Raw genomic sequence first — 115,343 nt, 5'->3', positions numbered from 1 at the left:
GCCTGGGGAGATGCCTGGACGAACCTGATCCAGCCGTTTTGGGCGCTTCCGGCACTCGCCATTGCCGGACTGAAGGCGAAAGACATTATGGGGTACTGTGTATTTGTTCTGATCCTTTCCGGCATTGTCATCTCCATCGGGCTCTATTTCTTCTAAGCAATAGGAAATGCGGTCATATTCGTGCGCAAACAAACCACTTTGGTACGCGGACTTTGAGTTTTCGTATGCAAGTTCCAGAGGCCACGAGAATTACGTACGGAAACTTCGTACTCAAACCCAACACCCAACTCAATACTCTTACGCCATAAGCAAAGCCCCGCCGTCCCCGGCGGGGCTTTGCCCTGTTATTCACCCGGCGTCCATGCCGGCAGCATCTTGTTGAGCGGTTTGTCCCGGCGGTAGCCAAGCACGTATTCCGCCTGCATGATCGTGTGGATTTCGCGGGTTCCCTCGTAGATGACGGGCGCCTTGGAGTTGCGGAGATACCGGGCGACCGGATAGTCGTCCGAATAGCCATAAGCACCGTGGATCTGGAAGGCGTCGTCCGCGGCTTTATTGGCAAAGTCGCACGCCTGCCACTTGGCCAAAGACGTCTCGCGCGTGTTCCGCACGCCCTGGTTTTTCAGCTCTCCCGCACGGTACACAAGCAACCGGCTCATCTGGTAGCCCGCTTCCATGTTGGCGATCATCTGCTGGACCAGCTGGTGCTTTCCGATCGGCTTGCCGAACGTTTCCCGTTCATGGCAGTATTTCACGCTTGCCTCGAGGCAGGCTTTAATCAGTCCCACAGCACCTGCCGCGACGGTAAATCGGCCATTATCGAGTGAGGCCATGGCGATTTTAAAGCCCTCGCCTTCTTCGCCGAGCCTGTTCTCAACCGGTACGCGGACGTTTTCGAAAAACAGTTCTCCCGTGTTCCCCGCCCGGATGCCGTACTTGTTTTTGATCGCTTTTGATGAAAATCCTTTCATTGTCCGCTCAACGATAAAGGCAGTGATGCCGTGGTGCTTTTTGGCCTTGTCGGTATAAGCAAAAACGAGGAAATGATCCGCCTGGTCGCACAGTGAAATCCATGTCTTCTGCCCGTTCAGCACGTAGTGATCGCCGTCACGCACGGCGGTCGACGACATTGCCGCGACGTCCGATCCGGCGCCGGGCTCGGTCAGCCCGAATGCTCCGATTCTTTCTCCCTTCGCCTGCGGCACAAGGAACTTCTGTTTCTGTTCCTCGGTGCCCCACTGCAGTAGAGACATCGAATTCAGGCCGGTATGGACGGACACGGCGGTGCGGAAGGCCGTGTCGCCACGCTCCAGTTCCTCGCACAGGATGGCAAGTGCGTTGTAGTCCATACCGCTTCCCCCGTATTTTTCCGGGATGCAGACGCCCATGAACCCAAGCTCTGCAAGGCGCTTCCATATCGCCGGGTCGAACTTTCCTTCTGCATCCCATTTGGCGATATTCGGAATAATTTCATCATCCGTGAACTTTCTTGCGGTCTTCCGGAGCAGATCCTGCTCGTCCGTGAACCGGAAATCCATTGTCCCCTCTCCTTTCCCTCTCCTTTCCATCCCCGCTTAAACCGTTGCCGCCGTCTCGGACGACGTCTCGATAATGTTGACGCCGCGCTTTTTCATTTCGCTGATATAGGCATCACCCGGCACGATCGTTTCCGGCGGATGGACGCCCCGATTTGTTATCGTCCCATCGCCGATCATCTGGGCAACAACAGAGATGGTATTCGCTGTCGCTCGTGCCATCGCGGTGACATTCGTCTTGGACTCCTTTTCGGTGATCATATCGTACTCGTAATACGCTTCTTCCCCATCCTTGATTCCTTTCACGATGACCCGGAGAAGAACAGCATCCTTTTTATCCCCGAGCCGGAGCTTTGGCGTCAGGTGCTCCCTCATTACATCGCGGACTTTCACCTGCTGCCCGCTGACCGCCACTTCGGAGTCGCGCGCCAGCAGACCGAGATCGACGAGCAGCTGGAACTTCTCGGCATGCCCCTTATATCGGATCGTCTTGTATTCGAGCGTGTCCAGGTCAGGGAATGACTTCGACAGCGTCGACGTGCCTCCGGATGTATGGAACGCCTCCAGCTCGCCGTAGCCGTCGAACCGGATCACTTCGATCTCACTCAGGGAAGGAACCTCCTTGACTTTACCTTCACGGATGACGAGAGACGGGTCCGTATAATGGTCGAAGACCCCTTCCAGCGAAAAGACGATATTGTAATTTAGCGGCGGTTCCGGCTCGACCGGAATCCCTCCGACAAACAGCCGGATTGATTCCGGCTGGTCGAGCTTGCCCGCTCCGTAGCCTGATAAAATATTGATCATGCCCGGTGCGACACCCAGGTCGGGAATCAGTGTGACGCCCTTTTTCTCTGCTTCAGCGGAAAGGCCGAGGACGGCATCGGTTGCTCCGCCGATGTGGCCCCCAAGGTCGACACAGTGTACGCCGGCCGCAATCGCCGTTCGGGCGACCTTTTCATTGAATGTATAAAAGAGTGCATTGATGACGACATCGCCGAGAGACATGACTTCCTTGAGCTGGACGTCATCGGACGCATCCAGCCTGAGGATGTCCAGCTTGTCCGACATCAGCTTCTCTGCGAAGTCCTCTGCCTGCCGGACATCCAGGTCCGCCAGCCAGACTTTCTCCACCCTATCGCTTTTGACAAGATCGCGTGCGGCTTCTTTTCCCATCAGTCCTGCTCCGAGTACGACAATTTTCATTCTGTTCTCCCCTTTCGCCAGGCTCATTCTGTGTCGATCTGTGCCCGCTGCAGCTTGCCGCTGTAGTCCACGTAAATGCTCTTCCATTCAGTGAAGACATCGAGCGCGGCCACTCCCGAGTCCCGGTGGCCGTTGCCGGTCCCTTTCGTGCCTCCGAACGGCAGGTGGATTTCCGCCCCGGTCGTCCCCGCATTCACATAGACGATTCCCGTGTCCAGATCGCGCTGGGCACGGAATGCCTGGTTGACATCCCGTGTGAAAATCGAGCTCGACAAACCGTAGGTCACACTGTTGTTCACCTCAATGGCTTCATCCAGGCTGCCCACCTCAATAAGCGAGATGACCGGACCGAAGATCTCCTCCTGAGCAATCCGGCTATCCCACTTCACGTCTGTGAAGAGGGTCGGCTCGTAGTAATAGCCGCCTTTCAGGCCGTCGTCTTCAAGAATCCTGCCGCCGGCAAGCAACTTCGCACCCTCTTGTTTGCCGATCTCCACATAACTGTGGATCTTTTCGAGAGCAGGTGCATTAACGACCGGGCCGACCCTTACCGACTCATCGAGCCCGTCGCCGATTGTCAGGCCTTTCATCTGTTCAAGCAGACGCTGTTCCAGCTCTTTTTTCACATCCCGGTGTACGATGACCCGGCTGCAGGCCGTGCAGCGCTGTCCCGCCGTGCCGAAGGCGCTCCACAAAATGCCTTCCACGGCAAGGTCGAGATCGGCATCATCCATGACGATAACCGCGTTTTTCCCTCCCATCTCCAGCGACACTTTCTTCAGATGACGGCCTCCGAGTTCCGCGACACGGCGGCCCGTTTCCGTCGATCCTGTAAACGAGATGACGCGGATGTCGGGGTGCTCGATCATCGCCGTGCCGACTTCTCCGCCGCTCCCGAACACGACGTTCGCCACGCCAGGCGGCAATCCGACTTCGTCAAAAATCTTCGCCATTTCATAGGCCATCATCGGTGTCTCGGTTGCCGGCTTCCAGATGAACGTGTTCCCCGCGACAATTGCCGGGAACGACTTCCACGTCGCGATGGCGACCGGGAAGTTCCACGGCGTGATCAGGCCGACGACACCGATCGGCGCCCGCACACTCATCGCAAACTTGTCCTGCAGTTCCGACGGGACCGTCTCCCCGAACAGGCGCCGGCCCTCACCGGCCATGTAAAACGCCATGTCGATTCCTTCCTGCACCTCACCGCGCCCTTCTTCGATCACTTTGCCCATTTCTTTCGTAAGCACCTGTGCAAGGTGCTCCTTGCGCTCTTTCATGAGCCGGCCGATCTCATATAGGTAATCCGCCCGTTTCGGCGCCGGGACGAGTGCCCATTCCTTTTGTGCCCGTTTTGCAGCCTTTACCGCCTCGTCCACATCGGACTTTCCGGAAAGCTTTACCTCGCATAACGTCTCCCCGTTTGCAGGGTTCACGACCGCCGTATAATCAGCTCCGCCGCCTTCCTGCCAGGATCCGTTGATATAGTTGTTCAGTTTCATGCCCAGCTCCCCTTTCCCCTATCCTTTATTGAAACCGCTTTCATTGTCCTTTTTCGACAACTTCAGCCGGATTCCTTCCTGAATTTTTGAACTCTTCGTGCCGAGAGCCTTTCTCTTGCCTGCCTGTCCGAAGAAAACAAAAAACCCGCAGGCAATTACCTGCGGATTCATCTTATTCATTCGGGATGAGGAGTATGTGCCGGCTTCCCGCTCTTGACGGGATTTCCGCCGGCCGCCTTCATGGCCTCCGACTGTTCTTTCGGCGGGACGACCCGCTTCACGAAAAACGTCAGAATCAGTGCGATGAAAACGATGACGGTACAGACAAAGTAAGCGAAATTGATACCGTGAAGAAGCGCTTCCTGGGCAATCCGTGCCTTGGCTGCCGCCGCTTCTGCAGACGGGAGTCCTGCCGCCTCACCAACCAGAGAAGCGGTTTCGGATTCTGTACGCTTGTTCATCACCGTCATAAGAAAAGCGGAGCCGATCGCCCCCGACACCTGCTGGAGCGTATTGTTCATCGCAGTGCCATGAGGGTTCATCTGCATCGGCAGCTGGTTCAGCCCGTTCGTCATGATCGGCATGTTAACCATCGACATCCCGAACATCCGGACCGTATATACGGCCATGATATAGAAGTAACCGGAGTCAATCTCCAGGCGGCTCAGCATGAACGTCGTCACCGTCGTGATCAGCAAGCCCGAGATCGCCAGTGTGCGTGGTCCGTACTTATCAAACAGCTTTCCGGTGATCGGGGACATGATTCCCATAATAACCGCACCCGGCAGCATGAGGAGTCCCGAGTGGAAAGGCGAGATTTCCCGCACATTCTGCACGTAGATCGGGGTCAGCAGCATGCCCGAGAACATCGCAATCGACAACACGACCATAATAGCCGTCGATAGGGTGAACATCGGATGCTTATAGATCCGGAACTCCAACATCGGTACCGGCATGCTCAACTGCCTGCGGATAAAGGCAGTCAGGGCGATGGCTCCGATAATGATGGTGAGGTAAACCTGCGGGTGGGCCCAGCCTTTATCCCCGGCCATGCTGAAGCCGTAGAGCAGCCCGCCAAATCCGAGGCTCGACAGGATGATCGACAGGACATCCAGACGGACATCCCGTGTCTCCATGATGTTCTTCAGCTTAAAGAAGGCGATCAGGATGACGAGTAGCGCGAATGGAAGCACCATCCAGAATAGCACCCGCCATGAGTAATGCTGGACGATCCAGCCGGACAGCGTCGGCCCGATTGCCGGCGCCGTGATCATGACGAGACCAAGATAGCCCATTGCGGTTCCCCGTTTTTCCACCGGGAAGGCGACGAGCATGACGTTCATCAGGAGCGGCATCATCATTGCGGAACCGGATGCCTGAATCATCCGTGCGATGACCAGCACGATAAACGAAGGCGCAAGCGCTGCCGTCAGCGTACCGATCGTGAACAGCGTCATCGCAGTCAAAAAAAGGTTCCGGTTCGTAAAGCGCTGGATAAAGAACGCGCTAGCCGGAATCAGGATGCCGTTCATGAGCATATAGCCGGTTGTCAGCCACTGCACCTGTGCCGGGTTCACCTTAAATTCGGTCATGATGACCGGAAGCGCCACGTTCAGCAGCGTATTGTTTAAAAACGCAACAAACGCCCCGAAAAAGAGGACCGCAATCATCGCATACGGGGGTTTGGCGTGGAGTTGTTGCTCATTCAATTGTCATTCCTCCGTTCAAAGCGATCCAATATTCCGCAGTCCGAATAAAATCGCGTGAAAACTATTTTATACCGACGGTCCAACCATTTCAACAATTAAATCCTGATGTGTAATAAAAAATTGAGAAACAGCACAAAATCAATTATAATTCACTTTATACTCATGGTATAAAAACGTTTTCAACACGTTGCCATACAGAAAGGTGAACGCTTTGAACGAACGGAAACAGCATGTCCTGAATGCCGCCAAGCGGCTGTTCCTGGAGAACGGATTTGCCAAGACCTCCATCCAGAATATCCTGGATGAGGCCGGCATATCGAAAGGAACGTTCTACAACTACTTTAACTCCAAAAATGAATGCTTGATTTCCATCATTGAAGATTCAACGGAGAGTGCTTCTGTCCTCCGCGAAGAACTCGCCGCGGGCAGGCAGGATGGCCCCGACTTGCTTTCCGACCAGATTCTGGTCCGCCTGCAGATGAACCGCGAGCAGAAAATCATCCGACTATACGAAGCGATTCTGCATTCCGGCGATCCGGATCTGAGGGGCTACATGAAGGCGGTCCACCTTGCTGAACTGGCATGGCTCGAACGGCGACTCACCGAAGTGTATGGGGAGCAATTCAGTCCTTTCGCCGCCGACGCTGCGCTCATGCAGTTCGGCATGCTCGGCCAATACCTTCAGTTCGCCCCGGACATCACCTCCACCGAAGAGCTGTCCAAGCGCATCCGCTTCGTCATCATGCGGACGGAGTCGCTGCTTAGGGATATGGCGGAAACGGATGACCATCTGCTGGAAGCCGGGCAGTTCGTTCTCAGAGCCGACTCTCCCCCTCTCCCTTCGCGGAGTGGTGTCGCGGAGGACCTGTTGAGTCTTGCGGACACCCTGCCGCCTGAAAGCCGGGAATCCGGCAGGGAATTTGCGGCTTTTCTTTCCGGTGAACTGTCAGAGGAAAGGCCACGCACCGCTCTTCTGAAAACAGTCGCCGTTCCATTCCGGAGACTGTTTGACGGCCTTCCGAATGAACCGGAAGCCCGCACGGTCATGTCCACGCTCTGGCGACTTCTTACATCCAGCGAATTTAATTGAAACCATTCGCCGCTTTTCACCGTATTCCTGACTATCAAACAGGAAGCGGGGATGAAAAGATGAACAACCATGAGATCGATTATGTCTTGCACGGGGATGATATGCAGTTCGTGGAAGTTGAGCTGGATCCTTCCGAAACAGTCATCGCAGAAGCGGGAAGCCTAATGATGATGGAGGATAGCATCGCGATGGAAACGGTTTTCGGAGACGGATCGGGCGGAGGCGGCGGCCTGTTCGGCAAGCTGAAAGGTGCCGGCAAGCGATTGATTACCGGCGAGAGCTTGTTCATGACGACTTTCACGAACACAGGCACAGGAAAGAAACATGTTTCGTTCGCATCCCCTTATCCGGGCAAGATCATCCCGGTCGATCTCAGTCAGGAAGGCGGCAAGATCATCTGCCAGAAAGATGCTTTCCTGGCAGCCGCCAAGGGCGTTTCTATCGGTGTGGAATTCCAGCGCAGGCTCGGTACCGGATTTTTCGGCGGCGAAGGTTTCATCATGCAAAAGCTTGAAGGCGATGGCATGGCATTTATCCATGCGGGCGGAACCATCCATGAAAAAACACTTGCACCGGGGGAAATCCTGCGAGTCGATACCGGCTGCTTCGTGGCGATGACACAAAACGTTGACTATCATATCGAAACCGTGAAGGGCGTCAAAACAGCTCTGTTTGGCGGAGAGGGGCTGTTCTTTGCGACACTCCGGGGACCCGGAAAAGTCTGGGTCCAGTCCCTTCCGTTCTCTCGGCTTGCAAGCCGTGTCTTTGCAGCAGCCCCTTATACACCGGGCGAATCAAAAGGCGAAGGCAGCGTCGCCGGCGGACTGTTCGATCTTCTCGGCGGCAAATAAAACTGCTTAAAAAACATGAAAAAACGGCCTCCCTTATACCGGAGGCCGGTCAGACTGCAGACAAACGAGTGGATTACTCCTTTGTCTGCAGTTTTTTCTATTCCCGAAATCTTCCGGATTTCCGCTGCGGGCCCTTGCTTACCAAAGCATAGCTTTGGTCGCAGGAAGAGCTTTGCTTACCAAAACTGCGTTTTGGCCGCAGGAAGACCTTTGCTTACCAAAGCTGTGCTTTGGCCACAGACACCGTTCTTCGCAACGGCGCCCGCTAGTCGCAAGCGTTGCCTCAGCCGGCTCCCGCAGGTGTCTCGGCCCCTCCGCTTCAATCTACGGCGCTTCACGCATCGTACAGTATGAACTTTAAAGTTTCTTCATGTTCCGGAATGATTTTTCATAGTTGTCCATCAGAAGCCTATAGCCGTCACCTCTGTCATTCGGCAATGATGAATCTACGTGCTTATCGAGTTCTACGCGCCCGTCTTTTCCGATTTCAAACCGCACTTCATCGCCCGGTTCGAGCTGAAGGTGCTCCATGACTTTCAAGGGCAGCGTCACCCCATGGCTGTTCCCGATCTTCGTAACTTTCCTCTTGATGTAATTCAATGCCATCGTGTTGCCTACACCCTTTCGTTCCATCATCATACGTACAGGGGACCTTATTATAACAGACTACCCCAGATTTTAATCATCATTCCTGCCGGTTATCACTAGCGGCAGCCGGGTATCATGTGAGAAAGAAAAGCCCGGTTACCGGGCGGAAAGGCGGATCACATGACAGAAACCACCCCTAAGCAACAGCCGGCAGAAAGTCCGCCGGGCAAGGAAAAAAGGAACCGCAAAGCACTTTTTCTTTTATTATCATTTGCAGCGCTGATCATCGTCCTTCTGTTGCCGACACCTGAAGGACTGTCTGTCATGGGCCATCGCGCGCTTGCTATCCTCGCTTTTGCCGTCATCGTCTGGATGACAGAAGCCGTCACTTACCCGGTAAGCGCCGCCATCATCATCGGGCTGATCACCCTGTTGGTCGGGTTCGCCCCGGATCCTGAGGCAGGCGGGGAACTGCTTGGTACAAAGGGGGCCCTGAAACTAGCACTCGCCGGCTTTTCCAACAGCGCGGTTGCCCTCGTCGCCGGTGCCCTGTTCATCGCGGCCGCGATGCAGGCGACGAACCTGCACAAACGGCTTGCACTTTGGATTCTATCCAGGGTTGGCACAAAAACGAATGCCATCGTAATGGGCGGAATTATCGTCTCGATCATCCTCGCCTTCTTCGTGCCGAGTGCGACAGCCCGCGCCGGTGCGGTCGTGCCGATTCTGCTTGGCATGGTGGCGGCATTCGGACTGAATAACAACAGCCGTCTTGCTGCGCTTCTCGTTTTAACTGCTGTCAATGCGGTATCCATCTGGAACATCGGCCTCAAGACAGGTGCCGCGCAGAATATGGTCGCCATCGGATTCATCGAGGAGGAGATGGGAGAGACGATCGCCTGGAGCTCCTGGTTCCTGTACGCCGCTCCGTTCTCAATCATCATGTCGATCGTTCTATACTTCATCATGACCCGCCTCATCAAACCAGAAACCGATAATATCGAAGGCGGCAAAGAAGTGATCCGTGAAAAACTCGAGGAGCTCGGTCCGCTTAAGCCAACCGAAATCCGGCTGATTGTTCTTTCGATTATCCTGCTGATTCTCTGGTCGACGGAAGAAAAGTTCCATCCTCTTGACACGACGAGCGTGACGCTCATTGCGGTCGCTCTCATGCTGATTCCGAAAATCGGAGTCTTCGACTGGAAAAGTGCCGAAAAACTCATCCCATGGGGCACAATCATTGTCTTTGCCGTCGGGATCACGCTCGGCACGCTCCTGCTCAATACAGGAGGTGCTTCGTGGCTCTCAAATACAGTGTTCGGCTCATTGGGGCTGGATACGATGCCGCTCTTGGCAACCATCGCACTTGTCTCACTGTTCAACATCCTCATCCATCTCGGATTTGCAAGTGCGACAAGCCTGGCGTCCGCGCTGATTCCGATTTTTATCGCCCTGACTTCGACACTTGCGCTGGGTGAGAACAGTGTCGGGTTCGTGCTGATCCAGCAGTTCGTCATCTCGTTCGGTTTTCTGCTTCCGGTCAACGCACCACAGAGCATGCTCGCCTATGGGACAGGCGCATTTACAGTCAAGGATTTTATCAAGGCCGGTATCCCGCTCACAATCGTGGGTTACCTTCTGATCCTGCTGTTTAGCGCCACCTACTGGAAATGGATCGGACTGCTTTAATGACACGCATAAAAAACGGACTTGTCAGAAACCGACAGGTCCGTTTTTGCAGAGATTGATTAGTTCAGACGTCCGGAGAAAGCTGTTGCGTATTTCTGGGCAGTGCTTTCCGATACGCCAAAACGCTTGGCCACTTCTTTTGGAGTAAATGCCTCACCCGGAAGAAGGTTCTCTTCCTGCGCGGCCAGGTACAGGCCGGCCACGATGCCGCCTGGTTTCCGGACGATTGGATTCTCCTGACGGAAATAGCGTATGACCGCACTTCTCAGACTGTCTTTGCCGTCATGTCCAAGTCCGTCTGATTCCAGTTCCGTCATCAGCAGGGTCACCGCACTGCGCTGCCCGTCGGTCAGGTTTTCGATGTCCCCGTCTGCAGTGGATCGTACGGGTTCGTCTGTTACCGGCGCTTCTGTAGCGGCAGCGGCTTCCCCTGCTGCCTGTTCAGATTGTTCCGCTTGTTCCTGCGGCTCTGCTGCATCAGACTGTTGTTCAGCCTCTTCCGCAGGGGTGTGCAGAATGGCGAAAATATCCAGCAGATTGGACTCAAGAAAAGCTTCATCCGTCTTTTCGCCGAGAGTATCGGCAAAGGCGCTGATACGGTCCGCGGCAGCGGCGTTCTGCGAAGGAATCGAGTAAAGCGTGGACACCGGCTGGACGGCATCTTCCCTCACACGGGGGTCTGCAAGAACCGTGCCGAACAGGATGGTCCCTTCAGGCGCGTCGATCCGTTCATGATCTGCCATCGCCCATCTGCCTACCCCGAACACATCCTTCAAGATCAGGTAACCGTCCTCTTTTTCGGCCAGTTCTGCGAACATGACGAATGGGTCATTCCACGATTTCAGCACACGCTTTACTTCTTCCCGGGCAGTGGCGGCAGACCGTTCCAGATGCCGCTGCCACAAGTCGCGGCGGATATTGAACGCGTAATGTTCGTATGCCGCGCCCTCAATTGCTCCGGCCTTCATGAGCCCGCCGAGCCTGGACATCCATGTTTTCACGAGCAGTGACAATTCTGCGCGGTCATTACCGGTAGCAGGCGTGCTGCCTATGTAATCTGCCATGATTCGCTTTAGTTCCTGTTCCGTGAGCAGATGGGTGCCACTTTCCGCACGGCCATGGCATTTCTTATATTTCTTTCCGCTGCCGCAAGGGCATGGATCATTGCGTTTAACCACGTTTATCATTCCTTTTCGTCTATCTGCCTATTCCATCTCCCCATTGTACCACCCTTCCCACCTTCTTTGTACCCATTCCGGCATGGCGGTTTTCTCCGAGCGGCTGCAGGGTATACGAAAGGAGAAGTCAGGAAAGGAAGGGATCGGCGGATGGAGCACAATCGCATCGCATACCGCGACCTGCATGAAGCAGCCCATGACGGAAAGCCTTCCTGGTATGACCGGGAAACCGGGCAGGTCATCCAGCATGAGGCCGATCATGACCAGCCGCGCTATATCGAGCTTCCCCGTTTTGATGACACAGCCGAACAACAGATGAGGGTGGCATTCACCCATACCCTGCAGGACAGGCCGGGCCTGCAGGAGAAGATCGGCGAAATCTTCGCCTACAACCGCCCGGCCGAAGAGTTTGAAAAGATCCTGAAAAAAGAAGAGCTGCTGCACGAGTGGAAGAATTACCGTGAAATGTCCAGGCAGAAGGTCCTGAATGAATGGTGCAGCCGAAACGGCATTCGGTTCGACATGGACGGAATATGAACCCGGAAATGAATCAAGGAGGCGACAGCATGACAAACAATCAGAGCAACGGTAACGAGTACGAAAAAGCAGACCAGCAAGTAGGTCCACAATCCCAGCAGAGCCAGCCCGGCATCGAATCTGAGATGAAGCCGGAGCCTATTTATGATGATCCCGAATACAAAGGATCCGGCAAGCTGGAAGGCAAGGTTGCCCTCATCACAGGCGGCGACTCCGGCATCGGCCGCGCGGTCGCAGTAGCATTCGCCAAGGAAGGCTCGGATGTTGCCATCGCTTATCTGGACGATGCAGAGGATGCTGATGCGGAGCAGACAGTCCGTGACATTGAAAAATACGGCAGGCGCGCAATGAAGATCAAGACAGATATCAGCGACGAAGCCAATTGCCGGAGTCTCCTGAAACAGGTTGCGGATGAACTCGGCGGACTGAACATCCTTGTCAATAACGCCGGCGTGCAGTATCCGCAAAAGGACATCGAAGCGATCACTTCCGACCAGCTGAAGAAAACGTTCGAAACGAACTTTTACGGTCTCTTCTATCTGACCCGTGAATCAATGGCCTACCTGAAGGAAGGCGACTGCATCATCAATACCTCTTCGGTCACTGCCTACAACGGCTCGCCGGGACTGCTTGACTATTCCTCCACAAAAGGCGCCATCACGGCATTTACGCGCTCGTTCGCACAGAACATCGCGAATAAGGGCATCCGTGTGAATGCGGTGGCTCCAGGGCCTATCTGGACGCCGCTGATCCCCGCAACATTCGATGCAGGGAAAGTGGAGCAGCATGGTGCGACCACCCCGATGAAACGCCGCGGCCAGCCGGCAGAACTTGCTCCGGCCTATGTGCTATTGGCATCCAAGGACGGAAGCTACATGACAGGCCAGACCATCCACATTGATGGCGGCGACTTCGTTACTAACTGACAGATTCCCATTCAATCCGGAATGCGAATGATCCGCTTTCCAACCAGAACGAAGACACAAAAGGTTGTGCTCCCCGAAGCAGAGGGGCACAACCTTTTTGTTCATGCTTCTTATTGCACCGTTTCCTTTTTCTCGGTCAGCTTTTCAAGCTGTGCATCGTCGACTTCAATGCCGAGTCCCGGCTTGCCGGACAGGATGACCTGTGGCAGCTCGTACTCCAGATCACCGATTTCTTCACTGAAGAGGAGCGGTCCCGTCAATTCGGCCGTTAGGATGTTTGCCCGGCTCATGACAACGTGATACCCGGCCGCCGATCCCACGGATGACTCCACCATCGAGCCGACCTGGCAAGGCATTCCCGCGGCCTCCGCCGCCTTGGCGATATGGATTGCCGGATAAATGCCGCCGCATTTCATGAGCTTGATGTTCAGTACATCAGCCGCCTCAAGGCGGACGATTTCCAGAAACTCCTCCATGCCATGCAGGCTCTCGTCCGCCATGACCGGTACGGCCACTTTCCTCCGGACATCCGCCAGGCCCCGGATATCACCCATACGGATCGGCTGTTCGATCCACTTCAGATTCTCGCCTTCGAGTTCGCGGATGGCCGCAGCTGCCGTGCCTGGCGTTTTCCATCCCTGGTTGACATCCACACGAATCGGAACGTCCGGCCCAACAGCTTCACGGACAGCTTTGATGCGGGCAACATCCTCCATTGCATCCCCCTTGCCGACTTTCAGCTTAAGGGAGGAATACCCGTCCTCTACTGCCCGGACCGCTTTTTCCGCCATGGTTTCAGGAGCCTCGATGCTGAGCACGCGCGGATACTCGATCCGGTCATGAGCACGCCCGCCGATCAGATTGAAAACCGGCTGTCCCGCGGCCTTTCCCATCAGGTCATAACAGGCGATGTCGACCGCAGCTTTTGCAGCCGGATTTCCCGAGACCGCCCCGTTCATCCGCTTGTGGATCCTTTCGATATCAAATGGATTCTCACCGATGATGGAAGGAACGAGAAGATTCTTCAGGATTTCATACGCCGACAGGTAATATTCTCCCGTCACATGCTCGTCCGTCACCGCTTCCCCATACCCGACAAGTCCCGAATCTGTCTCAAGCCTCAAAATGACTGCAGGCATGTCCGGATAAGTCGCATAGGATATGATGAACGGCTCCCTGAGCGGAAACCGGACTGCGTGAACCGTTGCTTTGGTGATTTTCATGGATGTCCCTCCCCTTTTATCTTATTCAGTTTATCGGGAACGTTCATGCAAATCAATCTCATTCAGGCTTTCGCCGTGCCCCCGGCATCCCTGTTGCATAGCCTGTCACGAGGGAGGTGCGGAAGTGCAGAAACCGTCATCAGGAGGCAACAGTAACGGACAACGGCAGGCCTGCCCGAAATGCGGGCGGTATCATCGCAGGCAAACGACCGCGGAAGCGGAAATTCATGCTATTGCCGGGCCAACAGAACCTGCGAAGGAAGCTGCCGAAACTCTTCGCGGCGAACGGGGTCCCCGAGGCTTTACCGGACCAAGAGGAATGACCGGCCCGCCTGGACCGCAAGGCGTACAAGGACCAGAAGGACAACAGGGGCCGAAGGGGGACAGAGGCGATGCCGGTCCTAAGGGGCCACAAGGCACGCCAGGCCCAAAAGGGGATCCAGGGCCAATTGGGCCGCCCGGGCCTGCCGGAGAGCCCGGTCCACAAGGCCTTACGGGAGACCCCGGCCCTGAAGGACCGCAAGGGGTTCAAGGACCGGCGGGAGAACGAGGAGATCGAGGGCCTCAAGGGCCAGCTGGAGGAATTGCCGAATACGCCTACCTTTCCACTCTCCCCGGTCAACAGGTCGGCCAAGGAACAATGGTCAGGTTCAACGGGGAATCCGTTTTCTCACCGGGCTTTTCCATCAAAGGCAGGAAAACCTCAATCAAAGTCAGCCAAAACGGCCTCTATGAAATGATTCTGGCTTTGTCAGCCGGAGATTCCAGTCTTTGGGCCGTCCATGTAAACGGCGAGAAAGTCCCTGCTTCTGAATGCCTGGTCAGAACGGAACAGCAGGAAGCATTCAGGATGGCAATCCTGACGCTAAAAGAAGGTGACCTCGTGACACTCAAGAACTGTGTTCCCGAAGAAGGGGAAAAAGGGCAATCAAAAGCGGAGGTCAAAGCGTCATTGTCCTTGAAACTTCTTTCTCCACTGCGCGAGGAAGACGGGAAATAACACTACCATTTACTTGGAGACCGAAAGTGCTTACTCGGGCATTTCCGGTCTTTTCCGATTGCGTGAATATCGTGATCGTTCCCTTGCCCCTCCCTCCCGTTCTCCAGTTCCTTTATAATAGTGAGAAAAAGCGAGGTGCCGCATGGATACCACACTGATCAAACCTGAGGATACATGGCTGCTCTGGGCGTTTCTCGCCGGCTGGGCTGCCGTGAGCATCTACCTCGAACAAAAGTACATATGGGCGTCGAAAGTGACGGGAGCGATTATCGCCCTCTCCGGCGCACTAGTTCTTTCCAATCTGAACATCATTCCGACTGATGCCCCTGCCTACGACGCCGTCTGGTCCTACGTCATCCCGCTGGCAATTCCGCTCCTTCTTTATCAGGCGAACCTGAAGCGGGTCTGGAATGAAAGCGGACGGTTGCTGATCCTGTTTCTCATCAGCTCTGTCGGGACCGTCGCCGGCGCTTACATTGCATTTTTCGCGTTAAGCGAGTTCATCCCCGAGCTGGCTCTGATTTCGGCGGTCATGACCGGTTCCTACATCGGCGGAAGCGTGAACTTGGCTGCACTTTCCGCCAAGTTTGATGTCAGCGAGGGTATGCTGTCGTCAACCATTGTCGCGGACAACCTCATGATGGCGATTTACTTTTTCGTCCTGATCGCCATCCCTGCATTGGGCTTTTTCCGCCGGAATTTCCGGACGCCCCATATTGACCAGGTCGAACAGTCGGCTGGCGACGAAGACGGCACACTGGCCGCCTCCTACTGGCAGCGCAAAGAGATTTCCCTGAAAGACATCGCCCTCTCCGCGGGAAGCGCATTTGTCATCGTCGCGGTCTCGTTCAAAATTGCGGAGACTTTCGGCACCGTCATACCTGATGAAGGGGCCGGCTGGCAGCTTCTTGGCGGCCTTCTCGGTGACAAATACCTGATGCTTACAACCATCACCGTCGCCTCGGTCACCCTCATGCCGAAGTTTTTCGACAGCCTGAACGGCGCACAGGAAATCGGGACGTATCTGATTTACATTTTCTTTGTCGTCATCGGTGTTCCGGCTTCTCTCCCGCTTCTGATCCAGAACGCGCCGCTCTTGCTCGTCTTCGTGTTCCTGATGGTGCTCACCAACATGGTGGTCACATTCGGCGTGGGCAGACTGTTCAAGTTCAGCCTGGAGGAAATGATTGTCGCCAGCAACGCCAACATTGGCGGTCCAACCACGGCTGCCGCCATGGCGATTGCAAAAGGATGGAAAGAACTGATTGTCCCCGTCATGCTCGTCGGCACGATGGGCTACATCATCGGAAACTACATCGGCACCATCGTAGGCAATACGCTAGGCGGATTGTGATGATTGCCAAAATGTTCCGGATTGCCTAAGATGAATAAGTACCTACTAACAAGATGGGGGCATGAACATGGGCAATTCTCTGAATGTCCTCTCGCTTGACGAGATCTGGGCAAAAATCGGTCAGGAACTGGATGCCAAACCGGAACCTTATCAGGACGAGCACATCCGGTATGAATTCATCATCGACGAAAAAGGTGAAGTCAGCCGCTGGCAGCTGTTGCTTGACAACGGACGGGCGGAGATCTTCCCTGGTATTACCGGTGAACCGGCCTGTACCCTCGAACTGAGCGGAAAGCACTTCCGTAAGCTGCTGACAGGTGACCTGAACAGCATGGCCGCGTTCATGACCGGCAAGCTGAAGGTATTTGGCAATGTCGGCTTCGCGCTAAAGCTTGAAAACCTGCTTAAAGAATACCAGTTCTCCAAATAAACGGGTTCCGCCCGCCGGATCAGGAAAGGACGGTGCAAGTCATGCGTGTTGCAATCTTCGACTTTGACGGGACACTTTACCAGAACGAGACATTTGACTTCATGATGACTCACCTTAAGCAGCATCCCGAATACGGAAAGCTTTATGGCAAGTTTTTCAGGCGGATCCTGCCTGTATATACGGGCTACAAGATGAAGCTCGTCCCCTCCCCTGTGATGAAGGAAAAGTCGATGCAGGCTTACCTCGCTCCTTTTTCGGGATTTGAGGAAGAACAGCTGACCCGCTTCTTTGGCGAGATGGCGGCAGCGATGCGGAGCGGATTCAATCCGGAAGTCGTACGGCGGGTACATGACCACGCTGAATCGGGTGACCGGGTCATGCTCGTATCCGGTGCCTTCACTCCGCTCCTGCTTGAGGCTGTGAGGGATCTGCCGTTTGATGACGTCATCGGCACCGACATCCCGTATTCCGGAAATACATATGATGGGCGGACAAACATCTACCATATCCGCAGCAAACGGAAAAACGAGCGCATCCTCGCTGCACTCGGAGACACCCCGGTTGCCTGGGAAGAAAGCTCCGCGTTCGGCGATACGCTATCCGACATGACGGTGCTTGAACTTGTCGGAAAACCTGTCGCTGTCCGGCCGGAGGAGGGCCTCCGGAATATCGCGGCAGAACGGGACTGGGAGATTATCGGATAAACCAAGAAGGCACTTCTCGCATCATTGCGGGAAGTGCCTTCTTCTGATGAGCCCTTATTTTTCTTCTGTCAGCAAGCCGAACAGCTCCGACCAGCCATGGATCCTCGGGATGTTCAAATGCCGGTTATAGGACTGGTTTTTCACAAAGACGTTCAGGGGACGGTCCTTCAGCGTTTCCAGCACAGCAGGCTTGTCATCAAAGTAATAATCAAGTTCCAGTTCATTGATGATATGGACCTTGTCCTCATCATTCATGCCGTAATAGAATCTGTCTTCCCGCACCGGAAAACCGGTTTGGATCATCCATTCCATCGTGCGCTTTCCGTGTTCCTTTGGCCTGGCCGTTATATAGTAAATCTCATGACCCTCTTCTTCCAGTCTTTGAAGCGTTTCTGCGGCATCCGGATAGGGCGGGCAGTTTGTGTAATAGATATCCTCAAGCGACCCCCTCCACATCTTTCCGCCTTCTTCGGCCGTCATGCCGAACAGTTCATGGATTTCCACTTTGTCCAGGTCATAAAAGAGGGAAATGTCGACATTCCGGTTTAATTTCCGATTGTACAGGTGAAAGGCATGTTCCCTCAGGTTGATCAGTGTATCGTCAATATCGAAGCCGAATTTCAAATCAGATTCCCTCATTTTGTTCGGTATTGTAGTTCGGATAGCCCGTGAACTTGTAATCTTTCCCGATCTTCGTGATCACGAGATTGTCCAGCTCAATGGCATCGCGCATCAGCCCGATGCCGGTGCCTTCCAGGAATGTAGGGGCCTTTGCGCCTCCAATCAGTTTCGGGGCCAGGTAGATCTCCACTTTATCCACGAGCTTATTCTCAAGGAAAGCCGCATGGATCGAGCCTCCCCCTTCGACCAGAACGGAGGAGACCAGCTGTTCCCCGAGAATGCGGAGGACATCATCCAAGTCCACACGCTCGGTTCCCGAAGTCGGATAAACGGAAACCCCTCTATCCTCCAGCACTTCCCTCGCGTCCCGGTCATGATTTTGAGCAGTGAAGATCCAAGTCTCCGCCTGCCCGTCCGTAACAACTTTGGATTCGAGCGGAACCCGGAGTGTGGAATCCAGGATGACGCGGATCGGGTTCCGGCCGTTTGGGATCCTTGTCGTCAGTTCGGGGTCATCCTCGATCACCGTATTGACGCCGACCAGGATCGCCTGGTGTTCATTCCGAAGCTGATGGACATCTTTGCGTGCCTCTGCAGACGTGATCCATTTGCTGTCTGCTGTATGCGTTGCAATTTTACCGTCCAGCGTGCTGCCCGCTTTCATCGTGATGAACGGCTTTTGGGTCACGATGAATTTGTTGAACACTTCATTCATCCTGCGGGATTCCTCTTCCATGACTCCGACCGTCACTTCAATCCCGGCTTCCTCCAGGATCCTGACCCCGTTGCCGGCAACTAGCGGATTAGGATCAAGGGTGGCGATGACGGCTTTGCGGATCCCGGCTTCTACTATGGCGACCGCACAAGGACCTGTCCGGCCATGATGGGAACATGGCTCAAGCGTGACGTAGATGGTCCCGCCCTTTGCCTTGTCACCGGCCATCCGAAGAGCATGGATTTCCGCATGCGGTTCGCCTGCCTTCAGATGCGTCCCGATGCCCACAATCCGGTTGTCATTGACGATGACTGTACCGACGAGCGGGTTCGGATTGGTCTGCCCTTTCATCGCACGGGCATTTTCAAGTGCCAGATTCATATAAAACTCATGGCTGGTCATCTGGGTTCGTGATGCCTCCCTCCAAATGCCCGGATCGCTGGACCTTGGTCTGCAGATACTTTTCATTGAACTCCGAGCGGTCGCCCCATAACGGCTGGCGTCCGGAAATCGGAAGGCCTGCCTTCTGAAGGGCATCCAGTTTTCTTGGGTTATTCGTCATGAGGGTAACCGGCTTATCCCGCAGGGTTTTCAGGACGCGGATTGCATCGTCATAGTTCCTGGAGTCATCGACAAATCCGAGGCTTTCATTTGCTTCCACGGTATCGTAGCCATGCTCCTGCAGAACATAAGCCATCGCCTTGGAGAACAGCCCGATCCCGCGGCCTTCATGATTCGCCAGATAAAACAGGGCTCCCGTTCCATGGTCCACAATATTCTTCATGGACTGCTTGAGCTGATAGCCGCAGTCGCACCGCTTGCTGCCGAAGATGTCCCCGGTATGGCAGATGGAATGCAGTCGGATCAGGGCATCATCCGCGTTTTCAAAATCACCGTAGACCAGGACGCTCGACTGCTGGTATTCCGCGAGATTTGCAGAGGACAGCTGATCGATGATTTCCTGGTAATCCTCTGTCGCCTGGCATTGGTTCAGCCAGCAATACCATTGGAACACGACAGTCTCACCGTACAGGTTCACGGGCAGCCGGATCGGGCCCACGAGGTAGATGGCACCTTCACCGGTATTGATCATTTGGATTTTATCTTTCAGGACATCCAGCACTTTGGTTTCCAGCTTTGCTTGAACCATAAAAAATCATTCCTTCACATCGATAAATTTATCTTAGATTGATCATTCTAATGGGATGTATACTTGGATAAAGTATTCTTACATGAATATTTGTTTTCTATAAAATAACACTGTATGATGGATAACGTCAATTTATCCATGTTACGATTATATGCAAAATCAAGATTTCAGGGAGGGCTGGATATGGAGATCGGTTCCAAAATACGTGCAATCCGCAAACGGAAAGGGCTGACGATCGTACAGATGAGCGAGCAGACAGGTCTGTCCAAAGGGTTCATCAGCAACATCGAGAACGACCATACATCGCCCTCCCTGAATACGTTGCAGTCCATCGCGGCCTTCCTGGATGTTCCGCTCCCCTACCTGCTCTTGGAGAAAAAGGAGCATATGAAAGTCGTGAGGAAAGCCGAGCGGGTGTACACATCGTTTAATGATATCAAGATCGAGCACCTCACTTCCCAAAGCGGTCTCAGGATGATGCACATCGAACTGCCGCCAGGTGCCTCGACCGGAGAAGCGATCGCCCACGAAGGCGAAGAGGCTCATATCGTCCTGAAAGGAATCGTCCTGGCCGAACAGGGAGAGGACTCAATCATTGCCGAAGAAGGCGATTCATTCAGTTGGAACGCAAGCGTGCCTCACTTTGTGAAAAACATCGGAGACACCGAGGCCATTCTGCTCATTGCGGTCCATTCCGAGAAGGGCATCCAATAGCGAATTCCGAACAAAAGCACCGCGCGGATATATCCGCACGGTGCTTTTGGCATTTCCGATAATCATGATATTAGTATATAGAATCGATTAAACAAATTAACATCCATAATGTGCAGTTGCTTTACGTTCCGGCGCAGGCTTTCCGCGGGGAAGGCATCAAGTCCCTTGCAGGGTCTTTCCGCCCTTCCTTTTCCGCAGGAGTCCGCGCCTCCACTGCAAGCAACCACGCTAATCATTTTCAATTCAATTGTTCATTTTATATAGAAGTTAAATTCAGGATAGCAATACTTGCAGTAAAGAATAACGAGCTGTTCCGGAAGAACAACGAGCATGACATAAAAGCTTGCCAGCCCAAGAATAATTGCCGTCATTTCATTGAGCCCCTCAAGGCCGGTTGCTCGGATGTAGGACTGTATGATGATGACAATGCCGAGACCCGCAGCTATAGCTATCGGCAAATAGGACCTGTACTCAAGATTCTCCCTTGCCTGATCCACTCTTGTTCCTGCACGGTAAGCCCCTTTTTTCAGCTTGCTCCGGAACCTAATAGCTGAGAGAAGAAAAACAGCGGCTCCAATCCCTAACGTGATCCAAGTGGTCGTCATCAGGCGCTGTGGTGAAATCCCTGTCCCATTCAGGCCCAGAATAAACAAAGCTATAAGATATCCGTTCACTGCAAAGATATTCTGTGAAACCAAAATGGATATTAGATATTGTCCCCTTTCAAACTTGCGATAAACCGGCGGGATGGAATAGATCAATGACAGGGCCACGAGAAGGGCTGTGATCCAGAAATGCCATTGCAAGATATCATCTTTTTTCGGGTGTACGGTTTGAGCGGATGTGACCCAATACTGCAGCGCATACAAACCCGTCTGGGCAACTGCTGCCAGCGGCAAAATGCTTCCCAATTTGGACGGACTCTGCCTGCCCGAGATAAACGGCTTTCTCAATACTTCAAAATCATTACTGTTCACGGGCCACCCGCCTTTCAACCGACCATGTTTTCCTGAATATCAAAAAGATAACATAAGCGTCCCGTCTAAGCGATAAGGACTGGAATGTTCATTTGGTGTAGTAGTTAAAGCTTTTGAACCGGAACTTGCAATACAGGATGACCAATTGCTCCGGCAGGACAAACAGCATCACATAGAATAAGCCAAAACCGATAAGAACAAAGACGAGGCTGTCAAAATCCTTCCATCCGTTTTGCCTGATCACATATTGCAGGATGAAAAATATCCCGAGTCCGGCAACAGTTGCAGCAGGGAGATAACTTTTGTACTCAATCGTCTCACGCATCGATTCCTGACGGGACCCCTCACGATAATCTCCCCGCCGGATTTTCCTGATGAACCTTGCAAAAACCAGCAGAAACACTAATAGGCCGAACGTCAGGCTTATCCAGGTGAAGGTAATCATCGATTCAGCTGAAGAATCCGTCTCCTCTGCTATTAATAAAAGTGCACAGATATAAAATGTGATTCCAAACAGGTTCTGAGAAACCAAGATACTGACCAAATACTGCACTTTCTCGCTTCTCCTATACACAACAGGCAGTGAGTAAATCAATGACAGGGCTATCAAAATAGCGGTGAACCAAAAATGTCCCGTCAGAATCTGACGCTTCCATGGATGATCGGTTGCATAAGCAAAGACATAATACTCCAAAGCATACAGTCCTCCCTGGAGAACTGCAGCTAGCACCATATTACCCGCAAGGTTCTGGGGGCTTTGCCTTCCTGATTCCAGGGGTTTGCGGAGGGCTGCGTAGTTTCTCTGATCTTCAATTTGCTCAGTGTTATTCATATCTCTAACCCTCTCATAAACACTTCTTTCTCTTGGAGCAAAGCTGTCTCCTCCTTTATGAACCCAGCCCCTTGATGACGGTCGAATAAAGAAAAACTGCAGCCGCCGGTATTCTCGGGCTCACCTGCAGTTTTTTCCTCTCCTGACTTTACTCTGTCCGATCATATGTAAAGAACTCCATCTCCCGGTCTGATTGCTTTCTGTCATCCGGTCGAACAGCGCTTCCTGCTCAGGAGAAAGGTCAATCAGAAACGGCATGGCGCGGTCCGGCATGATCACTCCCACCTGATCTTCGGAAAGATGGACCCGGAACCGGTTCCATATCCATTCCCCACTCCGCAGCCCCAGTGAGTAAACAAAAGAGACATCTATAACAGGGACGCCGAGCCGGTTGATCGCGACGAATAGCATCGATGAGTTCGCCGTCACCCCGAGCACCTGAATGCTGAAATCCTGTTCGATTCCCCCGTCAGGATTCTCGGCAGCCCACTTTTCAAGACCGAATAAAGCTCCTCTGAGCGTGCCTGCTGATTCTTCTTCCGGTTCCTGAACAAATGTGAAGAAAGCCGGCCCATTCTTGTAGACCCCTTTGTCGAGCACGAATGACTCAAGCAGACCAAGAGGTTCCTGCCAGTCCGTCTTCCGCTGTTCTGTCCGATACGTCAGCACGTGATCAAAGACGAGCGGGCGCCGTTCAATCGCCATGTCTCTTTCATTTCGTGTAATAGTTAAAACTCTTGAACCGGAATTTGCAGTACAGGATCACCAGCTGTTCCGGCAAAATGAACAGCATCACATAGAACAGGAAAATGCCAAAGAAAATAATCAGAAGCTTGTCAGCACCAATATAGTTTGAATGGGTGATCAGATAACGGAGGATAAAGAACAGCCCAGACCCTCCGGCTATAGCTGCCGGCAAATGGGATTTATATTCAAAGCTGCTTCGACTTTCATCTTGGGCCGATCCTACCCGGTACTTGCCCCTTTTTATCCTTACGATCAGACGAACAAATGTCAGTACAAGTACAATTGCACCCACGGCTAGTGTCCACCGGGTTACTTCCAGAATGGACTCTGCTGACATTCCGTTTCCTTCTTCTGATATCAAAAGGAGTGCCCAGATATAAATGGATAGACCAAAAAGGTTTTGTGAAACAAGGATTGAGACAAAATACTGGAGCTTCTCAGCCTTTTTATAGATCTTTGGAATCGTCAAAATCAATGATAAGCCAATCAAGATCCCTGTGAACCATGTGTGGGCAGCCAATATCTCTTCCTGCCATGGATGTGCAGTTCCGGAAACTGCAAAGAAATACTCCATGGCAACCATAAAGGCCGACAGAAACGACCCCAAGATCATATTACCTGCTAAGTTGGCAGGACTTTGGCGCCCTGATTCTAACGGTCTTCTGAAGACAATAAACTTCTCTGCCGACTGCGTATTTAGCTTAAGCATAGAATCTCCTTAGTTAACGCTACTGATCATAATTTCCGGTCTTCCTTCAGCTTATTTCTTCTACCTGTTTAAGTCTGCCGGATTCAGAAAAATTAAAGCTCTTAAACCGATATTTACAATACAGGATAAATAATTGTTCCGGCAGGATAAACATCATAGCAAAATAAATGCCAATACCTATTACAATTAACATCATATCCTCCATACTTGCCCAACCGGACATTCTAATTGTATATTGCAAGACAAAAAATAGTCCCAGCCCGGCAACAGTGGCCATGGGTGCAAAAGACTTGTATTCCAAGGCTTCTCTCTGTATGTCAGCCTTTGTCCCCTCCCTATAATCACCTCTTTTAAGTTTTTTCCAGAAACGGATTGCTGTTAATACAAAAATCAGCAATCCTGCTGAAAGTACCACCCATGTGGCTGTTAAGATTGAAGCAACAGTGGCATCCGAACGCTCGTTTCCCATAGTGAACAGTGCGCATATCGGGAGGATGACACCCGCCGTGTTTTGGCTGATCAAAATCAAGACTAAATACTGAATTCGCTCTGCTTTTTTATAGATAAACGGTGAGGAGAACACCAATGCTGATAGAGAAAGTACAGCAGTGATCCAAAAGTGTACTTCCAAGATTTGCTCTTTCATAGGATGGATCGTCCCGTCCGCCGCAACATAATATTCTAACGCGAACAGGCCTGCCTGGAAAAACGTAAAAATGAACAAAATTCCCCCTAAAGCTTTGGGACTCTGCCGCCCCGATTCAAGCGGCTTTCTTAACACAAACACATCTTTTTCTTGGAGCAAAGCTGCTTCCCTCCTTAATGAAACCAGCCTTAACTTATCCTTTGCAGAATTCCTCTAAGAATCATCACACAGCAAATTGCAATCAAGGCGCCTATGTAACCTGCTTCTTCGGTACGGTATCTCCTAGCTATGAAACGGATATCCGAACATTTAACTCTTTTCAGTTTCACCATCATGTGTGACTTCATCTAAATACGTTTGCCCTTTAAAGTTAAAGCTGCTGAAACGCAGTTTGCAATACAAAATGATGAGTTGCTCCGGAAGCACAAAACACATCGTGTAAAACACAGCAAAACCAATGAAAATGATGATGAGCTGGTTTGGATCCCCTAATCCCAGGTTCCTTAGAACATATTGGAGGATAAAGAAGAGGCCAAGACCGGCAACGGCAGCCGCAGGCAAGGAGGACTTATATTCGAATTTCTTTCGTATCTGTTCACTTCTCGATTCTCGCCGATAATCCCCCTTCCTGATTTTCCATATATAACGAAGGAACGTGAGGAGGAAGACGAAAATCCCCGCAAATAGAGTAACCTTAGTGAACGTCATCAAGGAAGCATCCGACAAACCAGCTTCTATGTCTGTAACAGCTAATAAAGCCAGGATGTAGGAGGAAACACCAAACAGATTTTGTGAGAATACAATACTGATCAGATACTGCAATCTCTCAAACTTCCTATATACAATAGGTAACGCAAAAACGATACCAAGCCCAATTAAAATTAAACTAGTCCAGAAATGCCACTTAAGAATACCGTTTTTTAGTGGATGAGCACTTGAATATCCTATGACATAGAATTCCAAAGCATATAATCCAGCTTGTAAAAAAGCGCCTAATACTAGGATTCCGGATAAGTTCATCGGACTTTGCAGGCCCGATACAAGCGGCGTTCTTAACACAAATACATCTTGTTCTTTGAGCATACTATTTTCTCCTTCCAAACACCCGCCTTCCAGAGTCAACGTCAAAGTCTTCGATGCCATCTTGCTCAGGGGTTTCACACAGTTCAAATGATAAAAAGCATCGTGCAACAAATGTTGACGATGCTTTTTAGGCCGATTCGCTCAGCACCTCCAGAGGAGAATTATCCGCTGACACCCACGCTCATTTCCACATATGTACTGCCATCCGGGGCCTGCTTGTACTCCACGAAGACCGGTGTCTTCTGCTGCAGGCTACCCTTCTTCACATGATCGTAAAGCGCCCAGTAGGCAACCTGTGATTGTTCATCAAAGTCGTCCCTCAGACGGATTTTAGAAAGGCCCTTTACTTCGAAGTAACTGCGGAATATAACTTCTTCCTCCGCCGGGATAGTCAGGTTGTCCTCTTTGATGCCCATATGCAGTTCGGCGGTCATTACTTCGGCTATCGGCTCGTTCAGCATCGTAAAGAACAGCCGGCCGTCTACATTTGCACCGTAGGTCTGCAGGATAGCCCGAAAATCTTCAAAGGCAAGACCGATTTCTGCAGGTACAAAGCTGTACCGCTTCGAAGCGACATTGCGATGACGGATCATCCGGTTCTCTGTGATGTTCATTCCGGACGGCCGCCTTCAACCGGAACAGCGAGGTCGATGATGATGTCGCCATACACATCGATCAGCACACAGTAATAAGTATTGCCGAGGACGATGCCCTCCTGTTCAGCATAAGCTTGGACTTTGGCGAAAGCGGCATCAAAATCCGCTTCCTGTTCTGCCTGTCGCATAACGAGCGCATCCCCGGAATGGAAACGCTCCATATAGCCGAAACCGTTATCTTCTTCAATTGTCATCTGTTCGCTGACCGGCAAATAATACGTAAATGTTCCCGATTCCGCTCCTTCTTCCCCTTGGAATGTGAAGAAGATGGGACCGTTCTGGTAGACGCCTTTATCCAGAAGAAGTGTTTCCAAAGCGCTTATAGGCTCCTGCCAATCTGCTTTCCGTTGCTCTGTCTGATAAGTCAGCACGCGGTCAAACACGAGCGGACGCCGTTCCATTGCCATGCCTCCACATCCTTTATAAATTCTATCTGTAATGCGAATCTCCAAAAAGTTCTTCTGCCTCGTCTTCATCTACCGATTCAACCAAGTATGGCCGTCCCTCAAAGTTGAAGCTGCGATAACGCAGTTTGTAATAGAAGATGGCTAATTGCTCAGGAAGAACAAACAACATGGTGTAGAAGATGCCAAATCCGATCAACAGGAACACCAGAGTACCCAGTTCCTCCATCCCCGACTGCCGGATTACATACTGGATAATGAAGAAGATCCCAAGACCGGCAACCGTAGCTGCGGGAAGGTAGGATTTGTATTCAAACTGTGCCCGCATCTGGTCGCTTCTGGAGCCTTCGCGATAGTCGCCCTTGCGGATTTTCCAAATGAACCGGGCGGATGTCAGAAGGAATATGAAAAGCCCTACAAGTAATGTGGTCCATGTAAATGTCATGATCGAATCAGCCGATGCCCCGAACTTCCTGTCCGTGGCAACGAACAGTGCACAAATATAGAAGGACACTCCAAAAAGATTCTGGGAATACAAGACACTGATTAAGTACTGGAGCTTTTCAAACCTTTTATAAACGAAGGGAATGGCCAGGACCAGGCCCAGGACAATCAAGACCGCACTCACCCAAAAATGCCACCGCAAGATCTCTTCCTTATACGGATGGTCGGTCGAATACCCGACAATATAATATTCTGCCGCATATAGCCCGGCCTGAAGAAAGGCACCAAATACAAAGATCCCGGATAGGTTCATCGGGCTTTGCCTGCCCGATTCCAGTGGCCGGCGCAGGACGGCGACCTTTTCAAAGTTTTCGTTGTTCATTCAGTTGCCTCCATCACCGGAACCAGCCTTTAATGTGATCCATGGCAGATTTGTCCGAGTCACCGAATTTCTTGTTCAAGAGCCAGTTGGCCCCGATGCCGGCTGCCATGCCTACTGCAGTGCCGACCCCGGGAATCGGTATGAGGGCCGTACCGGCTGCAGTGAATCCGGCCTGTACCGCTCCGCCGACAGCGGTGTCGACTGCTGTATCCAAAGCGGCCCGTTTATGGGCCTCCCCTCCGCTTAGACCGTCCGCTGTTGCACTCTCATAGTTGCCCGCATAGGCAAGGCCCGCGCCAATCGGGCCAAGCGCTTTACCCGTACCTCTGATGACTCCGCTCGCTTTGTTCATCATTCCAGGGTCCTTGACCCGCTTGAACTCGTCCGCCGTTCCTTTGACATCCCACAGATCGGTGAATGCGCCGGTAGTGCCTTTCACTGTCGCTGTCCCTATGACCTTGCCTTTTTGGCCGACAGTGGTCGCACTCCCGGTGAAATGCTCAATATCCGGATGCATCGTCTTCACTTTCTCGCCGGTCGGGGACCAGCCGCTCTGGCCCGGTTTGCGGGTGGCATATTTCAGCATGACGCTTCTGCTTTCATACTGGGCAACCTGCTGCGGAGTCCATTTGCTTCGATCTTTTGGCAGACCGCGGGTCAACATTTTCTCGACTTGTGCGTCAAGCGGGACTCTGAGAGTATCCAGCGCTTTTTTTGAAGCATTGATCCGGTATTTATAGCTTTGGCTTTTGGGGTCCCATGCTCGGGTGGTTTTAATCCCGCCTTTTCGGCCTGCCACGTAGAGTGCAAATGCTGACATTCCGCCTTCCCCTTTGCCGACCTTATCCACCACATCGGCTCCTGACTGGATTGCTTTCGAGACGCTCGCCCAGTTGAGCGCACCCTCTTGATCTGCCTCAAACGGGACGGTGCAGATGTTTTCCCCTGTGATCATCGGATGGCCCTCCATATAGGCCTTCCATTCTTCAGCAGGAAAATCGACATCCGTGATGCCGTCTTTGAACATCCCCTCAATTTCTCCAAGCCACTGCCCCATCCGGAGCAGACCGTCACGTACCGGGATAAGGGCATTTCTCTGGGTTAAATCGAATTCGTTCAGATTCGTGACTGTGTTGTCCTTCTTTTTCCTCGCATTCCGGATGCCCTGCTGGACGTCGCTGTCGTCCAGGTGTGGCAGAGCTGTAATATCAGCGACAGAGTCCATAATTCCGTTCGCATCGGAAGTGAGGTTTCTTGAAATGGTGGCCATTGAAGTCAGGCCGTTCTCAACCTCGCTTTCAAGAAAACCTTCCCGGATATATCCGGAAGCATTTGGTTCCAGCGATTCCTGCGCATACTGGATGGAAGTCAGAACAGATTCAAATGTGCCGGCAAAGCTTTCGAACTGGTTGAGTAATGGCAGATGGCAGTCGCGATAAAACGATTTGATCGCTTCTCCGCCGCTTCCGGCCAGCGAATCACCCAGGTCCGTCACCGCCTGCACACCTGTGCGGATTGCGTCCATTTCCTGCTGAAGACTCTTCAACTTATCGCGGTTGCGCTGCAGCCCTTCCCTAAAGGGTGCTACATCGAGCGTTTTCATTGATTTCCCTCCTTTTCCCGCTGAGCATCCAATCCTTATACGGGCTCGGGTCCGTTCCCGGTTCCGCTGATGGCGGTTGCCAGTTGCTGGTCGACGTCTGCAAGGAAGTTGATTGATTCTTCCGAGGTCATCACATTCTGCTGAAGCAGTACCCGGTAGCGGGTCAGCATCTGTTCCATATAGGTCATGAGTTCGTTTAGCGAATCAGCGGTATCGAGGGTGTTTCCGGTGATCTGCCCCGGCGCTGAGGCATCCAGCGAAGCCGCTTTGGCATCCAATGCCTCGAGTTTGGCCCGGACTTCCTCAAAGGCCACTTTCAATTCTGTCATCACTTATCCCTCCGGTTATCGTTGCCGCTCCGCCGCTTCCTGTGCGCGGAGCTGGGCGATGACCGATTCAAGTGACCGGATCTCGCTCTGCAACAAAGTGATTTTATTGTCGATTGAAGAATAGGCATTCTGGAATTGAGATCCGGACACTTCAAGGTATGGTGTCAGGATTCCAGACTCCCGCGTGCTGTTGAACTGATTTGCATGTTGCCCATGCCATGTCCGGGCAGTCAGTTCGGGTTCTTTGAATTTCGATTCTTTAGACTGAAATTCGCCCTGTTTCCCCTGCAGTTCCCCCCTGCAGCTGTTCAGCCGCCTGATCTGCTGCCGCTTTTCCTCCATAAGCATCTGATAATACGAGATCATGCATGCTTCCCCTCCGTTTCTTCCTTGTGCCTGACTGTTGGTGCTCCCTTGCTTCCGCTCTTCAGCAAAGCGGGGATCATGAGGCCGAAAAGGCCAAGAATTGCCGCTCCGATAAAGCCGATAAAAATATAGGTCCGTATTCGGTGATCACCGGTTGGCTCATCCGGAATGTCCACAGTCTTGCCGGACTGCCCCGCTGCTGTTTCTTGCGATTCAGTGAACAAGCCAAGCTCAGCAGCCTTTGCTGCCGCCGTCCCTGTTTCAGGACGGCCCGGTTCAAGAAACAGGTCTGAAACTTCTATAGGGGGCTTAAATCGTACAGGTTCAGAAAAGTTAAGATTGACCTGCGCTTCGGTCAAAGTGTTTTTCATCTCAACCTTTCTGCTGTCATGCAGGTATTCCGTCTTCTTCCTGAATGGAAGCGACTTGTATTCAAGCGGTTCCAGTGAGTCCCCCGGATGGCTTCCCGTGTTTGCGGCTGCCGGAATTGCCGCTGAGAAGAAGAACGTTGCCGCAAGAACGGCAACGGCATGCTTAACTCTCATACGATTCTTCCTGAATGATGGTTTCACCGGCACGCCACCTTTTAACGAGCCATGCAGCAGTCAGCAGAACCACTGCCGAAATACCGGCGATTGCGGCACCGGAGTCAAACAAAGTGACGGGGTCATATTTGATCGACATATAAACCGGCGAGAGGATATCCGGAACATTGGTTTCCGGGACACCCAATTTCAGAAGCGGGGCGATATAAAGGCAGACCAGCACAATCGCCGCAATCCAGCCCGCGGTCTCAGCCGCATCAAGCGCCGTACTGATCAGCGCAGCTCCCGCGATGACGATGAGAATAGTGAAAATCGTCCACTCTACCGCCCGCTGGTCATTTAGCGCATACATATTCACGCTATAAAGACTGATAATCAGTCCCGTAATCCCGCCCAACAATGCGAGCATCCCAGTCCGGAGCAACGGGGTGCCTTCCCGCATCTTATGACTGAAGAATCCGATCGACAGACTGGTGATCATCAAGATGACGAAAAGGATAGCCGGCGGCACTTTCTTCATCTCTTCTCCTGCAACCGCCTCGCCTCTGACGCTGAGCGGGTTGGTGAAGTGATCGAAAACATATCCATTTTCCTGTCCGTCCACATACGTGTTGTCAAGGAAGCCTGCAACGTCATCATTGAATGCCGAAATGGCTTCCAGGTTTTGCTGCCATCTGCTGCTGTATGAATCCGTCGCGTTTTCAAAGCCTTCCGCTTTGCCCTGTAGCTCGCGGGCATAGCCGACAATACTGTCCTGGCCTTCCGATACTGCATTCATTGTCGAACTCAGACTGAGCAGCTGCATTCCGATTGTCTGCTGGCCGGAGACAAGCTCCCCTTCGCTTGAAGAGATCTCCGGCTCGCTGCCCGGAAGGCGGGTACCGGGTTCACGCAGCTGAGCAAGAAGTGTATCCGCCTGGTCTCCGATCGACTGAAGATTTTCAAGAAGTTTCATGTGCTGCATGCCGACGGACTCTTCATAGCCGGCGACAATCGCGGCGAATGAAGAATTCCATTCTTCTACACGCGCACCTGTCTCAGGAAGCCCTTCACTAACCTTTTCCCACTGGAGCAATTCCTCTTCCTTTAGTGCTGCGACGTTTTTCGTCAGCGTCTGGATGATCTCATCCTTCAAGACCTCGTCTTTCCGCTGCTGGCGCCCGTCGGTCCGGTCATCTAATGTGAAAGCCATCTGCTCCAATGTGGCGTAATAGGCAAGAAGCGAATCCAGGTCTTGAGCTGCAGGTGCTTGCTTGAACAGTTCTTTCAGTTCTTTTTTCCGTTCCGGGGAGAGGGTGTCCAACTCAAGAAGTCCCGCTTCTTTCCTTTCAATCTCCCTGACGATCGCGACTGCATTTTCCGGATACTCTTCGAGGTACAGTTTCGTCTCCGAATAGATTGCCATGAGCCTTTCATATGCGCCGAATAAGTCACCGTAGTAGCCCGCTGCAACTTTTGCAACGTTTTCCTTAGTTTCCCCTTCACTATTGCCGTTGCCATTACCGCTGCCATTGCTCCCACTGTTTCCATCGTTGCCGTTTTCATCTTTCTCGGCCTCTTCTTCTTTAGCCCCGATAGACTGAGTCACATCTGAAAGCTGGCTGGACAATTCATCCAGTCGGGCCGGGATTTCTGATTCCGGCTGCTCTTCCACGATCTGTTGCTTCAGGCCATCGATCGATGCGGCCAGTGCGGTGATGGTCTCCTTTTCTTCTTCAAGAGAAGGCAGTCCGTCCCCTTCAGCAGGAGTTTCCGGTTCAGGCTGTTCCGGTGGTGCCGGTTCTTCCTTGTCATGCTCATTTGCAAGACGTTCAAGCTCTTGCTGAATCGCCTTTAAGTCATCGATATTCGGCAGGTCTTCCACTTCGGTCACGCTTGGAATCTTGGAACCTGCGCCGTCTTTAAGATTTTTTTGCAGGGTGCCAATCAGTGTGTCGTTGTATTCATCAATCGCCGTTCCCTGTAGCGCGAGAATTTCTTCAGCCTGTCGTTCTGCCTGTTTGAGGCGGATTTGCTCAAGGTCACTGAACTTCTCCTGATTGGCCGCAATCTGTTTGTTTACTTTTTCCAATTGCGCCGCCATTTGGCCGTTGTTTTCCTTCAGGCGGCGGACGGTTTCCTCGTACTCCGCTGCCTGTCCGGCAGCCATCTGCTGGATTTTAGCGATGCTGTCCGACTGAAGATCTTCCAGGATGCTTCGCTGTTCCACCTGGAATGCCTGGTAGGACTGGACATTCTGGAGAAAGCCCGAAAGTTCGGTCTCGAATGCTTCCACATTGTCTACACGAGCTGCATGGTCCTGATTGGCTGCCCCTTCAATGGTCTCCCTCAGTTGTTCCATCTGTTCGCGCTGCCGCTTCATGACATCGGCAAGTTCGGAAGAACCCGGGTCGTAATACGCGACCATGGCGTCCAGGAACTCGCTTTCCTTATCCAGGATTGACGAGAATTCTTTCTTGATATGGTCCATTTCGATTGCGACGTAGCTCCAGTACATCGTCGATATTTTGCTGTTTACACGTTCAGTCGCGCGCTCAATCTCTTTTAGTACGTTTTGTTTTGAATCCGCGTTCTTCTGTTGCTGGATGGTGTAATTGAATTCAGCTTTTTGCGGATTCTGTTCATCATAGGACATGATATTCGAAGAAAAGTCGGATGGAATATACAGGACGGCATCGTAACGATTTGATTTCAGCCCGCTTTCCGCAGCACCCCGGCCGGTCACTTCCCAGTTATAATCGGAGTCTTCCGAGAGGATGGAGAGGACCTCTCTTCCCATCTCGATCTTCTGCTCTTCCCGTTCACTGCCAAGGTCCTCGTTGACTACAGCAATTGTCCGTTCCGCCGGTTTGGCGAATGATGTGAAACTGCCCGACATGAACCAGAAAAACAGGACAGGCAGCGCGAGGATGGCAATGATCCCTCCAATGATCGGTGCGGATTTTTTGACGTTGCTTTTCATCGTACGTTCTCCTTCTCCATTGTGCATAACGGAATCATGATTTTCGTGCTGTTCCCGTTCAGGATATAGTGTGCAAAGCCAGCAGGAAGCTCGGCTTCTTTCCGTTCGTATGGAACGTTGAAGAGCGTTTGCTCGGACTTCTTCATGAATACCAGTGCCTGGCGTACAAGCTTCAGCTCATTCGTAAATGCGTCGTAGCCTTTTGTGAACTCGGCATTGTTGCCGGACACAGCCACATTAAATCCAAGATGCCCATAGTTTTTCATGAGTTTTACCAGCCTGTCCTGTATACGGGAATCCACGGTCTGCATAAACCTTGAGTAGCCGTCGATAAACAGGTAAACAGGCACGGGATGGAATGGAGCACCAGTTTGCACGGCAGTGACATATGCAGTTTCAGCCTCCTGCAAGTACATTTCCGCATCAGTGATCCATTGTTCCAACTGCTCCTTCGTCTCTGCGTAGGTGACGCCAGGGTCTTGAGCATATTCCGATAGGCCGCGTTCGAACGAGTCGAATACTGCGAGCGGGCCCGCCTGCTGCCTTCTGGCCGTCCGGATCAACTGCTTCATTGCATTTGTCTTGCCCCGGCCGGGCAGACCGACGAGCAGGAGATGGCGGTGTTTGCTGAAGTCGACCAAAACCGGCAGGACAGCCTCTTCGTCCAGGCCAATCGGTATCATGCCTGCAGCGGCGGTATGCCCGGCAAGTTCGTCGAAGCGGCGTGCCGGCAATTCCGCCGGCAGCATCGGAATCGGAGAAGGGCCGTTTTGCCCTTCATACCGCCCCCGGAACTCCTGAACCTTCTCCTTGACTCCGTTCAGGACGCCAAAATCGTCCGCGCCCTTTGCAGGCAGGAACAGTTGGCCGAACAATGTTTCTTCGGTTTTGATAATCGCCCGTCCCGGGAAAGGTTCCGGCGTAAATGGCGGGCGTCCGATCATCCCATACATCTCAGAAGAGTCCATGAGGTAATGGACAATCTTCACTTTCAGATTGTTCATAAGGTGATGACGGACCGACTGCGGACGGGTCGCAGTGAGAAGAATGTGGATACCCAAGGCCGAGCCGTCCCGGCTAAACTGGCTCATCTGCAGTTCCAGTTCCTCCAGTTCATCCCGGATGATGTCGTAGTTGTCGATTGCAAGGTAGATCAACGGCAACGGCTGTTCAGAAATCTGATTGTACATGAGGATGGAACTGACTTCCGCCTGTTGGAACAACTGCTTGCGCTTGCCGATTTCCGCACGGATCATCCGGACCAGCTTATCCCGCTTCAACTCTTCGTCTAAGGTCAGATAGTCTGCCGAGTGCGGAAGTTGGCGGAGCGGAAGCAACGTCCCGTTGCCATAATCCAGCAGATACAAATGCGCCTCTTCCGGTGTCATGGTCCCTGCAATGCCCAGAAGGAGTGATTGCAGCGTATAGGATTTGCCGTAGCCGGCCGATCCGAAAATGCCGACATTCCCGTCGCCCATCGGGTCATAGCCGACTGCCCGCTGGCTCTGTTTTTCCGGTTCATCAATGACAGCGATGGCAAAACCTTTACCGTCATATTGATAGCCGCCTGCATTCACGATCCGTCCTGGCAACGGCGGCAGCCATGGGCTTGGGAGCTTCCGGATTCCAAGTTCATCCGCAGTTGATGCAATGGCAGCCGTCACGGCATCGATTTCCGTCAGGCCGCTTCGTTTGCCCTTTGAGACAGCAGATAGGCCGGTAAGTGGCTCCAGTCCGAGATCAGTGACAATGGCCACTTCATCTTCCCCGTCATGCGTTTCATTCTGATAAGGCGCCCCGCTCCAGGCGGACTGGAACAGTTCATACACTTCGTTGTTGCCGACCTGCAAATAACCGCGTCCGGTCACTGTGAGATTTGCCGCATCCCCGTTTTTCAGGATTTCCTTACTGTCTGAAGCGTCCTGCACTTTCAGGGCGATCCGGAATCTTGCGTTGCTCCAAATCTGGTCGTCGATGATGCCGCCCGGCTTCTGTGTCGCCAAAATCAGGTGGACCCCCAGACTTCGGCCGATTCGGGCCGCACTGACAAGTTCACGGATGAACTCCGGCTCTTCGGTCTTCAGTTCGGCGAATTCATCCGAGATGAGGAACAGATGCGGCATCGGCTCCTGTGCCTCTCCATTTTTATAGAGTTCTGCATATTCATCGATATGGGTAACGGTATGCCGGTCGAAAAGCCGCTGCCTGCGCTTGAGCTCGCTCTTGATCGAGGCGAGGGCACGGTCACTGAAGTTCCGGCTTCCTTCGATATTGGTGATGGTGCCCAGCAAGTGCGGAATGTTGCGGAACGGCTGGGCCATGCCCCCGCCCTTATAGTCGATTAGCAGAAATGCGACTTCATGAGGATGGAAGTTGACCGCCAGCGAAAGAATATAGGTCTGAAGAAACTCCGACTTCCCCGAGCCTGTGGTCCCGGCTAAAAGCCCATGCGGACCATGAGCCTTTTCATGGAGGTTCAGCTCAATCAGGTCCTCTCGTCCCTTGTACCCGACCGGGGCTGCCAGTGAGCGTGCAGACTCGTTTACACGCCAGCTTTCAGCAATCGGCAAGTCGTCCGCTTCCGTCACGCCATACATTTCAAGGAAGCTCACCATAGAAGGCAGGGAGTTTGTTACCCCGGTCTGATGGTCAAGTGTCCTCAGCATGCGGGCAAACCGTTCATTCCCTGTCGCTTCCTGCGCATCGAGCCTGAAACGGGTGTCCGCCGCAATCCCATCCCGAATGAGAATGTCACCCTCGCGGTCATTGACATACCGCACAAGCATATGTACATTCTCCGTAATCCGCTCTTTTGCGTTTGCCGTGAAGATGACGGAAATGCCTAATGCTTCATGGTCCTTCCCTTCGAGAAACTCCATGATAATGTGTTCAGACAGCAGCTTGTAGTCGGACACAATGAAGACGAGATGCGGCAAAAAGCGTACCTTGCCTTTGTTCTCGTCATTGTCACGCTCCCTTAATATTTCGTACAGCGACCCCAGCAGCTGATCACGGGTCCGTTCATCGTGGATCAGCCCTTTCGCATTCATGTGAGGCAGCTGGAAATGCGGCAGCCATTTCATCCATTCCACTTCTCCATATCGGGCAGTGTCGAACACATAAATGAACCTGACATCATGATAGCTATGGAAAAAGGATAGCTGTCCGATGATTTGGCCGATCTCTTTCCGGATGACTTCTTCCTTACCGAACATTCCGATTATCCCCTTGGACAGGTTGGCTGTGATCGGTGCGTTCCGAAGTTCCCTGTACACTTCCTCCATCCGTTTCGACTGCTCGATGAGATCATCCACTTCCCGATTGGCAAGGTCACCCGCTGAAAGAGAAAGGCTGTAGCTTGCAGGCACTGTGCCCGTCCCTAATCTGAAATGCAGAAAGTCTGAATTGTCCCTCGCCTTCTCCCAGATCCTGCCCGACAGTCCCTCCGTCAGCCGCTTTAGTTCTTGGAATGGAGGGAAATGGTAGTCAAGCATTCTTTGTTGGCCTTCACGCAGTTCGTGAAGCTCCTCGCGCATATTTTCCAGATATGCCTTGTAAACCCTACGCCTCTTTTCTTCCTGAAGCTTTCGGCGTTTCCGCTCCTTGAAGTACTGGACAGTAGACGTAATGATCGTCACGGTGAACATCGAGATGGAAATCAGGATGAACAGCCCCCGGGGAATGAAGATCACGACCAGAGACATGACAATCAACATGACGAGCGGGGGCAGGATAACGAGCCAGAGCCCCCTCCCCTCATCCGGCTGTTCCTGCATCGGGAAAGACAGTGATACCTTATCGTCGGGCGCCTGGTGGATAAGCCGCGGGGTGCGCCGGTAGACCGGATAGGTTTTCTTCACCTCAGACTCCGGTTCTTCAAAGACCGGGAGGGCCGTCCTGTAGGAGTAGGGTGAAGCGATCTCAATTCTGTCGTTTCCGGCCAAGTGGATCTCCAGCATGAGCCACTGGATCACATCCCCTTCTCTGAGCCGCACCGCCCCTGATGTCTTCTTGCCGTTCAGGTAAAACGGGCTGCCGAACTCCACATCTGCAGACCAGCCGTCCGCCCCTTTCAGCAAGACAAAGTTCTCGCCTCCTCCGGGTTGGCCAGTGCCTGTTACGTTTACTGTCGCTTCCGGGTTTTCCGTTGCAAACACCAATTGGTTTTCGAAGCCGATAAAATAGGTTACGCTTTTGCGTGGTGCAGGGATGATCGCCAAGTTTAGTGACCGGCCTTTCTGCAGGGCGGTCAACTGATCTCCGATTTTGAGAAAGCCGATGTCCCCCTTCCGGTCACTGACACGGTATCCGTCATCCCCGCCTTCAAGCGTGATGGTTCCGTTGGCGAACGGGAAGTCAAGAACTGTCACCGTGTCATCGGAGGAGGGCCCTATTGACATCCGCTTCGCGGCATATTCATCGAAATCGATTTTTTGGTAGTTCTCCGAATAATGGACCCACAATTGCTGCATGGATTCGTTCACCTTCTATCCTTTCAAACGCTCTATGAGCCGCTTTTTTCTTCGGATGCCTCGCCTTCCGGTTTATCGGCTGGCTTTTCTTCGTTCTTTTTGGCTTCCTTCTTCTCATCCGCTTTTTCTGACTGCCCATCTCCATCGACTTGGCCTGATTTTTCAGGATTCACTGGGGTTTCCTGTTTTCCCGTTGTGACATTATCACCAGAGGTTTGCTTTAATTCCTCCATCGCCTTTTGGATCTCTTCAAGTTCCTTGTCGATTTCCCCGATCTGTTCCTGCTTTTCCTGCCCGCTCAGTTCCTTGTCGGCCCGTATCTGTTCCTGACGGATGGCGAGACCGTATGCCAAGAGAACCGGATCCTCCATCGCACGGGCGATATCGACCGCTTCCTCCGCTTCATTACGCCCGATCAGCACCCAATATTTCAGATAGTTTTCATCTGTCTTCAGCGTGATGTTTGAACGGATATTTTCCTTCTGTTCTTCTGTCAATCGTTCATTGATGACATAGGAATCAGCCAACTCAAAAAGCGAGATATACGGCAGGCTGTCAGGTCTGTAATCGGATAGTTCTGTTACGGTATCACTGTAATTCATCGACAGGTAGGCTTGGTGGGCTGCATTGATCGCGGCCGTCTTCGGTTTTTCATAGACAAAGGTGTACAAAGTAAATGCGAGTGAAGGGACGAGGAGTACACCGGAGACGACTCCAAAGATTTTTGCGGTTTTCCACTTCTTTAGCGGGAGGCGGATATTCTCTTGCTCCCGCCGGTTCACATCCGCTATTGCACGGTCGATATAGGCCCTGAGCGTGTCCGGATCCCCAGCTGCCATGACAGCCGCGGCATGCGGTTTTAAATCGAGTGTATCGTGGTGATGAAGATACTCTTCGAACTTCCGTGTCCCGTCTACTGCGACAGCAACCGTCGCTTTTGTTTCCTGCCAGATCCGAGCCGGATCCGGTGATTCCGGCGGCAGGCTGTCCGTCACACCAAAATGGAGAAAATACGGCGTCATTCCGCTGTCCATCACAATATTTTCCGGGCAGACAAGCGGCTGCAGCCGACCTTTGCTATACCGTTCTGCCAGGTCGACAAGCTTAGAGGTGAAGATCCACCTTGTTTTCTCATCCTCATCAGGAAGCGAACTAAACCGCTTAAAGCGCTCCGGGAATGAAACGGTGATCTTCAGTTCGTCACCGCTAAGATCGATCTCTTTCCGGATGACCGGATCGGCTGCAGACAGAAATGAGATTTCGGCTTCTTGATTCATCCCGATCCGTTCTGTCTGGAAAATGAACGAACTTTGATGGTCCACATGCCGGATATCCGCGTCCAGCAATTTTTCCATATAAGTAAGCGGTTGTTTATCGATCGCCATTTCGGTCTACCCCTTTGCTAAGTTCAAACTCTATATGTATGTCGTGAAAAAATGGTTTTAAAGGATTTCCAGGCGGTCCCCGCTCTGGATGCCGCACTTTGCTAATGATAAATGTCCTGGAACCACCCGGTTTTTATTGGCGATCCTGACCCAATGCCCTTCCCGCTGGGATTTTGTCACACCCTTTGCCTGGCGGGCGATCTCCGTCACTTTCTTCATTGTGTGATAATCCGACAACCGGAGGTCGAAAACCCCTCCATCATAATGGGTCAGGTCCACAGTGATCTCGATGTACATACAGTCACCCCCGCATTAATGAAGGAAGAGCGCCTTCCGGTTGGCAGAAAGGCGCTCCAAAAAATATTCACCGCGTGGCTGATCAGCCGCGGATTTGGCCGGCAATCTGCTCGTCCGCATCACGAAGGGCTTGTCCTGTGCGGTTCAGCTGGACACCGATTTCCGAAAGAAGATCACGCATGTCATTGAAGTGTGGCTTGAGACGCTCATACTGTTCAGCGAATGCACGGCTCGATGCACCCTCCCATACGGAAGTGAGTTCCGAAATCATACCGTCGAGGCGGCCGATCTGTGCTGCCACTTCTCCGGATTCATTATTGTAGCGATTTGACATAGCTTCCAGTTCGGCTGGGGTTACGCGAATGATACCTGACATTTCATCCATCTCCTTTTTGGTTTAAAGTATTTAAAATAACTGCTGTCTGGCGAATCGGCTTGGCGCTCTTCACCGCAGGTATTTCCGGCACATTTTGGGCAATCCGTCACAATTGGGTGGGATTCCCTGGCATTCTTTAAATCTTTCTTTCTATTGAATATCATTTTTAGCTAGCAACTGTCAAAAAAGTCTTGAAGCAAACAGAATACTATTTGGGACCTATGACTCACGCCATCAACTGCATGCAGTCATTAAATCAGTTTAAAAGTTTACAAACGCACAACAATATATGTATAGATATACCCACTATCACTTGATAACTGATTCAAAATAACTTAACTTCACTTCAAAAAGGTGACTTAAGTAATATTTTCACTTTTCTTTCCTCCTCCTTGAAACCTTGAATTCATATCAAATTAAAAACCGGCTTCCGCCGGCATAAATCGGACTATAATTACTGTCTCCCTAAGTTGTACCTATTTCCTTCCCATCTCATCCACTGCTTTATTCCTTTATGATTTCATTGGGTCCGATGTTTTTTAACGTATTTGTTTTGCTTCCTGAAGCTCTCCGTTTATCAATGTAATTGTCGTTGAGGTGCAAAGCGTATGTACCTGTCGGAATCCCTTCCAGATTGGTCAAGGACGTTTTCAGTCCATCCATGATCGATTGGTCAGGCTCCGCTCCTTCCTCATCCATATACAAAGAAATCCCGAATGCAATATCCTCTGCTACAAATCCTGCATTTTCCAATGCTTTACGGATTTCCTCTCCTTCTATCTCGGGGTTTTCCAAATACATGTTATAAACTTCTTCAAAAATCAGTCCCAACGGATTGACAAGGTAATATTGATTTGAAAAACCATTTCCTCCGACGTTTTGAACCGCTTGCTTAGTTAGCCCGGTTACAGGGTGAGTTTCAGTAAATTCATTCAGAAATTGATCCAGTTTCTCGAATTCTTCAGGATAAGCTTTTGCATAAAGCCATCCATGAATTGCATTTTCCACTTGCCCTTCATCTGTCCGAATGTCGGCAGTCAACATCTTACCTGTGTCGAAATCATAGGGCACGATTGCATACGTATAAAAGCTCGGATCCGTTTCGGATTTCACAAATACAGTCGCAGCGTCCTGTGCCCCCACGATATTTGTGACCAACACTTCGGTCTTATACATTTTTCGCATATAATCGATTACGGCTTTTTCAACCTGTTCGCCAGCCGCCTTTGCTGTCTCTTCAATTTCCTTGTTGGCCTCTCTTAACTCATATCCTTCTCCGATATAGTCCTGTACGGAAACATAGTTATCTTGCTCATAGTCATTTTCTTTTGCAGAAGTTCCCAAGCTGTTTTCTTCTCCCTTCACTTCACGGTCAACCGCTTCGTCTTTCTCTTGGCTGTGGAATTCACTAGTGCTGCATCCATAGCTGATAAAAGCCAAGCAAACAGCCGATATGATCCATGTTTTTTTTCTTTTCATGATGTCATCCCTCCGTTTCAATCCGGACTTAGATCCTTGGCATCTTCCTTTAACCATGCCGATCTAGCCGTGCATGGCCATCTTCAAAGTCAACTCTGACCGACAATCGGTGCTGCGTTCCAGTCATCTTAACTTCGTTTCCGTATATTTACTATTATATTGTAGCCAAGCAATCAACAAGATGGGCATGCAAATCTAATAGTCCGTTCATTTTCAAGCTATGATGATTTATGGAATTGTTCAGAAAATATTGTGTATATTGTCGAAAACAGCTATTATAATCTCTATCTACTCAAGTTCCAGGTCTTGATTAACGATTGGTCGAGGCACCATATCGATATGGACAAATGAGCTAAACAACCGAGGGGGGAAGTAAATGGATGTCATATTAGAAAAGATTGTAGGGTGGCTGTGGGGGCTGCCGCTTATCTTCACCGTCCTGTTCGTGGCCCTTTATTTTACTGTCGGAAGCAAGGTGTTCCAGCTTTTTCACCTTCCTCACATTTTTAAGACGACATTCGGCAAGGTCTTTTCAAAAGAGGAACGGGAACGCTCCAAGTCGGAAAAAGGGATTCTGACACCGTTCCAGGCGGTTAGTACAGCAATCGGCGGAAGTGTTGGTGTCGGGAATATCGGGGGGGTCGCGACGGCGATTGCGGTCGGCGGGCCCGGAGCGGTGTTCTGGATGTGGCTCACCGCCCTCTTCAGCATGATGACCAAGATGGTCGAAGTCACCCTCGCTGTCCACTACCGGAGCACCGATGAAAAAGGCGATCCCTACGGCGGGCCAACCTATTACATGCAGAAAGGCCTCGGAGAAGAGCGGAACTTCAAGCTTTGGTGGATTCCAGCCTTTCTCTTCGGCTTCGGAATTTTTTCCACCTTCTTTATCACGTTGCAGAACTATACGGTCGCCGAAGCGATTGATTCCTCATTCGGATTCGGGCTGATTCCGTCGTCCATCATCTATGTTATCGGAATCTATCTGATTATCCTTGGCGGGATCAAGCGAATCGGAGAAACGGCCGCCAAGCTCATCCCGGCCATGTGCCTGTTCTACCTGGTGGCCGGACTATATATCATTATTTCCAATGCAAGCGAAATCCTTCCTGTATTCGGCCTGATTTTCGATAGCGCCTTTTCGGGGATGGCGGCGGTCGGCGGATTCACGGGCGCTGCCGTGGCTCAGGTTATCCAGATGGGTGTCGCGCGGGCAGTCTATTCCAATGAAGCCGGCTGGGGAACCTCCCCGATGATCCACTCCACCGCGAAAACCGACCATCCGGTCAAACAAGGGATGTGGGGTGCGGCAGAAGTCTTCATCGACACGATTGTCATCTGTTCGGTAACTGCACTCACCATTATCATCACCGGAATGTGGTCGAGCGGACTGGACGGTGCCTCCCTTACTCTCGCCGCTTTTGAGGAGGGCATCGGCGAAGCCGGACGATATGTCATCACGATTTCCGTCTTCCTGTTCGGCCTGACGACGACGACCGGCTGGTACACATACTATGAAATCCTGTTGCGGCAGGTTTTCGGCAAGCCGGAGCAGGCGTCTCTAAAAGGAAAAGTCCTGAAGTTTTTCCAGCTCGTTTACCCGCTTCCGGGATTGCTTCTTGTCGTCTACGCGGTTTATTACGAGCTTCCTGGTAAATATGTCTGGTATTTCGCCGATATTACGACCGCCATCCCGACTTTCGTCAACCTGGTCGTCCTCCTATTCCTGAGCAAGCGCTTCTTTGAGCTTTTGCGGGATTACAAGGCGCGCGAACTTGGCGTCGGAATTCCGGATCCGGACTTCAAGGTTTTCTACGAAGACCGCAAAAAGTGATTCCTTCTGCCCGATCGGCATCGCCGTTTATTTGGAATCTCCAAGGGAATAGTAATAAGGGAAATTCCAAATACGGGAGGGATCCGGATGGACATAAAAGCAGCTGCACAAAATATACTTGATGAAAGCAAGGTCGGCACGATGGCGACCGTCCAGGGAGGAAAGCCATTCACCCGATACATGACATTCTTTAACGACGGCTTTACGCTGTACACGGCCACTTCAAAACAGACCGACAAGGTCGACGAACTCGAAGCCAACCCGCACACCCATATCCTCATCGGCTATGAAGGTGAAGGCTTCGGCGACGACTACCTGGAGATCATGGGCACTGCCGAGGTCACGGATGATGAAGGACTGATCGACAAAGTCTGGAATGAAGAGCTGGAAAGCTACTTCGACGGCCCGGATGATCCGAATCTTGTCATCCTGAAAGTCCAGCCCGATGCGATACGTGTCATGAACAAAAAAGGACAGCCTCCGCAAGACGTGACTTTGTAAGAGCGGATTCCCGACCCTCCGGCACTTGCCGGAGGGTCTTTTCATCTCTGCCTCTGTTCGATGTCTCAGCGTGGATGCCCGGGGGTATAGAAGGGATAATAAGAAGCACAAACACGGAAGGAGCGTTTGATGTGAATCCCAAATTAGAGGAAATGCAAAACCGTTTGCGCCATATCGGAAACTTGAACCATTACATAGAACAGCTGATCGATAAAGTGCCGGGAAACCTCATCTCGGAAAAGCAACGACGGAAGCTGGTCGATGCCATCACAGATGATGATGACCTGAATGCCCTGCTGGAAGGGCTGAAAAACCCTCGCCCACCCCGCTTTGTGCTGGTAGGCAGGACCGGTGTCGGCAAAAGCAGCCTCATCAATGCGATGAGCGGCAAATACCTTGCCGAAGTCAGCGACGTGGAAATCGGCACGAAAGAAGCCCGGCGGTTCACCTACGAGTCGGACGGCCAGGTTTATTTTGAAGTGATTGACACCCGCGGCATCGGTGAATCTGAAACTTTTGATACGAAAGCGGAGGACGAGCTTGCGGAAGTGATCCGTGAGTTCCGGCCGGACGCCCTCCTCTTCCTTCAGAAAGCGACGGAGCGGGCGCATATCGACAAAGATGTCCTTGTCGCCAAACAGCTGATGGAAAAGACTGGCGGTGATCTTCCTCTTGTAGCGATCCTGACCCATATCGACGAGCTGAATCCTTCTCGCATCAAGGAACCTGACCGGTATCCTGAAGACAAACTTGAGTTGATCACAGAAAAAACCGGACAGCTGGAGCGGATCTTCAACGAATATGGATTGAATGCAACAGCCATCCTTCCCGTCTCCTCGTACATCGAATGGGACCGGGAATCAGCTGATGCTGCCAATGATGAACAGGACAACCCGGAAATCGCCTTCGATGGACGGAAAGGAATCGAGGAGCTGCTGGATTTTTTGGAGGAAAACCTCGATGTCAGGGCAGCCATCCACCTCGGACTGACTGTGCGTCTGAACCGGGTAGCGACGCGGATTGCTGAGCGCTTTATCCGGATTTTTTCGGCCTTGAGTGCCACCGTCGCCCTGAGCCCGATTATCGCTTCGGATATCGCGGTCCTCCTCACCCTCCAGTCGATGCTGATGATGATCATCGCCTATCTGTCCGGGCGCGAGCTGGAGTTTAAAACCGCCAGAGACCTGCTCGTCTCACTCGGAGGAATCGGCGCTACCGGTTTCACCCTCCGCATGATCGCCCAGCAGGGCACCAAGTTCGCGAACCTAGTCTTCCCCGGAGCCGGGTCGGCACTCAGTGCCACCATTGCCAGCGGCGGAACTTACGCCATCGGCAAAGCCGCTGTCGCTTATTACTTGCGCGGCGTACCGGAAAATCAGCTGAAACAGGTGATTAAAGAGGCTCAAGAGGAATTTGATGAAGAACGGAAGAGTTCGTGAGTGTATTATAAAAAGCAGTGGCCTGATCGCTATCCGCGACCTGATCCACTGCTTTTAGTTAATCTCGAATTCATGAACACCCGGTCATTGAGCCGCAGACTCCTGATTACCGCCCGTTTTCCTGAGCTTGGCCAGCACATCTTCCCTATACCGGTTGCGTTCCTTTTTGGACATTTTCTGATAGTCCTTCATGAACTCATCATAATGCTTCAACACTTCTTCGGTCTCCCCGATTTCCCGGATTGTTCCGTACTCCAGCCACACAATCCGATCGCAGAACTTTCTCATCTGCCCTAATGAGTGGCTGACAAAGAACATCGTCTTACCCCGTTCTTTGAACTCCATCATCTTTGCAAGACTCTTTTCTGAAAAAGCTTTGTCCCCTACAGACAATGCCTCGTCGACAATGAGGATGTCCGGGTTCACGCGGACCGAGATGGAAAAGCCCAAACGGGACTTCATCCCGCTCGAATAGGACTTCACCGGCTGGTCGATAAATTTCTCAATCTCGGCAAATTCGATGATCTCCTCTTCCATTGCATCAATCTCTGCCTTGGTGAATCCGAGCATAAGCAGTTTAAGTTCAATATTCTGGCGTCCGGTCAGGTTATTATCCAATCCGGCATTAACGGCGATTAAGGAAATACTCCCATTCGCAATAATCTCACCGGAAGTTGGCGGAATGATGCCGGCAATGATATTTGACAGCGTCGATTTGCCGGAACCGTTGATGCCGATGAACCCGACAATCTCCCCGTGTTCCACTTCGAGAGAAACTCCGTTTAATGCATAAAAGTCCTCTCCAAAATCTTTCCACGGCAAAAGCAGATCCAGGATTCGTTCGGAATTCTTCTTATACAGTTTGTAGCGCTTGCTCACATCTTTTACAATGACTGCTTTGGACATTGTTTTCCCAACTTTCATTACAGGAAGTCAATAAACTGACTCCGGAATTTCACATGAAGAGCAGAACCGATCATGAACAGAATCAATACCACACCCACCATGTATGCCGTATAAACCGGATTCTCAAGGAAATACCAACCTTCTCCTAACAGCGAATATCGGTAACCTTCTACAATATAATAGAACGGATTGATTTTGACTGCTGTCTGCCAAGATTCCGGCAGCAAGCTTGGCGGCCACAAAATTGGAGACAAATAAAGCAGCATTCTCATAATGGACTGCAGCAGCATCTGGACATCACGCACGATTGTCGCAAGTGTCGAAGTGATCAATGTCATTCCTAAAAGAAGAATCAGCAGAATGGCCGTATATAGCGGTAATTGCAAATAATACACCGAGACCGGATATCCTGTGAACTGCAGAATAATAATGCCCAGCCCCAGCAGAATCAGATGCGGGTAAAACTGTGCCAAGATTACGTAACTGGGAATCACGCTCATCGGGAAGTTCATTTTCGAGAGCATTTTAATTTTGGAATAGACCGACTTGGTTCCCCTCATAATCCCCTGGTTAATAAAGAACCAGACGAGAATCCCTGAGAACATCCATTGAAAGTATGGTATATCACCGATTGGTTCCCGTTGACGAATTCCGAAGCCGAACACGAACCAATAGATCATAATCTGGATAGCCGGATTGATAACCTCCCAAGCAGCTCCCAAATAGCTGCCTGTGGCTGCACTCCTGAATTCATAAAGCGACAGCCGGCGGGCCAGGAAGAAGTTTCGGATCTGTTCGTTTAAAACTGTTAAAGCAGATTTCATAGTGGTTGCTCCTACATAATTAATGTCACGTCCCAAGGAAGGTGTTGACTACGCGCTCTGCCGCATGGCCATCCTCCAGTGAAGTGAACGTTTGTTGGAATTTGCGATAGGCTTCACTTTTCTCCGGCTGCAGCTGTCTGATATTGCGGATCACGTCAAACAGTTCCCCTTCAGTGCGGACGATAGGTCCCGGGGCTTCTTCCTCTATAGCGAAATAAAAACCTCTTAGTTGGTCCCGGTACTGATCCAGGTCGTACATATAGAAAATGATGGGTCTTCCGAGGACAGAGTAATCGAAAAACACGGAGGAATAATCCGTAATCAACAAATCGGACGCGATATAGAGATCTCGGATATCCGGGTAATGAGATACGTCAATAACTGCCCCATCGTATCCCGAAAAATCAAAGTTCTCGGCAATCAGGTAATGCATTCTTGTCAAAAGGACCCATTCATCCGAAAATTGGTCTTTCCATTTTTCCAGGTCAAATTGAAAATCGAATTTGTATTTCCCTTTTTCATAAAACTCGTGGTCTCTCCAAGTCGGTGCATACAGCATCACTTTTTTCCCATCAGGGATCCCAAGTGCCTCCCTCACTGAACGAACGTCCAATTCAGCGAAATTTGTGAGGAGATCATTTCGGGGGTAGCCGGATTCGATGACCTTCCCCTTAAATCCGAATGCCCGCTTGAAGATCTTCGTCGAGTAAGGATTCGGGGACACAAGAAAATCCCATTTTGAAGACTCATTGAGGAAGTTCCGGCGATAGTTGCCTGTATCAGTTCCCGGCATATGAACAGTCTCAATATCTAAACCCAGCTTTTTCAGCGGTGTTCCGTGCCAGGTCTGCACATAAATCGTGCCCGGCGGCTTCGGCATCCAGCCGGGCAGGCGGACATTGTTCACCCAATATTTTGCCCGCGGAAATTCCATGAACCACTTTGGAGTGAACCGCTTCACATACGGAACGCCGTGCCTTTCAAAAAGTTCCGTTGAGCGTTTATCGATACTCCAGACAAGCCGATACTCCGGATAATGCTTTCGCATATATTCATAAATGGCCCGCGGGCTATCGCTATACTGCCTGGCATGGAAACTCTCAAAAAACACGGTTTTCTTTTTTCTCGGCAAAAGCCCCATCACCCTGAAAGCGACGCGGAAAATCCGCTTCGGAAGAGCACTCTTCTTTATTTTGTGCAAAACGGACATGGAACCTATCACCCTTTGAAGTTGATTGCATTCCTATTACAAATAGGTTTCATATTGGCACGCTTCAAGTTCAGCGCTATTTTTTTAAGAACATGTTGTATATAATAACATACGATTCAACATTTTATTATTATCAGGAATACGATCCTGACCCAGATTGAGGAGATGTCAAACAATGAAACGAGTCATTACTTACGGAACGTTCGACCTCATTCACCACGGCCACATTAACATACTCCGCAGGGCGAAGGAATACGGGGATTATCTGATTGTGGGCGTTTCCACTGACGAATTCAATGCCATCAAAGGAAAAAAAGCATATTATCCCTTTGAGGAACGAAAAATGATCCTCGAAGCCATCCGATATGTCGATGAAGTGATTCCAGAATCGCACTGGGGCCAGAAAGTAGAGGACATCCGCGATCATGATATCGATGTTTTCGTTATGGGCTCTGACTGGGAAGGGAAATTTGACGAACTCGCCGAACATTGCGAGGTCATTTATCTTCCGCGCACAGAAGGCATTTCATCTACCAAAATTAAAGAGGACCTAAAAGACAGAGCAAAATGAAGGATATTCTAATATCCCTTTATGTTCGATTGGTTTCCTTGTTTTTCTCGTTTTTTAAGCTCTTTCCCTTGCGAAAGAAAACGGTCTTCCTCTCTTCTTTCGGCAATAATGCCTGGTATGTGGCGAATGAGCTTGGAAAGACAGATAACCAGCCGGTCATTTTTTTGAATGATTCGCGATGCCGAATTGATTTTTCCGATACGGCTCCGGCTCGGAAGAAAGTCTACACGTTCGAGACCGGTAATATACGGCACATGATGATGTCGATTTATCATTTGGCGACAGCCAAATATGTCTTTATCGACAATTACGTTGGAATCTTATCGGGACTGCGCTTCCGAAGAGGCGTCGAGCCGGTTCAATTATGGCATGCAGCAGGGGCCGTTAAGCGTTTTGGTTGGACAGACCCCGAAACAGCCAAGAGAAGCCGGAGGGCACAAAGACGCTTTCAGTCTGTGTATGACCGTTTTTGCCAGATTCCTGTCGGTTCGAAAAAGATGAAATCCATCTTTATGTCATCGTTTAATATTGGCGACGGCCACTTCCTCCCTACCGGGGTTCCGATGACAGACTTTTATTTTGACCCGGCCGCAGTAGCCGGAGGGGCAGAAAACGTTTTACATAGATATCCGGCGGTACGCGGAAAGAAAATTGTTCTTTATGCACCGACATTCCGGAAAGATCAGCTCGATGATCAATACATCCCCTTGGATATAGGGGAATTGCTGGCCGGTATACCCGATGACTTCGTCGTAATGATCAGACTGCACCCTGCTGTTAGGGGGATCTCCTCGTTGCCTGAACACCCCCGGCTAGTAGATGTCGGAGCATACCCAAACGTAAATGAACTGCTGGCAGCTGCAGACATTCTTGTGACCGATTATTCCTCACTTCCGTTCGAATATGCCCTGCTGCGCCGCAAGATAATTTTCTACCTGCATGACCTGGAAGCGTACTCGAAAAAAACGGGGATCTGGGCAGAATCACCCGATTTCTTCCCGGGTCCCATTGCGAAGACTACGCAGGATCTCATCATGCATATCAATGATCCTGCCATTGAGTACAATCGCATTGATCAATTCAACTCGGAGTGGAATGAGTTCTCAGATGGCCGGTCCAGCCGAAAGCTGATCGACCGGATCTATGGGCAATAATGACGGGGCTGTCCAGAAAGTAAGTATTAATGTGAAAAAGCAAACGGCACGGACTCTGGTCGCTTACCGCGGGCCGGCGCCGAGCCCCGCGTGAAGCGGGTCTCGACAGCCCGGCTTTTCCCGCAGGTGTCTCCCGGCGTCCGTGCCATTTGCTATTTGTCGGGCTGAATTCAGTTTTTTGGACAGCCCCGTTTTTTAATCCTCATGATGTTGTACTCCACGAATTTCAGCATCATGTAAGTTACTTCTTCTTCCCCATCTGCCTGACCGGATACATGAGAAGGTCGCTGGCGAGCTCGGCTGCACGGGCCCAGAGTGCTCCTTTTCCTTCCACCAGACGCTGTACCGTCTGTTCTGCCTGGCGCTGGCGTTCCTGCAGTTCCAGAAGCGTATCAAACCCGCTCCTCACGAGTCCTCTCAGCCGTTCTTGCATGCACTCGGCAACCTGGGGGAAAAATCCGCTAAAATGATCTTCTCCGATCCACTTCTGCGCCTGTGCCGCTTTATCGATCTCCTGCTTGTAATAACCGGACTGGGCTTCCATCAGGTAATAAAGATCGAGTGCATCATGAATCCGGCTTAGCTTCCCGTAACCGACATTTTTTGCACGGTACAGCTTAACCGCTTCGCGTATGTCCTCGCCGCGGCTGTGTCGCCGGGGCTTTCCTTGGTGTAGGGCAGAGTAGCCGGAGTCCGGCAGGGCCGGGTACCAGCGTCTGAACTTCTCTTCAAATTCCACCAGCACGGCCGACATCTCACGCCGTGCTTCTTTCTCATATTGTCCTTTCGGATAATAATAATCCAATATTTCCGTACGTTTTTTGCGCCGGGCCATCCACGAGCCTGCTTCCGGCCAGTCCGGGTAAGGCCCGGCTGTCTGCTTGTCCCGTTCCTCCATGATACTCCCCCCTTCACATGTCCTTTTCTCCTATTATAAGTCTTTTTCATATTCACTTCACCTTGCGCACGAACAAGAAAAGCTTCCGCTGTATGCGGAAGCTTGCGCAACGCTGTTTATTTGACCCACTTATGGCGCATCGGGCTCTGGTCGTCCTCCCCGAAGACGGGGTCTTGTTGCGGGGTGCCGACATTGCTGATTGTATTTTTTGCCTGTGCGGCCTTTGCAGGATCACGCTCAACCGTATTAGGATCCGCACCTTCCGGATAGGCTCCGACAACTTCAAAGTCATCGGTGGAATCCACTTTCATATGCCCCGTACCGGCAGGAAGCAAAATTACATCTCCCGGCTTGACGTCGAGACGCTGGCCGGAGTCCCCGCCTGCGAGAATGGTTCCGCTGCCCCGCCGGACACCGAGAACTTCGTGTGTGTTGGAGTGGTAGTGGAGTTCGTCAAGGACATCTCCCGTCCAGCTGTTTGTCCATCCGTGGCTGTTGAACGCCGCCTCGATTTCTTCCGGGCTTCGTCCCCCATCCTCCCCATCAAATGCGTTCTGGTAGAAAATGACCGGCAGTGTCGGGTTATTCGGTATCTGTCCGTCCTCTTTCAGGAAAAACGATTGTACTTGAATATCCATCTGATCCGCCCTTTCTTCCATCATTCATTCTCTTTTTCATTTACCCGTCTCCCGCTCTGCTAACCATATCCTTCTTCTAACATGCCAAATTTCAATTTTGACCAGACTATCCAATCCTTAAATGGGCCTTATTCCACAATAAAACACTCTTTTTCGGTTTTTGGATGCCTTAAAATCAAAAATTGAAGCCTTCAAAATTAGATTTTGAGCGTTTGACAATCAGTTTGGCCCATTCGACCAGACATCGCAGCTTCAGTAGGCTGTACATACCCGGGAAAAATGTTGCGCCGTGCACGGCCTGAAAGGCCGATCGAGATGGGAAACGTGAACACGGAAGACTTCCTGCTGCAATATGAACCGATGATCTCCGCCATGCTCCGTCAGCTGAATATACGCCGTGACCATGATAACTTCCGTCAGGCGGCCCGCCTCGCCCTCTGCCAGGCCTTTGTGAGGTATGAAAGCGGACGTGGGCATTTCGCACCGTTCGCGTACCGGACGATCCGGGGAGCGATGCTGGATGAACTAAAAAAAGAAAGTCGGCATGCTGAAGCCGCCTCCGCTTTCGGCTCGGACATTCTGGAAGCTTTGTCAGGCCGGCAGGCAATGGAAGCAGATTTGGAAGCTTCCGATGACCGGCTTCCCTTGCTTAGGAAAGCCCTCGCCTCCCTGCCCGAAGATGACCGGCTCTTACTGTTCCGGCTTTTTGCAGAGCGCATGCCTTACACCGACTGCGCCCGGCTGGCCGGAATCTCAGTTCCGGGTATTAAGAAGCGACGTGAACGGATTCTGGGCAGGCTCAGGAAGCAGATCACCGCAATGCTGGAAAGTGAGGCCACTGTTTAGTCCGCAAGTTGCCCGGGTAAAGATAATCATGAACGCTTGAATGACAATCAGGAGGGATTCGTAATGGCAAAAGTACTTACAGTTGAGAACGGTGTGCAGGCAAGAGAAGAAATCGACAAACTGGTCACACAGGGATATAACAAGGAACAAATTTATCTGTTTGCACACTATGATGAACGGGAAAAAGACATTGCGGAAGCGCTCGACGTAGAAACAGCAGGCATGAGCGATACCGGCTTTTTCAAAGGCATGAAGAACCTTGTCGCAAAACGCGGCGACGAACTCCGCTCAGAATTTGAAGGCGTCGGACTTTCACAACAGGAAGCGGACGAGTATGAAAAGATTCTGGACGAAGGACGCCTCGTCATCGTCGCGCAGGACGCAACGGACAAATAAAATGCTTATAACGCCGTCCGGACAGGGCGGCGTTTTTAAATACCGGAAACAGGCAAGAATAAACTAAAAGAGACCGAAAACAAAGAAAGGAGGAAGCAGCATGGGCATCCATAATTTTTTCACAAGCCTGAATGATTTGGAGCGGATTATCCGCGCACCCGGCAAATTCAAGTTCGAAGAACACAATGTGGCCGCACACTCATGGAAAGTCGCGCAGTACGCCATGTTTTTCGGCACGCTGGAAGAAATGGGCGGCGCGGACGTGGATTGGAAATCGCTCTACGAAAAAACGATTAACCATGACTTCGCCGAAGTCTTTATCGGAGACATCAAGACGCCCGTCAAGCATTCCTCCCCGGAACTCAAGCAGATGCTTGCCACAGTAGAGGAAAAAATGATGGAGAAGTTTATCTCACGGGAGATTCCTGAAGAATTCCAGAGCGTCTTCTTCCATCGCATGAAAGAAGGCAAAGACGGTACACTGGAAGGCCGGCTCCTGGAACTTGCCGATAAATTGGACCAGTTCTATGAAGCGTATGCAGAGCTCAAACGTGGCAACACAGAGCCTGATTTCATCCAGATGTACGAGATTGCGCTCACCAAAATCCTGAAGATGCCGCTAAAAAAGAGCGTGGCTTATTTCCGGGATGTCATTTTGGCGGATGTAGTCAGCGAGAAAACAGCAGTAGATGTCAAAAGCCTGACCATGCGGATCCTGAATCAGCAAAAAGAGCAAAATGAATAGGCGCCGACATTGTGAATTTTGTTCGAACAATTTCTATTAACTGGCATAATCCGAAAATTCCGTATTGAAAATGTTTGATTGGCTGTGTATAATTATGAAATCAGGCTCATAGCATTTTCTGAGAAAAACATAGTCGGAAAGGAACGAGGAATCCCTGTCGGTTCCTTTTTTCGATTCCAGGAAAGGAATGATGCATCATGCAGATGGTCAGAGACGTTAAGGAAGAGGCACGGCGCAATGCAAATGATTATGTCCATCAGGTCTTCGAACTCGTCAAACGCCGCAATCCTGGACAAAAGGAGTTCCTCCAGGCAGTCCGCGAAATTTTCGACTCCCTCCGCCCCGTCTTCGCCCAGCACCCGGAATACATCCGGGACGGCATTCTGGAGCGGATTGTGGAGCCTGAACGGATCATTTCCTTTAGGGTGACGTGGGAAGACGACAATGGAAAGGTTCATGTGAACCGCGGATACCGTGTCCAATACAACAGCGCACTCGGTCCGTTTAAAGGCGGGCTGCGCTTCCACCCTTCCGTCAACGACAGCATCATCAAATTCCTGGGCTTTGAACAGATTTTCAAGAATGCCCTGACCGGCCTTCCGATCGGCGGAGGCAAAGGCGGATCCGATTTCGATCCGAAAGGAAAGACGGACCGGGAAATCATGCGTTTTTGCCAAAGCTTCATCACTGAGCTAAGCAAGCATGTCGGACCGGACACCGATGTTCCTGCCGGAGACATCGGCGTCGGCAAGCGTGAAATCGGCTATATGTTCGGCCACTACAAGCGGTTGCGGAACGCTTACGAAGCAGGCGTATTCACCGGAAAAGACCCGGAAAGCGGGGGCAGTCTCGGCCGGAAGGAAGCAACCGGCTATGGCCTCGTCTACTTCACCGTCGAGATGCTGAAGCACCACGACCTCGACTTGAAAGGTAAAACAACTGTCGTTTCAGGTTCCGGAAATGTTTCGATTTACGCGATGGAAAAGGCGATCGAATACGGTGCCAAAGTCATCGCCTGCAGTGATTCAAATGGTTATATCCATGACCCGGCAGGCATCAATCTTGATACCGTCAAGCAGCTGAAGGAAGTCGAACGCCGAAGAATCAAGGACTACGTTCAATTCCATCCCGAAGCCACTTATACAGAAGGCTGCTCGGATATCTGGTCCATCCCTTGCGAAATCGCACTGCCTTGCGCCACTCAAAATGAACTCGATGAGAGATCGGCAGCCAAGCTGGTTGAGAACGGGCTCATTGCAATCGCTGAAGGCGCAAACATGCCGTGCGACCAGGAAGCGATTGATCTGTTCTTGGAAAACGGCATCCTCTACGGCCCTGCCAAGGCAGCAAATGCGGGTGGAGTCGCAGTATCCGCTATGGAAATGTCTCAGAACAGCATGCGCTATTCATGGACTGAAGAAGAAGTAAATGAAAAACTTCACCGCGTCATGATCGACATCCATAAAAACTGTGTTGAAACAGCGGAGCAATATGGATTTAAAAACAACCTGATGGTCGGCGCCAACATTGCCGGATTCAAAAAAGTAGCAGATGCCATGGTCGCCCACGGCCTTCACTGAGTCCGGGCTCATCCGACGCAAAAAATATTGTCACTCAACTCCCCGGAATCGGGGAGTTTTTCTTATTGGGGCAAAAAATATTCCCTTGCAAAGGCAAACTAATGATATAATCATGTCGAATCTAATATTTATGGCAAGGAGCCGTTGACATGCTTAAAGAATTCTTTATCGGTCTTTCCCAGAACCAGTTCCTGAACGCAGCCGCTCAAAAATACGGCCTGAAGCTCGGCGCGCAAAGTGTCGTAGCCGGTACGGATATTCATGAAGCTATTGAAACAATAAAAGAATTAAACAAAAACGGGATCTCCGCTACTGTTGATAACCTCGGGGAGTTCGTCTATGACCGTGAAGAAGCAACCGCCGCCAAAAATCAGATCCTCAATGTCGTGGAAGCCATTCATGAGGCCGGCGTCGATGCCCATATCTCACTTAAAGCTTCCCAGCTCGGCCTGGACATTGATTACGACTTCGCCCTTTCAAACCTTCGCGAAATCGTTGCGGCGGCCGCAAAGTATGATATGTTCGTCAATATAGACATGGAAGACTATGCCCGTCTCCAACCATCGTTCGACATTCTGGACGAGCTCTCCAAGAACTACGGAAATGTCGGCACTGTCATCCAGGCGTATTTCCACCGTGCAGAAGATGACGTCCGCGACTACAAGGACTACCGCCTCCGGATCGTAAAGGGTGCTTACAAAGAGCCGGCAAGCGTCGCTTACACGGAAAAAGAAGAGATCGACCGCAACTTCATTAAACTCATTGAATACCATCTGCTTCATGGCAAATTCACTTCTATTGCCACCCATGACCATCACGTCATCGATCATGTGAAGAAATTCGCGGAAGAAAACCAAATTCCGCGGGACAAATTCGAGTTTCAGATGCTGTACGGTTTCCGCCGCGACATGCAGCTTGAACTTGCAAAAGAAGGATACCTGTTCACAACCTATGTGCCGTTCGGTAAAGACTGGTACGGCTACTTCATGCGCCGTCTCGCAGAACGCCCACAGAACCTGAACCTTGTTGCGAAGCAAGTATTCACACCAAAGACCAATGGCGTCATTGCCATCGCTGCAGGCGCATTCCTGCTCGGCCGCATGACGAAGCGCCGGTAAAACAAACGAAAAGGACCGCACATCCGGATTGTCATGGATGTGCGGTCCTTTCCTTATCATTGCTCCGAAAGACTGACGATAGTTTCGGCAAGCAGACGGCAGCGTGGAACGAACGAGTCGATTTCCAAATACTCGTCTTCACGGTGAGCGTTCCCTCCGATCGGGCCCATCCCGTCGATGGTCGGGATTCCTGCAGCGGAGGTATAGGATGCGTCCCCTCCTCCGCCTGTTGCGGTATCGGTCACGTCAATTCCAATTTCAGCACCAATTTCCCGGATCCGTTCAATCAGACGGGCTGTCCCTTCGGTCCTTTCCATCGGCGGGCGGTCGATGGCCCCCTCAACGGTGATGTTTGTTCCTTCCACATCCGGCACTGCGCAGATTTCCCGGATCTTGCGATCTAGCGGCTCTGCCTGCGACAGCTTCGTCGTGCGGATATCCACATACCCGACGGCCTCTGGCGTAACGACATTCACCGCGTCTCCCCCTTGGATGATGCCGACATTGACCGTGATGCCCTCATTATAGTCTGTGAGGGCATGGAGCTTGATGATCTTGTGGGCGAGCTCTTCCGTCGCACTGCGCCCCTTTTCCGGTTCGATGCCGGAGTGCGCGGCTATGCCGTGTACACGGATCGTGTAATCTCCACCGCCTTTGCGTGCGCTGACGAGCGAGCCGTCCTTGCGCGCGGGCTCCATAATAAGAGCGGCCTTTTTCCCTTCCGCATGGGCCTCGATCATCGGACGGCTCGTGATCGAACCGATCTCCTCGTCGCTTGTGAGAAGAATCTCGATATTATCCAGACCCGGGCGGCCGCTGTCCTGAATGGCCTGTACCGCGTACAGGAGCGAGACGAGGCTGGCCTTCATGTCGATGACTCCCGGCCCGAAAGCACGGCCATCCTTCACCGAAAACGGCCGCTCCGCCGCCGTTCCGTCCCGGAAGACGGTATCCATATGGGCGACGATGAGAATTTCGGGGTCCTTCGCATCGTTGTGCCGGATGATCAGGTGGTCTCCCTGGATCTCCTGGCTGACGGTCTGGACGTCAAATCCGAGATTGACATACGCTTCTTTCAAGATGCTTCCGACTTTGTCGATCCCTGCTTTGTTTCGTGAGCCGGAGTCAATATTGACTAGTTGCTCGAGCAGGCCGAGCATCTCGGTCTGCCGGCTGTTCAGGAATTGCTCCATAATGATCCACTCCATTCGCTGCCTGATTAATGGTTTCCTTTTCATTATACCGGTTCGGGCCATTCAATGAACCTGCTATTCTATGTAGCTGGAGGCCGAAAGATGATGCAGAAGGCAGAAAACTTTTCGACAAAATCCGACTTGTCCAGAATCTGTGGATAACTCTATGCACATCATCCACACCGAAGAACATACAATGAAGCATCATTCACACACTTTATCAACAAGTTATCCACCAGTTTTTGTGGATAAAGGAACAGTTGTTCCCGAATTATTTCTTTGGTACATTGTGAATGTGGGAAATGCGCCCCGCATCCACAAGGCTGTGATCATCCACCGGAGGTGAACAAGTTGGACAGACTTACAGACGATCAGCTTATTGACACCTATCTTACGGCGATTGCACACGGGCTCAATCCATGCTTCATCATGCTACTCGAGAGAGAAATCATGCGGCGTACTTTCGATCAGGAAAAGAAATTGTTGTGTCCTGCCTAAATAATCAAGCAGACGGTACCGGTGTAAAAGCAGTATCTGCTTTCCCGGCTGCCATCTGCTTTTTTGTTTTGGTCTCAGACAAGCTTGGTCAGATCACTTTTTCTCCCTTTTTCCAAACGGCGCCGACGTGGTTCACGCCGAACAGGTATTGGAGTTCCTGATAGTTTTTCACGTTCCACATGACGAGATCGGCCTGCTTGCCGGGCTCGATTGAACCCGCTTTGCCTTGCATTCCGATGGCATGCGCTGCGTTGATTGTCGCCGCGACGAGCGCTTCTGCCGGTGTCATCCTCATGGAAATGCAAGCCAGGTTCATGACAAGCGGCATCGAGGTTGTCGGGGAAGAACCGGGATTGCAGTCGGTCGAGATGGCGACAGGGACACCCGCGTCGATCATTTCCCTGCCCCGTGCTGCTTCTTCCCTCAAATACAGTGCAGTTGCCGGAAGCAGGCACGCGATCACGCCCGCTTCCCCCATCCGCCGGATCCCTTCGTCGGATGCTTTAAGCAGATGCTCCGCGGAGACGGCCCCGACTTCGGCGGCCAGCTCCGCCCCTCCATAAGGTTCGATTTCATCGGCATGGATTTTAGGTGCCAGACCGTGCAGCTTGCCTGCTTCCAGGATGCGCCGGGATTGTTCGGGCGTATAGACACCGACTTCGCAGAAAACATCATTAAAGACTGCGAGCTTTTCCGCTGCCACGGCCGGAATCATTTCGTCAGTGATCAGGCTGACGAAGTCATCCTCCCTGCCTTTGAATTCCGGCGGGACGGCATGGGCTCCCATGAAAGTCGGAATGATGTCAATCGGATGCTGTTCGTTCAGCTGTTTCATGACATTCAGCTGCTTAAGCTCGGTCTGGAGTTCCATCCCATAGCCGCTCTTTCCCTCGACCGTCGTCACCCCATGCCGGAGAAACGAATCAAGCCTGCGTTCCGCCTGCCGGTACAGCTCCTCCTCTGTCGATTCCCTCGTCAGCCGGGCGGTCGCATGAATGCCACCGCCCGCATTCATGATGTCCATATAGGACGCTCCTTCAAGCCGCATTTCAAACTCCTTTTCCCGGCTGCCTCCGTAAACGAAGTGCGTATGCGGATCGATCAGCCCCGGCGTCACGAGCCGGTCTTCCGCCTCGTAAACATCGGCGTCCTCCTCCCACTCTCCGAACTGGACCTCAAGCTCGGCAGTTGTGCCGACAGCTATGATTTTCCCATTTTCAATCCAGACGCTTCCGTCCTCGATCAGGCCGAGATCCGACATCTCTTCCCCTTTCCGCGGTCCCTTTCCGCCGGTGACGGTCACGAGCTGTGCTGCATGTTTGATCCAGAGAGGTCTTTTCACGACAGATCATCCTCCTTTTCGAGCATCGGGATATCGACGCCCATGTCCCGCGCTGTCCGGATGGCAAGCTCGTACCCTGCATCGGCGTGACGGGCGATGCCCATCCCCGGATCGGTCGTCAGTACCCGCTCCAGCCGCGCTTCCGCTTCCTTCGTTCCGTCGGCGACTATTACCATTCCCGCATGCTGAGAATACCCCATCCCGACGCCCCCGCCGTGATGGACAGATACCCAGGTCGCCCCGCCGACGGCATTGATGAGTGCATTTAGGATCGGCCAGTCGGACACCACATCAGAGCCGTCCTTCATCGCCTCCGTCTCGCGGTTCGGTGAAGCCACAGATCCTGAGTCCAGATGGTCGCGGCCGATGACGATCGGAGCTTTCAACTCACCAGATGCGACCATATCGTTAATGATTTTCCCGAAGCGGGCGCGCTCGCCGTAACCGAGCCAGCAAATCCGGGAAGGAAGGCCCTGGAACTCGATTTTCTCTCGGGCCATTCGGATCCAGTTGCAAAGGTGGACATTATCGCTAAACTCCCGCAGAATCACTTCATCCGTTTTCCGGATGTCTTCAGGATCGCCAGACAGCGCCACCCAGCGAAACGGACCCCTGCCCTCGCAGAACTGAGGACGGATATAGGCGGGGACGAATCCGGGGAAATCAAATGCCCGCCCGACGCCCTCATCTTTGGCCACCTGGCGGATGTTGTTTCCGTAATCGAACGTCACCGCTCCGCTGTCCATCATGCCGAGCATGGCGCGGACATGGCAGGCCATCGATGCTTTCGCTTTTTTCACGGCAAGTCCCGGGTCCGAAAGACGGAGCGAATGCGCTTCCTTTACTGTCATTCCGGACGGAACATAGCCATTCAGAGGGTCATGCGCGGAGGTCTGGTCAGTAAGAACGTCCGGAATGAATCCGTGTTTAAGCAACGCCGGAAGGACATCGGAAGCATTTCCGACCAGGCCGATGGAAAGTGCCTTGCCATTTTTCTTCGCTTCCTCCGCCAGGCGGATTGCCTCATCCGCAGAATCGGTCTTCGTGTCCAGGTAGCGGGTACGGATGCGTTTATCGATTCTGCTTTCATCCACTTCGACCGCGATACAGACTCCGCCTGCCATCGTGACGGCAAGAGGCTGCGCGCCGCCCATGCCGCCGAGGCCAGCCGTGAGCGTGATCGTACCTTTCAGTGAACCGCCGAAATGTTGGCGGGCCAGCTCTGCGAACGTCTCATACGTTCCCTGCACAATCCCCTGGGAACCGATATAGATCCAGCTTCCCGCAGTCATCTGCCCATACATCATGAGGCCCCTGCGGTCGAGTTCGTGGAACGTCTCCCAATCCGCGTAGGCCGGAACCAGGTTTGAGTTGGCGATGAGCACTCTCGGGGCATCTCTGTTTGTACGGAATACGGCCACCGGCTTTCCCGACTGGATCAGGAGTGTCTCGTCATTTTCCAGCCGTTTCAGCGCGGCAACGATTGCATCGAATGCTTCCCAATTTCGCGCCGCCTTGCCGATCCCCCCGTAGACGACCAGCCGGTCCGGATGCTCCGCAACATCCGGATGGAGATTGTTCATGAGCATTCGCAGCGCCGCTTCCTGCAGCCACCCCTTTGTATGAAGTTCTGTTCCTGTGTAGGACACGACCTTTTCCGCAGCCAAGTTTGTATGCGCTTTCAATTCCATCCCTCCCTTTTCCCCATTGTACAATGAACACGGGATAGGAACAGCCAGATTGGAAGAATGTTCAGCGCTTTAGTGAGGGAGCAAACGAAAAAATCCCCCGGAACCGTTATGCCCGGTCGGACAGACGGTTTCGGGGAACGCGGATCTGCAGGACTGATTTTCTATTATCAGGCTGTGGCCGGACTGCTTTCCCGCCGCTCTTTCAGGAAGTTTACAACGAAGATCGCACCTACGATCACGATGCCAATCACGTCAGAATAGGTTTCCGGGATGATCATCCCGATGGCCCCTGCCCCGAGCAGAATCCGGAAAACCAGATTCATATCTGTCCGGAAATAGCCCTCAATAGCGGCGCTTAAAGCGATGATCCCGATCACTGCTGTTGCCGTGATCAGCAGGATATCAACCGGCGCAGCCATCCCGAACTCCCTTGCATTTGTGGCAATGCCTTCCGTATCCAGCATCAGCATGGCCGGATTATAGACAAACAGATAAGGGATGAGGAAACCGGCCGAAGAAAGCTTCAGGGCATGGAAACCCGTCTTCATCGGATCTCCGCCGGAAATTCCGGCTCCCGCAAAGGCAGCCAGAGCCACAGGCGGTGTGATATTGGCAAAGATCCCGAAGTAGAACACGAACAGATGCGCAACGATGATCGGAATGTCGAATTCCGCAAGAGCCGGCGCCGCCATTGTCGCAGTGATGATATAAGCCGGAATCGACGGAAGCCCCATCCCGAGAACCATTGATGCAAGCATCGTGAAGAACAAGGTCAGGAACAGGGAACCCGCTCCGAGGCTTGCGATGGAGGAGGTCATGACATTTCCGAAACTTGTAAGGCTGACGACGCCGATGATGATTCCAACCACCGCACAGGCAACCATGACCGATAGCGACTGCCGGGCACCGCTGTCAAGCGCGGCAAGAATATCTCTGAAGCCCATCCGGGTCTCTTTGCGGATCGCCGCGATAATGACGGTCGCAACGATGGTATAAATCGCCGTCTGGCCGACCGGGACTCCCCGGTACAGCAGGAAGATGAGGATCAGGATCGGCAGCAGCAAGTGCCCTCTTTCCTTCAGCACTTCTTTCACGCGTGGCAGGTCAGCCTTTGGAATTCCCTTCAGCCCCCTGCGGCCCGCACGGAAGTGGACCTGCATGATGACGCCCAGGAAGTAAAGGAGAGCCGGGATCAGTGCGGCTAGGGCAATGGTTCCGTACTCAACACCGGTGGTTTCGGCCATGATGAATGCGCTGGCACCCATGATCGGAGGCAGGATCTGACCGCCGACAGACGCGCTCGCTTCCACCGCTCCGGCGAAGTTCTTCGAGTAGCCGATTTTCTTCATCATCGGAATGGTAAATGCACCGGTTCCGACGACGTTCGCCACGGCTGCACCGTTGATGCTGCCCATGAAGCCGCTGGAGATGACGGCGACTTTCGCCGGCCCGCCCTGTTTGTGGCCCGCGAGAGCGAGCGCCAGGTCATTAAACAACTGTCCCATCCCGGATTTGGCCAGGAAGGCGCCGAACAGGATGAACAGGAAGATGAAATTCACGGAAGCACCGATGGCCGTCGAGTAAAGCCCCTCCGTCTTCAGGTAAAGTTGACCGAAGATGTCGCCCAGATCAAACGGCCGCGTCGCCATGCTGATCGGTACCCATGGCATATGGCTGAAGAATGGATAAGCAAGGAAAGTCAGTGCCAGCACAGGCAGTATCCAGCCGGTTACCCGGCGTGCCGCCTCCAGAACAAGCAGGACCGTCACGATGGCCATTACAATGTCTGCCGTGTTCGGGATTCCGCCCCTCGTCGTCACAATGGCCGTGTATTGCGAAATCAGATAGCCGGCCGTTGCAATGGCCCCGATGAACAGCAGCCAGTCCAGCCAGGGAACCCGGCTGCGGCTCTGCTTTTTGGTCATCGGGTAAAGCAGAAAGATGAGCCCGACCCCGACTGCCACGTGTACCGCGCGCTGCTGCAGCGCCGGTATCGGATTAAACGTCGTGTACAGGTGAAAGACCGAATACATAATGGCGACAATCGTAATAAACAGCACAACCGTCCGTTTGCTGATTTTCCGTGTTCTGGAATCTGCATCAAATTTCTCAAGCAGCGCTTCTTGCTTTTGTTCATCCAGAAACTCCGTTTCCGCAGCAATTCCTTTTTTCTCAGTTTCGCTCAAGTTGGGCACCTCCGATCAGCCGCCAAAGCGGCACCTGTTGATGTGTGATTCTGACCGTCCACCGTTCCCCTCCGGGATCATAAAGCGGACGGTCGCCTTTGTTCGTGTATAAGGTCGTCCGGACATCGGCAGATGTTGAAATAGTCAGTTCTCCGATTTCCTGTTCGAGGGCCATATGGACGAAACCATCATCCGACGGAATGATTTTCCCATCCGATGGAACGCCTGCCCCGAATGTCTTAAACCGGGTTTCTGTGAGATAGAGCTTCCCGTCACGCACTTCATAGGTTTCAAACCACGGCTCTTTTTCCACCGAGTGGATCCAGCCGACTTCAAACCGGCCGACGGGAATATCTTCTTGCCAGCCATCTGTAGTGACACGGATGGCGGAAACGCGTATTGAAAGAGAAAGAAGGAGCATAACGACCGCTATGCCCCCGAAGATGAAGCTTTTGGATTTCATTGCTCATCATAGTACTTTTGCGCTCCCGGATGGACAGGTGCGACCATGCCTTCCTGTGCCCCCTCCAGAGAAATGTCGGAAGCCGCCTGGTGGGAGTTTTCAAGTGATTCCAGGCTGTCGAAGAATTCCTGCGTCAGTTTATAGACGTCGTCTTCCGAGAGCTCGGACGATACGACAAGGGCGTTCATGATGGCTGCAGTCGGAACGGCTTCTTCATTGCCGTATGTATCCGCCGGGATTTCCATAGAGATGAAATATGGCTGTTCTTCTGCGATCTCTTCCACTTTTGCCGGATCGACGGAGACCATGCTCAGATCCAGGCTCTTCGACAGTTCGAGAACAGAGGAATTCGGAAGGCCGCTCGTCAGGAATGCCGCATCAATCTGTCCGGAACGAAGGCCGTCAGCCGCCTCGGCATAGCCAAGGTAGTCGACTTCAATATCGTCGTAGGTGATTCCGTGCCCTTCCAGCAAGTTGCGGGCATTCACTTCGACACCCGAGTTCTGGTCGCCTACCGCAACCCGCTTGCCCTTCAGGTCATCCACCGTTTTGATGCCCGAGTCCGCCGTCGTCACAATCTGAACAAAGTTCGGATAGAGCGCGGCAATTTGCTGGACCTGGTCGACCGGTTCGCTGAAGTTGCCGGTGCCGTCCACCGCTTCCGTGAGGACATCACTCATCACAAATGCCATCTCAACTTTGCCTTCCTTGATCAGGTTGATATTTTCAACTGAAGCGCCCGTTGTCTGTGGCTTTGAGTTGACGCCGTACGCGTCTGAATACTCGCTTGCCAGCGTGGTGCCAATGATGTTGTAAGGGCCGGATGCACCGCCGGTGGCAATGGTCACGATCCGTGTATCAAGACTTTCCGAATCTCCCCCGCCTTCTCCTTCTCCCCCGGCAGAACCGCCGTCGTCACCGCCGCATGCAGCAAGCACCATTGCACTCAACATGGTGCCTGCCGCGAGTGCTGCCCATTTTTTCTTCTTCATACAAAATCCCCCTTTTGGTTAGCCGTTCTTTCGAACTATTGATTGAAGCCATTATAGCAATAGAAAGAAAGCGCAAACAAGTCGAACAGCAAAGAACCTTCAGATTAGATAAATATTCATGAAAAATCCAACTGCAATTCAGCAGCGCATGAAACCAGGCCACTGCCTGTTCCGTATAAACAGATAACCGAATTGAAACGGAGGCGGTCGTGATGACCAGACTGTACAGAACCTTCCTGACGGCGACGCTTCTGCTGTTCCTGTTTCCGGCGGCCGCATTGGCTGTTGACTTCGAAATTACGGACAGCAGGATCGAAGCCATAGCAGACAAAAATGGAACGGTCAGCGTGACCGAATACCACACTTATCAATTTGATGGTGATTTTAATGGGGTGACCCGGATGCTCGTCCCCAAAGAGGGCACCGACATCTCCGGATTCAGCGCATTCGAGGATGGACAGCCGCTCCGCATTGAGAAAGACGGGGATGTGTACAAAGTATTTCGAGGAGGCAAAGACGAAACTATAACGGTTGAACTCCGGTATGCAATTGAAGATGCAGTGACCCTATACGAGGACGGAGCAGAATTCTACTGGCCATTTTTTGACGACCGCAATGAATCGGATTACGGCAGCATGACGATCACCGTCGAACCGCCGGAACCGTCTTCAGGAACGGAGCTGATCGGCTACGATGAGGCTGCGGGTATCGGATCAGCCGAGCCGGATGGCACAGCCCGGTTTAACATGGGCCATGTCGACTCGGGGGAAAATGGCGATATCCGTGTGGTCTTCGATGCCTCCCTGTTCCCTTCCCTGAATCCCGTTCCCGGAACAATCCGCGACACGATTGCCGCTGAACGGACACGGCTTGCCGAGGAACAGAAAGCTGCGGAAGCACGAAACCGGAATGCTGTTCTGGCCGGGAATATCGTCATTCCCGCAGCCTTCCTGCTCCTCCTCGGTGTCTTCTGGAGAGAATGGAACCTCTCGCGCAGAAAATCTGCGGAAGCACGACGTGAAGCAGATGCTTCCGGCTTCATGACGCCTAAAGAGATCATTAGCATGCCGGCTGCCATGCAATTCATGTCCCCTGCCATTGACACCGGACCGGAACGCCTTTCTGCCGCGCTTCTCGACCTCATCCGGAAGGGACAGGTGGTGCAAGTATCCGAAACCCGGTTCGAGGAGACAGACAAGGCGCCGGAACATCAGCATGAAGAAATATTCCGCTCTTTCCTTTTCGACAGCTTTGGTGACGGCACCGGAGGCTTCGACCTGGAAGAACTCAAAAGACGGACCGAAGATGATAAGGAGGCCGGAGAGTACAGCAATCGTGTAGCGGAATGGAGCGGCACCGTTTCGCGTGAGCTCAAAGAAGCCGGTCTGAAAGAATCCCGTCCCGGCATCTCCTTCCTTCTCGCCCTCACCGGCAGCATCCTCGCCGGCACAGCCATCTACTTTGGCATCAGGGAGGCCTGGATCCATCTGGCCGTTGCCATCCCGCTTGCACTGGCCGCACTGGTCGGAGCCGCGTTCTACCGGCCGCTCAGTGAAAAAGGGCATCTGCTTCGTGAACAGTGGCAGACCTTTACCGGACAGTTCAAGAATGCGGGAGCCGATGAATGGACATCCATGTCGCGCGAAGACCGGCTGAGGGGATACATTTATGCCATCGGCACGAAAAACAAAGACATCGACCTGCAGTTTGCCCGATTCGCGGACACACGGCAGCCTGCCTCTGATATGTCGCCGGCCGTAATTGTTTATGACCCGCTGATTATGAATCGCTCCTTTGCCGTGGCAGGTGAGCATGCTGCCTATTCGAGCTCCGCAACCTACTCATCCAGCTCGGGTGGAGGAACCGGAGGCGGTGGTGGCGGTTCGGGGGCATTCTGAGTTTTTATTATGACTATACGGACAACAGCGCCGTCCCGGTGTGCCGGGACGGCGCTGTTCCGTCTTTTGTTCACTTTACAGGCTGGTCCAGAATTTTAATTCTCCCAGTAAACGGCTTTGTTAATCGGGACTCATAAAAAAGCATTGCCCAGCCGATAGAAGTTGCCACACCCAAGAAAGTCAAAATGATGATATGGGACCAAACATCATTAGCCACTGTCTGTGTGAGTTGGCTTAAATAAGGAAGCGTCAGCTGATGTGTCAGGTATATAAAGAAAGAAAAATGGCTTAACTTAATCAGTGTTTGGTTAGGGTTTTTAATCATTCTCAATAAAACCAATGCAATGATAAAGACAGATAATGCAAATATGAGCATGTCATACCGGTCACTTTTTACAGATACAAAGACCCTGTTCATGACCTTATTCATAATCATGAGATATGAAACAATAACACCGATGACCGGGATATAGAAATGCTTTGCGAAAAAGTTAATTACTTTTTCATAATCCCGTCCAATATAGAAAGCTACTACAAAATAAAATAACCAACCGATAAAGAGGGTCCGATCCCAAAAAGGATAAACTTGATCAATGAATATACGGAAGTCCTTATTACCTGCATGAACATACAGGTACGTAAATGACAAGATAAAGGAAATTAGAATCGGGGGTAAAGGATGAGTTTTCTTCAAGAAGCGCCATAGCAAAATATGCAATATATAAAATTGGAAGATGACCAAAACAAAGAACCCGTGCCAGTGCCCAAGCACAACTGTTTCCCAGGCGCGCTGGAAAAAGACAGACCATTCGCCTTCTGAGTGCATGTAGCTCCTGATCAACCCAATTAAAATATATGGAATCATAATATATTTGACGCGTTTTAATAGAAACCCTTTCCTTACTCCATCAGGATAATTCTTTGAAATAAGGACCTCGGATATCATTACAAAAACGGGCGTCGCCCAAAGGAGTGTGAAACGAAAATAGGTTATGAATTGCTCTTGACCAAAGAGAGAAGGGTCATATGTTCGGATATAATCAGTGATTGAATGGGTGAGTACAACTGCTATACAAGCAATTGCACGCAACAAATTAATTTCGTTGAGTTGCCTGTTCGTTTTTAACTTAATCATAATAAAATAAATATAACATCATTATATCTAATTTTAATTTCCAATTTGAGTAAATTTGTCCGTGTTATTCTCTTGATTCCTCAACTGAAAAAGACCGTACAAACAATCGTAATCAGAATCGCCATCAGGATATAGGCAACGGTACTGACAGAGCCTTCCCTGTCACTCGTCTCAAAAAGTTTCGCAGTGCCGAAGCCGTGTGACGCGATGCCGATGCTGAGACCCCGTGCGACCGGATGGCGAATGCCCAGCTTATTCAGAATCGGAATGCCGAACACCGCGCCGCCGATGCCGGCAATCATAACATAGACGACGCTGAGCGTCGGAATGCCTTATACCATTTTGGAAAACTGGATCGCAATCGGTGTCGTGGCGTTTTTCGGATTGGTCTTAGTGGCCTGTTGCGTGTGCCCCGAGCCGAGTAAGTGATGGCTGTATTCATCGCGTCCCCTTCTTGCTGACGGAACGCTCAATAGCCCAGGCGGTCAGCGCAATTGTAAGGGTGTACTTAAAAGCAACGTCACGAACGAAATCGCATTCCACGTCCTAAACAGATCCAGTTACTGAATGATGTCGACCGTTGACGGGATAAAACACAGCTTGAAAACGCGGATTAGTAACTGTGTTCCTTCTACATGCCGGTTGAATGGCATTTTTTCAAAAAGGTAAAACAGGGAAATTAGAGCAAGCTGGAGCAGTTTCTCTTGGGTCATCTCCCAGTCAAGACAACGCTGACGAAAAGACCGTTTTGGTGCATGGGCTGAGCCTCTTCCGGTACAATCAAGTCAAAACCACGAATGGAGAAATAATCATTGGAGCTGAAACCGACCGGCAGGCGCGTCAAACCATGAGGTCGAGCAAAAGGCTTGGCCCATTACCAATAAATTTGCACGAGAAGGTCTTGTGAGCGTCCAACAGCCGCAATGTCCGTGAAGAGGAAAAGAGAAGGCAGTCGAATTCAGGTCAAGCTACGATCAATTCGGGGAAGGTTACGCCTTCCTAGACGTCATGAGCAAGAACGTTTATTATGAAAGAAACTTCTGGATGCCTCCGACGAGTCGTACCGCAAGGGTATGGACATTCCGGCGGCCGCCCTGGCGGATGAAACTATAACAGGGAAGAATCGAGCGTAGCACAAGAAAACAGGGAATCTGGGTGAGCAGACCTCTACTCGCCTGTTCGTCAAAGAGTCCTGTGTCCACCTATGGAGTGCTTGGGTAGCAGGACAGCGCCGGCGGGACTGCCATCGAAAGGAAATTTGGCGACACAAATACACCTACAGACCCAGCATTACCTAGCAAGCCATAAGGAAACGGGCAAGACGGCCATTGCCCTCCAGTTCTTTTTGGTATGGAGGACTCAATAAATTTATGAGAGGTTGATTTGATGAAAAAGCAAAGCTTATTTGTTCTAACAAACTCCTTGGATGTTAATCGTGGCGGCTTAACCAAAGCTGTATTAGCCCAAACAAAAGCCCTCTCAGAGATGGGGTACGATACCTATCTTCTTACGTTTAATTTCAATACAAGATATGAAAAGATAAAAGACGAATTAATAAGCCTTGGATTGTTAGGGAAGAATGTCAAGGTGTTAAACCTATACGAGTCACTGCTAGGATTTGAGAAGAAGAATAAGAGAAAGAAAGAGCCCAAAAGAACTGGGTATCTAGACAAGCGTAAAGGACACAATGCTTTTAGAGAATACGAGAATGGGCTGTATGTACGCTACAGAGCATATCATGATAATGGCTCTTTAAACTTTATTGATTATTTTAATGAAAATAGATACCGAACAAAGAGAGAAGTTTATGACTCTCATTACAATATAAGAAGAGTAACTTTCATGGATTACACAACGAACAAGCCTCGACAGATAATATATTATGACAACAGAGGGAAGGCATATTTATCAAAGTGGATTAATCCAGAGACAGAAAAGGCAACAAGGGTAAATTGGTTAAACAAGGCTGGCGGCATCAAGGCTACCTACCCAAACGATGATGCCTTAAAAGTGAAATGGATACAGCGTGTCATTGATAAATTTGAAAGACCTATACTAATATCAGATTCTCGTGCAACAGATCCACTTATGCTCAGCGTAAAGAATAATCAAGCAGTGAAAATATGGAGACTACATAGCAATCACTTACTTGCCCCATTTGAAATTGACTCTGATACTCCACCAGGACTCAAGCCTTGTATAGAGAAAATGGACAGTCTGGATGGCATTCTTGTTCTTACGAATCATCAAAAGCAGGATATGGAGTCTAGGTTTGGTAAAAAAGACAATATTTCTGTAGTCCCTCACTCTTATGAAACAAAGATAAGTAATGAGGAACTCAAGGAGATAGCCCGAAATAAGGATATCAAGTCTGCTGTTGTAGTCTCGAGACTTTCTGGAATAAAAAACATTCCCCATATCATAAAGGCTTTTGACAAAGTAGTGAAGCATGTTCCAGATGCAAAACTTGATATTTGGGGAGAAGGTAACCAAGAGGAAAACCTTAAGAATCTGATCGATACTCTTGGTCTAAATGACAACATAACCCTGAATGGATATACAAAGAAACCTAATGATAAATATCAAAAAGCTCTGTTTAGTATTCTAACATCAAAAACAGAGGGCTTTGGCTTGTCTATACTCGAAAGCATGGCTAACGCTACACCTGTAATAAGCTATGATATTAGATATGGTGCAAGAGAGATGATTGATAATGAAGTAAATGGGTTCCTTATTGAGAAAAATAATATAGAAGAGCTAGCCAATAAGATGATTGAAATGTTCAATGATCCAGCCAGAGCAATCAAGATGGGGCAAACTGCGTATCACAAAATTGATAGCAAGTTCAACAAAGAGGTTTACGCAAAGAACTGGAAGCATGCAATATCTAATGCGATCGAGAATAAATTGAATAAGACAAAACAATAGAAACTACGCTTGAACACACCCACACTTGCTGATGCAGAAGTTTAAACTGTAGACTTGAATTATTTTTTGTTTCGTTTGAGTAAGTCTGACATCTTCAAAAATATTTGCTTTATAAGTTCTGCCTCCAAAATACCTACTTCTAGTTTTACTGTTAGAATCTATTTTTTTGGGGGCAGAGTATACAAAGCTGGAGGCACCTTAAGAGTGGAACGACCGGGCAAACTTTACCGTTTGGCAGGCTGCATAATCCGACGGATGAGAACCGCATCTAACGGCGCTTTGTTTGATCTCACCTCAATCTTAAACAAAGAAGAGGTTCCGGAATTGCTTAGAGGTCATCCAGAAATTCATTTTAGTAGAATGGGAAACTAACTAACCCTGTCCCCCCACCCCACCGTACGTCAGATTGATGATGCAAAAGTTCATAACGTGCATCACAAATCCTTGGGATTCCAAGAGGAGTTTCCGAGGGTTCTGTGCGTTATTGGATTTTTAGAAATGCTCCAATACCCTTTTCGAGTGCTTCCCTATCCATAGCCCTTCTATGGTGAAATGCCTAAACGAATCAGTGCACATTGAAACTACGGTGTTTCTAGTATCAAGGTGTAAACGATAAACTGAAAGTAACAAATTCGAAAAATAGGATAGAGCCCAATTTTCAAAAACCCCTTCAGTATACTGAATTTAGTAGACGAAATGAAGAAAATAGAACTGTATTCAAGATGGAAGACTTTGAGGAAATATGAGTCTCACAGAGATGTATTATTAAAAGATTTTGATAATTCTGTTGGTTATTTACTGGTGTAACCGTCAAGTAGAAAGGTACACAAATTAGGATGTTACCACTTTCACAAATTAGGATGGAGCCACCGTATCTGAAAACAAGGTCTTGCGATGCTTCATTCGGAGGCTGTCATCATGCTCACTGAATGAGATGACCTCACTGCGGTGAAGCAGGCGGTCAAGAATGGCGGCGGTGAGCGTCTGGTCGCCCAAAAGCGCCCCCATTCATTCGGCCCTTTGTTCGACGTAAGGATAAAGCCGTGTGGTCATAGCGCTCATAGATGAACTGGAAGAACAGGTTGGCCTCCTTGGAATCGATGGACATATACATGACGTAATCGATGATGACGAGCTCTGAGTCGATGATCCGCTTGTATCTCGTCCGGGACTTGCTCGCATATTCACGGGTCTTGAGGATATGTACCAACTCGGCCATCGAGACGAAGGCCACCTGGCGGCCGTCTTCGATCGCATGGATGCCCAGGCCGACCGCAAGATGGGTCTTGCCGGCCCCGGGTGGACCCATGAGGATGAGCGTGAAGTGGTTGTCAATCCATGTCAGCTCCTTCAGGAGCTTGAACGCCGAGATCATACTCCTAAAGCGTCCGGTGATACGGGAAATTGGCCCACTTCATGAATCGCTCAATATTCTTCTTTTCACGGGCCCCCAGCTCGTGAGAAAGGACTTGGTGAATGAACTCATGGTAGGTCCAATTTTCGGATTCCGCGCTCCGCAGAAGCTCTGGCAGCCATTTTCATCACTGACAACGAGCCCTTTTTCTTCAGGGATCCGGTGCATGGCGATTGGTGGCGCCTCCGGCTTTAACCGGATCAGGAGGGTTCCAAGCGGGAACTTCAGAAGGGATCTTCCGTAAGTGCGGCTTTTCGAGGGCGTGCACTGAACTGAACCCCGAACTACGGACACTTTAAAAAAGTCCCGGTTCGGGGTTTTTGCGTGGTCAAAAACTCCGCTATACTGGACACAAAGTTGAACGGAGGAGATTTTGATGAGCCGCCAACCGATTAATGAATCCATTCGCCGACTTCTCGAGGGCAATCCTAACGTCCTTCATGTGACGGATAAGACCATACAATACTTGCCTGAATTCAAGCTGTCGGCCGTGAAGGCTTATCAGGAAGGTAAGACGCCATATGAAATCTTCCTGGAGGCAGGGTTGGATCCCAGGCAGATCGGGACGGATATACCGAAACAATCGCTAAAGCGATGGAGGAAATCGTATGACACCCTTGGTGAGGAAGGACTGTTGTCCGAGCGTCGGGGCCGCGGAAGCACTGGCCGGCCGGTAACACGGAATCTGTCTGCGGAAGAACAGCTGAAAAAGGCACAGGCTAAGATCAAGTATCTGGAGGCTGAACTGGAATTGTCAAAAAAGCTAGAGGCAGCCGAGAGGAGGCTGAAGAAGTAAGGCTTAGACCGGGAGAAAAATATGCATTGATTCATGAAGTAATCCGAACGTATGGACTCCAAAGGGCGATCTCCTATCTATGCAGGGTCGCGGGAGTCCGCCGGCAGGGTTACTGTGAATGGCTGATCCGCCGTGAATCACGTGACCTCCTTGCGGAGGCGGATTATGAGGATACCCTTCTACTGATTGAAATCCAGGAAGGGAAGAAAGGGAAAGCAGGATACCGCACCCTACATATGATTTTGAGGAATGAATATGGCGTAGTCATGAACCACAAGAAAATTCTGCGCCTCACTGGCCTCTTCAACTTCATGCAAGAATCCGGAGAGCCCATCCTTACAGGAAGATGGCGAAGGCGACACAGGAACACCGTACGGTGTCTAATCACCTGAATCGTGAGTTCCAACAGGATGAGCCAGCCTACCTGTCCACGATAAAGGATGTGGCGACCAATGAAATCCTCGTCCATGAACTGACAACCAGCCTTTCCATGCCAATTGTCTACCGGACGCTGGACAAGCTTGAAGAAGCTCTTGGAGAGAATCTTCATCCGGAAATCATCCTTCATTCAGACCAAGGATTCCACTACACCCATCCTGAGTATCAGAAACACCTCAAGGACCTGAACATCAAACAATCAATGTCCCGAAAGGGAAATTGTTGAGACAATGCACCGATGGAATCCTTCTTCGGTCATATGAAAGATGAAATTGACTACAGGCAATGCCCAACCTTCGATGAGCTCAAACTACTGGTCGATGAATATATTTACGAGTACAACAACCACCGATATCAATGGAATCTAAAAAGGATGACTCCGGCACTATACCGGAGTCATCTCATCGCCGCATAAGCAGGGTCTTTTATTAAACTGTCCGCTTTAAAGGGTTCGGTTCGATGTCTGGCAGGACTACCTCGATCATACAGAGTCCATTCGGCTCACCTCGGAAACAAAGAAACTATGCAAGGCGGAAAGAGACCGAGAGCGCGGTTTCGGAGATGCCAAGGAGAAGTGTGTCATGCGATGGACAACCCTTTGCGGGAAGAAAAAATACCATTCATGCGATACTTACTTTTGCTTTGAATTTGGAGAGATTGGCCTGCTGACCTAGGAGTCACCAGAACGTCCTAATGGCCAGTCATCCCAAGGGGTTTATGGGAAAAATATGCGAAAATATACATAAAAACAGACCCAAAAAGATTTCTTTTGGGTCCGTTTTGCCTACAGTCTGGAGTGAGGATAATGTCCTCACCCCACGCTTTGACGAGGTGTCCTTTTTAATCGTTCAGCAAATTATTATCGAATATTGCTCTCACTACACGCTCTGTTGCATTACCATCTTCCCATGAAACGAAGTGTTGACGGAATTCCTCTCTCTTCATTATTTCTTCAGAGGTTTCATTCTCACTGTTCACAATTGAACTCACCAATTCGTCCATTGTCGTGCAGATTGGTCCTGGCACATGTTGCTCTATATCAAAATAAAAACCTCGAAGCTTATCACGATATTTTTCAATATCATACATATAAAAAAGCATGGGTTTATTTAAAATTGAGTAGTCAAAGTAAACCGACGAGTAATCGGTAATCAAGATATCAGCAACCAAGTATAGATCTCTGATGTCTGGGTAGTCAGACATATTGTATGCAAATCCTTCTGTGCCTTGTAATTCCACCTTGTCTGCAACAAGGTAATGCATTCTTAACAAAACAATGTATTCATCACCGAATTCTTTCTTCATCCGCGATAAGTCCATCTCGTTTACAGTCTTATATTGGCCTTTTGCTATATATTGATCATCTCGCCAAGTCGGAGCATAAAGTATTACCTTCTTGTTCAGAGGAATACCTACTCTTTCCTTAATTGATTGGATATACTTTAAGTTATTATTTTTAATAAGAAAATCGTTTCTCGGATATCCGGTTTCCAATAGTTCTCCTTTATACTTGAATGCTCGTCTAAAGGTTTCGCTAGAAAATTGGTTTGGAGAAACTAGGTAGTTCCATTTTCTTGCTTCATTAACGAAGTTGCGGTGGTATTGATTCGTTGTGGTGTCAGGCATATGTACCTCTTCAATGTCAACGCCTAACTTTTTCAACGGCGTTCCGTGCCATGTTTGGAGATAAATAGTATTCGGGTCTTTCCTTATCCATAAAGGAAGTCGGGAATTAACAACCCAGTACTTTGCTTTTGGAAATAAGAATAACCACTTTAGAGAGAAACGGGTTGCATACTCAACCTGCCCTTTAAATTGGTCTATGTATCTCCTGTCTGCACTCCAAACCATCCTATAATTCGGATAGTATTCCTTCATATATTCGTAAATAGCTCTCGGACTATCACTGAGTTGGCGTCCATTAAATGACTCAAAGATGATTAATTTTTCATTCTTCTTCTTCTTCGTCCGTCGATTAAAGATCTTCTTATATATCTTCCAAAAGCGTTCCTCAAACTTTTCCCTTCTCAAACGAACAGTCAATGGATGTATTGGCAATGATTGATTGCCGGCATAAAATACATGTTTTCCAGAAGAGTCCACTTCAATGTCACTCTTCGGGATTCTATAAAAGCCAAAACGTTTAAGAAACTTAATTCTCCTAAAAGGTCTGACAAACTTGGCTGAAGAATTTTCCGCATCTTCAGATAGGTATAAATACTCGTACTTACCAAAGGCCCGGTAACCACGATGCGTTAGCTTTCCATAAATATAATAGTGTTTATTTAATTTTAAAACCTTTAACTTTTTTTCAAATCTAATTGCTTTCGCAATATTATTCTTCACAATGAAAATTCCATTTGATCGGAGGAATAGGAAATATCGAATATCATTCACTGTATAAATTCCTACAATGTTTTTTGTTGGTAAATATTTTAACGCACCTTTATCAAACACTTTTCTTGGTGTAGCAGATTTTAATTTACTTAAATCAATGATTTTTTCATAAGCAGTTTTTTTGATTTTTATAGACAAAGAATTTAGCCCGCCTGTTTCTGTAACGAGACGGTCAACCTCAAATTCTTTTTTTAGACTTACCTTTCCAATAATTAATTGTTTATCTGAAAAACGGTGAGAGACTATAATTTTAAAGTCTCGATAAGAAATTTCTTTAATAATATACGAATCACTTTCTCCTGCTACTTGTCTCTCTGGATAAATATAATCTACATAGACTGTATTAAATGATTCATCCAAAACATTATCAATCTTCAAAGAAAAATTGTCCGGTCCATGTAATATAAAATCAGTTCCATTTAGTTTAATATTAAAATCATTCACATTCATGTGTGACCATCACCTAACAGAATATTTTTAAAGATACAAGCAAATTAAATTTAAATGAATTATACTTAATGAGACAATACCTTTAGAATCATCGCACCAGTACTATGAAAGTCGAATTGCTCGCCATATTTTCCGAACATAGGTCCTACAATTTTCTTGTTTTCACAGCTAAAAGAAGCAATTAGCATCTCACACCGTTCATTTTCACTACCGTTTAAATAATCCGATAGTAAAGCTTCTGTCTCCTCCTCGCCTCTCTCCTGCAGGGGCGTCAACTCTTTCTGTTGGTTCTGTTACCGCAAGAACTCTTCTGTGTTTTAATCTTTTGTATTTAAACAAGCACAGCAAGTTTAATAATTTTCAGCGCTGCCACAAGTAACTTCCTGTTGCTTTGCATCTCAACTCGTAAACTGATGAGCGCCTAGCTAAATAAATATTCCCGAATTGCTCTTTCAATTATCAATAAAATTTATACACTTAAACTTCCGAAGCTATGTATATTACAAGGATAATTCCTCTTAAGAAGCAGACCGTCCTAAATATAATTCATCGAGTCAATTTCAAGCAACAATTTTTTATACCTTATGGCCCCGCAACATTAAATCGGCACAGCCTCTTTAACCTCTATATTTAAACCGGCAAAATATACAACTTTGCCTAATCAATGTTTCGCTCGTGGATATGACAGAAACCTCTATAATTTTCAGGGTATATCGATTATAATAGCATATGGCTAATATATTTATCGTGACTCGAGTGTAATGAATTTTCAAGACACCAAGGAGCTGGCTAATTATGAAACGAGTTATAACTTACGGAACATTTGATTTGATCCACCATGGCCATATTAACATTCTTCGCCGTGCAAAAGAATATGGTGATTATCTAATCGTCGGTCTCTCGACTGACGAATTCAATGAAATTAAAGGAAAGAAAGCTTACTATCCATACGAAGAACGAAAACAAATACTGGAAGCCATTCAGTATGTGGATGAAGTAATCCCAGAAACCCATTGGGGTCAAAAGAAAGAGGATATCAACGACCATAAAATTGACGTTTTCGTGATGGGATCAGATTGGGAAGGCAAGTTTGATAACCTTGCACAACTCTGTGAGGTGGTTTATCTTCCGCGCACTGAAGGGATTTCCACGTCAAAAATTAAAGCAGACCTTAAAGTCCGTATTTAATGAAAGGGTTAGCTATGGCCTTATAAACCATACCTTATAAAGTGGACAACTTAAAAGACCCTAATTATGCGGCAATGAGATGACTCCGGTATTGTGCCTGAGTCATCTTTTTTAGATTCCATTGATACCGGTGGTTGTTATATTCGTAAATACGTCATCCACCAGTGCTTGAGTTCAACGTATGTTTGGCATTGCCTAAAATCCATTTCATCTTTCATATGACCGAAGCAGGATTCCATTGGCACATCCTCCCAACAATCCCCCTTTATGGAGACGTTGATTGTTTGATGTTCAGGTCCTTGAGGCGTTTCTGATACTCGGGATGGGTGTAGTGGACCCTTGGTCTGAATGAAGGATGATTTGGGATGAAGATTCTCTCTAAGAGCTCCTCCAGCTTGTCCAGCGTCCGGTACAGGATTGCTTGGTCGCCACGTCCTTCACACCGGAGAGGTAGGCAGGTTGGCCCTTGCAGTGATACAGATAAGTAATATCAGTCAGGAGGACCTTGCCCGGCTCATCCTGCTGGAACTCACGATTCAGGTGATTAAACACCGTGCCGTGTTCCTGTGTCGCCTTCGCCATCTTCCTGTAAGGATGGGCTCTCCGGATTCTGGCATGAAGGCCGAAGAGGCCAGCGAGGCGCAGGATCTTCTTGTGGTTCATGACTACTCCATATTCATTGCCGCATATCAGTTAGGTCACGAATTCGTTCATCGATTTCCCTCAACATCTTATCACCATACCGGATTGTCCGCTCAAGTTGTGCATGCCCAGTTCTGTCCTTGTCGAAAAGGGAGACCATCTCTTTTATTTCTTCAAGTGAAAATCTGTACTTCTTCTCCCGTGTAATCAACTTTATTCTGATAACGTCTACCTGCGTATATAACCGCCTTCCCCCTTCCGAACGGCCCTCTTCAGCAAACCAAACTCCTCATAATAACGCAATGTCCTTGCAGTCACCCAAACCGCCTTTTCATATCTCGCATTGTACCTCCTTTGAGGCTTGCTGTTCCCCTTCATTATACTATTGACGTTAATGTCAACTCCAACGTATTTTCTGACTATCCTACCACTTAACTTTAATAAAATACCAAAACAAAAACTCCCCGGTGAATACATTAGTCACATACTTTCGTTCGGAGAAATTACTTGTATAGTTTTTCACCTTTTGTTGGACTAACTTAAAAAGACCGTACAGACAACCGTAATCAGAATCGCCATCAGGATATAGGCAACGGTACTGACAGAACCTTCCCTGTCACTCGTCTCAAAAAGTTTCGCAGTGCCGAAGCCGTGTGACGCGATGCCGATGCTGAGACCCCGTGCGACCGGATGGCGAATGCCCAGCTTATTCAGAATCGGAATGCCGAACACCGCGCCGCCGATGCCGGCAATCATGACATAGACAACGGTGAGCGACGGGATACCGCCGACCATCTCGGACAGCTCGATGGCAATCGGCGTCGTTGCATTTTTCGGTATGGTTGAAGTGGCTACCGTTGCGTCTGCGCCGACCCATTTTGTAAGCAGATAGCCGCTGAAGAGGCCAAACAGCCCTCCGCCCGCCACGCCGAGAAGGATCGGCCCAAGGTATTTTTTCACCATCGGCAGATTAAAGTAAAGCGGATAAGCAAGCGCAACAACTGCCGGACCGAGCAGCCAGTTCCACAAATTGGCTCCCTTCATATAGGTTTCGTAAGGAATGTCCGCAAGAAGAAGCACCGCCCCGATCAGGACAATCGAGACAATTAGCGGCTGCAGCCAAGTCTTTTTATACCGCTTATAAAGATCGATGCCGATTGCATATGTACCAAGCGTCAATAGCGCTCCGAACAAGTAAGTGATGGCCGTATTCATCACGCTTCCCCCTTCCCAATGGAACGCTCAATCACCCAGGCGGTCAGCGCGATTGTCAGGAGCGTGCTCGCGAGCACTGTCACAAACGAGATCGCATTCCATGTCTTGAACAGGTCCAGGTATAGGATGATGGCGACCGTTGTCGGGATGAAAAACAGCGTGAAATTACGGATCAGAACGGAAGCGCCGTCCGCATGGGCATTTACCGGAATGTTTTTGAACACGATAATGAACACGAGAAGAAGCAGAAGCCCGACGATGCTCCCGGGGATCGGTAAACTGAACCATTCCTTGACCTGCACCCCAATAAAATAAAACAGGAAGATCAGCGCGAGTTGTATGATTTTTTTCATGGACACCGGTCCCCCGCTTCAATAAAAGTCAATCAAACCTTCTTTCATCTTACCTCTGCCACCAGCAACCCTCAAGCAGTCATGACGAAATGTGATCAAACCTGACTGAAGCGGCTGCTTTCCGGTACAATCGGGTTATCAGGGATGAAGGGGGAACATTCATGGATTTGAGATTAAGTGACAAAAATGTGCTGGTGATGGCCTCCAGCAAAGGACTCGGCCGCGCTATCGCACTGGAGTTTGCAAAGGAAGGGGCAGCGGTTTTCCTGACGAGCAGGAACTCCGAATCCCTTAAAAAAACTGCCGAGGAATTACAGCGGGAATCCGGAAATGACAAGATTCATTTCCACCCATGCGACATGTCCCGCGGAGAGGATATTGCCGAGCTCTTCCTTAAAGTCCGTGATGCATTCGGCAGTGTCGATGTTCTGATCAACAATACCGGGGGGCCCAGGGCCGGCGGATTTGCCGATGTAGAAGACGTGGATTGGATCCGCGCATTCGAGCAGAACCTCCTTAGTTATACGCGCACCATCCGCGAGGTCCTGCCAGGCATGAAGGAAAACAATTGGGGCCGCATCGTCAATGTCTCTTCTTCCTCCACGAAGGAAGTGATCGACAGTCTGATCCTGTCCAACACATTCCGCGCCGGCATGGTCGGGCTGTCGAAATCCCTGGCCCGCGAATACGCCGCATCAAACATTCTCGTGAACACGGTCGGACCCGGAAGAATCGAAACGGACCGGGTTATCGAATTGGATACCATCCGGGCGGAGAAAACGGGTGTTAAGCAGGAAGAGGTGACCGAAGCGCACAAGCAACAGATTCCGGCCGGACGCTACGGTCAGCCGGCAGAATTCGCCCGAGCTGTCGTCTTCCTTGCCTCTGGTGCCAATACGTATCTCACCGGCCAGTCCATCGTCATCGATGGCGGCATGCTGAAAGCACTGTAATCTGTAATTCAACTGACCAATAACAGAGCAAGGGAGCCGCTCCCTTGCTCTGTTCTGATTTAGAACACACCTTGCCGATATGCAAAATATTTGTTATGCTGTTTTAGTTGCAGATTGTGAAATCCATCACATGGGAGAGTGGTTTTTACCAAATTCATAACTCAAATAGAATAAGGAGTGATCGAATGACTTCAGTGTCCGTAGACAAGCAGACAACGGCACAAGAAGCACATACTGACGACTATTCATTGGACCGCGTCCCCCGTTCCGAACGGAAAATGGGATGGCTGAGCATCACGAACATCACATTCGGAATCGCCACTGCGATTTTCTACTTCCAGATGGGCAGTGTTATGGCTCTGCAGTTCGGCGCCATCAACGCCCTGATCTCCTCAGCTTACGCGATTATCGTCGCCGGCATCCTCGGTTCGTTTATCGCCTATTTCTCCGCGAAATCCGGCATGAACGTCAACCTGATGTCAAGGGGCGGCGGATTCGGCTATATCGGCGCCTCGCTCACCTCCCTGATCTACGCATCGAACTTTATCCTCTACGTTGCGTTTGAAGGGCTGATCCTGGTTGCCGCCGTCTACACTTTCTTCCCTTCCATCCCCGAATGGGTGCTCATTGTGTTCTTCGGAACCATCGTCATCCCGCTGAACTGGTTCGGTATCAAACAGCTGGACAAGCTTCAGAAGTGGTCACTGCCGATCTTCTTTATCTTCCTGATCGCAGCGATTGCATTCTCCTTCTTTACCCCTTCCGTTTATGAAGGCTCGTTCTGGACGTATATGCCAGAAGGCGTAGAGGTGGGCGGCACAGCACTTCTTGCTTGCATTGGGATGCACCACGGCATCATGGGGCTCACCGCCCTGCTCGCTTCCGACTACACCCGGTTCCTGAAGCCGAAAGACATCAAAAAGGGCTCCATCATCATCGGATTTGTCCCTCAGTTCTTCTGCTTTGGCGTCATGGGCGGTCTCGGAATCTGGTTCGGCGTCCGCCTTGCCGAAGCCAACCCGGGCGTTTATATCGTAACGCTCTTGGGACTGGGCGGTGCACTGTTTACGATGCTGACCCAGCTCCGCATCAACGTGACCAACATTTACAGCGCTTCGCTGTCTCTTTCGAACTTTTTCGAGAACATGTTCCGGTTCACCCCGGGCCGACGCTTCTGGGTCGTTGTATCGGGCATTGCCGCGATCATGCTGATGCTCGGCGGAATTGTCGACCACCTCGGTGCAGTCATGACATTCCAGGGAGTCTTCCTGCTCGCTTGGGCCGCCGTGCTGGTCGCCGATGCGCTCATCGTTAAAAAAGTGCTAAAAATCGGGCCGCTCTACTACGAGGCCCGTCAGCAATACTTGTATAAGTGGAACCCGGTTGGAACTGTCTCCCTGATTGTTGCGAGTGTCCTCGGCACCATCGCCGCCCTCGGCTTCATGGGAGAGTTCCTCGCCAGCACCGCAGCGTTTTTCGCGGCTATCCTTGCCGCTGTCCTGACTGTCGTGCTCGCAATTGCCACCAAGGGCCGCTACTACATGAGAAAACAGCCGGAAGAAGTTCCGGAGGAAGATTTCATTGCCTGACCTCTTCGGTCCGGTCCACTGCTCCCTATTATCACAATCGCAAAGATAAAAGCCGCTCCTGCCGGATTTTCCGGCGGGAGCGGCTTTTTCGTATGGTGTTACTCGCGGTATCCTGTGTTTGCGCGTACCGAAACCTCCGCAAAACGCCTGGCGTCCGCTTCTTTCGAGAGGACAGTGCCGAGCCACCCGCCCAGGAAACCAAGCGGTACGGAAACGATAGCCGGGTTCGTCAGCGGGAAGAGTGGCTCGCCTACGAACATGGCAGCACCGGCTTCCGGCGATAGGACGTTCGGGCTCACTGCGACGAGAACAAGTGCCGAGATGAGGCCAAACAGCATCGCCGTGATCGCGCCGGCCGTGTTGAACCGTTTCCAGTAGATTGTATACAGGATGACCGGAAGGTTCGCACTGGCCGCGACACAGAAAGCAAGCGACACGAGGAACGCAACATTCAGCGACTGTGCGCCAAGTGCAAGGAGAATCGAGAATACCGATACCCAGAGGGAGGCCTGACGTGCAGCCTTCATCTCCTGTTTCTGTGTGGCTTGTCCCTTCTTGATGATCTGGCCGTAAATGTCATGAGCGAATGCCGAGGCACCCGTCAGGACCAGACCGGCCACAACCGCAAGAATGGTTGCGAATGCCACTGCCGAAACAAATGACATGAGCAAGTCCCCGCCGAGTGCTTCCGCAAGCAGCGGTGCAGCCATGTTTCCGGCCGAGTTTGCCGCCACGATCGCCTCATGGCCGACAAATGCCGCGGCACCGAAGCCGAGGAAGATGGTCAGAATGTAGAAAATCCCGACAATCCAGGTCGCCGTCACGACGGAACTGCGTGCAGTTTTGGCATCCTTGACCGTAAAGAAGCGCATCAGAATGTGTGGCAGTCCGGCAGTCCCAAGGACCAATGCAAGCATAAGAGAGATGGTATCAAGCGGGACCGTGTACTTCAGCCCCGGCTGCAGGAAGGCCTCGCCATGTGCAGTGGCCGTCTTGACCTCGCTGAACATCGTCATGATGCTGAAGTCGAAGCGCGCAAAGACCAGTACCGCGATGACAACTGTACCGAGCATGAGCAGGACCGCCTTGACGATCTGTACCCAGCTTGTTGCCGTCATTCCGCCGAAAAGAACATAGATGGTCATCATGACACCGACGAGGAGGACGGCGATCCAGTAAGGAATACCGAACAGGAGCTGGATCAGCGCACCTGCGCCGACAAGCTGTGCAATCATATAAAAAATGACAATGGTAATCGTGCTGAAGGCAGCCGCCGCACGGACCTTTTTCGCGTCAAACCGTGAATTGATCATGTCCGCAAGCGTATACTTGCCGAGGTTCCGGAGCGGTTCCGCGACAAGGAACATGACAACCAGATAAGCAATCAGGAAGCCGATCGAATAAAAGAATCCGTCAAAACCGAAAAGTGCGATCATCCCGGCAATCCCGAGGAACGAAGCGGCGGACAAATAATCGCCCGCGATGGCAAGACCGTTCTGCCATCCGGTCAGGCCGCCGCCGGCCGTATAGAATTCACCGGCATTTGTTGTCCGCTTCGCCGCCCACCAAGTAATATACAGCGTCAGCAGCACGATGCTCAAAAATAAGACAATGACTGTAGTGCTCAAAGCTTATCCCCCCTTGATCTCTGTCTCGATAATCTCATCTGCATCTTTGTCGAACTTCTGGAACTTCCTGACGTACACCGTGCAAAGAACCCACGTCATAATGAACTGGGCGACCGCATAGATCCAGGCCCAGGAAATGTCACCAATCGCAGGCCTCTCCAGGACATTGGTATACGATGTCAGGATCGGCAAGGAAAAGTAAAATACCAGAAAGAAAATCGTAAGCGGCAAAATAAACTTTTTCTTCTTCTCCGCTAACGTCTTGAACCTGCTGCTTTCTGCGACCCGTAAAAAGTCAACATCCGCTTTTCGGTCCGACGCTTTCTGCCGTTCCTCCTTTGGAACTGCCTGCCCTTCCGTGTAAACGTTTCCAACCTTCATGAATGATTCCCTCCTTCTCTATCCATCGGAATAATAGGTTCATTGTAGAATAGGAGGAGTAAATATTCAAAAGGTTTTAATCATTCTGTTAAAAATAGTAGTTTAGTCATAATAGATTTTGTAATTCCATTTTCGGGAACAGACTTTCATGACTTTCAGACACTGAAAAAAGACACGGGACAGAATTCCGGAACGCCAAAACACTATGACTCTCTTTCTGCTTCATACGAGAGTTTGAGTTTGTCACGACCGGGAAATACTGTTATGAGCATGAATCTGAAAGGAGCCCCATCATGGACCAATTCAAGAATCAGATCGAAAATCAGATGCAGGATTACGATAGTGAGGAAAAAGACCAGATTCTCGAGAACTTTAACCGCTTCAAGCAATTCCTCTCCCATAAGGTGGATAAAGGCGAAAAGATGGGACTGAGCGAAGAACAACTTGCAAAAGGTGCCGAAATGGTCGCCAATTACCTCATGAAACATGAAGAACCCCGGAACCGCGAGGAGCATCTGCTCCAACAGCTGTGGAAAGTCGCCGACAAAGAACAGCAGCACACACTCGCCCATCTTCTCATCCGCTTGGTTCAGCAATAACGATGGTGGTTTCCCTTATACACAGCCCCTGCTCTGCAATATGAATACCGAAAAAAACGGCATTTCCCTCTGATCGGGGAATGCCGCTTTTTCTATTCAAACAATTGGATACCGGGTTCTTTTCCCATCCGGACAAGCATCGAATGGAGCTGTCCGCGATGGTGCGCCATGTGGGTGAGGATTTGGACAAGCCAGCCGAGCCGGGTATCCGTCGTGCCCCACCAGCTTGTAGTGGTCACATTCAAATCCGTCTCGGTATACCTGTCGTACCGTTGTTTAAGACCTTTCAGGTTGTTTCGCAATGCGCTGAGGATCTCTTCAGGCGAATTTACTTCCGCCGATTGATAATAGTCCGCCATCTCCTTTTCCGATGCTTCATCCGATATCCGGGCATCCGCTTCACAGATAAGGGCAATATGCGAAAGCAGTTCACCGATTGACCTCTTATCCGGGTCCGGACGGTAACCGAAGTCACACGTGGTCAGGTTGGAGACCATCTGTATGACTGTACCTGAAAGCCATTCAAGATGATGAAAGATGCGGCTGCAGGCCTCATTCACCCTTTGATTCCCCAGCAATAACCTCCAGGCAGATCCTGACTCCCCGCAACAGGTCCTCATGGCTCCAACTCGGGATTTTCCCGTGCCGTATGGCCAGTTCGTGCGATGCGGGAATATGGATAAAGCCGGATTTCATTTCCGGTCTCTCCGTTTTGGCATAGTGAAGCCCGGCGTACATGACGTTGTTGCACATATACGTGCCGGCTGTGTTGGAGATTTCAGCCGGGAGACCGGCTTCGAGCAGTGCATCGACCATGCCGCGGACAGGAAGCGTAGAGAAGTAGGCGTCTGCCGCCTCTTCTTCAATCGGCTCGTCCACCGGACTGTGCCCCTCATTGTCTGCCGCTCCGTCCTTCACGTTCACCGCAATCCGTTCAGGAGTGATTTTGTACCGGCCGGCAGCCAATCCAAGGGAAACCGTGACGTCCGGCTCCACTTCCCGGATCACTCCGATCAGCCTGGCTGATGCCTTGCCGAAGTCTACCGGCAGAATGCGCGTGCAAACCTGATAGTCTCCGATGGTGACTTTGTCCAGCTCTTCCGCAATCCTCATCGTCGGATTCACGGGGTAATCGAGAAACGGTTCAAAGCCCGTGAGCAAAATCGTTTTCATGCACATCACTTCCTTGTCGTTGATACTTTGAATGTGGCAGTGGCATAGCCGATCAGTTCCCCTGCCTGGTCATACAATTTCCCTTCCATCAGGACGGTACTCCGATTTTGGTTGATCAGTGCCGCGCGCGCGGTCATGGATTCCCCGATGAGCGGCTTCAGGAACTGTGTCTGCATCTGGATTGTCACAGGAGCCTCGAAGCCGAGCTGGCGGATTTTCAGCCCCATCATCGTATCAAGAACGCTCATATAAACGCCACCGTGCACCGTGCTCTGGACATTGTCCAGCTCCTGTTTATACGGAAGATACAGCTCGACATCTTCCTCATCCAGCCTGGTGATTTGAAGGCCCAGATGCCGGAAAAATTCGCTCGTTTCAAAATCCGCGCGAACGCGGTCCAAGTCGGTTGCAATCATGTTGTCCATGCCCCTTTGTCTGCTGAATTGAATAGTCTCAGTATACCACTTCAACCTGCCCTGGTTGGCAGTCCTTCGCACATACAAACAGCAGAGACCGCTCCGGGGAGGGTCTCCGCTGTTTTATTCACTCACACATGGATTTCTCTTGCGGCCATTGCCTGCTCCAGGTCTTCAATCAGGTCCAGGGGATCTTCCAGGCCGACTGAGATCCGGACCAGCCCATCCTCTATGCCCAGCTCGTGGCGGCGCTCCACTGGAATGGAAGCATGCGTCATGAGGGCAGGGATGGAAATCAGGCTCTCGACCGCTCCCAGGCTTTCGGCAAGCGTGAAGTAGCGGACCTTTTCCAGCAGCGACAGCGCCTTTTCCTGACTCTCAACTGTAAAGGAAACCATTCCGCCGAACCCGCCTGCCTGCTTTTGATGCACGTCGTGGCCCGGATGGTCCTCCAACCCAGGATAGTAGACCTTCCCGACTGCCTCATGTTCCGTCAGGAAGCGGACGACCTGCTCGGTGTTTTGTTCGATCTCTTCCATCCTGATGCCGAGCGTCTTGATGCCCCGGATCAGCAGCCAGCTGTCATGGGGTGCCAGCACCCCTCCCGTGGAGTTCTGGACAAAGTGCAGCTCTTCGCCAAGCTGTTCGTCTTTCGCGACGACAAGCCCTGCGACAACGTCACTGTGCCCGCCCAAATATTTGGTTGCGCTGTGCAGGACGATGTCCGCGCCATGCTCGATCGGATTTTGCCAATACGGCGTGCTGAATGTGTTGTCGACAATCAGCTTGAGTCCGTTTTCTTTTGCGATTCCGGAAATCTCCGCCAGGTCTGTCACTTTCAGGAGCGGGTTGGTCGGCGTTTCCACGAAAATCGCCTTGGTTTCCGGACGGATCGCTTGTTTGACCGTTTCCGGATCACTTGTATCAACGAACGATACCTCGATTCCGAAGCGGCTGAAGATCTTATCCATCACACGGAAAGTCCCGCCGTATACATCATCCGTCACAAGGAAATGATCCCCTGACTTAAACAGCTGGACGGTCGCCGTGATGGCTGCCATCCCCGATGCGAAAGCGAATCCGCGTGCGCCTCCTTCAAGATCTGCAATCAGACTTTCCAATGCCTCCCTTGTCGGGTTTCCCGTGCGTGCGTATTCGTACTTGAAGTTGCCGACCCCATCCTGTTTGTATGTGCTGGCCTGGTAAATCGGAATCGAGACCGCTCCGGTATACGGGTCACGGCTAACCCCGCCATGAATTAACTGCGTTTTCTTCCTCATGTCTAATCACCTCTTCATAAATTCCGCTACTAATATAGCGTTCGCTGCTGTCCGGAAAAATCGTGACGATATGCGTTCCGGGACGGGCTATGGCCGCCTCTTTCAGGCTGGCGGCTAGGGCCGCCCCGGAAGAACTGCCGACGAGAAGGCCTTCATTTCTTGCGGCTTCCCTCAATCGGGAAAACGCCTCTTCGTCCGTAATGGTATGGATAGCGTCAAAGAGCCCCCGGTCGATGAACGGCGGAAGGAAATCCATTCCGATTCCCTCCGTTTTGTGGGATTGCGATGGCCCGCCATTCAGGATGGACCCTTCCGGTTCAACGATAACGCATTTCACGTTTCCGAGACGGTCCTTCAGATACTTCGACGTGCCAGTGAAAGTCCCTCCGGACCCCGCTCCCGCAACAAAGACATCGATTTTGCCGTCCAGGTCCTGCACCAGTTCAGGCCCGAGGCTTTCGTAATACGTCTCAGGATTGGAGGCGTTTTGGAATTGTCCCGGACAATAGGATCCGGGAATTTCCTTAAGCAGTTCCTCGGTCTTGGCGATGGCGCCCTCCATTCCGAGCTCGGTGGGGGTATTGACCACTTCCGCCCCGAGCGCACGCATGAGAGTCTGCTTTTCCAGGCTAAATTTCTCGGGCACCACAAAGATGGCACGGACACCGTAGCGGATTGCGGCTATTGCGAGGCCGATCCCGGTGTTGCCGGCCGTCGGCTCGATGACCGTGCCGCCCTTTTTTAGATTCCCTTCCCTGAAAGCCTGGCGGAGCAGGTATTGTCCGAGACGGTCTTTGACGCTGCCGCCCGGATTCATGAATTCCAGCTTGGCAAACAGCCTCACCCCTGCCGGCAACGGGAATGAATTGATTTCGACAAGCGGGGTATTCCCAATAAGTTCGTGGACATTTTTTGCAACATTCATTTGGATCCTCCTGCGATGGTCTTTTGGATTCGGCAGGCTAGCGTCAGCTCTTCTTTACTGCCTCAATCAGCCAAACAAAGTCGTTCTTTCGGGTGAATTCAACGTCGAAGCCGACTTCTTCGAAAAATCCGGTCAGGACCGGAATGGTCGTGTAGTATTCGGTCTTCAGATCCTGGGCCAGGCGGGTGTAGTTTTTATCCAGGGCATCCTGGATCATCTTCTCTTTCGCCTCTTCATTGGCAAATACCGTGTCTGCAAACACGATTTTCCCTTGCCCACTGAGCATTTCGTGATAGCGGGAGATCGCTGTTCGTTTATCTTCATCGGTCAGGTGATGGAAAGCATAGGTGCTCACGATCGTATCGGGCGACCGTCCGGAAACCGGGAAGTCGATGAAGTCCCCTTGGAAGAGTGTCAGTCCGGGCAACTTCTGCACCGCGATTTTCCGCATCTCCCCCGACGGCTCATAACCAATCACTTCCTTGCCCTGGCGGAGAATCTGTTCCGTCAGGTTGCCGGTTCCCACCCCGAACTCCAAGATCAGCCCCTTTGCTTTGTCCGCCACGGATTGCAAGATCTCTTCATAGTGGACAAACACCTCCCGGTACTCCGGATCAGTGCCCGCCACTGTATCGTCATAGGTTTTGGACCAGTCATCAAACAGTTTGGTGAATTCGGAAGACATCCCGAAACCTCCTTTTCTTATCGATTTACTCAGGATTATAGTATGGCAATAATTTAACCTTTGTTCCTGTAAATAGCAAGAGGGACATAAGGTTTATTTTTCGGATGATTGCCTGGAATGGTGAGAAAGGCAGTCTGAATCATGTATATTGTTGGACAAAGGGGGCTGTTTGAAATGACTAACGATTTCACGATCAAGATTGCGGACTTGCTTCAGGAAGCGCGTGAACAACATGAGCCGGTTTCGTTTCTCCGCAATCAGTACACCATCAGCGAAACTGCCGCCTATGCGGTCCAGGACGAGCTTATCCGGCGGGCGGTGAACACCGGTAATTGTATCGCCGGCTACAAAGTCAGCATGACGAGCGCCGAAACCCAAGCCATTGCACATACTGATGAGCCGGCATTCGGCACGCTTCTTCGTTCCCATATAGAAAGTTCGGGAGCACGAATCCCTCTGCCTTCCTTGTTTTCTCCGCTGATCGAGCCGGAAATCCTGTTCCTCCTCACTGATGATCTGTCGCCTGGAGCGGATGCAGAAGAAATTCTTGACAAAAGCCGGTTGGCGGCAGGCATCGAAATCCCCGATGCCCGCTATAAGGACTGGTTTCCGAACTTCTCTCTGGCCGACCTGATCTCCGACAATACAGCGACCGGCCTGGTCGTGGCCTCCGCTCCCGTGGAACCACCCTCATTGGACGAGATCAGCCGGGTTGAAATGGAACTGTTCCTGGACGGCAAGAAAATCGGAACGGGACACGCTTCAGCTGTCCTCGGCAACCCGGTGTCCGCCGTAGAATGGCTGTCAGCGAAACTTGCGGGCAAGAGCCGGACACTAAAGAAAGGCATGATCATCTCCTCCGGAACATTTATCCCGCCGCTCGTTGCAAAAGAAGGGCATTGGGAAGCTCGATTCCAGGGCATCGGTAACGTGAATGTGACGATTTCGCAGTAAGGGAATACTCTTGAAAAGGAAAGAAGCGGAGGCCGCCATCGGCCTCCGCTTTACGCTTGATTCATGATTTGGAGCCAAGAAGAGAAACTCAAACCTTCATCTCTTCAATCAGCCCTTTGTCATCGGATATAATTTTTAAAAGCCCCTGGTTCTTGATCAGTACCGTTTTGTAGGAAGGCTTGTCCCCGTCCATGAAGAGCAGCACCCGGTTACCGGGATTGTCATTGGCGACACGGATTTCGTAGTCTTCCGGGGCGAAGTGCTTTTTCGCATGCTCCACCTCCTCAAATTCTGACGGGTCGCTGGCTGGTTTTGCATGGTCTATCTCCTGAGCATGAATCTTGTATTCTCCAGGGATTTGTTCCGTTTCACTTTTGTCATCAGCCGTCATACTCCTGACTTCGCCGTCTGCCGGCTTCTCTTCCGCTAGGTTTTCCACCGCCGCCTCCTCCGGGTTCTCCTGCCCGGTGCATCCCGAGAGCAGTAAAGCCGAGGCACCGATGAGAAATAGGTTCTTCTTCATTTACAGGCATCCCCCTTTCACTGACCTCTTCTTTACCCGGTTATGGCGTTGACAACACCTTCAGCATCCGTTAACTTTAACGTAGTAAATCACTAAAGTGAAAGGGAGCGATCGGAATGAGCAGATTCTGGAGTGAAATGGCCCGTCGGGCGGAACCATACGTACCCGGGGAGCAGCTGAACCGGATGGAGATCATCAAGCTGAACACCAATGAAAATCCATATCCGCCGGCGCCGGGCGTCACGGAGGCGATCCGGGAGGCGGCGCAGGGTCTTCGCCTGTACCCGTCCCCGACTGCCAATTCTTTGAGGCAGGCCATTGCGGACACTGAAGGGCTCGGACCGGAACAGGTCTTTGCGGCAAACGGATCAGATGAAGTCCTCGCGTTTTCCTTTATGGCCTTTTTCAATCCAGGGAAAGCGATCCGATTTCCCGATGTGAGCTATAGCTTCTACCCGGTCTATTCCAACCTGTTCGGGGTTCCTTTTGAGGAAGTGCCGCTCCGGGATGATTTCTCACTGGATATGGCTGCCTTCTCGGGAGCCGACGGTGGCGTCATTTTGCCGAACCCAAATGCGCCGACCGGCATTTACGAGCCTCTTGGCGGCATCCGCCGCATCCTCGAAGGCAATCCCGATCGTGTCGTCATCATTGACGAGGCGTACATCGACTTTGCCGGACCCTCGGCAGCGACACTGATCAGCGAATTTGAAAACCTTCTCGTCGTCCGGACGACCTCCAAGTCCAGGTCGCTTGCCGGACTCCGTGTCGGCTATGCACTCGGCCAGCCCGAGCTGGTCGAAGGGCTCGTGCGCATCAAGGACTCGTTCAACTCCTATACGACTGACCGGCTTGCGCAGGCAGGCGCGGAGGAAGCGTTCAGGGATACGGCCTACTTTGAAGAAACGACCGCAAAAATCATCGCAACCCGCGGCACCTCCGCGATGCGCCTTGCCGAGCTCGGTTTCACCGTCCTCCCGTCCTCTGCTAACTTCCTGTTCTGCACGCATCCGGAAGCAGACGCCGGAGAGCTGTATGCCGAGCTTAAATCCCGCAACATCCTCGTCCGCCACTTCGGCAAGCCGAGGATCAAGGACTATCTCCGGATCACTATCGGGACCGATGAAGAAATGGACAAACTGTTCGTAGCGCTGGAAGAAATTCTGGAGAGCAAATAAATCAAAAGCAAACGGCAAGGCCAGCCGGCCTTGCCGTTTTGCATATCATCCTCATACGAATCCGCTGCCCACGTCCTCAGGAGAATGGGCATCCGACCCCGTCTGCAGCTTCAGCCCGAGCCGCTCCGCTTCTTCCACCATCCACGGTTCCGGATACGTCTCCCCGTAGTCCGGCTTCCGGAGCCCCGCATGGTTAAAATCGAGCACATATCCGCTTGCGGCCGCTTTTTCCAGGATGCCCGCCCAGTTGACAGGGTCGACCACCGGCTTGATGCGTCTCCGGAATTTGTGGATCAGGTTGATGTGGCCGAGCACCGGCGGGTTCACCTCGCCGAACGGCATTTCTGCTGCCTTCTCCATTGCCTTTCCGTAAGCGTCGTATAGATGTTCCACTCCGACTTCCTCCGCCTTCTCAGCGAAGGCATCCGCACTGTAGTCGATACAGAACCAGCTGCCGCCTGCTTTCACGAAATGCACGCTCAGGATGGAATGAGCGGCGGCTTCCCTGTGCTCTTTGAGAAAGCGCAGGGTCTGCTCTTCGAATCCTCCTATATAATCCACCTCGAAACCACAGCGCACATCCACCCGCCCGGCGTATTCCCAGCGCAGCCTCGCACCTTCTTCCAGATAGGCGTGGACATCCTCCGGCCGCATCGCGCTGTCTTTTTCCGGCACCGGATCCGTGAAACCTTCCGGAAGCGGCGCATGTTCGGTGAAGACAAGAACGTCGATTCCCTTCTTTTCCGCCTCCTTTACATACTCCTCCATCGCTGCGCCCGTGCCATGCGGGCAGTACGGCGAATGGACATGTCCGTCGATGTTTATCATGTTCATCCCCCTATTGCAATTCTGAATTCTCTATGCTATTATTTCACCTATCTACTACTTTACCATGATAAAGCAATGAAGTGAAGAGGTGTCCACGAATGACTTCTTTTATCTATAATCCCGCACTAATCCGCCAAAAGCAGCTGGAAGTCGAGTTCCTATCGTTTTTCCACGGACACGGCTTTGACATCATCGACCTGCCTGTCGTCGAAACGTTCGACTGGCCGGCCATGACGGAAGATGACCTCCGCCTCATGCCCCAGCGCGAGTCCTGGGTGCAAAACGGAACCGTCCATGCGCTTCGGCACGACTGGACCAATGCGATTGTGCGCTATCTGCATAAGTACAAGATCGACGCGGAGCGGGCAGTCTACTCCGGTCCCGTGTTCCATTCGGGTTCTGAAACCCGCCAACTCGGGATGGAAGTTTTCTCGGAAAGTACTAGCCGCCAGACAGAGGGACTGTCTTTAATGATCGGTTTCATGGATGAGCAGATGAATGATCGACCAAGGACTGCCGTCATCAGCCACTACGCCTTGCTCCCGATGATTCTCGGTGAGGAGAAAGTCGCCGACCCGGCCATCCGCAGGGCGCTGTCCCAGCGGAGCACCTCCTCCCTCCGCCAATTGCTCGGAGACCACCCGCTGCTCAACCTGATCGGCGACCAGCCGGAAGCGCAGGTCCATAAGCTCCGATCGGCCTTCTCGGAAATCCGCCAGGTGCTGGGCGAGCTGAGCACCTGGGAAGAAACCCTCCGCGAAGCCGGCATTGAAGCGGTTTATCCCGACATCACCGCCCTCCCGTCGCAATCGTACTATGACGGCGTGTTCATCCGGCTTTACGGATCCGGGCGAACGACACCAATTGCATCCGGCGGCCAATACACCGCCCGCTCGAAGGCATTCGGCATGGGAATTTTCTATTAAGATAGCAACCGGATAGGAGTTAGTCCGAAAGCCGTCGTGTAAGTCCATTTTCTTAACCTGAATGACATTCGTTTTACCACTGCACAGATAAAGGATGATTCCATGATTACCATTGCACTCTCAAAAGGCCGCCAGCTAAAGGATTTTCTCGCTTATCTGGACGAAAACGGACACCCTCGCTGGCACGGCGCGCTAAAAGCGGCACAGCGCGAACTGCTCGTTGAGACAAGCGGCATCCGCTTCCTCCTCGTCAAGGGAGATGATGTGCCGACCTACGTCGAGGAAGGCATCGCGGACCTCGGCATCACGGGCAGTGACATCCTCGCCGAGTACGATGCTGATGTGAACGAGCTGCTGGAGCTGCCATTCGGCTATTGCCACTTCGCTCTCGCTTCGAAAGAAGAACTCCCCGAATACGGGACAATTGCCACCAAATATGTGAACTACACCCGCTCCGTCTTCGAGCGGTCCGAAAAGCCCGTCAAGATCATCAAGCTGAACGGCTCGGTCGAGCTCGCTGCCGTCATCGGCATGGCCGATGCGATTGTCGATATTGTCCAATCAGGCGAGACGCTGCGGATGAACGGCCTCCAAGAACGCGTCCGTCTCGACGAGATCAGCGCACGGCTGATTGCAAACAAGCACGCGTTCTTTACAAAATCTGCGGAAATCCGCTCATTCATGAATGAATTGAAGGTGAACTGAATGCAGACCGCACAGCAATTCAAACAATCCTATCGCCAAGCCGGCCAGGACGGCTACGACATTTCCGGCCGCGTCCTGGACATCATCCGGGACGTCAGGAAAAACGGTGACGCGGCGCTTGCCCGCTATACCAAACAGTTTGATGGTGAACAATCAGAAGTCCGTGAAATTCCCTCAGAGGAACTGAAAGCGGCATTCGAATCCATTCCGGATGAACTCAGGCAAGCCCTTATTGCCGCCAAGGAAAACATCGAAGCGTACCAGACCAAGATCAAATGGCAGCCTGCCGAACCCGTTGGCTTCTATCCCGTGTTCCATCCAATCGGCCGCGTCGGCATTTATGTGCCTGGCGGCAAGGCGAACTACCCATCGACCGTCCTGATGACAGCGGTGCCTGCCAAAGTCGCAGGCGTCCGAAGCATCACTGTCGTCACCCCGCCTCCGGGAAACCCGGCAACACTAGCCGCGTGCCACCTGTGCGGCATCGACCATGTGTATACGGTCGGCGGCGTCCAGGGAATCGCAGCCCTCGCGTACGGTACGGAAACAATCGGGCGGGTCGATAAAATTTGCGGCCCCGGAAATGCTTACGTCGCAATGGCAAAAAAGCTGGTCTACGGTGACGTCGGCATTGATTCCGTCGCAGGACCGAGTGAGCTCGCAATCGTCGTGGACAAATCGTCGAATACCGAATGGGCTGCTCTCGACCTTCTCGCACAGGCCGAACACGATGAGCAGGCACGCACCTATCTGATTTCGCTGGACCGGGAAAAGCTCGAAGAAGTCGGACGGCTTGCCGTCCGGTTTGCCGAAGAGGCGCCGCGGAGGGAGATCATCAAAAAGAGCCTTGCGGACAACCACTGGGCGATCCTTGCGGAAGACCGGTCCGAAGCGGTGGATCTTCTGAACTTCATTGCACCGGAGCATGCAGCCGTGCAGACGGAAGATGCCGAAAGCTATGCAGAAGACGTCAGCAATGCAGGTGCCCTCTTCGTCGGCGGGTATTCCCCAGAAGCCATCGGAGACTATTCCGCCGGGCCGAGCCACGTGCTCCCGACTGGCGGGAATGCCCGTTTCCAGTCGGGCTTGTCCGTGAATGATTTCCTGACGGCCAATGCAGTCATCCGGGTTGACCGGGCGGACTATCGCCGATATGCAGAGGCAGGAATCCCGATTGCCAAGGCTGAAGAACTGTATGCACACGCGGCTTCGATGGAAGCCCGTCTGAACGGAGGAAATGAAGACTGATGGCAAGTTATGAACGCAAGACCAAAGAAACCGAAATCCGCATTGAACTCAATAAAGGAACCGGCGAATCCAGCATCGCAACCGGCGTCGGGTTCCTCGACCATATGCTGACGCTGTTTGCTTTCCACTCCGGCCTGGAAATCGACGTGGAAGTGAGCGGGGACACGCAAGTTGACGACCACCACACGACAGAAGACACGGGCATCGTGCTCGGCCAGCTGCTCCGGGAAGTGATGGGCGACAAATCCGACATCCGCCGCTATGGTACATCCTATATCCCGATGGACGAAACGCTCACCCGCACGGTCATCGACATCAGCGGACGCCCGTACCTGAGCTTTAATGCAGAGATCTCCCGGGAGAAAGTCGGCACATTTGATACTGAGCTGACCGAAGAATTCTTCCGCGCCCTCGTCATGAACGCCGGGCTAACCGTCCACATGGATCTGATCCGCGGCGGCAACGCCCACCACGAGATCGAGTCGTTCTTCAAATCCTTTGCCCGCGCGCTGCGCGAAGCGATGCAGCCGGGCGACGGACGGCTGGCTTCAACAAAGGGGCTTCTTGCATGAACACGCGGGAAATCGCTACTTCCGGCCTGACTGATGGCCGCCGCATCGCCATCGTCGACTACGGACTCGGCAATGTCGCAAACGTCCGGCGTGCACTGGAATTCCTCGGCCACCGGGTGGAACTGACAAAGGATACCGACGTGCTCCGCAGGGCGGATGTCTTGATCCTGCCCGGTGTCGGCCACTTTGCCGACGCGATGAAGCGTCTGGAATCAGACGGGCTCATCCCGCTCCTGGCCGAACTCAAAGAGGAAAAGCCGCTCGTCGGCATCTGTCTCGGCATGCAGCTTCTGTTTGAGCATAGCGAGGAAGGCGATGCGGACGGACTCGGGTTCATCCCCGGTGCCATCACCCGGATCAAAACCCGCCTCCCCGTCCCCCACCTCGGCTGGAACGCACTTGTGAGCGAACGTCCTCAGCTAGACGGCAAGGACATGTACTTTATCCATACCTATAAAGCGGCACCCGGTCCGGACACGGTCGCGACAGCCGACTATGGCGGCGAGACCGTCACGGCCATCGTGCAGCGCGGACAGCTGATCGGCATCCAGTTCCATCCCGAAAAAAGCGGGGATGCTGGACTCGTGCTGCTGCAGCAGGCCGTAACCGGAGGGTTTAGAGAGAAAGAGGAGGCATCCGAATGATCGAGATCTGGCCGGCAATAGACATTATCGATTCACAGAACGTCCGCCTCACTGAAGGCGATTATGATACAAAAGCGGCAATGGGCCGCACCCCACTTGAAGCGGTAGCCTTTTATTCGGGACAGCCGCGTGTCGGGCGAATCCACACCGTCGACCTGATCGGCGCGAAAGAGAAAAAGCCCGCCGAAATGAACCTGTTCCGCGACATCATCAAGTCGACGGTACTCCCGGTCGAGATTGGAGGCGGCATCCGCTCCGAAGAAACGATCCGCGAGTATCTTGACATGGGCGCGGGCTATCTCGTCATCGGCACAAAAGGCCTGACGGAACCCGGCTGGCTGATTGAAATGAGCCGGAAATACCCGGGCAAGTTGATGCTCGGACTGGACGCCCGCGGAGACAAAGTTGCCCTGAACGGCTGGCTCGAGACCGCAGAGACGACCGTCTTTGAAATGCTCGAACACCTGGACGGCGCGGAACTCGGCGGCGTGATTTACACCGACATCGCCCGCGATGGCCGCATGGAAGGCCCGAACGTGGAGATGACCGGCAGGCTCGCGAAGGAATCGAAATGGCCGGTCACCGCTTCCGGCGGCGTCCGGAACGGCAGCGACCTCGCTGCCCTTGAAGCGGAAGGCGTCGCCGCGGCGATTGTCGGGAAAGCGGCGAATACGGATGAGTTTTGGGAGAGCCTGGAGTAAATGCTCGATATGTTTCAAAAAGTGATTGATAACCTGATCAAATTGAACGATATCTGACTTCCTTAAGCGGGAGCTAACAGAAAGGAGTGGCCGCAATGATCAAAAAACGCATCATTCCCTGCCTGGACGTGAAAGACGGCCGGGTGGTCAAGGGCATCAACTTTAAGGGGCTCCGCGACATCGGCGATCCGGTGGAATTTGCCGCACGGTACAACGCGGCTGGTGCCGACGAACTCGTTTTTCTCGATGTCTCCGCGACAGACGAAGGCCACGACCTCATGCTCGACGTCATCAAGCGGACAGCGGAAGTGCTGTTCATCCCGCTCGCCATCGGCGGCGGCATCCGCACGGCGGATGACATCGGGCGCCTGCTTAAAGCCGGCGCCGACAAGGTCAGCATCAACTCTGCGGCGCTTGCCCGTCCCGAATTGATCCGCGAAGCGGCAGAACGCTTCGGCAGCCAATGCGTCTGCCTGTCCGTTGATGCCGGCTGGGATGAGGAAGCGCAGGACTGGTTCTGCTTTACGCACGGCGGCAAGAAGAAGACCGACGTCCGCGTACTGGACTGGGTCACCGAAGGCGAAAAGCTCGGGGCCGGCGAGATCCTCCTGACGAGCATGGAAGCGGACGGCACAAAGGACGGTTTCGACCTCGCCCTCCTCAAAGCCGTGGAAAAAGCCGTCACCGTCCCGGTCATTGGATCGGGCGGCGCCGGCAATGCCGATGACTTCGTCGAGCTGTTCCGCGAAACAGATGTGTCGGCTGGACTTGCCGCATCCATCTTCCATAACGAAGAAACGACCGTCGGCGAGGTCAAATCCCTCCTATCGGATGCCGGTATTCCGGTCCGCATGACGGCCGGGGGTGTGCCGAATGAAGCCTGACTTCTCCAAAGGACTTGTCCCGGCGGTGCTGCAGCACTGGACGGACCACACCGTCCTCATGCTCGGCTACATGAACGAGGAAGCCTATGAGAAGACACTTGAGGACGGCGTTGTCTGGTTCTGGTCCCGCAGCAAGGAACGCCTCTGGAAAAAAGGCGAATCAAGCGGTCACGTCCAGCGCGTGAAATCGATGGCGCTCGACTGCGACGACGATACCCTCCTGATCCGGGTGGAACCGGCGGGCCCTACCTGCCACACCGGGACGAAAAGCTGCTTCGGTGACGAACCCGCTTCCCCGCTTCTTTCGCTCGAAGCCATGATCCGCGACCGCCAGGCGGATGCCGATGAAGGCTCCTACACCAACTACCTCCTCGGCAAGGGGCTCGACAAAATCGCGAAGAAGTTCGGCGAGGAAAGCTTCGAAGTTGTCATCGCGGCGATGACGCGCGACCGCGAAGAGCTGAAAAACGAGACCGCCGACCTGCTTTATCACCTGTTCGTCCTGCTTCACGAGCAGGGCATTGAGTTCCATGAGGTCGAGCAGGTGCTCCACGAACGCCACTCCACGAAAAACAATTTCAAGGGCGAGCGGCAGGACGTCGAGAACTGGTGAAACGTTAACATACTCCATTGAGACGTTGACAAAGCAGAAAGGACCGGCGGCCGCCGGTCCTTTCTTATTGAGCCGTTGTCCGCTCCGGCCAATACCGGATCGGCTTCGTCTGTTCCCATGCGTATCCGGCCTGAAGCAGCCGGGCTTCCGAAAGATGGGGGCCGATGAGTTGCATGCCTGCCGGCAATCCTCTCGTATCGAGCCCCATCGGGAGACTCAGGGAAGGCACTCCCGTCAGATTTGCCGGAGAGGTGAATGGCAGAGAGCGCCGCACCACTTCCAGGTTCTGTTCTTCCCAGAAATCCGAGAATTTAGGTGTCGTCATCGGACTGACCGGGCCGAGCAAAAAGTCGACTTCGCGGAAGGCACGTCTGAATCCTTCCACCATCCCCCGGCGTGCTTGCTGGGCTTTGATATATTGGGTCGTATGCGAGAGGGCTCCGGACAGAAGAAGTGTCCGGACGTCTTTTGAATAGGCTTTTGGCTGCATCTTAAGACCGTCCGCCTGGGTGGCTGCGGCTTCGCCGTTCGTGATGACCATGCCTGCGAATGTCGCCATGGACAGCTCGGGGAGTTCAATTTCAATAATTTCCGCACCTAGCCGCTCCAGCTTTGCGATCGCATTTCTGAAAAGACGCTCGATATCCGGGTCAAGGCCTTTCATGTAATACGAGGGTACGCCGATCGTGAATCCGCCAATGCCCTCGTTCAGGCGGGTTGTGTAGTCCTCACTTTTCACATGAAGGCTGCCCGGATCTTTTGGGTCATGACCCGCCATGACCTGGAGCATCTGCGCCAGATCCCACACAGAACGCGCCATCGGCCCCGCATGGTCCAGCGAAGGCGCAGCCGGGATGACGCCGAATGTGCTGACCAGCCCGTAGGTCGGTTTCAGGCCGTAGACACCGCACATCGAAGCCGGCATGCGGATCGAACCGAACGTATCCGTTCCGGTGGCGAGTACAGCCATCCCCGCAGCCAGGGCCGCGCCGCTTCCGCCGCTCGAACCGCCCGGCATATGACGGGTATCCCAAGGGTTCCTCGTGGTCCCGTAAAACGGATTCGTTCCGGTCAGACCGGAGGCCAGCTCATGCATGTTCAGTTTGCCGATCATGATGGTCCCGGCCTTCAGCAGCCTGTCCGCCGAGGTTGCCGTCTGCTCAGGGACAAAATCATCATAAAGCCTGAAGCCGTCCGTCGTCCGGATACCCTCCGTCCAGTAATTGTCCTTGATGCCGACGGGGATGCCGTGGAGCGGTCCCCGGTACTCCCCTCGCATGATTTCCTTTTCCGCCTGTCTTGCCTGCTCAAGAATCCGCTCGTTCGGCGGTGTGATAAAGGCCCGGATCACCGGTTCCGCCTCTTCGATCCGGTCCAGCATCTGCCGGGTGAGTTCTACCGGGGACAACTGTTTGGAGCGAATGAGCGGCGCAAGCTTTTCTGCCGGGTACATGATGAGATCCGTCATTTCAGCAACTCCTTCTGCACAACGGTCACCGGCAGCTGCTTCGTCACTTCCGGAAATTCCCGGAGATCCGACTCGGCTCGGCTGACTTCAGCCATCAGTCCTGCAAGAACGGGCAGATCCGACGCGAGGGCAGGAAACCCCTGCTTTTTCAGCGCGCTTCTGATATAGTTGATTTCGCCCAATTTCTACTCCTCCTTCAATTTTGCATCACTCTCATATCTCCTTGCGGCCACACGTATCTCTACCGAACTATCCTTCCCTTCTTTCAGAACAACAAACGTCTTCCACTGCCGCTTCCCCGCCTCCTTCGGGCGAAGTCCTGGCTCGAGAGCTCGGACGCCGAGAACAGGTGAGACGTCATAGTACTAAGCTGCAACGTTGCGATCCTCCATCGGGACATTTACGAGGGCGATTTCATACGACTGAAAAGGACCGGCAGACGCCGGTCCTTTTCCTTGCGTCCCGGATGCCACCGGATACGCCATATGCTAAAATAAATGAGTACGTTTATTGTGGAAAGTAGGTCAGAAATGGCTTTGTTTTTAGTGAAACGGGTAGCTGAATCGGCCTTCGTGCTTGTTCTCGGAAGCTTGCTTGTCTTTGCGTTTATCCGCCTCATCCCGGGAGATCCGGCCGCTGCCATGTACGGGGATCAGCTGCAAAAGCTGACCGAGGCCGACCGCCTGAGGATTTCTGAGAACCTCGGACTGGACGAGCCGCTTCCCGTTCAATACATTCATTGGGCTTCCCAAGTGCTTCAGGGCAATTGGGGAGCTTCCTATCTCACTGGAGAGCCTGCGGATAAAGTGATTGTCCGCACTTTCCTGCCCACCGCCGTGCTGCTCGTCGCGTCCCAGGTGCTGATGATCGGGATGGCCCTGTTGTTTGGCCTCACGTCGGCACTCCGGCGGGACGGTCTATATGACCGGACTGTCCTCGCGGCGAGCGTCATGCTCATGGCGATTCCCCCTTTTTGGCTGGGGCTCATGATGATGCTGTTCTTCTCAATCCGCCTGGGTGTCCTGCCGTCCTCCGGCATGGGTGCAGGACCGTTTTCCATTCGGCACCTGATCTTGCCCGCCCTTGTCATCGCACTATCCCATGCAGGCTATTATATCCGGCTTTTCCGGAATCATTTCGCCGCTTCCTCTGCCGGCGGCCATCTTCTGGCACTCCGCGCCCGCGGTGTTCCATTCCGACGGATTGTGCTCTCCCATATCCTGCCGAATGCCGCTGCCCCGCTGATCGTCTATACCGGTGCATCGCTCGCCGTGTCGCTGGCGGGCTCCGTTGTAGTGGAGACCATCTTTTCCTGGCCTGGGCTTGGGCGGCTCGCGCTGAAGTCTGCGCTTGCCCATGACTACCCGGTCCTGCTCGCGATTATCCTGCTCAGCATGGCTTTCGTCATCCTCGTTAATCTGCTTGCCGGCCTCTTGGCGGCTTGGATCGATCCGCGGCTTCGGGAAGTCGATTCGGAAGGAGGCGCAAGATGATGAAGATGAGATATGCGATCGTTTCACCGGCATCCGCGGGCCTGTTCCTGCTTATCCTTCTTTCATCCGCTGCACCGTTGCTTGCAGGAGCAGATCCAACCGAAGTGAGGATGGACCGGATTCTACAGGCGCCCGCCAGCGGGAATCCGCTCGGCACGGACGAACTCGGCCGCGACGTATGGTCGCGACTGCTTTACGGCGGCCGGGTCTCACTTGCAGTCGGCTTTCTCGCCATGGCGCTTTCCGTCCTGGTCGGAGTGATCCTCGGCACGGTCAGCGGACTGGCCGGCGGATTCATCGACAGGCTGATCATGCGGGTCACCGACATGATGCTCAGCGTCCCTTCCCTCCTCCTCATGATCGGATTGCAGGCCATCTCGCCTGCCGGGCTCCTGTCCGTAATTCTCGTCATCGGCTTTACGGGATGGATGCTGATTGCCCGGGTAATCCGGACGGAAATCAGGTCCATCCGCAAGGAAACTTATGTCCTTGCGGCGAAGAAGCTTGGGGCGGGTCCATGGCGGCGTTTTATCATCCACTTGTTCCCCCGCTTGATGCCGTCGATCATCGTACTCGCCGCAAGCAGCGCGGGGCATGCCATCCTCGCCGAAGCGACACTCAGCTTCCTCGGTCTGGGCATTCCCCAGACCACACCATCCTGGGGCAATATGCTGAACGGTGCACAGGGATACCTGATGTCAGGGGCATGGTGGCTTGCCGTGTTCCCCGGGCTTTGCATCGCGCTGACCATCTATTTCATCCATGTACTCGGAGACCGGCTGCAGGCCGGTCCCCGTCGCTATTCATTAAAAAAGGAGAGAAACCCGCATGGCCATACTGGAATTTGAACGTTTGACGGTGGCCGGTGAGCGGGGGGAAATTCTCTCCGGTCTGACATTCAGCTTGCCGGAAGGCGAAACTGCCGTCATGATCGGCAAGAGCGGCTCGGGCAAAAGCATGACCGCACGCGCTGCACTCGGATTGTTGCCGGACGGGCTCCGGGCATCGGGGGCGGTCCGGTTCCGCGGGGAATCGGTCTTCCATATGCCGGACAAACGCCGCCGTACGTACCTTGGCCGCGGGGCCGGCATCGTCTTCCAGGATTCATCCGGAACTTTCGATCCGATCCGCACGATCGGACAGCACTTCAGGGAGCTGTTTTCCGTTCACTTTGGCTTAAAAGGAAAAGACGCAGACATGCGCGCGCTTCAGTGGATCAGCCGGGCAGGCATCCCTGACCCCGACCGCGCGGCAGCAGCCTATCCGCATGAGTTGTCCGGCGGAATGCGCCAGCGGATCCAGATTGCGCTTGCCGCATCTCTGGAACCGGAGCTCCTTATCGCGGACGAACCGACAACCGCACTGGACCTGAACATCCAGGCAGCCGTCCTCGAACTTCTGAAGGAATGGAAAAAAGAGACCGGCGGCACACTGCTTATGGTCACACATGACCTGGGTGTCGCACGCGAGATGGCAGACCGTGTCCTCGTCATGGACAGCGGCAGGCTGGCGGAAGACCGAGCCGCACCCGAATTATTCGCCGCTCCGCACTCCCATGCAGCCCGGCAGCTTGCGGATGACTGGCGGACGGTCGGCGAAGTCCCGACTGCGGGAAAAGCCGCCACGCCCCCTCTCCTTTTGGGCGTATCCGGCCTGTCCCATTCTTACCGGACAGGCAGCCTGTTCAAAAAAAGAGAGGTCCAGGCATTGGATGAAACGTCCCTCTCAATCGGTTCCGGAGAAATTGTCGGGCTGATCGGTGAAAGCGGAGGCGGGAAAAGCACCCTTGCACGGCTTCTGGCCGGCATCGAGACCGCACAGGCCGGGACGATCACCTGGCTCGGCAGAGGAAACTGGCCGGAAGCCGTCCAATGGGTGCATCAGGACCCTGCCTCCTCATTTAACCCGGGCTGGACGGCTGGTCGCCTGGTCACAGAAGGCCTTGAATACCGGGGAGCCAAGAGAACCGAACGGGAACAGGCCGCCCGCTCCCTTCTGGCGGAAGTCGGCCTATCTCCTGAAACCGCCCTTCAATATCCCGTTGAACTGTCTGGCGGCATGAACCAGAGGCTTGCACTGGCACGGACGCTTGCCGTCTCCGCTGAACTCGTCGTCCTCGATGAGCCGTTCGCGAGCCTCGACATGAGCACTCAAGCCAGAATGATCCGCCTGATCCGCTCCCTCCGCGACCGGGAAGGTGTAGCCTTCCTGTTCATCACCCATGACATCCGGACCGCCTTCGCCCTCTGCAACAAAATTTATGTGATCCGTCAGGGGCGGATCGTCGACGGCGGATCGCCCGACGAACTGGCCTCATCCGGCCACCCTTATACCCAATCACTCCTCGCACACGTACCGGGACGGGGAGACTCACCTATCCAACTATGAAGGAGGAATTCTATGAGAAATTCATTGAAGAAACCACTGATCGGCATCGCGGCCGTTTTCTTCGCCGCCCTGGCCGGCGCGTGCGGCGCACAGCCTGCCGGCCAGGGCGCGGACGGGACCAAGCAGCTGGTCTACGGCATGGAAGCCGAGATTGACCGGGTGAACCCGGTCCTCGATGAAAGCCAGGAAATCGACGCGCTGCTGTTCCGGGGCCTGACAAAGCCGGATGAACAAAACAAAGTGACCCCTGATCTGGCCGAAAGCTGGACAATCAGCAAGGATCTGCTCACCTACACGTTCAAGCTGCGGGAAGACGCCGTCTGGCAGGACGGGGAACCTGTCAAAGCGGATGATGTGGTTTTCACACTCCAAAAAATCCTGGATCCCGATACCAACACACCGATCACCGGCGAATTCCAAGAGATTTCGAACGTCCGGGCCACCGGTGATTATGAAGTGGAACTCACGCTGCACCGCCCGTATCCTCCGCTCCTCGACAAGCTGAAAGTCGGCATCGTCCCGAAGCACCTGCTCGAGGATGAAAACCTTGCCGAAGCTGAATTCAACCGCAATCCGGTCGGCAACGGCCCGTTTCGCCTGAAGGAATGGAAAGGCGACGGCACGATTGTGCTGGAGCGGAATCACGATTATTACGGCAACAAGCCGAAGCTGGATGAAGTCGTATTCAAGCCTGTGCCGGATGCCAACACCCGCCTTGTTCAGCTGAAAGCGGGAGAAATCGACCTGGCCAGCCTCGCCCCTTCCCAGGTGGAAGCCGTGAAAGACTCGGACCCGATCAAGATCCATGAGATCGACACAGCCGATTACCGCGCTATCATGTATAACTTCGACCTTGAGATTTTCGAAGACCCGAAAGTCCGGCAGGCCATCAGCCTCGCGGTTGACCGCGAGGCGTTGGTCGAAGGAATTCTCGACGGCAAAGGAGAAGCGGCATACGGGCCTCTCCAGAAATCCTGGGCCGCCCATCCTGATGCCGGACGGACCGGAGGACCAGACCCTGAACGGGCAGCTCAACTGCTTGCAGAAGCCGGCTGGGAGAAAAACAGTGACGGCATCCTCGAGAAGGACGGGAAGCTGCTGAGCTTTGAACTCGTCGCCCCCGCGCAAGACACCGTTCGTGTCGCGCTTGCCAATGTGGTCTCCCAACAGCTCAAGCCGCTCGGCATTCAGGCTGAACCAAAACCTGTCGACCAGAATGCGGTCAAATACGACGGCGAAGAAGCGCTCCTCATCGGTTGGGGCAGCGAATTCGACCCTGATGACCATACGTACCGCCTGTTCCACAGCAGTGAAATTGGAGGAGGCCAATACAATTTCGGTAAATACCGGAATGAGGAAGTCGACCGCCTTCTGACTGAAGCCCGCACCGCGGCAGACCCGGAAGAACGGAAAGCGGCATACGGGCGCTTCCTGGAAGCGCTCGACGAAGATCCGCCCTACACCTTCCTCGTCTACCTTGATGCCTTGTACGGCGTGAATGAACAGGCCTCAGGCATCAGTGACCGCACGCTCGGCCATCACGGGTTCGGTATCCTCTGGAACATCGAGGACTGGGATAAGCAGGCGGACTGAACAACTTGATCCATACAGAAAAGCCCGGTTTGGCGAAAACCGGGCTCTTTCTATATTTACCGGGATGCATCCCGGTTTTCTCAGGCGTTGCCTTTCGCCGTTTTTTCCTGTTCAGCGCAGCCTTCATCTGGTGTGCCGACTCCATCCTGGACGAGTTTCTCCAGTTCTTCGACTTGTTCGTCTTCCAACTTCTGATGAGGCTGAGGATGGAACCACTGGACTTCCCCGTCATGAATAAATCCTTTGAACGTCTCTCCCTGGACCTTCAACTTGAATTCGCAACGTTCATGCGGACGGTCCTCAAAGGCAGGCCTCACGACGAGGTCCTGAGGTTCGTCATCCACGTGGCCGGACTGTCTCATCAATTTATAAATAATATATTCGATTTGCTCCGCCTTTTCCTGTCCGATCAGTTGTTTCGGGTGGGGATGCATCCATTGGATTTCCCCTTCATGGAAGTGACCCTTATATTCGTCTCCTGCAATTTTGAATGTGAATGCCAACCGTTCGTGAGGCCGGTCCTGAAACAGCGGCTCGACTTCAAAACTGTCTACGACCTGTTCCTGTTCTGTTTTCCCCTGATTGTTTTCCTGCATTTCCGTCTCCTCCTTATTACTGGAGTTTCCCCTCACAATAACGAAATAAGCATTCTTTTTCAACCTATAAAAGAAAATCCGGAGTCAAGCCGACTCCGGATTTAGTTTAATGACTCAATATTTCCTTAGGGATGCAGGCGTCAGGCCGAGCCATTCTTCGCTGATCTTCTTGTGGCAGGCATTCAGCATCTTTTCGATTTTTCCGGTCGATCTAGCGAGGACGCGGATACTGAACCCCGGAACTGCGAGACGGGAGACGCCGTACTTTACATCCTCCGCATCCGCCGTTTCGGCCAGCACATCATAAAGGACATCGATCAGGCCGTCCGTTGTCTGCTCGCCGATGGCAATCATCGAGCCAAGGTGTGTGTATCCTTCCATGAAACCCAGACTGCCCACCTGTTGCTCCGAAGGGGATAGCCGGACGTTGTCAAACACCGCAGGCTCTCCGTCCAGATAGATCTCATTGGTGAGCCGCACGGAATCGTAGGCAAAATGCCCGCCGTCCGGAGACCAGCCCGGTGTGAGAATGTCTGTGTATAAAAAAATCGCGCCGTGCTCCATATGGACGATGTTCTTCTGGCGATAGCTGGCGTCCTTGTATGCAATGAGCGGATCCGGCAAGTACTCCAGATAACTTCCGGACTTGAGTGTCATCGTTGTCTCCTGGTACGCATGGTCCTTCGGCGTCTTGTAGACTTTCGTCGCACCCTGAGTCGTCAGCGTGACCCGGGAACCCGGCTCCGCTGTGACATCCATCCGGTACCTGTCCCCGTCGAGGTATCCGCCGCCCGGGTTCAGGAGATAGTAGCACACTTTTCCCGAATCATCATGATAAATCGGGCGCATCACCTTGAACGCCCCTTGGAAATAGACATTCCGGGCAACGGTTTTTCCCGCCCGGTCCTCGAGGGAGAGGGAAAGCTCCCCTGTCCATTCCGTCATGATCAAGCCAGTCCTTTAAGCAAGACTTGATTGTTGATCCAGTCGATCACTTTGTCGAGACCTTCCTCCGTCTTCAGGTTCGTGAAGACGAACGGCTTGTCGCCGCGGAATTTCTTCGTGTCTTCCGCCATCACTTCCAGGCTCGCGCCGACGTGCGGGGCGAGGTCTGTCTTGTTGATGATGAAAAGGTCGGACTTGATCATTCCCTGCCCGCCCTTGCGGGGAATTTTCTCCCCCTGGGCAACGTCGATGATATAAATAGAGAAGTCGACCAGTTCAGGGCTGAACGTGGCTGCCAGGTTGTCACCGCCGCTTTCAACGAAAATAAGCTCCACGTCAGGATGGCGTGACACAAGTTCATCAATTGCAGCAAAGTTCATCGAGGCATCTTCACGGATGGCAGTGTGCGGGCAGCCTCCCGTCTCCACGCCGATGATGCGATCATCCTCGAGTACACCGTGCGCGATAAGGAATTTCGCGTCTTCCTTCGTATAGATATCATTCGTGACTACCGCCATGTTGACGTCGCCTTTCATGCGGCGGGTCAGTTTTTCAACGAGCATTGTCTTGCCGGCGCCGACTGGGCCGCCGACTCCGATTCTGATCGGTTCCATCTAACCATTTCCCTTCTATGTGGATATATTGATCAATCACATCAGTCCTTTTCTCATGGTCCGGGGTCCGCTTTCTTCGGAGTAGCTGCCGAAAAGCGGCTGATGCGAATAATATGAGTTTCTCATAGGTCGTCTGCTTTGCCTTCCGTTTCAGGACATGAAAATCCGGACATTTACCCGTTCATGTTGCATCTGCGACAATTCCAGTCCCGGCGCAACCAGGCCGAAGTCCTCATCAGGCAATGCAAGGGCCTTTTCCGCCGTCCGCCGCAACAGCGGACGAATGTGATTAAGGGTCAACTGCCCCGCGGTCTGGCCAAGCGGAATCGCCCGTACCGCATTCTGGATCAGCCCGGAGACGGTTGCATAAAAATGATACAGGATCGCTTCGTCGCGGCTGCATCCGAGCCCGTGGGCCGTGATGGCAAAAACAACGGCCGGATGGGGTACGGTTCGCTTTTCTTTGACGAGCCGGCCGTATTCGGCCAGAAATGGAAAATCATACAGGCGTCCGAACAGCCTCAGCATGCCTTCCCCGATCATCCGGGTCCCTTGGCGTGTCTCCCGCGGAAGGTTTTGGACATGGAGCTGACTGCCGATTGTACAGACCGCCTCCATGTCCCCTTCTTCCAGCGCGTCATAGACCATGCGGCAGGCGATGCCATCCGTATAAGCGAGCTGCTCACCGACATAGCAGGACAGCCATTCCTCAAACGACTTGCGATCCGATACCGCGCCGCTCTGGATATACGTCTCCAACCCGAATGAATGGCTGAACGAGCCCGTCGGCAGGTTGGAATCGCAAAGCTGCAGCAGTGCCAGCATCCGGTCAGTCATGGCTGTGCCCGATGTGCCGGAAAGCTTCCTTCACTTTCCTGTCTTCTCGCGCATAGGGGATTTCAAGTTCCTTCAGCAAGTCTTCGACAAGATAGTCGTACTGTACGAGCATTTCATCCCCTTCAAACTGGGCCGGGAGATGACGGTTTCCAAGCTGATGCGCAATCATGCCCATCTCGCCGATGGACCGCGGCCGTATGACAAGCAGGTCATCCGTCATGACGTCCACGACGATCATGTTGCCTTCATCCATGTAAAGCACATCCCCCGCCCTCAGATCGCGCGGTTCCTTCAGGCGGATGCCCAGTTCCGTCCCGTGATCGGTCTTGACCCGCAGGATGCGCTTGACGAGCGCATCGCTTTCCAGCAGGACCTTTTCTTTATGGCGGTTCCCGATCTCGTTCGGATCCATTTCATCCAGATTGCCCAAGATCCGTTCAATAATCATCTATTTTTCACCTCAGAATAAGAAGTATCGTTGACCCATCGGCACCCGGTCTACCGGGTCGCAAGTCAGGTGCTCCCCGTCCACATGAACTTCATACGTTTGCGGATCGACTTCGATTTCCGGTGTTTCCGAGTTGAGTTTCATGTCCTTTTTCGTCAGCGTACGGATACCTCCGACCGGAAGGACCCGTTTTTCGAGTCCCAGCTTCTCATGGACGCCGTCTTCGTATGCGGCCTTCGAGATAAAGGTGATCGAGCTTTCCTGCAGCGCTTTGCCGTACTGGGCATACATCGGCCGCATGATGTACGGCTGCGGCGTCGGGATGGAAGCATTGGCATCACCCATCAGGCCAGACACCGCAAGACCTGTCTTCAGCACCATTTCAGGTTTGACCCCGAAGAACGCCGGGTGCCAGAGAACAAGATCCGCAATCTTGCCGACTTCAATGGAGCCGACATGCTCGGAAATCCCATGTGTGATTGCCGGGTTGATGGTGTATTTTGCAATATAGCGCTTGGCCCGGTTGTTGTCGGCATAGTCACTGTCGCCCTTCAGAAGGCCGCGCTGCATCTTCATTTTGTCCGCGACCTGCCATGTGCGGAGCGTCACTTCCCCGACTCGGCCCATCGCCTGGGAGTCGGAGCTGACCATGCTGAACACCCCCATGTCCTGGAGGATATCTTCCGCCGCGATCGTTTCCCGACGGATCCGGGAGTCCGCAAAGGCGATATCTTCCGGTACGGATGGGTTCAGGTTATGGCAGACCATGACCATGTCCAGGTGTTCGTCAATCGTATTGACCGTATACGGCAGTGTCGGGTTGGTCGACGAAGGAAGGATATTCATGTATCCGGCCGACTTGATAAGGTCCGGTGCATGGCCTCCGCCGGCCCCTTCCGTGTGGTACATATGAAGGACGCGGTCCTTGACGGCGGCCATGGTTTCTTCCATGAACCCGCTTTCGTTCAAGGTATCGGCATGAAGGGCAACCTGAACGTCATACTCATCCGCCACCGACAGCGCCATATCCAGCGACGAGCCGGTCGCTCCCCAGTCTTCATGCACCTTGACGCCGATGACACCTGCGCGCACCTGTTCGGCAATCGGCTCTTTTGCCGCGGCATGCCCTTTTCCGGTAAATCCGATGTTGATCGGCAGGCCCTCCGCTGCCTTCAGCATACGGTGGATGCTCCATTCTCCCGGTGTGACCGTCGTCGCCTTGGAGGCGGTCGCAGGACCCGTTCCGCCCCCGATCAGAGTGGTCGTGCCCGAAGAAAGTGCGACCTGCACCTGCATCGGATTGACGAAGTGGACGTGGGTGTCAATTGCCCCGGCCGTCACGATCAGCCCTTCACCGGCGATAATCTCGGTGGACGCGCCGATAATGATGTCGACATTGTCCATGACGAGCGGGTTGCCCGCCTTTCCGATACCTGAAATGCGACCGTCCTTGATTGCAATGTCAGCCTTCACGATGCCGGTATAGTCGAGGATGATGGCATTCGTGATGACAACATCCGCAGCCCCGTCTGCCCTTGTCGCGAGCGGGTGCTGGCCCATGCCGTCACGGATGACCTTGCCGCCTCCGAACACGACCTCGTCACCGTAGCTCGTGTAGTCCTTCTCAATTCGTATAAACAGATTCGTGTCCGCCAGGCGCACCGAGTCCCCGGTCGTCGGGCCGAACATTTCTGCATATTGTTTTCTTGTCATTCTGAACGTCATGATTTTTCCTCCCCGTCAAGCGGGCCGTTGACTTTGTTGTGGAAACCATAGACGCGCCGCTCGCCCGCAAAATCAATCAGCTGAACTTCTTTTTCATCTCCCGGCTCGAAGCGCACCGCGGCGCCCGCCGGCACATTCAACCGCTTGCCGTAAGCCTGTTCCCGGTCGAATTTCATCGCCGGATTGACCTCATAGAAGTGATAATGCGAACCGACCTGGACAGGACGGTCGCCCGTGTTGGTTACGGTCAGGGTCGTCATTTCTCTTCCCTCGTTACAGATGATGTCTCCTTCTTGAAGAACATATTGTCCCGGATGCATCGTCGGATTCCTCCTGTCTTGGTTATCGGATCGGATTGTGGACAGTAACGAGCTTCGTCCCGTCCGGGAAAGTCGCCTCAACCTGGATATCCGGAATCATCTCCGGCACACCCTCCATGACGTCTTCCCGGGAAAGGATATTGGCTCCGTATTCCATCAGTTCGGCGACAGTCTTACCATCTCGCGCGCCTTCCAGCACCTCGTAGGTGATCAGTGAAACCGCCTCCGGATGGTTTAATTTCAGCCCCCGGTCTTTTCTCCGGCGTGCCAGATCGGCCGCCACTACGATGAGCAGCTTGTCCACTTCACGCGGCAGCAAATGCATCTGCTGTTCCCTCCTTTTTCATTTCGTCCGAACTAAAAAAAGCCTATAGTGAGACTTTTTAAGGGTTCTGAATATTGTGTCCGAATCCTTTTCAGCTTTCCCTTTAGAGCCGGACGGTAAACTACCTTCTAAACTATATTAGCAAAATCAATTTCGGAAGTAAATTTAGACACATTCAACCTGCCGGTTCTCCTGAATACCATTGCAATGGGAAATTTCCATGTCAGACCCAACACCGTTTTATTTAACTTACTATTATACTAATAGTAACAGACTAAATAAAGAACATGAGTATAAACATTAGGTCCGAGTCGTTTCACGGTGTCGATGGCGTCTCCTTTTAATAAGGAAGTGATTACTTCACACAAGTGTTGAACTGGATTCAGAAGAGCGGTTGATAATCGGGGAAGCGGAGAGTCTGACGTTGCTATGCAGGCAGAGGCGTTGCTATAGTTCAATGAGACGTTGACCAGTGCATTTCCGCCCATTAGAAAGGACCGGCGTCTGCCGGTCCTTTTTTACGCTTTCGCTCCTTCCGTTTTCGGCCTGAGCGTATGCTTCAGTACCTTGCCCGAGGCGTTTCGGGGAAGCTCCTTGAGGAATTCCACTTCCGCCGGCAGCTTGAACTTCGCGATATGCTCCGCGCAGTAGTTGATGGTCTCCACCTCAGTGAGACTTTTCCCTTCCTTGACGACCACAAATGCTTTCGGCACCTCACCGTAGACGGGATGTGGGATGCCGATCACAGCGGCTTCAAGAACTTCGGGGATCTGGAACAGCACTTCTTCAATTTCGAGCGGATAGATGTTTTCTCCGCCGCGGATAATCATGTCCTTTTTCCGGTCGACGATGTACAGCAGGCCGTCCTCGTCGGTACGCCCGAGGTCGCCCGAATACAGCCAGCCGCCACGGATTGTGCGGGCGGTTTCTTCTTCGTTCTTCAGGTAGCCTTTCATAACCTGCGGACCCTTGACGACAATTTCGCCGACCTGCCCCGGCGGGAGCGTGCGCCCCTCTTCATCGACGACCCGCACTTCAGTTCTTGGAAGCGGCTCACCGACCGAACCGATCTTACTGAGGGCATAGTGGTCTTTCAGCGTTGTCGCAGCAGGTGTGTTTTCCGTCTGGCCGTACAGATTTTGGACTTTGACGCCAGGGAATGTCTCCTTCAGCTTTTTCACGAGTTCATACGGCATCGGAGCCGCTCCGTAGCAGAACAGCCGCAAATCCGGGACAGTAAGCGTCCCGATATCCGGTCGGTTCAAAAGGATTGCGAACATGGACGGCACCCCGAAGAACATCGTCGCCCGGCTTTCTTCCAGTGTCTTGACTGTCTTGTCCGGAGAGAACGCCGTCTCGATCACGAGCGAGCCGCCGCTGACCGACACAGCATTCATGAACACATGGCTTGCCGCGCAGTGGAACAGCGGTGTCGTAATCTGCATCCGGTCGTCTGCCGTGACGTCCATTGCCTCTGCCCAGATTTCCGCCGTCTCCAGAATGTTGCGGTGCGTCAGCATGACGCCCTTCGGCTTGCCCGTTGTGCCGGACGTGTACATGATGACCGCCGTATCATCCGGCTTCAGTTCCGCCGGCTCGGTGATAAGCGCCGAATCTTCCAGGATGGCATCAAACTCTCTGGAGCCGCCAATCTCCAACACTTCCTGGAAAGAGGCGCCCGTATCGTCCGCTGTTTTCCGGAGTGCTCCATCGACAATCAGTGACTTGGCTTCGGAGTGCTCGAAGATATAGCCGATCTCCCGCGCCGTCAGTTTTGTGTTGACCGGCATGAGTGTAAAGCCACCGAGCTGCACGCCGAAATAGGCGGCAACAAACGAGTCCGAGTTTCCCGCAAGAAGGGCGATCACATCACCCGGCTTGTAGCCCTGCTGCCGGAAATATGCGGCGACCCGCTCCGCCTTCTCCCTGAATTCCCCGTACGTCCACTGTCTTCCCTCAAAGGTCGTATATACTTTTTCGGGTTGTGTTTTTCCGTACTGGATAACTACTTGAGGCATGAACATTTTGTTGACCTCCCATCAAAAACAAGGTTTGAAACTTCAGACTAATTCTATATATTCCGACTTAACTCCTTTTCCTATATGCTTTTATTTCTAAATAAAAGGCTCGTTACTTTGACCAATTTAAATCACACTATAAGAGTTCGGATATAAATAACCTCGTAAGAGGAGGCTTTTATCATGCCCATCTTACGAGGTTGGATATCTGTTTGTTATTTATTTGTAAACAGGAACATCGAAATGAATCAAGGGGGTCTCCATTTGATCATAAAACTTCTTAATTTGGTTCACTTGCTTGACAGCCCAACCTATATCAGTTGCATACTGCGGATAGCCAGGATTTGCCGGATTCCACCGCATTTTATACAGCGTGTTTTGTTTATATTCATTATGGATATAGCGAGCACCGACAAATTTGGCTCCGCCTACAATAGCCTCTTCTGGTGTAAACCACTTTTCTTGATATGCACGAACTGCTCCTCTAATGTCAGGATGGCTGTCAACTGCCTCTATCCCGAACATATTATAAATGTTTTTTACATTGGTCACATTATCTTTTAAGATTGCACCGTTTTCCTCAATTCTCCAATTTGTTTTACCATTCACAACCACGGTTTCTGCTGTATAAGTCTTATCTGGTAGAAAAATCGCCCATTTATTATTAGCCACCATCCCTACACTGATTTTACCAGTTGAAAGGTCGGATTTTCCGTGGCCGGTTTCTAGTAGCGCATGGGAAATAAGGTAAAAAACGTTGATTGAGTGTGCTTTAGCTCCATCATTGAAGGACTTTCCTTTTTGCTCCAGAATCCCTTTCCCGATAAGATGAGAATTCAGCTCATTATCGGATACGTTGACAACTGCAGATAAATCCAAGTGTTGCCAAATGCTATTGTTATTAGGATCAAGATAGGATAAAACGTCATCTTGGGTAGGGTTTCTCCAGGCATCATACTTTATCTCATGCCAGGTCTCCCCCATCGTTACAATATTACGTGTTGAATTCAGCGTCAACTGGCCGTATACATGGGCTGTGCTGTTGGCTTCCGCTAAAACGTTAGTTGTTTTGAGTTTAACCCTGGAAAATGTAAGCTTAACCAAAGGAGCATGCACGTAAAGGCTTTCTCCTTGGTAGACTATTTCATACCATTTGTTAATACCATTTGAATAATCTCCAATTACCTCTTTTACTATCATAAAGGTAGTTTTAGGCGGGACGCTATGCTTCACATACTCACTGCCGAGTTTTGGTTCTGACCGCAGATTAACGTTTCCTGTACTGAAAATCTCACCATAAACGTTGACAGCATTCGCTGCAACATAGGCTTTTGCATTAAGATACTTATCCGTCTGTTGCAATTGTTTCATTTGAACATTCAGTGCTTCAGAAAGCGTTACATTATAAGGTGAGTATGAAACTTGTTCACCTGAAATAGGAGCCTCCGATACATTAGAAGAATGTAACCACATCGTTTCACCCTCAAATTTCCCACGATACCATAGGTTACTTCCGACTTTTTCTGTCAAGTTAACTGCAAATACTGCCCCTTTAGCACTCGCTAAATCATCTAAAACTAAGTTTTTTCTACCACCCCAGGCTTTACTATAGCTTTTTCCAGTTCCTTTAATATAGAAAGTCCTCTCATTCTTATCTACGCCTACATGTGGATGGGTAGACATGTCTGATGCCTTTACCCACCCTATAACGCCCTTTGTACTGCTTGCGTTACGGCTGATTAAATAGTAAAGGGTATTCTGATACGTAGCTTGCTTTTTAATGTAGTAGACTTCATTCGTATAGGTTGATCCTGCACTCATGTAATCTGACTGACTTGCATAGCTCTTGTAGATCCGGACACCGGAGCTTCTC

At 51.9% G+C, this 115,343-nt stretch carries 110 protein-coding genes and 3 pseudogenes (1 of these 113 only partly in view); 43 read left to right on the top strand and 70 right to left on the bottom strand.

The features are described from left to right. Window positions 1–156, top strand: the 3' end of a protein-coding gene (locus KHA84_RS03465; RefSeq protein ID WP_213422138.1) for a short-chain fatty acid transporter. Its footprint begins 1,158 nt before the window's first position; the window shows 156 of its 1,314 coding nt (coding positions 1,159–1,314); its start codon lies beyond the left edge, outside the window; it ends in the stop codon at window positions 154–156. A gap of 188 nt (window positions 157–344) precedes the next feature. On the opposite strand, the gene KHA84_RS03460 is transcribed toward KHA84_RS03465, so the two are convergent. The 4 genes from KHA84_RS03460 to KHA84_RS03445 form a co-directional block, all read right to left on the bottom strand. Then, window positions 345–1,538 carry an acyl-CoA dehydrogenase family protein gene (locus KHA84_RS03460; RefSeq protein WP_213422137.1) on the bottom strand — a complete coding sequence of 398 codons (1,194 nt, stop codon included), beginning with the start codon at window positions 1,536–1,538 and terminating at the stop codon, window positions 345–347. 36 nt (window positions 1,539–1,574) lie between these two features. Beyond that, on the bottom strand, window positions 1,575–2,741 hold the full coding sequence (locus KHA84_RS03455) for a saccharopine dehydrogenase family protein (protein WP_213422136.1): 1,167 nt from the start codon (window positions 2,739–2,741) through the stop codon (window positions 1,575–1,577). Between the two features lie 23 nt (window positions 2,742–2,764). Then, window positions 2,765–4,243: an aldehyde dehydrogenase family protein gene (locus KHA84_RS03450; RefSeq protein ID WP_213422135.1), complete on the bottom strand. Its 1,479-nt coding sequence runs from the start codon at window positions 4,241–4,243 to the stop codon at window positions 2,765–2,767. A 176-nt stretch (window positions 4,244–4,419) separates the two neighbouring features. Next, entirely contained in the window at window positions 4,420–5,952 is a 1,533-nt protein-coding gene (locus KHA84_RS03445) for a DHA2 family efflux MFS transporter permease subunit (protein WP_213422134.1), read from the bottom strand. 211 nt (window positions 5,953–6,163) lie between these two features. Between KHA84_RS03445 and KHA84_RS03440 the strand changes: the two genes are divergently transcribed. Together KHA84_RS03440 and KHA84_RS03435 are read left to right on the top strand one after the other, a co-directional pair. Continuing rightward, entirely contained in the window at window positions 6,164–7,042 is an 879-nt protein-coding gene (locus KHA84_RS03440; RefSeq protein WP_213422133.1) for a TetR/AcrR family transcriptional regulator, read from the top strand. A gap of 59 nt (window positions 7,043–7,101) precedes the next feature. Then, complete coding sequence (locus tag KHA84_RS03435; protein ID WP_213422132.1) at window positions 7,102–7,893, top strand: TIGR00266 family protein; 792 nt, start codon at window positions 7,102–7,104, stop codon at window positions 7,891–7,893. Window positions 7,894–8,250: 357 nt separating this feature from the next. On the opposite strand, the gene KHA84_RS03430 is transcribed toward KHA84_RS03435, so the two are convergent. Then, window positions 8,251–8,499, bottom strand: a complete 249-nt coding sequence (locus KHA84_RS03430; RefSeq protein ID WP_213422131.1) for an AbrB/MazE/SpoVT family DNA-binding domain-containing protein — start codon at window positions 8,497–8,499, stop codon at window positions 8,251–8,253. Window positions 8,500–8,661: 162 nt separating this feature from the next. Between KHA84_RS03430 and KHA84_RS03425 the strand changes: the two genes are divergently transcribed. After that, on the top strand, window positions 8,662–10,170 hold the full coding sequence (locus KHA84_RS03425) for a DASS family sodium-coupled anion symporter (RefSeq protein WP_213422130.1): 1,509 nt from the start codon (window positions 8,662–8,664) through the stop codon (window positions 10,168–10,170). A 59-nt stretch (window positions 10,171–10,229) separates the two neighbouring features. On the opposite strand, the gene KHA84_RS03420 is transcribed toward KHA84_RS03425, so the two are convergent. After that, window positions 10,230–11,348 (bottom strand): SEC-C metal-binding domain-containing protein, encoded by a 1,119-nt coding sequence (locus KHA84_RS03420; protein WP_213422129.1) that lies wholly within the window; start codon window positions 11,346–11,348, stop codon window positions 10,230–10,232. Between the two features lie 150 nt (window positions 11,349–11,498). On the opposite strand from KHA84_RS03420, the gene KHA84_RS03415 reads away from it, so the two are divergent. Continuing rightward, complete coding sequence (locus KHA84_RS03415; protein WP_213422128.1) at window positions 11,499–11,885, top strand: UPF0158 family protein; 387 nt, start codon at window positions 11,499–11,501, stop codon at window positions 11,883–11,885. Between the two features lie 29 nt (window positions 11,886–11,914). Next, the gene (locus KHA84_RS03410; RefSeq protein WP_213422127.1) at window positions 11,915–12,811 is read left to right on the top strand and encodes an SDR family oxidoreductase; all 897 of its coding nucleotides are present in this window, start codon (window positions 11,915–11,917) and stop codon (window positions 12,809–12,811) included. A 110-nt stretch (window positions 12,812–12,921) separates the two neighbouring features. Here KHA84_RS03410 and KHA84_RS03405 read toward each other — a convergent pair whose 3' ends face one another. Next, window positions 12,922–14,034 carry a mandelate racemase/muconate lactonizing enzyme family protein gene (locus KHA84_RS03405; RefSeq protein ID WP_213422126.1) on the bottom strand — a complete coding sequence of 371 codons (1,113 nt, stop codon included), beginning with the start codon at window positions 14,032–14,034 and terminating at the stop codon, window positions 12,922–12,924. Between the two features lie 640 nt (window positions 14,035–14,674). Here KHA84_RS03405 and KHA84_RS03400 point away from each other — a divergent pair. From KHA84_RS03400 to KHA84_RS03385, 4 genes are all read left to right on the top strand, one after another. Next, complete coding sequence (locus KHA84_RS03400; protein WP_213422125.1) at window positions 14,675–15,034, top strand: early set domain-containing protein; 360 nt, start codon at window positions 14,675–14,677, stop codon at window positions 15,032–15,034. 142 nt (window positions 15,035–15,176) lie between these two features. After that, on the top strand, window positions 15,177–16,388 hold the full coding sequence (locus KHA84_RS03395) for a DUF819 family protein (RefSeq protein ID WP_213422124.1): 1,212 nt from the start codon (window positions 15,177–15,179) through the stop codon (window positions 16,386–16,388). Between the two features lie 67 nt (window positions 16,389–16,455). Continuing rightward, on the top strand, window positions 16,456–16,818 hold the full coding sequence (locus tag KHA84_RS03390; protein ID WP_213422123.1) for an SCP2 sterol-binding domain-containing protein: 363 nt from the start codon (window positions 16,456–16,458) through the stop codon (window positions 16,816–16,818). Window positions 16,819–16,859: 41 nt separating this feature from the next. Beyond that, on the top strand, window positions 16,860–17,522 hold the full coding sequence (locus KHA84_RS03385) for an HAD family hydrolase (protein ID WP_213422122.1): 663 nt from the start codon (window positions 16,860–16,862) through the stop codon (window positions 17,520–17,522). A 54-nt stretch (window positions 17,523–17,576) separates the two neighbouring features. Here KHA84_RS03385 and KHA84_RS03380 read toward each other — a convergent pair whose 3' ends face one another. Genes KHA84_RS03380 through KHA84_RS03370 form a run of 3 tightly spaced genes read right to left on the bottom strand, consistent with a single transcriptional unit; the run spans window position 17,577 to window position 20,008 of the window. Then, window positions 17,577–18,146 carry a 5' nucleotidase, NT5C type gene (locus tag KHA84_RS03380; RefSeq protein ID WP_213422121.1) on the bottom strand — a complete coding sequence of 190 codons (570 nt, stop codon included), beginning with the start codon at window positions 18,144–18,146 and terminating at the stop codon, window positions 17,577–17,579. A gap of 1 nt (window position 18,147) precedes the next feature. After that, window positions 18,148–19,260, bottom strand: coding sequence for a bifunctional diaminohydroxyphosphoribosylaminopyrimidine deaminase/5-amino-6-(5-phosphoribosylamino)uracil reductase RibD (gene ribD, locus KHA84_RS03375; protein ID WP_213422120.1), 1,113 nt, complete (start codon window positions 19,258–19,260; stop codon window positions 18,148–18,150). After that, window positions 19,247–20,008 (bottom strand): GTP cyclohydrolase II, encoded by a 762-nt coding sequence (locus KHA84_RS03370; RefSeq protein ID WP_213422119.1) that lies wholly within the window; start codon window positions 20,006–20,008, stop codon window positions 19,247–19,249. The genes ribD and KHA84_RS03370 overlap by 14 nt, the downstream gene beginning before the upstream one ends. Before the next feature lie 183 nt (window positions 20,009–20,191). Between KHA84_RS03370 and KHA84_RS03365 the strand changes: the two genes are divergently transcribed. Further along, window positions 20,192–20,722: a helix-turn-helix domain-containing protein gene (locus tag KHA84_RS03365; protein WP_213422118.1), complete on the top strand. Its 531-nt coding sequence runs from the start codon at window positions 20,192–20,194 to the stop codon at window positions 20,720–20,722. A 251-nt stretch (window positions 20,723–20,973) separates the two neighbouring features. Here KHA84_RS03365 and KHA84_RS03360 read toward each other — a convergent pair whose 3' ends face one another. From KHA84_RS03360 to KHA84_RS03270, 19 genes are all read right to left on the bottom strand, one after another. Then, complete coding sequence (locus KHA84_RS03360; protein WP_336511075.1) at window positions 20,974–21,699, bottom strand: hypothetical protein; 726 nt, start codon at window positions 21,697–21,699, stop codon at window positions 20,974–20,976. Between the two features lie 88 nt (window positions 21,700–21,787). Then, complete coding sequence (locus KHA84_RS03355) at window positions 21,788–22,531, bottom strand: hypothetical protein (RefSeq protein WP_213422116.1); 744 nt, start codon at window positions 22,529–22,531, stop codon at window positions 21,788–21,790. A gap of 120 nt (window positions 22,532–22,651) precedes the next feature. Further along, window positions 22,652–23,236: a hypothetical protein gene (locus KHA84_RS03350; RefSeq protein WP_213422115.1), complete on the bottom strand. Its 585-nt coding sequence runs from the start codon at window positions 23,234–23,236 to the stop codon at window positions 22,652–22,654. Between the two features lie 7 nt (window positions 23,237–23,243). Then, complete coding sequence (locus KHA84_RS03345; RefSeq protein ID WP_213422114.1) at window positions 23,244–23,987, bottom strand: hypothetical protein; 744 nt, start codon at window positions 23,985–23,987, stop codon at window positions 23,244–23,246. 46 nt (window positions 23,988–24,033) lie between these two features. Continuing rightward, window positions 24,034–24,792 carry a hypothetical protein gene (locus KHA84_RS03340; RefSeq protein ID WP_213422113.1) on the bottom strand — a complete coding sequence of 253 codons (759 nt, stop codon included), beginning with the start codon at window positions 24,790–24,792 and terminating at the stop codon, window positions 24,034–24,036. Between the two features lie 150 nt (window positions 24,793–24,942). Then, window positions 24,943–25,716: a hypothetical protein gene (locus KHA84_RS03335; protein WP_213422112.1), complete on the bottom strand. Its 774-nt coding sequence runs from the start codon at window positions 25,714–25,716 to the stop codon at window positions 24,943–24,945. Between the two features lie 161 nt (window positions 25,717–25,877). Continuing rightward, window positions 25,878–26,330: a DUF5085 family protein gene (locus KHA84_RS03330; RefSeq protein ID WP_213422111.1), complete on the bottom strand. Its 453-nt coding sequence runs from the start codon at window positions 26,328–26,330 to the stop codon at window positions 25,878–25,880. After that, a complete protein-coding gene (locus tag KHA84_RS03325) occupies window positions 26,327–26,779 on the bottom strand; it encodes a DUF5085 family protein (protein ID WP_213422110.1) in 453 nt (150 codons plus the stop codon). Before KHA84_RS03325 ends, KHA84_RS03330 begins: the two co-directional genes overlap by 4 nt. A 22-nt stretch (window positions 26,780–26,801) precedes the next feature. Continuing rightward, window positions 26,802–27,602: a hypothetical protein gene (locus KHA84_RS03320; protein ID WP_213422109.1), complete on the bottom strand. Its 801-nt coding sequence runs from the start codon at window positions 27,600–27,602 to the stop codon at window positions 26,802–26,804. A 13-nt stretch (window positions 27,603–27,615) separates the two neighbouring features. Continuing rightward, window positions 27,616–29,205, bottom strand: a complete 1,590-nt coding sequence (locus tag KHA84_RS03315; RefSeq protein WP_213422108.1) for a ribonuclease YeeF family protein — start codon at window positions 29,203–29,205, stop codon at window positions 27,616–27,618. Window positions 29,206–29,240: 35 nt separating this feature from the next. Then, entirely contained in the window at window positions 29,241–29,534 is a 294-nt protein-coding gene (locus tag KHA84_RS03310; RefSeq protein ID WP_213422107.1) for a YwqI/YxiC family protein, read from the bottom strand. 15 nt (window positions 29,535–29,549) lie between these two features. Beyond that, complete coding sequence (locus tag KHA84_RS03305; protein WP_213422106.1) at window positions 29,550–29,900, bottom strand: YwqH-like family protein; 351 nt, start codon at window positions 29,898–29,900, stop codon at window positions 29,550–29,552. Continuing rightward, window positions 29,897–30,445 carry a type VII secretion EssA family protein gene (locus KHA84_RS03300; protein WP_213422105.1) on the bottom strand — a complete coding sequence of 183 codons (549 nt, stop codon included), beginning with the start codon at window positions 30,443–30,445 and terminating at the stop codon, window positions 29,897–29,899. Before KHA84_RS03300 ends, KHA84_RS03305 begins: the two co-directional genes overlap by 4 nt. After that, window positions 30,435–33,407 (bottom strand): type VII secretion protein EsaA, encoded by a 2,973-nt coding sequence (gene esaA, locus KHA84_RS03295; RefSeq protein WP_213422104.1) that lies wholly within the window; start codon window positions 33,405–33,407, stop codon window positions 30,435–30,437. Before esaA ends, KHA84_RS03300 begins: the two co-directional genes overlap by 11 nt. Beyond that, window positions 33,404–37,879 (bottom strand): type VII secretion protein EssC, encoded by a 4,476-nt coding sequence (essC, locus tag KHA84_RS03290; RefSeq protein ID WP_213422103.1) that lies wholly within the window; start codon window positions 37,877–37,879, stop codon window positions 33,404–33,406. The genes esaA and essC overlap by 4 nt, the downstream gene beginning before the upstream one ends. Before the next feature lie 32 nt (window positions 37,880–37,911). After that, window positions 37,912–39,264, bottom strand: coding sequence for a type VII secretion protein EssB (essB, locus tag KHA84_RS03285; protein ID WP_213422102.1), 1,353 nt, complete (start codon window positions 39,262–39,264; stop codon window positions 37,912–37,914). 57 nt (window positions 39,265–39,321) lie between these two features. Further along, window positions 39,322–39,561, bottom strand: a complete 240-nt coding sequence (gene yukD, locus KHA84_RS03280) for an ESX secretion system protein YukD (protein WP_213422101.1) — start codon at window positions 39,559–39,561, stop codon at window positions 39,322–39,324. Between the two features lie 82 nt (window positions 39,562–39,643). Then, complete coding sequence (locus KHA84_RS03275) at window positions 39,644–39,937, bottom strand: WXG100 family type VII secretion target (RefSeq protein WP_213422100.1); 294 nt, start codon at window positions 39,935–39,937, stop codon at window positions 39,644–39,646. Window positions 39,938–40,441: 504 nt separating this feature from the next. Further along, window positions 40,442–41,416 (bottom strand): DUF1672 family protein, encoded by a 975-nt coding sequence (locus KHA84_RS03270; RefSeq protein ID WP_213422099.1) that lies wholly within the window; start codon window positions 41,414–41,416, stop codon window positions 40,442–40,444. Window positions 41,417–41,792: 376 nt separating this feature from the next. Here KHA84_RS03270 and KHA84_RS03265 point away from each other — a divergent pair, with 376 nt between their 5' ends. From KHA84_RS03265 to KHA84_RS03255, 3 genes are all read left to right on the top strand, one after another. Then, on the top strand, window positions 41,793–43,250 hold the full coding sequence (locus KHA84_RS03265; protein ID WP_213422098.1) for an alanine/glycine:cation symporter family protein: 1,458 nt from the start codon (window positions 41,793–41,795) through the stop codon (window positions 43,248–43,250). A gap of 87 nt (window positions 43,251–43,337) precedes the next feature. Then, complete coding sequence (locus KHA84_RS03260; RefSeq protein WP_213422097.1) at window positions 43,338–43,751, top strand: pyridoxamine 5'-phosphate oxidase family protein; 414 nt, start codon at window positions 43,338–43,340, stop codon at window positions 43,749–43,751. A gap of 131 nt (window positions 43,752–43,882) precedes the next feature. Next, window positions 43,883–45,190: a GTPase family protein gene (locus KHA84_RS03255; protein ID WP_213422096.1), complete on the top strand. Its 1,308-nt coding sequence runs from the start codon at window positions 43,883–43,885 to the stop codon at window positions 45,188–45,190. An 84-nt stretch (window positions 45,191–45,274) separates the two neighbouring features. Here the strand turns inward: KHA84_RS03255 and tagH are convergent, their stop codons facing one another. The 3 genes from tagH to KHA84_RS03240 are packed head-to-tail and all read right to left on the bottom strand — an operon-like array spanning window position 45,275 to window position 48,130. Then, window positions 45,275–46,096, bottom strand: a complete 822-nt coding sequence (tagH, locus tag KHA84_RS03250; protein ID WP_213422095.1) for a teichoic acids export ABC transporter ATP-binding subunit TagH — start codon at window positions 46,094–46,096, stop codon at window positions 45,275–45,277. Window positions 46,097–46,113: 17 nt separating this feature from the next. Continuing rightward, the gene (locus KHA84_RS03245) at window positions 46,114–46,920 is read right to left on the bottom strand and encodes an ABC transporter permease (protein WP_213422094.1); all 807 of its coding nucleotides are present in this window, start codon (window positions 46,918–46,920) and stop codon (window positions 46,114–46,116) included. A 25-nt stretch (window positions 46,921–46,945) separates the two neighbouring features. Continuing rightward, window positions 46,946–48,130 carry a CDP-glycerol glycerophosphotransferase family protein gene (locus KHA84_RS03240; RefSeq protein ID WP_213422093.1) on the bottom strand — a complete coding sequence of 395 codons (1,185 nt, stop codon included), beginning with the start codon at window positions 48,128–48,130 and terminating at the stop codon, window positions 46,946–46,948. 175 nt (window positions 48,131–48,305) lie between these two features. Between KHA84_RS03240 and tagD (KHA84_RS03235) the strand changes: the two genes are divergently transcribed. After that, window positions 48,306–48,701, top strand: a complete 396-nt coding sequence (tagD, locus tag KHA84_RS03235) for a glycerol-3-phosphate cytidylyltransferase (RefSeq protein WP_213422092.1) — start codon at window positions 48,306–48,308, stop codon at window positions 48,699–48,701. Further along, complete coding sequence (locus KHA84_RS03230) at window positions 48,698–49,855, top strand: CDP-glycerol glycerophosphotransferase family protein (RefSeq protein WP_213422091.1); 1,158 nt, start codon at window positions 48,698–48,700, stop codon at window positions 49,853–49,855. Before tagD (KHA84_RS03235) ends, KHA84_RS03230 begins: the two co-directional genes overlap by 4 nt. A gap of 241 nt (window positions 49,856–50,096) precedes the next feature. On the opposite strand, the gene KHA84_RS03225 is transcribed toward KHA84_RS03230, so the two are convergent. Then, the gene (locus KHA84_RS03225) at window positions 50,097–50,753 is read right to left on the bottom strand and encodes a hypothetical protein (protein ID WP_213422090.1); all 657 of its coding nucleotides are present in this window, start codon (window positions 50,751–50,753) and stop codon (window positions 50,097–50,099) included. A gap of 116 nt (window positions 50,754–50,869) precedes the next feature. Further along, window positions 50,870–51,391, bottom strand: coding sequence for a cupin domain-containing protein (locus tag KHA84_RS03220; protein WP_213422089.1), 522 nt, complete (start codon window positions 51,389–51,391; stop codon window positions 50,870–50,872). Between the two features lie 315 nt (window positions 51,392–51,706). On the opposite strand from KHA84_RS03220, the gene KHA84_RS03215 reads away from it, so the two are divergent. The 5 genes from KHA84_RS03215 to KHA84_RS03195 all read left to right on the top strand — a co-directional run bounded on the left by KHA84_RS03215 (window position 51,707) and on the right by KHA84_RS03195 (window position 56,076). Continuing rightward, the gene (locus KHA84_RS03215) at window positions 51,707–52,237 is read left to right on the top strand and encodes a sigma-70 family RNA polymerase sigma factor (protein WP_213422088.1); all 531 of its coding nucleotides are present in this window, start codon (window positions 51,707–51,709) and stop codon (window positions 52,235–52,237) included. A gap of 63 nt (window positions 52,238–52,300) precedes the next feature. Continuing rightward, window positions 52,301–52,633: a YflT domain-containing protein gene (locus tag KHA84_RS03210; RefSeq protein WP_213422087.1), complete on the top strand. Its 333-nt coding sequence runs from the start codon at window positions 52,301–52,303 to the stop codon at window positions 52,631–52,633. A 100-nt stretch (window positions 52,634–52,733) separates the two neighbouring features. Next, the gene (locus KHA84_RS03205) at window positions 52,734–53,378 is read left to right on the top strand and encodes a YfbR-like 5'-deoxynucleotidase (protein WP_213422086.1); all 645 of its coding nucleotides are present in this window, start codon (window positions 52,734–52,736) and stop codon (window positions 53,376–53,378) included. 197 nt (window positions 53,379–53,575) lie between these two features. Next, a complete protein-coding gene (gene gdhA, locus KHA84_RS03200; protein ID WP_213422085.1) occupies window positions 53,576–54,958 on the top strand; it encodes an NADP-specific glutamate dehydrogenase in 1,383 nt (460 codons plus the stop codon). Window positions 54,959–55,107: 149 nt separating this feature from the next. Continuing rightward, complete coding sequence (locus tag KHA84_RS03195) at window positions 55,108–56,076, top strand: proline dehydrogenase family protein (RefSeq protein ID WP_213422084.1); 969 nt, start codon at window positions 55,108–55,110, stop codon at window positions 56,074–56,076. Window positions 56,077–56,132: 56 nt separating this feature from the next. Here KHA84_RS03195 and KHA84_RS03190 read toward each other — a convergent pair whose 3' ends face one another. Continuing rightward, window positions 56,133–57,269 carry a M20 family metallopeptidase gene (locus KHA84_RS03190; protein WP_213422083.1) on the bottom strand — a complete coding sequence of 379 codons (1,137 nt, stop codon included), beginning with the start codon at window positions 57,267–57,269 and terminating at the stop codon, window positions 56,133–56,135. A 342-nt stretch (window positions 57,270–57,611) separates the two neighbouring features. Between KHA84_RS03190 and sda the strand changes: the two genes are divergently transcribed. After that, entirely contained in the window at window positions 57,612–57,767 is a 156-nt protein-coding gene (sda, locus tag KHA84_RS03185) for a sporulation histidine kinase inhibitor Sda (protein WP_336511074.1), read from the top strand. Window positions 57,768–57,855: 88 nt separating this feature from the next. On the opposite strand, the gene hutI is transcribed toward sda, so the two are convergent. The 5 genes from hutI to KHA84_RS03160 form a co-directional block, all read right to left on the bottom strand. Then, window positions 57,856–59,109 carry an imidazolonepropionase gene (hutI, locus tag KHA84_RS03180; RefSeq protein WP_213422081.1) on the bottom strand — a complete coding sequence of 418 codons (1,254 nt, stop codon included), beginning with the start codon at window positions 59,107–59,109 and terminating at the stop codon, window positions 57,856–57,858. Then, entirely contained in the window at window positions 59,106–60,794 is a 1,689-nt protein-coding gene (hutU, locus tag KHA84_RS03175) for a urocanate hydratase (RefSeq protein WP_236823099.1), read from the bottom strand. The genes hutI and hutU overlap by 4 nt, the downstream gene beginning before the upstream one ends. A gap of 173 nt (window positions 60,795–60,967) precedes the next feature. Further along, complete coding sequence (locus KHA84_RS03170) at window positions 60,968–62,986, bottom strand: TRAP transporter permease (protein WP_213422079.1); 2,019 nt, start codon at window positions 62,984–62,986, stop codon at window positions 60,968–60,970. Then, window positions 62,973–63,449, bottom strand: a complete 477-nt coding sequence (locus tag KHA84_RS03165) for a DUF1850 domain-containing protein (protein ID WP_213422078.1) — start codon at window positions 63,447–63,449, stop codon at window positions 62,973–62,975. Before KHA84_RS03165 ends, KHA84_RS03170 begins: the two co-directional genes overlap by 14 nt. Beyond that, the gene (locus KHA84_RS03160) at window positions 63,446–64,441 is read right to left on the bottom strand and encodes a TAXI family TRAP transporter solute-binding subunit (RefSeq protein WP_213422077.1); all 996 of its coding nucleotides are present in this window, start codon (window positions 64,439–64,441) and stop codon (window positions 63,446–63,448) included. The genes KHA84_RS03165 and KHA84_RS03160 overlap by 4 nt, the downstream gene beginning before the upstream one ends. Window positions 64,442–64,653: 212 nt before the next feature. On the opposite strand from KHA84_RS03160, the gene KHA84_RS03155 reads away from it, so the two are divergent. Then, complete coding sequence (locus KHA84_RS03155; protein WP_213422076.1) at window positions 64,654–66,339, top strand: DUF2207 domain-containing protein; 1,686 nt, start codon at window positions 64,654–64,656, stop codon at window positions 66,337–66,339. A 70-nt stretch (window positions 66,340–66,409) separates the two neighbouring features. Here KHA84_RS03155 and KHA84_RS03150 read toward each other — a convergent pair whose 3' ends face one another. Further along, entirely contained in the window at window positions 66,410–67,474 is a 1,065-nt protein-coding gene (locus tag KHA84_RS03150) for an acyltransferase family protein (protein WP_213422075.1), read from the bottom strand. An 80-nt stretch (window positions 67,475–67,554) separates the two neighbouring features. After that, entirely contained in the window at window positions 67,555–67,803 is a 249-nt protein-coding gene (locus KHA84_RS03145; RefSeq protein WP_336511087.1) for an LrgB family protein, read from the bottom strand. 1,057 nt (window positions 67,804–68,860) lie between these two features. Here KHA84_RS03145 and KHA84_RS03140 point away from each other — a divergent pair. Further along, window positions 68,861–70,402 carry a glycosyltransferase gene (locus KHA84_RS03140; RefSeq protein ID WP_213422073.1) on the top strand — a complete coding sequence of 514 codons (1,542 nt, stop codon included), beginning with the start codon at window positions 68,861–68,863 and terminating at the stop codon, window positions 70,400–70,402. Between the two features lie 855 nt (window positions 70,403–71,257). Here KHA84_RS03140 and KHA84_RS15650 read toward each other — a convergent pair. Then, a pseudogene (locus tag KHA84_RS15650) lies at window positions 71,258–71,940 on the bottom strand (ATP-binding protein); the annotation flags it as partial. A 252-nt stretch (window positions 71,941–72,192) separates the two neighbouring features. Between KHA84_RS15650 and KHA84_RS03130 the strand changes: the two are divergent. After that, window positions 72,193–73,465 (top strand): annotated as a pseudogene (locus KHA84_RS03130) (IS3 family transposase). Window positions 73,466–73,890: 425 nt separating this feature from the next. On the opposite strand, the gene KHA84_RS03125 reads toward KHA84_RS03130, so the two are convergent. Beyond that, window positions 73,891–75,897, bottom strand: a complete 2,007-nt coding sequence (locus KHA84_RS03125; protein ID WP_213422072.1) for a CDP-glycerol glycerophosphotransferase family protein — start codon at window positions 75,895–75,897, stop codon at window positions 73,891–73,893. 795 nt (window positions 75,898–76,692) lie between these two features. Here KHA84_RS03125 and tagD (KHA84_RS03120) point away from each other — a divergent pair. Beyond that, on the top strand, window positions 76,693–77,085 hold the full coding sequence (gene tagD / locus KHA84_RS03120) for a glycerol-3-phosphate cytidylyltransferase (protein WP_213422071.1): 393 nt from the start codon (window positions 76,693–76,695) through the stop codon (window positions 77,083–77,085). Window positions 77,086–77,463: 378 nt separating this feature from the next. On the opposite strand, the gene KHA84_RS03115 is transcribed toward tagD (KHA84_RS03120), so the two are convergent. From KHA84_RS03115 to KHA84_RS03100, 4 genes and pseudogenes are all read right to left on the bottom strand, one after another. After that, window positions 77,464–77,748, bottom strand: a complete 285-nt coding sequence (locus KHA84_RS03115; RefSeq protein WP_213422070.1) for a hypothetical protein — start codon at window positions 77,746–77,748, stop codon at window positions 77,464–77,466. A gap of 13 nt (window positions 77,749–77,761) precedes the next feature. Further along, a pseudogene (locus KHA84_RS15380) lies at window positions 77,762–77,983 on the bottom strand (MerR family DNA-binding protein); the annotation flags it as partial. A gap of 278 nt (window positions 77,984–78,261) precedes the next feature. Continuing rightward, complete coding sequence (locus KHA84_RS03105; protein WP_213422069.1) at window positions 78,262–78,942, bottom strand: LrgB family protein; 681 nt, start codon at window positions 78,940–78,942, stop codon at window positions 78,262–78,264. Then, the gene (locus tag KHA84_RS03100; protein WP_213422068.1) at window positions 78,942–79,295 is read right to left on the bottom strand and encodes a CidA/LrgA family protein; all 354 of its coding nucleotides are present in this window, start codon (window positions 79,293–79,295) and stop codon (window positions 78,942–78,944) included. The genes KHA84_RS03105 and KHA84_RS03100 overlap by 1 nt, the downstream gene beginning before the upstream one ends. A 161-nt stretch (window positions 79,296–79,456) precedes the next feature. Here KHA84_RS03100 and KHA84_RS03095 point away from each other — a divergent pair, with 161 nt between their 5' ends. Beyond that, window positions 79,457–80,248, top strand: a complete 792-nt coding sequence (locus KHA84_RS03095; protein ID WP_213422067.1) for an SDR family oxidoreductase — start codon at window positions 79,457–79,459, stop codon at window positions 80,246–80,248. A 185-nt stretch (window positions 80,249–80,433) separates the two neighbouring features. Then, window positions 80,434–81,837 carry a purine-cytosine permease family protein gene (locus KHA84_RS03090; protein ID WP_213422066.1) on the top strand — a complete coding sequence of 468 codons (1,404 nt, stop codon included), beginning with the start codon at window positions 80,434–80,436 and terminating at the stop codon, window positions 81,835–81,837. Between the two features lie 98 nt (window positions 81,838–81,935). Here the strand turns inward: KHA84_RS03090 and KHA84_RS03085 are convergent, their stop codons facing one another. Together KHA84_RS03085 and KHA84_RS03080 are read right to left on the bottom strand one after the other, a co-directional pair. Then, window positions 81,936–83,465, bottom strand: a complete 1,530-nt coding sequence (locus KHA84_RS03085; protein WP_213422065.1) for a solute symporter family protein — start codon at window positions 83,463–83,465, stop codon at window positions 81,936–81,938. A gap of 3 nt (window positions 83,466–83,468) precedes the next feature. After that, complete coding sequence (locus KHA84_RS03080) at window positions 83,469–83,846, bottom strand: DUF485 domain-containing protein (protein WP_213422064.1); 378 nt, start codon at window positions 83,844–83,846, stop codon at window positions 83,469–83,471. Window positions 83,847–84,139: 293 nt separating this feature from the next. Here KHA84_RS03080 and KHA84_RS03075 point away from each other — a divergent pair, with 293 nt between their 5' ends. Then, complete coding sequence (locus KHA84_RS03075) at window positions 84,140–84,445, top strand: DUF3243 domain-containing protein (RefSeq protein WP_213422063.1); 306 nt, start codon at window positions 84,140–84,142, stop codon at window positions 84,443–84,445. 92 nt (window positions 84,446–84,537) lie between these two features. Here KHA84_RS03075 and KHA84_RS03070 read toward each other — a convergent pair whose 3' ends face one another. The 6 genes from KHA84_RS03070 to KHA84_RS03045 all read right to left on the bottom strand — a co-directional run bounded on the left by KHA84_RS03070 (window position 84,538) and on the right by KHA84_RS03045 (window position 88,924). Next, the gene (locus KHA84_RS03070) at window positions 84,538–85,005 is read right to left on the bottom strand and encodes a DinB family protein (protein WP_213422062.1); all 468 of its coding nucleotides are present in this window, start codon (window positions 85,003–85,005) and stop codon (window positions 84,538–84,540) included. Beyond that, window positions 84,998–85,618, bottom strand: a complete 621-nt coding sequence (gene pcp / locus KHA84_RS03065; RefSeq protein WP_213422061.1) for a pyroglutamyl-peptidase I — start codon at window positions 85,616–85,618, stop codon at window positions 84,998–85,000. The genes KHA84_RS03070 and pcp overlap by 8 nt, the downstream gene beginning before the upstream one ends. A 5-nt stretch (window positions 85,619–85,623) precedes the next feature. Continuing rightward, window positions 85,624–86,043: a PaaI family thioesterase gene (locus KHA84_RS03060; protein ID WP_236823097.1), complete on the bottom strand. Its 420-nt coding sequence runs from the start codon at window positions 86,041–86,043 to the stop codon at window positions 85,624–85,626. Window positions 86,044–86,165: 122 nt separating this feature from the next. Next, entirely contained in the window at window positions 86,166–87,314 is a 1,149-nt protein-coding gene (locus tag KHA84_RS03055; RefSeq protein WP_213422060.1) for a bifunctional cystathionine gamma-lyase/homocysteine desulfhydrase, read from the bottom strand. Continuing rightward, a complete protein-coding gene (locus KHA84_RS03050) occupies window positions 87,277–88,239 on the bottom strand; it encodes a PLP-dependent cysteine synthase family protein (RefSeq protein ID WP_213422059.1) in 963 nt (320 codons plus the stop codon). Before KHA84_RS03050 ends, KHA84_RS03055 begins: the two co-directional genes overlap by 38 nt. 43 nt (window positions 88,240–88,282) lie before the next feature. Further along, window positions 88,283–88,924 carry a class I SAM-dependent DNA methyltransferase gene (locus KHA84_RS03045; RefSeq protein WP_213422058.1) on the bottom strand — a complete coding sequence of 214 codons (642 nt, stop codon included), beginning with the start codon at window positions 88,922–88,924 and terminating at the stop codon, window positions 88,283–88,285. Between the two features lie 174 nt (window positions 88,925–89,098). On the opposite strand from KHA84_RS03045, the gene KHA84_RS03040 reads away from it, so the two are divergent. Further along, window positions 89,099–89,878, top strand: a complete 780-nt coding sequence (locus KHA84_RS03040) for a 2-keto-4-pentenoate hydratase (protein ID WP_213422057.1) — start codon at window positions 89,099–89,101, stop codon at window positions 89,876–89,878. An 88-nt stretch (window positions 89,879–89,966) separates the two neighbouring features. Here the strand turns inward: KHA84_RS03040 and KHA84_RS03035 are convergent, their stop codons facing one another. Further along, window positions 89,967–90,401 (bottom strand): hypothetical protein, encoded by a 435-nt coding sequence (locus KHA84_RS03035; RefSeq protein WP_213422056.1) that lies wholly within the window; start codon window positions 90,399–90,401, stop codon window positions 89,967–89,969. Window positions 90,402–90,517: 116 nt separating this feature from the next. On the opposite strand from KHA84_RS03035, the gene hisC reads away from it, so the two are divergent. Further along, window positions 90,518–91,579, top strand: coding sequence for a histidinol-phosphate transaminase (hisC, locus tag KHA84_RS03030; protein WP_213422055.1), 1,062 nt, complete (start codon window positions 90,518–90,520; stop codon window positions 91,577–91,579). A gap of 51 nt (window positions 91,580–91,630) precedes the next feature. Here hisC and hisJ read toward each other — a convergent pair whose 3' ends face one another. Then, a complete protein-coding gene (gene hisJ, locus KHA84_RS03025) occupies window positions 91,631–92,407 on the bottom strand; it encodes a histidinol-phosphatase HisJ (RefSeq protein ID WP_213422054.1) in 777 nt (258 codons plus the stop codon). A 98-nt stretch (window positions 92,408–92,505) separates the two neighbouring features. Between hisJ and KHA84_RS03020 the strand changes: the two genes are divergently transcribed. The 8 genes from KHA84_RS03020 (at window position 92,506) to hisIE (ending at window position 98,700) form a co-directional block, all read left to right on the top strand. After that, window positions 92,506–93,333 (top strand): ATP phosphoribosyltransferase regulatory subunit, encoded by an 828-nt coding sequence (locus KHA84_RS03020; RefSeq protein ID WP_213422053.1) that lies wholly within the window; start codon window positions 92,506–92,508, stop codon window positions 93,331–93,333. 102 nt (window positions 93,334–93,435) lie between these two features. Continuing rightward, window positions 93,436–94,038, top strand: a complete 603-nt coding sequence (gene hisG / locus KHA84_RS03015; RefSeq protein WP_213422052.1) for an ATP phosphoribosyltransferase — start codon at window positions 93,436–93,438, stop codon at window positions 94,036–94,038. Then, entirely contained in the window at window positions 94,039–95,286 is a 1,248-nt protein-coding gene (gene hisD, locus KHA84_RS03010) for a histidinol dehydrogenase (RefSeq protein WP_213422051.1), read from the top strand. Beyond that, window positions 95,286–95,858, top strand: coding sequence for an imidazoleglycerol-phosphate dehydratase HisB (gene hisB, locus KHA84_RS03005; protein ID WP_213422050.1), 573 nt, complete (start codon window positions 95,286–95,288; stop codon window positions 95,856–95,858). The genes hisD and hisB overlap by 1 nt, the downstream gene beginning before the upstream one ends. Then, window positions 95,855–96,502, top strand: a complete 648-nt coding sequence (gene hisH / locus KHA84_RS03000) for an imidazole glycerol phosphate synthase subunit HisH (RefSeq protein ID WP_213422049.1) — start codon at window positions 95,855–95,857, stop codon at window positions 96,500–96,502. Before hisB ends, hisH begins: the two co-directional genes overlap by 4 nt. Next, a complete protein-coding gene (locus tag KHA84_RS02995) occupies window positions 96,499–97,203 on the top strand; it encodes a HisA/HisF-related TIM barrel protein (RefSeq protein ID WP_213422048.1) in 705 nt (234 codons plus the stop codon). Before hisH ends, KHA84_RS02995 begins: the two co-directional genes overlap by 4 nt. Window positions 97,204–97,298: 95 nt before the next feature. After that, window positions 97,299–98,087, top strand: coding sequence for an imidazole glycerol phosphate synthase subunit HisF (gene hisF / locus KHA84_RS02990; RefSeq protein WP_213422047.1), 789 nt, complete (start codon window positions 97,299–97,301; stop codon window positions 98,085–98,087). Next, window positions 98,077–98,700 (top strand): bifunctional phosphoribosyl-AMP cyclohydrolase/phosphoribosyl-ATP diphosphatase HisIE, encoded by a 624-nt coding sequence (gene hisIE / locus KHA84_RS02985; protein ID WP_213422046.1) that lies wholly within the window; start codon window positions 98,077–98,079, stop codon window positions 98,698–98,700. The genes hisF and hisIE overlap by 11 nt, the downstream gene beginning before the upstream one ends. A 64-nt stretch (window positions 98,701–98,764) precedes the next feature. Here the strand turns inward: hisIE and KHA84_RS02980 are convergent, their stop codons facing one another. Further along, window positions 98,765–100,168 carry an amidase gene (locus KHA84_RS02980; protein WP_213422045.1) on the bottom strand — a complete coding sequence of 468 codons (1,404 nt, stop codon included), beginning with the start codon at window positions 100,166–100,168 and terminating at the stop codon, window positions 98,765–98,767. Further along, window positions 100,165–100,350, bottom strand: a complete 186-nt coding sequence (locus KHA84_RS02975; protein WP_213422044.1) for a hypothetical protein — start codon at window positions 100,348–100,350, stop codon at window positions 100,165–100,167. Before KHA84_RS02975 ends, KHA84_RS02980 begins: the two co-directional genes overlap by 4 nt. 348 nt (window positions 100,351–100,698) lie before the next feature. Between KHA84_RS02975 and KHA84_RS02970 the strand changes: the two genes are divergently transcribed. The 4 genes from KHA84_RS02970 to KHA84_RS02955 are packed head-to-tail and all read left to right on the top strand — an operon-like array spanning window position 100,699 to window position 105,642. After that, window positions 100,699–101,661 carry an ABC transporter permease gene (locus KHA84_RS02970; protein ID WP_213422043.1) on the top strand — a complete coding sequence of 321 codons (963 nt, stop codon included), beginning with the start codon at window positions 100,699–100,701 and terminating at the stop codon, window positions 101,659–101,661. Further along, on the top strand, window positions 101,658–102,509 hold the full coding sequence (locus KHA84_RS02965; protein WP_213422042.1) for an ABC transporter permease: 852 nt from the start codon (window positions 101,658–101,660) through the stop codon (window positions 102,507–102,509). Before KHA84_RS02970 ends, KHA84_RS02965 begins: the two co-directional genes overlap by 4 nt. After that, on the top strand, window positions 102,490–104,049 hold the full coding sequence (locus KHA84_RS02960; protein WP_213422041.1) for an ATP-binding cassette domain-containing protein: 1,560 nt from the start codon (window positions 102,490–102,492) through the stop codon (window positions 104,047–104,049). Before KHA84_RS02965 ends, KHA84_RS02960 begins: the two co-directional genes overlap by 20 nt. A gap of 12 nt (window positions 104,050–104,061) precedes the next feature. Then, window positions 104,062–105,642: an ABC transporter substrate-binding protein gene (locus KHA84_RS02955; RefSeq protein WP_213422040.1), complete on the top strand. Its 1,581-nt coding sequence runs from the start codon at window positions 104,062–104,064 to the stop codon at window positions 105,640–105,642. A gap of 80 nt (window positions 105,643–105,722) precedes the next feature. On the opposite strand, the gene KHA84_RS02950 is transcribed toward KHA84_RS02955, so the two are convergent. From KHA84_RS02950 to KHA84_RS02905, 10 genes are all read right to left on the bottom strand, one after another. After that, window positions 105,723–106,238, bottom strand: a complete 516-nt coding sequence (locus tag KHA84_RS02950; protein ID WP_213422039.1) for a hypothetical protein — start codon at window positions 106,236–106,238, stop codon at window positions 105,723–105,725. A 114-nt stretch (window positions 106,239–106,352) separates the two neighbouring features. Continuing rightward, window positions 106,353–107,183 (bottom strand): urease accessory protein UreD, encoded by an 831-nt coding sequence (locus tag KHA84_RS02945; RefSeq protein ID WP_213422038.1) that lies wholly within the window; start codon window positions 107,181–107,183, stop codon window positions 106,353–106,355. Window positions 107,184–107,185: 2 nt separating this feature from the next. Beyond that, window positions 107,186–107,797, bottom strand: coding sequence for an urease accessory protein UreG (ureG, locus tag KHA84_RS02940; protein WP_213422037.1), 612 nt, complete (start codon window positions 107,795–107,797; stop codon window positions 107,186–107,188). Between the two features lie 150 nt (window positions 107,798–107,947). Next, window positions 107,948–108,634 carry an urease accessory protein UreF gene (locus tag KHA84_RS02935; RefSeq protein WP_213422036.1) on the bottom strand — a complete coding sequence of 229 codons (687 nt, stop codon included), beginning with the start codon at window positions 108,632–108,634 and terminating at the stop codon, window positions 107,948–107,950. Beyond that, on the bottom strand, window positions 108,627–109,082 hold the full coding sequence (ureE, locus tag KHA84_RS02930) for an urease accessory protein UreE (RefSeq protein WP_213422035.1): 456 nt from the start codon (window positions 109,080–109,082) through the stop codon (window positions 108,627–108,629). The genes KHA84_RS02935 and ureE overlap by 8 nt, the downstream gene beginning before the upstream one ends. Window positions 109,083–109,094: 12 nt before the next feature. Then, a complete protein-coding gene (ureC, locus tag KHA84_RS02925; protein WP_213422034.1) occupies window positions 109,095–110,807 on the bottom strand; it encodes an urease subunit alpha in 1,713 nt (570 codons plus the stop codon). Then, window positions 110,804–111,127: an urease subunit beta gene (locus KHA84_RS02920; RefSeq protein ID WP_213422033.1), complete on the bottom strand. Its 324-nt coding sequence runs from the start codon at window positions 111,125–111,127 to the stop codon at window positions 110,804–110,806. Before KHA84_RS02920 ends, ureC begins: the two co-directional genes overlap by 4 nt. A gap of 22 nt (window positions 111,128–111,149) precedes the next feature. Further along, window positions 111,150–111,452, bottom strand: a complete 303-nt coding sequence (locus KHA84_RS02915; RefSeq protein ID WP_092094701.1) for an urease subunit gamma — start codon at window positions 111,450–111,452, stop codon at window positions 111,150–111,152. Window positions 111,453–111,970: 518 nt separating this feature from the next. Next, window positions 111,971–113,476 (bottom strand): class I adenylate-forming enzyme family protein, encoded by a 1,506-nt coding sequence (locus KHA84_RS02910; protein WP_213422032.1) that lies wholly within the window; start codon window positions 113,474–113,476, stop codon window positions 111,971–111,973. 213 nt (window positions 113,477–113,689) lie between these two features. Then, window positions 113,690–115,343 (bottom strand): N-acetylglucosaminidase (locus KHA84_RS02905; RefSeq protein WP_213422031.1); only part of this gene is annotated, 1,654 nt, incomplete at its 5' end.

It is taken from the genome of Bhargavaea massiliensis (genome assembly GCF_018390575.1).
Lineage (GTDB): Bacteria > Bacillota > Bacilli > Bacillales_A > Planococcaceae > Bhargavaea > Bhargavaea massiliensis.
This window is presented reverse-complemented; position numbering and strand designations above follow the sequence as displayed.

Bases quoted from the DNA above. Each gene is read 5' to 3' on its own strand.
- KHA84_RS03345 (WP_213422114.1), bottom strand. From the start codon at position 23,987: ATGCTTAAGCTAAATACGCAGTCGGCAGAGAAGTTTATTGTCTTCAGA.
- KHA84_RS03450 (WP_213422135.1), bottom strand. From the start codon at position 4,243: ATGAAACTGAACAACTATATCAACGGATCCTGGCAGGAAGGCGGCGGA.
- KHA84_RS03140 (WP_213422073.1), top strand. From the start codon at position 68,861: ATGAAAAAGCAAAGCTTATTTGTTCTAACAAACTCCTTGGATGTTAAT.
- KHA84_RS02950 (WP_213422039.1), bottom strand. From the start codon at position 106,238: ATGCAGGAAAACAATCAGGGGAAAACAGAACAGGAACAGGTCGTAGAC.
- KHA84_RS03095 (WP_213422067.1), top strand. From the start codon at position 79,457: ATGGATTTGAGATTAAGTGACAAAAATGTGCTGGTGATGGCCTCCAGC.
- KHA84_RS03220 (WP_213422089.1), bottom strand. From the start codon at position 51,391: ATGGATATTCAAGTACAATCGTTTTTCCTGAAAGAGGACGGACAGATA.
- ureC (WP_213422034.1), bottom strand. From the start codon at position 110,807: ATGACGTTCAGAATGACAAGAAAACAATATGCAGAAATGTTCGGCCCG.
- KHA84_RS02915 (WP_092094701.1), bottom strand. From the start codon at position 111,452: ATGCATTTGCTGCCGCGTGAAGTGGACAAGCTGCTCATCGTAGTGGCG.
- KHA84_RS03215 (WP_213422088.1), top strand. From the start codon at position 51,707: ATGGGAAACGTGAACACGGAAGACTTCCTGCTGCAATATGAACCGATG.
- KHA84_RS03260 (WP_213422097.1), top strand. From the start codon at position 43,338: ATGGACATAAAAGCAGCTGCACAAAATATACTTGATGAAAGCAAGGTC.
- KHA84_RS03370 (WP_213422119.1), bottom strand. From the start codon at position 20,008: ATGGTTCAAGCAAAGCTGGAAACCAAAGTGCTGGATGTCCTGAAAGAT.
- KHA84_RS03240 (WP_213422093.1), bottom strand. From the start codon at position 48,130: ATGTCCGTTTTGCACAAAATAAAGAAGAGTGCTCTTCCGAAGCGGATT.
- KHA84_RS03410 (WP_213422127.1), top strand. From the start codon at position 11,915: ATGACAAACAATCAGAGCAACGGTAACGAGTACGAAAAAGCAGACCAG.
- KHA84_RS03365 (WP_213422118.1), top strand. From the start codon at position 20,192: ATGGAGATCGGTTCCAAAATACGTGCAATCCGCAAACGGAAAGGGCTG.
- gdhA (WP_213422085.1), top strand. From the start codon at position 53,576: ATGCAGATGGTCAGAGACGTTAAGGAAGAGGCACGGCGCAATGCAAAT.
- KHA84_RS03035 (WP_213422056.1), bottom strand. From the start codon at position 90,401: ATGAAGAAGAACCTATTTCTCATCGGTGCCTCGGCTTTACTGCTCTCG.
- KHA84_RS03055 (WP_213422060.1), bottom strand. From the start codon at position 87,314: ATGAGGAAGAAAACGCAGTTAATTCATGGCGGGGTTAGCCGTGACCCG.
- KHA84_RS03415 (WP_213422128.1), top strand. From the start codon at position 11,499: ATGGAGCACAATCGCATCGCATACCGCGACCTGCATGAAGCAGCCCAT.
- tagH (WP_213422095.1), bottom strand. From the start codon at position 46,096: ATGTCCAAAGCAGTCATTGTAAAAGATGTGAGCAAGCGCTACAAACTG.
- pcp (WP_213422061.1), bottom strand. From the start codon at position 85,618: ATGAAAACGATTTTGCTCACGGGCTTTGAACCGTTTCTCGATTACCCC.
- KHA84_RS02935 (WP_213422036.1), bottom strand. From the start codon at position 108,634: ATGACTGACCGGATGCTGGCACTGCTGCAGCTTTGCGATTCCAACCTG.
- KHA84_RS03155 (WP_213422076.1), top strand. From the start codon at position 64,654: ATGACCAGACTGTACAGAACCTTCCTGACGGCGACGCTTCTGCTGTTC.
- KHA84_RS03405 (WP_213422126.1), bottom strand. From the start codon at position 14,034: ATGAAAATCACCAAAGCAACGGTTCACGCAGTCCGGTTTCCGCTCAGG.
- tagD (WP_213422092.1), top strand. From the start codon at position 48,306: ATGAAACGAGTCATTACTTACGGAACGTTCGACCTCATTCACCACGGC.
- KHA84_RS03045 (WP_213422058.1), bottom strand. From the start codon at position 88,924: ATGTCTTCCGAATTCACCAAACTGTTTGATGACTGGTCCAAAACCTAT.
- tagD (WP_213422071.1), top strand. From the start codon at position 76,693: ATGAAACGAGTTATAACTTACGGAACATTTGATTTGATCCACCATGGC.
- ureG (WP_213422037.1), bottom strand. From the start codon at position 107,797: ATGGAACCGATCAGAATCGGAGTCGGCGGCCCAGTCGGCGCCGGCAAG.
- KHA84_RS03090 (WP_213422066.1), top strand. From the start codon at position 80,434: ATGACTTCAGTGTCCGTAGACAAGCAGACAACGGCACAAGAAGCACAT.
- hisG (WP_213422052.1), top strand. From the start codon at position 93,436: ATGATTACCATTGCACTCTCAAAAGGCCGCCAGCTAAAGGATTTTCTC.
- KHA84_RS03080 (WP_213422064.1), bottom strand. From the start codon at position 83,846: ATGAAGGTTGGAAACGTTTACACGGAAGGGCAGGCAGTTCCAAAGGAG.
- ribD (WP_213422120.1), bottom strand. From the start codon at position 19,260: ATGACCAGCCATGAGTTTTATATGAATCTGGCACTTGAAAATGCCCGT.
- KHA84_RS03125 (WP_213422072.1), bottom strand. From the start codon at position 75,897: ATGAATGTGAATGATTTTAATATTAAACTAAATGGAACTGATTTTATA.
- KHA84_RS03435 (WP_213422132.1), top strand. From the start codon at position 7,102: ATGAACAACCATGAGATCGATTATGTCTTGCACGGGGATGATATGCAG.
- KHA84_RS03205 (WP_213422086.1), top strand. From the start codon at position 52,734: ATGGGCATCCATAATTTTTTCACAAGCCTGAATGATTTGGAGCGGATT.
- essB (WP_213422102.1), bottom strand. From the start codon at position 39,264: ATGGCGATCGATAAACAACCGCTTACTTATATGGAAAAATTGCTGGAC.
- KHA84_RS03300 (WP_213422105.1), bottom strand. From the start codon at position 30,445: ATGAGAGTTAAGCATGCCGTTGCCGTTCTTGCGGCAACGTTCTTCTTC.
- KHA84_RS03460 (WP_213422137.1), bottom strand. From the start codon at position 1,538: ATGGATTTCCGGTTCACGGACGAGCAGGATCTGCTCCGGAAGACCGCA.
- KHA84_RS02960 (WP_213422041.1), top strand. From the start codon at position 102,490: ATGGCCATACTGGAATTTGAACGTTTGACGGTGGCCGGTGAGCGGGGG.
- hisB (WP_213422050.1), top strand. From the start codon at position 95,286: ATGGCAAGTTATGAACGCAAGACCAAAGAAACCGAAATCCGCATTGAA.
- KHA84_RS02945 (WP_213422038.1), bottom strand. From the start codon at position 107,183: ATGACGGAATGGACAGGGGAGCTTTCCCTCTCCCTCGAGGACCGGGCG.
- KHA84_RS03040 (WP_213422057.1), top strand. From the start codon at position 89,099: ATGACTAACGATTTCACGATCAAGATTGCGGACTTGCTTCAGGAAGCG.
- KHA84_RS03305 (WP_213422106.1), bottom strand. From the start codon at position 29,900: ATGATCTCGTATTATCAGATGCTTATGGAGGAAAAGCGGCAGCAGATC.
- KHA84_RS03335 (WP_213422112.1), bottom strand. From the start codon at position 25,716: ATGCTCAAAGAACAAGATGTATTTGTGTTAAGAACGCCGCTTGTATCG.
- essC (WP_213422103.1), bottom strand. From the start codon at position 37,879: ATGCAGCAATTGTGGGTCCATTATTCGGAGAACTACCAAAAAATCGAT.
- KHA84_RS03210 (WP_213422087.1), top strand. From the start codon at position 52,301: ATGGCAAAAGTACTTACAGTTGAGAACGGTGTGCAGGCAAGAGAAGAA.
- KHA84_RS02970 (WP_213422043.1), top strand. From the start codon at position 100,699: ATGGCTTTGTTTTTAGTGAAACGGGTAGCTGAATCGGCCTTCGTGCTT.
- KHA84_RS03425 (WP_213422130.1), top strand. From the start codon at position 8,662: ATGACAGAAACCACCCCTAAGCAACAGCCGGCAGAAAGTCCGCCGGGC.
- KHA84_RS03225 (WP_213422090.1), bottom strand. From the start codon at position 50,753: ATGGAGGAACGGGACAAGCAGACAGCCGGGCCTTACCCGGACTGGCCG.
- KHA84_RS03390 (WP_213422123.1), top strand. From the start codon at position 16,456: ATGGGCAATTCTCTGAATGTCCTCTCGCTTGACGAGATCTGGGCAAAA.
- KHA84_RS03100 (WP_213422068.1), bottom strand. From the start codon at position 79,295: ATGAAAAAAATCATACAACTCGCGCTGATCTTCCTGTTTTATTTTATT.
- KHA84_RS03165 (WP_213422078.1), bottom strand. From the start codon at position 63,449: ATGAAATCCAAAAGCTTCATCTTCGGGGGCATAGCGGTCGTTATGCTC.
- KHA84_RS03430 (WP_213422131.1), bottom strand. From the start codon at position 8,499: ATGGCATTGAATTACATCAAGAGGAAAGTTACGAAGATCGGGAACAGC.
- esaA (WP_213422104.1), bottom strand. From the start codon at position 33,407: ATGAAAAGCAACGTCAAAAAATCCGCACCGATCATTGGAGGGATCATT.
- KHA84_RS03325 (WP_213422110.1), bottom strand. From the start codon at position 26,779: ATGGCAATGGAACGGCGTCCGCTCGTGTTTGACCGCGTGCTGACTTAT.
- KHA84_RS03330 (WP_213422111.1), bottom strand. From the start codon at position 26,330: ATGAACATCACAGAGAACCGGATGATCCGTCATCGCAATGTCGCTTCG.
- hisH (WP_213422049.1), top strand. From the start codon at position 95,855: ATGAACACGCGGGAAATCGCTACTTCCGGCCTGACTGATGGCCGCCGC.
- KHA84_RS03270 (WP_213422099.1), bottom strand. From the start codon at position 41,416: ATGAAAAGAAAAAAAACATGGATCATATCGGCTGTTTGCTTGGCTTTT.
- KHA84_RS02920 (WP_213422033.1), bottom strand. From the start codon at position 111,127: ATGCATCCGGGACAATATGTTCTTCAAGAAGGAGACATCATCTGTAAC.
- KHA84_RS03350 (WP_213422115.1), bottom strand. From the start codon at position 23,236: ATGGCGATTGAACGGCGCCCGCTCGTCTTTGATCACGTGCTGACGTAT.
- KHA84_RS03455 (WP_213422136.1), bottom strand. From the start codon at position 2,741: ATGAAAATTGTCGTACTCGGAGCAGGACTGATGGGAAAAGAAGCCGCA.
- KHA84_RS03320 (WP_213422109.1), bottom strand. From the start codon at position 27,602: ATGAACAACGAAAACTTTGAAAAGGTCGCCGTCCTGCGCCGGCCACTG.
- KHA84_RS02955 (WP_213422040.1), top strand. From the start codon at position 104,062: ATGAGAAATTCATTGAAGAAACCACTGATCGGCATCGCGGCCGTTTTC.
- KHA84_RS03355 (WP_213422116.1), bottom strand. From the start codon at position 22,531: ATGAATAACACTGAGCAAATTGAAGATCAGAGAAACTACGCAGCCCTC.
- KHA84_RS03310 (WP_213422107.1), bottom strand. From the start codon at position 29,534: ATGACAGAATTGAAAGTGGCCTTTGAGGAAGTCCGGGCCAAACTCGAG.
- hisF (WP_213422047.1), top strand. From the start codon at position 97,299: ATGATCAAAAAACGCATCATTCCCTGCCTGGACGTGAAAGACGGCCGG.
- KHA84_RS02910 (WP_213422032.1), bottom strand. From the start codon at position 113,476: ATGTTCATGCCTCAAGTAGTTATCCAGTACGGAAAAACACAACCCGAA.
- KHA84_RS03400 (WP_213422125.1), top strand. From the start codon at position 14,675: ATGGTCAGGTTCAACGGGGAATCCGTTTTCTCACCGGGCTTTTCCATC.
- KHA84_RS03275 (WP_213422100.1), bottom strand. From the start codon at position 39,937: ATGTCAGGTATCATTCGCGTAACCCCAGCCGAACTGGAAGCTATGTCA.
- KHA84_RS03315 (WP_213422108.1), bottom strand. From the start codon at position 29,205: ATGAAAACGCTCGATGTAGCACCCTTTAGGGAAGGGCTGCAGCGCAAC.
- KHA84_RS02980 (WP_213422045.1), bottom strand. From the start codon at position 100,168: ATGACGGATCTCATCATGTACCCGGCAGAAAAGCTTGCGCCGCTCATT.
- KHA84_RS03195 (WP_213422084.1), top strand. From the start codon at position 55,108: ATGCTTAAAGAATTCTTTATCGGTCTTTCCCAGAACCAGTTCCTGAAC.
- KHA84_RS03230 (WP_213422091.1), top strand. From the start codon at position 48,698: ATGAAGGATATTCTAATATCCCTTTATGTTCGATTGGTTTCCTTGTTT.
- yukD (WP_213422101.1), bottom strand. From the start codon at position 39,561: ATGTACATCGAGATCACTGTGGACCTGACCCATTATGATGGAGGGGTT.
- KHA84_RS03385 (WP_213422122.1), top strand. From the start codon at position 16,860: ATGCGTGTTGCAATCTTCGACTTTGACGGGACACTTTACCAGAACGAG.
- KHA84_RS03160 (WP_213422077.1), bottom strand. From the start codon at position 64,441: ATGAAGAAGAAAAAATGGGCAGCACTCGCGGCAGGCACCATGTTGAGT.
- KHA84_RS03245 (WP_213422094.1), bottom strand. From the start codon at position 46,920: ATGAAATCTGCTTTAACAGTTTTAAACGAACAGATCCGAAACTTCTTC.
- KHA84_RS03115 (WP_213422070.1), bottom strand. From the start codon at position 77,748: ATGAACCACAAGAAGATCCTGCGCCTCGCTGGCCTCTTCGGCCTTCAT.
- ureE (WP_213422035.1), bottom strand. From the start codon at position 109,082: ATGATTATTGAACGGATCTTGGGCAATCTGGATGAAATGGATCCGAAC.
- KHA84_RS03050 (WP_213422059.1), bottom strand. From the start codon at position 88,239: ATGAATGTTGCAAAAAATGTCCACGAACTTATTGGGAATACCCCGCTT.
- KHA84_RS03020 (WP_213422053.1), top strand. From the start codon at position 92,506: ATGACTTCTTTTATCTATAATCCCGCACTAATCCGCCAAAAGCAGCTG.
- hisC (WP_213422055.1), top strand. From the start codon at position 90,518: ATGAGCAGATTCTGGAGTGAAATGGCCCGTCGGGCGGAACCATACGTA.
- KHA84_RS03075 (WP_213422063.1), top strand. From the start codon at position 84,140: ATGGACCAATTCAAGAATCAGATCGAAAATCAGATGCAGGATTACGAT.
- hisIE (WP_213422046.1), top strand. From the start codon at position 98,077: ATGAAGCCTGACTTCTCCAAAGGACTTGTCCCGGCGGTGCTGCAGCAC.
- KHA84_RS03060 (WP_236823097.1), bottom strand. From the start codon at position 86,043: ATGGACAACATGATTGCAACCGACTTGGACCGCGTTCGCGCGGATTTT.
- KHA84_RS02995 (WP_213422048.1), top strand. From the start codon at position 96,499: ATGATCGAGATCTGGCCGGCAATAGACATTATCGATTCACAGAACGTC.
- KHA84_RS02965 (WP_213422042.1), top strand. From the start codon at position 101,658: ATGATGAAGATGAGATATGCGATCGTTTCACCGGCATCCGCGGGCCTG.
- KHA84_RS03265 (WP_213422098.1), top strand. From the start codon at position 41,793: ATGGATGTCATATTAGAAAAGATTGTAGGGTGGCTGTGGGGGCTGCCG.
- hisJ (WP_213422054.1), bottom strand. From the start codon at position 92,407: ATGATAAACATCGACGGACATGTCCATTCGCCGTACTGCCCGCATGGC.
- KHA84_RS03190 (WP_213422083.1), bottom strand. From the start codon at position 57,269: ATGGAGCAATTCCTGAACAGCCGGCAGACCGAGATGCTCGGCCTGCTC.
- hisD (WP_213422051.1), top strand. From the start codon at position 94,039: ATGCAGACCGCACAGCAATTCAAACAATCCTATCGCCAAGCCGGCCAG.
- KHA84_RS03150 (WP_213422075.1), bottom strand. From the start codon at position 67,474: ATGATTAAGTTAAAAACGAACAGGCAACTCAACGAAATTAATTTGTTG.
- KHA84_RS03395 (WP_213422124.1), top strand. From the start codon at position 15,177: ATGGATACCACACTGATCAAACCTGAGGATACATGGCTGCTCTGGGCG.
- KHA84_RS03105 (WP_213422069.1), bottom strand. From the start codon at position 78,942: ATGAATACGGCCATCACTTACTTGTTCGGAGCGCTATTGACGCTTGGT.